The sequence below is a fragment of the Actinopolymorpha sp. B9G3 genome (genome assembly GCF_040120725.1).
In the GTDB taxonomy this organism is placed as follows: Bacteria; Actinomycetota; Actinomycetes; order Propionibacteriales; family Actinopolymorphaceae; genus Thermasporomyces.
This window is the reverse complement of the sequence record NZ_JBEEAB010000014.1, coordinates 1-115,343: the sequence shown is the minus strand read 5'-3', so window position 1 is coordinate 115,343 and position 115,343 is coordinate 1. Positions and strand designations below refer to the sequence as shown.

General features: G+C 69.4%; 99 protein-coding genes and 1 rRNA gene (1 of these 100 running past the window's edge). 67 read left to right on the top strand and 33 right to left on the bottom strand.

The features are described 5' to 3' along the window. Both ABNF93_RS23010 and ABNF93_RS23005 read right to left on the bottom strand, forming a co-directional pair. Positions 1-357, bottom strand: partial view of a CoA-transferase subunit beta gene (locus ABNF93_RS23010; RefSeq protein WP_502877610.1) — the beginning only. Its footprint begins 510 nt before the window's first position; the window shows 357 of its 867 coding nt (coding positions 1-357); the start codon lies at positions 355-357; the stop codon falls past the left edge of the window. A gap of 28 nt (positions 358-385) precedes the next feature. Then, positions 386-1,216: a CoA transferase subunit A gene (locus ABNF93_RS23005; protein ID WP_349330218.1), complete on the bottom strand. Its 831-nt coding sequence runs from the start codon at positions 1,214-1,216 to the stop codon at positions 386-388. Between the two features lie 333 nt (positions 1,217-1,549). Here ABNF93_RS23005 and ABNF93_RS23000 point away from each other — a divergent pair, with 333 nt between their 5' ends. From ABNF93_RS23000 to ABNF93_RS22955, 10 genes are all read left to right on the top strand, one after another. Next, entirely contained in the window at positions 1,550-2,593 is a 1,044-nt protein-coding gene (locus ABNF93_RS23000) for an ABC transporter substrate-binding protein (RefSeq protein WP_349330217.1), read from the top strand. Continuing rightward, positions 2,590-3,417, top strand: coding sequence for an ABC transporter permease (locus tag ABNF93_RS22995; protein ID WP_349330216.1), 828 nt, complete (start codon positions 2,590-2,592; stop codon positions 3,415-3,417). Before ABNF93_RS23000 ends, ABNF93_RS22995 begins: the two co-directional genes overlap by 4 nt. After that, on the top strand, positions 3,414-4,238 hold the full coding sequence (locus tag ABNF93_RS22990; RefSeq protein ID WP_349330215.1) for an ABC transporter permease: 825 nt from the start codon (positions 3,414-3,416) through the stop codon (positions 4,236-4,238). Before ABNF93_RS22995 ends, ABNF93_RS22990 begins: the two co-directional genes overlap by 4 nt. Positions 4,239-4,258: 20 nt before the next feature. Next, on the top strand, positions 4,259-5,158 hold the full coding sequence (locus tag ABNF93_RS22985) for an ABC transporter ATP-binding protein (protein ID WP_349330214.1): 900 nt from the start codon (positions 4,259-4,261) through the stop codon (positions 5,156-5,158). Next, positions 5,155-6,789 carry a thiamine pyrophosphate-dependent enzyme gene (locus ABNF93_RS22980; protein WP_349330213.1) on the top strand — a complete coding sequence of 545 codons (1,635 nt, stop codon included), beginning with the start codon at positions 5,155-5,157 and terminating at the stop codon, positions 6,787-6,789. The genes ABNF93_RS22985 and ABNF93_RS22980 overlap by 4 nt, the downstream gene beginning before the upstream one ends. A gap of 153 nt (positions 6,790-6,942) precedes the next feature. Beyond that, positions 6,943-8,403, top strand: coding sequence for a benzaldehyde dehydrogenase (locus ABNF93_RS22975; RefSeq protein ID WP_349330212.1), 1,461 nt, complete (start codon positions 6,943-6,945; stop codon positions 8,401-8,403). Positions 8,404-8,530: 127 nt separating this feature from the next. Then, entirely contained in the window at positions 8,531-9,697 is a 1,167-nt protein-coding gene (locus tag ABNF93_RS22970; protein WP_349330211.1) for a 4-hydroxybenzoate 3-monooxygenase, read from the top strand. Positions 9,698-9,791: 94 nt separating this feature from the next. After that, entirely contained in the window at positions 9,792-11,024 is a 1,233-nt protein-coding gene (locus ABNF93_RS22965) for a DUF5005 domain-containing protein (protein ID WP_349330210.1), read from the top strand. 84 nt (positions 11,025-11,108) lie between these two features. Continuing rightward, positions 11,109-12,377, top strand: coding sequence for an MFS transporter (locus ABNF93_RS22960; protein WP_349330209.1), 1,269 nt, complete (start codon positions 11,109-11,111; stop codon positions 12,375-12,377). A 204-nt stretch (positions 12,378-12,581) separates the two neighbouring features. Then, positions 12,582-13,076, top strand: a complete 495-nt coding sequence (locus ABNF93_RS22955; protein WP_349330208.1) for a cupredoxin domain-containing protein — start codon at positions 12,582-12,584, stop codon at positions 13,074-13,076. 42 nt (positions 13,077-13,118) lie between these two features. Here ABNF93_RS22955 and ABNF93_RS22950 read toward each other — a convergent pair whose 3' ends face one another. Next, positions 13,119-14,069 carry a cyclase family protein gene (locus ABNF93_RS22950; RefSeq protein ID WP_349330207.1) on the bottom strand — a complete coding sequence of 317 codons (951 nt, stop codon included), beginning with the start codon at positions 14,067-14,069 and terminating at the stop codon, positions 13,119-13,121. 56 nt (positions 14,070-14,125) lie between these two features. Further along, the gene (locus tag ABNF93_RS22945; protein WP_349330206.1) at positions 14,126-14,659 is read right to left on the bottom strand and encodes a DUF1269 domain-containing protein; all 534 of its coding nucleotides are present in this window, start codon (positions 14,657-14,659) and stop codon (positions 14,126-14,128) included. 135 nt (positions 14,660-14,794) lie between these two features. Here ABNF93_RS22945 and ABNF93_RS22940 point away from each other — a divergent pair, with 135 nt between their 5' ends. Continuing rightward, positions 14,795-17,128 carry an FUSC family protein gene (locus ABNF93_RS22940; RefSeq protein ID WP_349330205.1) on the top strand — a complete coding sequence of 778 codons (2,334 nt, stop codon included), beginning with the start codon at positions 14,795-14,797 and terminating at the stop codon, positions 17,126-17,128. Here ABNF93_RS22940 and ABNF93_RS22935 read toward each other — a convergent pair. Genes ABNF93_RS22935 through ABNF93_RS22925 form a run of 3 tightly spaced genes read right to left on the bottom strand, consistent with a single transcriptional unit; the run spans position 17,092 to position 21,058 of the window. Then, a complete protein-coding gene (locus ABNF93_RS22935) occupies positions 17,092-18,132 on the bottom strand; it encodes a cytochrome d ubiquinol oxidase subunit II (protein WP_349330204.1) in 1,041 nt (346 codons plus the stop codon). The two genes, ABNF93_RS22940 and ABNF93_RS22935, sit on opposite strands and share 37 nt — an antisense overlap. Then, positions 18,132-19,652, bottom strand: coding sequence for a cytochrome ubiquinol oxidase subunit I (locus ABNF93_RS22930; RefSeq protein WP_349330203.1), 1,521 nt, complete (start codon positions 19,650-19,652; stop codon positions 18,132-18,134). The genes ABNF93_RS22935 and ABNF93_RS22930 overlap by 1 nt, the downstream gene beginning before the upstream one ends. Then, entirely contained in the window at positions 19,649-21,058 is a 1,410-nt protein-coding gene (locus ABNF93_RS22925) for an NAD(P)/FAD-dependent oxidoreductase (RefSeq protein ID WP_349330202.1), read from the bottom strand. Before ABNF93_RS22925 ends, ABNF93_RS22930 begins: the two co-directional genes overlap by 4 nt. Positions 21,059-21,395: 337 nt before the next feature. Between ABNF93_RS22925 and ABNF93_RS22920 the strand changes: the two genes are divergently transcribed. Beyond that, positions 21,396-21,995 carry a hypothetical protein gene (locus ABNF93_RS22920; protein ID WP_349330201.1) on the top strand — a complete coding sequence of 200 codons (600 nt, stop codon included), beginning with the start codon at positions 21,396-21,398 and terminating at the stop codon, positions 21,993-21,995. A gap of 116 nt (positions 21,996-22,111) precedes the next feature. Here ABNF93_RS22920 and ABNF93_RS22915 read toward each other — a convergent pair whose 3' ends face one another. Then, positions 22,112-23,485, bottom strand: a complete 1,374-nt coding sequence (locus tag ABNF93_RS22915; RefSeq protein WP_349330200.1) for an FAD-binding oxidoreductase — start codon at positions 23,483-23,485, stop codon at positions 22,112-22,114. 124 nt (positions 23,486-23,609) lie between these two features. Between ABNF93_RS22915 and ABNF93_RS22910 the strand changes: the two genes are divergently transcribed. The 6 genes from ABNF93_RS22910 (at position 23,610) to mug (ending at position 27,390) form a co-directional block, all read left to right on the top strand. Next, positions 23,610-24,227, top strand: coding sequence for a DUF1707 SHOCT-like domain-containing protein (locus tag ABNF93_RS22910; RefSeq protein WP_349330199.1), 618 nt, complete (start codon positions 23,610-23,612; stop codon positions 24,225-24,227). Positions 24,228-24,325: 98 nt separating this feature from the next. Continuing rightward, positions 24,326-25,123, top strand: a complete 798-nt coding sequence (locus ABNF93_RS22905) for a protein phosphatase 2C domain-containing protein (RefSeq protein ID WP_349330198.1) — start codon at positions 24,326-24,328, stop codon at positions 25,121-25,123. Positions 25,124-25,210: 87 nt separating this feature from the next. Next, the gene (locus ABNF93_RS22900) at positions 25,211-25,642 is read left to right on the top strand and encodes an SRPBCC domain-containing protein (RefSeq protein ID WP_349330197.1); all 432 of its coding nucleotides are present in this window, start codon (positions 25,211-25,213) and stop codon (positions 25,640-25,642) included. Next, entirely contained in the window at positions 25,632-25,961 is a 330-nt protein-coding gene (locus ABNF93_RS22895; RefSeq protein ID WP_349330196.1) for an ArsR/SmtB family transcription factor, read from the top strand. The genes ABNF93_RS22900 and ABNF93_RS22895 overlap by 11 nt, the downstream gene beginning before the upstream one ends. A gap of 104 nt (positions 25,962-26,065) precedes the next feature. After that, positions 26,066-26,749: a DUF899 domain-containing protein gene (locus tag ABNF93_RS22890; RefSeq protein ID WP_349330195.1), complete on the top strand. Its 684-nt coding sequence runs from the start codon at positions 26,066-26,068 to the stop codon at positions 26,747-26,749. Between the two features lie 92 nt (positions 26,750-26,841). Beyond that, on the top strand, positions 26,842-27,390 hold the full coding sequence (gene mug / locus ABNF93_RS22885) for a G/U mismatch-specific DNA glycosylase (protein WP_349330194.1): 549 nt from the start codon (positions 26,842-26,844) through the stop codon (positions 27,388-27,390). Between the two features lie 76 nt (positions 27,391-27,466). Here the strand turns inward: mug and dnaN are convergent, their stop codons facing one another. Further along, on the bottom strand, positions 27,467-28,594 hold the full coding sequence (gene dnaN, locus ABNF93_RS22880; protein WP_349330193.1) for a DNA polymerase III subunit beta: 1,128 nt from the start codon (positions 28,592-28,594) through the stop codon (positions 27,467-27,469). A gap of 186 nt (positions 28,595-28,780) precedes the next feature. Between dnaN and ABNF93_RS22875 the strand changes: the two genes are divergently transcribed. The 4 genes from ABNF93_RS22875 to ABNF93_RS22860 all read left to right on the top strand — a co-directional run bounded on the left by ABNF93_RS22875 (position 28,781) and on the right by ABNF93_RS22860 (position 31,194). Next, complete coding sequence (locus ABNF93_RS22875) at positions 28,781-29,098, top strand: WXG100 family type VII secretion target (protein WP_349330192.1); 318 nt, start codon at positions 28,781-28,783, stop codon at positions 29,096-29,098. Positions 29,099-29,163: 65 nt separating this feature from the next. Beyond that, positions 29,164-30,060, top strand: coding sequence for a WXG100-like domain-containing protein (locus tag ABNF93_RS22870; protein WP_349330191.1), 897 nt, complete (start codon positions 29,164-29,166; stop codon positions 30,058-30,060). Between the two features lie 120 nt (positions 30,061-30,180). Next, positions 30,181-30,699, top strand: coding sequence for a hypothetical protein (locus tag ABNF93_RS22865; RefSeq protein WP_349330190.1), 519 nt, complete (start codon positions 30,181-30,183; stop codon positions 30,697-30,699). A 72-nt stretch (positions 30,700-30,771) separates the two neighbouring features. Next, positions 30,772-31,194, top strand: coding sequence for a YbaB/EbfC family nucleoid-associated protein (locus tag ABNF93_RS22860; protein ID WP_349330189.1), 423 nt, complete (start codon positions 30,772-30,774; stop codon positions 31,192-31,194). A 108-nt stretch (positions 31,195-31,302) separates the two neighbouring features. On the opposite strand, the gene ABNF93_RS22855 is transcribed toward ABNF93_RS22860, so the two are convergent. Beyond that, positions 31,303-32,214 carry an aldose 1-epimerase family protein gene (locus tag ABNF93_RS22855; RefSeq protein ID WP_349330188.1) on the bottom strand — a complete coding sequence of 304 codons (912 nt, stop codon included), beginning with the start codon at positions 32,212-32,214 and terminating at the stop codon, positions 31,303-31,305. A gap of 65 nt (positions 32,215-32,279) precedes the next feature. Between ABNF93_RS22855 and ABNF93_RS22850 the strand changes: the two genes are divergently transcribed. Next, positions 32,280-33,167, top strand: a complete 888-nt coding sequence (locus ABNF93_RS22850; RefSeq protein ID WP_349330187.1) for an SDR family oxidoreductase — start codon at positions 32,280-32,282, stop codon at positions 33,165-33,167. Between the two features lie 34 nt (positions 33,168-33,201). Here the strand turns inward: ABNF93_RS22850 and secD are convergent, their stop codons facing one another. Continuing rightward, positions 33,202-35,499 (bottom strand): protein translocase subunit SecD, encoded by a 2,298-nt coding sequence (gene secD / locus ABNF93_RS22845; protein WP_349330186.1) that lies wholly within the window; start codon positions 35,497-35,499, stop codon positions 33,202-33,204. A gap of 109 nt (positions 35,500-35,608) precedes the next feature. Further along, the gene (locus ABNF93_RS22840) at positions 35,609-36,127 is read right to left on the bottom strand and encodes a hypothetical protein (protein WP_349330185.1); all 519 of its coding nucleotides are present in this window, start codon (positions 36,125-36,127) and stop codon (positions 35,609-35,611) included. A gap of 171 nt (positions 36,128-36,298) precedes the next feature. On the opposite strand from ABNF93_RS22840, the gene ABNF93_RS22835 reads away from it, so the two are divergent. Next, on the top strand, positions 36,299-37,216 hold the full coding sequence (locus ABNF93_RS22835; RefSeq protein ID WP_349330184.1) for a 1,4-dihydroxy-2-naphthoyl-CoA synthase: 918 nt from the start codon (positions 36,299-36,301) through the stop codon (positions 37,214-37,216). 267 nt (positions 37,217-37,483) lie between these two features. Then, positions 37,484-38,317 (top strand): alpha/beta fold hydrolase, encoded by an 834-nt coding sequence (locus tag ABNF93_RS22830; RefSeq protein WP_349330183.1) that lies wholly within the window; start codon positions 37,484-37,486, stop codon positions 38,315-38,317. 40 nt (positions 38,318-38,357) lie between these two features. Here the strand turns inward: ABNF93_RS22830 and ABNF93_RS22825 are convergent, their stop codons facing one another. Beyond that, positions 38,358-39,593, bottom strand: a complete 1,236-nt coding sequence (locus ABNF93_RS22825; protein ID WP_349330182.1) for a GNAT family N-acetyltransferase — start codon at positions 39,591-39,593, stop codon at positions 38,358-38,360. A 260-nt stretch (positions 39,594-39,853) separates the two neighbouring features. Here ABNF93_RS22825 and ABNF93_RS22820 point away from each other — a divergent pair, with 260 nt between their 5' ends. Beyond that, positions 39,854-40,735, top strand: a complete 882-nt coding sequence (locus tag ABNF93_RS22820; RefSeq protein ID WP_349330181.1) for an AraC family transcriptional regulator — start codon at positions 39,854-39,856, stop codon at positions 40,733-40,735. A 104-nt stretch (positions 40,736-40,839) separates the two neighbouring features. Continuing rightward, positions 40,840-41,832: a phosphotransferase family protein gene (locus ABNF93_RS22815; RefSeq protein ID WP_349330180.1), complete on the top strand. Its 993-nt coding sequence runs from the start codon at positions 40,840-40,842 to the stop codon at positions 41,830-41,832. 218 nt (positions 41,833-42,050) lie between these two features. On the opposite strand, the gene fdhA is transcribed toward ABNF93_RS22815, so the two are convergent. Together fdhA and ABNF93_RS22805 are read right to left on the bottom strand one after the other, a co-directional pair. Continuing rightward, positions 42,051-43,283: a formaldehyde dehydrogenase, glutathione-independent gene (gene fdhA, locus ABNF93_RS22810; protein ID WP_349330179.1), complete on the bottom strand. Its 1,233-nt coding sequence runs from the start codon at positions 43,281-43,283 to the stop codon at positions 42,051-42,053. 242 nt (positions 43,284-43,525) lie between these two features. Continuing rightward, on the bottom strand, positions 43,526-44,854 hold the full coding sequence (locus ABNF93_RS22805; protein ID WP_349330178.1) for a C1 family peptidase: 1,329 nt from the start codon (positions 44,852-44,854) through the stop codon (positions 43,526-43,528). A gap of 215 nt (positions 44,855-45,069) precedes the next feature. Between ABNF93_RS22805 and ABNF93_RS22800 the strand changes: the two genes are divergently transcribed. The 5 genes from ABNF93_RS22800 to ABNF93_RS22780 all read left to right on the top strand — a co-directional run bounded on the left by ABNF93_RS22800 (position 45,070) and on the right by ABNF93_RS22780 (position 49,137). Then, positions 45,070-45,630, top strand: coding sequence for a YidH family protein (locus tag ABNF93_RS22800; protein WP_349330177.1), 561 nt, complete (start codon positions 45,070-45,072; stop codon positions 45,628-45,630). A gap of 45 nt (positions 45,631-45,675) precedes the next feature. Further along, on the top strand, positions 45,676-46,026 hold the full coding sequence (locus ABNF93_RS22795; RefSeq protein ID WP_349330176.1) for a DUF202 domain-containing protein: 351 nt from the start codon (positions 45,676-45,678) through the stop codon (positions 46,024-46,026). Between the two features lie 66 nt (positions 46,027-46,092). Next, on the top strand, positions 46,093-46,710 hold the full coding sequence (locus tag ABNF93_RS22790) for a DUF47 domain-containing protein (protein ID WP_349330175.1): 618 nt from the start codon (positions 46,093-46,095) through the stop codon (positions 46,708-46,710). 9 nt (positions 46,711-46,719) lie between these two features. Next, on the top strand, positions 46,720-47,715 hold the full coding sequence (locus tag ABNF93_RS22785; RefSeq protein WP_349330174.1) for an inorganic phosphate transporter: 996 nt from the start codon (positions 46,720-46,722) through the stop codon (positions 47,713-47,715). A gap of 438 nt (positions 47,716-48,153) precedes the next feature. After that, positions 48,154-49,137, top strand: coding sequence for a type IV toxin-antitoxin system AbiEi family antitoxin domain-containing protein (locus tag ABNF93_RS22780; protein WP_349330173.1), 984 nt, complete (start codon positions 48,154-48,156; stop codon positions 49,135-49,137). A gap of 260 nt (positions 49,138-49,397) precedes the next feature. Here the strand turns inward: ABNF93_RS22780 and pstB are convergent, their stop codons facing one another. From pstB to mshD, 8 genes are all read right to left on the bottom strand, one after another. Beyond that, a complete protein-coding gene (pstB, locus tag ABNF93_RS22775) occupies positions 49,398-50,168 on the bottom strand; it encodes a phosphate ABC transporter ATP-binding protein PstB (RefSeq protein WP_349330297.1) in 771 nt (256 codons plus the stop codon). Between the two features lie 260 nt (positions 50,169-50,428). Further along, positions 50,429-51,328, bottom strand: a complete 900-nt coding sequence (gene pstA, locus ABNF93_RS22770; protein ID WP_349330172.1) for a phosphate ABC transporter permease PstA — start codon at positions 51,326-51,328, stop codon at positions 50,429-50,431. After that, positions 51,328-52,293 carry a phosphate ABC transporter permease subunit PstC gene (gene pstC, locus ABNF93_RS22765; RefSeq protein WP_349330171.1) on the bottom strand — a complete coding sequence of 322 codons (966 nt, stop codon included), beginning with the start codon at positions 52,291-52,293 and terminating at the stop codon, positions 51,328-51,330. The genes pstA and pstC overlap by 1 nt, the downstream gene beginning before the upstream one ends. Before the next feature lie 61 nt (positions 52,294-52,354). Further along, a complete protein-coding gene (locus ABNF93_RS22760; RefSeq protein WP_349330170.1) occupies positions 52,355-53,335 on the bottom strand; it encodes a PstS family phosphate ABC transporter substrate-binding protein in 981 nt (326 codons plus the stop codon). 254 nt (positions 53,336-53,589) lie between these two features. Beyond that, positions 53,590-54,660 (bottom strand): NUDIX hydrolase, encoded by a 1,071-nt coding sequence (locus ABNF93_RS22755; RefSeq protein ID WP_502877609.1) that lies wholly within the window; start codon positions 54,658-54,660, stop codon positions 53,590-53,592. A gap of 3 nt (positions 54,661-54,663) precedes the next feature. After that, the gene (locus ABNF93_RS22750) at positions 54,664-56,337 is read right to left on the bottom strand and encodes a CYTH and CHAD domain-containing protein (protein WP_349330169.1); all 1,674 of its coding nucleotides are present in this window, start codon (positions 56,335-56,337) and stop codon (positions 54,664-54,666) included. Between the two features lie 2 nt (positions 56,338-56,339). Continuing rightward, positions 56,340-58,427: an RNA degradosome polyphosphate kinase gene (locus ABNF93_RS22745; protein WP_349330296.1), complete on the bottom strand. Its 2,088-nt coding sequence runs from the start codon at positions 58,425-58,427 to the stop codon at positions 56,340-56,342. Between the two features lie 170 nt (positions 58,428-58,597). Continuing rightward, positions 58,598-59,704, bottom strand: a complete 1,107-nt coding sequence (gene mshD / locus ABNF93_RS22740) for a mycothiol synthase (RefSeq protein ID WP_349330168.1) — start codon at positions 59,702-59,704, stop codon at positions 58,598-58,600. Between the two features lie 162 nt (positions 59,705-59,866). Here mshD and ABNF93_RS22735 point away from each other — a divergent pair, with 162 nt between their 5' ends. Continuing rightward, positions 59,867-61,789 carry a bifunctional metallophosphatase/5'-nucleotidase gene (locus ABNF93_RS22735; RefSeq protein WP_349330167.1) on the top strand — a complete coding sequence of 641 codons (1,923 nt, stop codon included), beginning with the start codon at positions 59,867-59,869 and terminating at the stop codon, positions 61,787-61,789. 102 nt (positions 61,790-61,891) lie between these two features. On the opposite strand, the gene ABNF93_RS22730 is transcribed toward ABNF93_RS22735, so the two are convergent. Then, on the bottom strand, positions 61,892-62,689 hold the full coding sequence (locus ABNF93_RS22730) for a winged helix-turn-helix transcriptional regulator (protein ID WP_349330166.1): 798 nt from the start codon (positions 62,687-62,689) through the stop codon (positions 61,892-61,894). A gap of 86 nt (positions 62,690-62,775) precedes the next feature. Between ABNF93_RS22730 and ABNF93_RS22725 the strand changes: the two genes are divergently transcribed. The 8 genes from ABNF93_RS22725 to ABNF93_RS22690 all read left to right on the top strand — a co-directional run bounded on the left by ABNF93_RS22725 (position 62,776) and on the right by ABNF93_RS22690 (position 68,929). Continuing rightward, positions 62,776-63,045 carry a MoaD/ThiS family protein gene (locus ABNF93_RS22725; protein WP_349330165.1) on the top strand — a complete coding sequence of 90 codons (270 nt, stop codon included), beginning with the start codon at positions 62,776-62,778 and terminating at the stop codon, positions 63,043-63,045. Between the two features lie 180 nt (positions 63,046-63,225). After that, complete coding sequence (locus ABNF93_RS22720; RefSeq protein ID WP_349330164.1) at positions 63,226-63,762, top strand: sigma-70 family RNA polymerase sigma factor; 537 nt, start codon at positions 63,226-63,228, stop codon at positions 63,760-63,762. Next, positions 63,759-64,517, top strand: a complete 759-nt coding sequence (locus ABNF93_RS22715; RefSeq protein WP_349330163.1) for an anti-sigma factor family protein — start codon at positions 63,759-63,761, stop codon at positions 64,515-64,517. Before ABNF93_RS22720 ends, ABNF93_RS22715 begins: the two co-directional genes overlap by 4 nt. Positions 64,518-64,601: 84 nt before the next feature. Continuing rightward, positions 64,602-65,075, top strand: a complete 474-nt coding sequence (locus ABNF93_RS22710) for a TlpA family protein disulfide reductase (protein ID WP_349330162.1) — start codon at positions 64,602-64,604, stop codon at positions 65,073-65,075. A 351-nt stretch (positions 65,076-65,426) separates the two neighbouring features. After that, entirely contained in the window at positions 65,427-66,833 is a 1,407-nt protein-coding gene (locus ABNF93_RS22705; protein WP_349330161.1) for a glycosyltransferase, read from the top strand. 430 nt (positions 66,834-67,263) lie between these two features. Then, on the top strand, positions 67,264-67,761 hold the full coding sequence (locus ABNF93_RS22700; RefSeq protein ID WP_349330160.1) for a DUF4395 domain-containing protein: 498 nt from the start codon (positions 67,264-67,266) through the stop codon (positions 67,759-67,761). Further along, complete coding sequence (locus ABNF93_RS22695) at positions 67,758-68,609, top strand: sulfurtransferase (RefSeq protein ID WP_349330159.1); 852 nt, start codon at positions 67,758-67,760, stop codon at positions 68,607-68,609. Before ABNF93_RS22700 ends, ABNF93_RS22695 begins: the two co-directional genes overlap by 4 nt. After that, entirely contained in the window at positions 68,606-68,929 is a 324-nt protein-coding gene (locus ABNF93_RS22690) for a DUF1416 domain-containing protein (RefSeq protein ID WP_349330158.1), read from the top strand. Before ABNF93_RS22695 ends, ABNF93_RS22690 begins: the two co-directional genes overlap by 4 nt. Positions 68,930-69,026: 97 nt before the next feature. Here ABNF93_RS22690 and ABNF93_RS22685 read toward each other — a convergent pair whose 3' ends face one another. Genes ABNF93_RS22685 through ABNF93_RS22675 form a run of 3 tightly spaced genes read right to left on the bottom strand, consistent with a single transcriptional unit; the run spans position 69,027 to position 70,746 of the window. Further along, the gene (locus tag ABNF93_RS22685; protein WP_349330157.1) at positions 69,027-69,419 is read right to left on the bottom strand and encodes a type II toxin-antitoxin system VapC family toxin; all 393 of its coding nucleotides are present in this window, start codon (positions 69,417-69,419) and stop codon (positions 69,027-69,029) included. Further along, positions 69,416-69,742 (bottom strand): type II toxin-antitoxin system Phd/YefM family antitoxin, encoded by a 327-nt coding sequence (locus ABNF93_RS22680; protein ID WP_349330156.1) that lies wholly within the window; start codon positions 69,740-69,742, stop codon positions 69,416-69,418. Before ABNF93_RS22680 ends, ABNF93_RS22685 begins: the two co-directional genes overlap by 4 nt. A 59-nt stretch (positions 69,743-69,801) precedes the next feature. Next, complete coding sequence (locus ABNF93_RS22675) at positions 69,802-70,746, bottom strand: UDP-glucuronic acid decarboxylase family protein (protein ID WP_349330155.1); 945 nt, start codon at positions 70,744-70,746, stop codon at positions 69,802-69,804. Positions 70,747-71,087: 341 nt separating this feature from the next. On the opposite strand from ABNF93_RS22675, the gene ABNF93_RS22670 reads away from it, so the two are divergent. Then, positions 71,088-72,614, top strand: coding sequence for a sugar transferase (locus tag ABNF93_RS22670; protein ID WP_349330154.1), 1,527 nt, complete (start codon positions 71,088-71,090; stop codon positions 72,612-72,614). A 46-nt stretch (positions 72,615-72,660) separates the two neighbouring features. Here the strand turns inward: ABNF93_RS22670 and ABNF93_RS22665 are convergent, their stop codons facing one another. Further along, positions 72,661-73,785 carry an LCP family protein gene (locus ABNF93_RS22665; protein WP_349330153.1) on the bottom strand — a complete coding sequence of 375 codons (1,125 nt, stop codon included), beginning with the start codon at positions 73,783-73,785 and terminating at the stop codon, positions 72,661-72,663. 394 nt (positions 73,786-74,179) lie between these two features. Here ABNF93_RS22665 and ABNF93_RS22660 point away from each other — a divergent pair, with 394 nt between their 5' ends. From ABNF93_RS22660 to ygfZ, 4 genes are all read left to right on the top strand, one after another. After that, positions 74,180-74,440 carry a hypothetical protein gene (locus ABNF93_RS22660; RefSeq protein ID WP_349330152.1) on the top strand — a complete coding sequence of 87 codons (261 nt, stop codon included), beginning with the start codon at positions 74,180-74,182 and terminating at the stop codon, positions 74,438-74,440. A gap of 5 nt (positions 74,441-74,445) precedes the next feature. Next, complete coding sequence (locus tag ABNF93_RS22655; RefSeq protein ID WP_349330151.1) at positions 74,446-74,964, top strand: heme-binding beta-barrel domain-containing protein; 519 nt, start codon at positions 74,446-74,448, stop codon at positions 74,962-74,964. A 77-nt stretch (positions 74,965-75,041) separates the two neighbouring features. Continuing rightward, positions 75,042-75,485, top strand: coding sequence for a Fur family transcriptional regulator (locus ABNF93_RS22650; RefSeq protein ID WP_349330150.1), 444 nt, complete (start codon positions 75,042-75,044; stop codon positions 75,483-75,485). Positions 75,486-75,574: 89 nt separating this feature from the next. Then, the gene (gene ygfZ, locus ABNF93_RS22645) at positions 75,575-76,615 is read left to right on the top strand and encodes a CAF17-like 4Fe-4S cluster assembly/insertion protein YgfZ (RefSeq protein ID WP_349330149.1); all 1,041 of its coding nucleotides are present in this window, start codon (positions 75,575-75,577) and stop codon (positions 76,613-76,615) included. A gap of 257 nt (positions 76,616-76,872) precedes the next feature. Here ygfZ and ABNF93_RS22640 read toward each other — a convergent pair whose 3' ends face one another. Then, entirely contained in the window at positions 76,873-78,108 is a 1,236-nt protein-coding gene (locus ABNF93_RS22640) for a choice-of-anchor P family protein (protein ID WP_349330148.1), read from the bottom strand. 214 nt (positions 78,109-78,322) lie between these two features. After that, positions 78,323-79,465, bottom strand: a complete 1,143-nt coding sequence (gene wecB, locus ABNF93_RS22635; protein ID WP_349330147.1) for a non-hydrolyzing UDP-N-acetylglucosamine 2-epimerase — start codon at positions 79,463-79,465, stop codon at positions 78,323-78,325. Between the two features lie 286 nt (positions 79,466-79,751). Between wecB and ABNF93_RS22630 the strand changes: the two genes are divergently transcribed. After that, positions 79,752-80,732: a WD40/YVTN/BNR-like repeat-containing protein gene (locus tag ABNF93_RS22630; protein ID WP_349330146.1), complete on the top strand. Its 981-nt coding sequence runs from the start codon at positions 79,752-79,754 to the stop codon at positions 80,730-80,732. A gap of 10 nt (positions 80,733-80,742) precedes the next feature. On the opposite strand, the gene ABNF93_RS22625 is transcribed toward ABNF93_RS22630, so the two are convergent. Beyond that, positions 80,743-82,152, bottom strand: a complete 1,410-nt coding sequence (locus ABNF93_RS22625) for a tyrosine-protein kinase domain-containing protein (RefSeq protein WP_349330145.1) — start codon at positions 82,150-82,152, stop codon at positions 80,743-80,745. Between the two features lie 230 nt (positions 82,153-82,382). On the opposite strand from ABNF93_RS22625, the gene ABNF93_RS22620 reads away from it, so the two are divergent. From ABNF93_RS22620 to ABNF93_RS22575, 10 genes are all read left to right on the top strand, one after another. Then, positions 82,383-84,239 (top strand): polysaccharide biosynthesis protein, encoded by a 1,857-nt coding sequence (locus ABNF93_RS22620; RefSeq protein WP_349330144.1) that lies wholly within the window; start codon positions 82,383-82,385, stop codon positions 84,237-84,239. 262 nt (positions 84,240-84,501) lie between these two features. After that, on the top strand, positions 84,502-85,800 hold the full coding sequence (locus ABNF93_RS22615) for a glycosyltransferase family protein (protein ID WP_349330143.1): 1,299 nt from the start codon (positions 84,502-84,504) through the stop codon (positions 85,798-85,800). Further along, the gene (locus ABNF93_RS22610) at positions 85,801-87,177 is read left to right on the top strand and encodes a lipopolysaccharide biosynthesis protein (RefSeq protein WP_349330142.1); all 1,377 of its coding nucleotides are present in this window, start codon (positions 85,801-85,803) and stop codon (positions 87,175-87,177) included. It abuts the gene before it with no gap. Further along, complete coding sequence (locus tag ABNF93_RS22605) at positions 87,170-88,684, top strand: hypothetical protein (protein WP_349330141.1); 1,515 nt, start codon at positions 87,170-87,172, stop codon at positions 88,682-88,684. The genes ABNF93_RS22610 and ABNF93_RS22605 overlap by 8 nt, the downstream gene beginning before the upstream one ends. Beyond that, the gene (locus tag ABNF93_RS22600; protein ID WP_349330140.1) at positions 88,681-89,916 is read left to right on the top strand and encodes a glycosyltransferase family 4 protein; all 1,236 of its coding nucleotides are present in this window, start codon (positions 88,681-88,683) and stop codon (positions 89,914-89,916) included. The genes ABNF93_RS22605 and ABNF93_RS22600 overlap by 4 nt, the downstream gene beginning before the upstream one ends. A gap of 145 nt (positions 89,917-90,061) precedes the next feature. Next, on the top strand, positions 90,062-92,167 hold the full coding sequence (locus tag ABNF93_RS22595) for a hypothetical protein (RefSeq protein ID WP_349330139.1): 2,106 nt from the start codon (positions 90,062-90,064) through the stop codon (positions 92,165-92,167). Positions 92,168-92,170: 3 nt separating this feature from the next. Further along, on the top strand, positions 92,171-93,484 hold the full coding sequence (locus tag ABNF93_RS22590; RefSeq protein WP_349330138.1) for a DegT/DnrJ/EryC1/StrS family aminotransferase: 1,314 nt from the start codon (positions 92,171-92,173) through the stop codon (positions 93,482-93,484). 89 nt (positions 93,485-93,573) lie between these two features. Next, positions 93,574-94,221 (top strand): acyltransferase, encoded by a 648-nt coding sequence (locus ABNF93_RS22585; RefSeq protein WP_349330137.1) that lies wholly within the window; start codon positions 93,574-93,576, stop codon positions 94,219-94,221. Between the two features lie 5 nt (positions 94,222-94,226). Continuing rightward, the gene (locus tag ABNF93_RS22580; protein WP_502877608.1) at positions 94,227-95,351 is read left to right on the top strand and encodes a DegT/DnrJ/EryC1/StrS family aminotransferase; all 1,125 of its coding nucleotides are present in this window, start codon (positions 94,227-94,229) and stop codon (positions 95,349-95,351) included. A 100-nt stretch (positions 95,352-95,451) separates the two neighbouring features. Beyond that, positions 95,452-96,447: a Gfo/Idh/MocA family protein gene (locus ABNF93_RS22575; protein WP_349330136.1), complete on the top strand. Its 996-nt coding sequence runs from the start codon at positions 95,452-95,454 to the stop codon at positions 96,445-96,447. An 81-nt stretch (positions 96,448-96,528) separates the two neighbouring features. Here ABNF93_RS22575 and ABNF93_RS22570 read toward each other — a convergent pair whose 3' ends face one another. Beyond that, on the bottom strand, positions 96,529-97,665 hold the full coding sequence (locus ABNF93_RS22570) for a mandelate racemase/muconate lactonizing enzyme family protein (protein ID WP_349330135.1): 1,137 nt from the start codon (positions 97,663-97,665) through the stop codon (positions 96,529-96,531). Between the two features lie 80 nt (positions 97,666-97,745). Between ABNF93_RS22570 and ABNF93_RS22565 the strand changes: the two genes are divergently transcribed. The 9 genes from ABNF93_RS22565 to dnaK (ABNF93_RS22525) all read left to right on the top strand — a co-directional run bounded on the left by ABNF93_RS22565 (position 97,746) and on the right by dnaK (ABNF93_RS22525) (position 113,501). Further along, the gene (locus ABNF93_RS22565; protein WP_349330134.1) at positions 97,746-99,239 is read left to right on the top strand and encodes a formimidoylglutamate deiminase; all 1,494 of its coding nucleotides are present in this window, start codon (positions 97,746-97,748) and stop codon (positions 99,237-99,239) included. 348 nt (positions 99,240-99,587) lie between these two features. Beyond that, positions 99,588-101,666: a M4 family metallopeptidase gene (locus tag ABNF93_RS22560; RefSeq protein ID WP_349330133.1), complete on the top strand. Its 2,079-nt coding sequence runs from the start codon at positions 99,588-99,590 to the stop codon at positions 101,664-101,666. Between the two features lie 249 nt (positions 101,667-101,915). Beyond that, entirely contained in the window at positions 101,916-104,123 is a 2,208-nt protein-coding gene (locus ABNF93_RS22555; protein WP_349330132.1) for a M4 family metallopeptidase, read from the top strand. A gap of 405 nt (positions 104,124-104,528) precedes the next feature. Further along, complete coding sequence (gene dnaK / locus ABNF93_RS22550; RefSeq protein WP_349330131.1) at positions 104,529-106,406, top strand: molecular chaperone DnaK; 1,878 nt, start codon at positions 104,529-104,531, stop codon at positions 106,404-106,406. Next, positions 106,403-107,149, top strand: a complete 747-nt coding sequence (grpE, locus tag ABNF93_RS22545) for a nucleotide exchange factor GrpE (protein ID WP_349330130.1) — start codon at positions 106,403-106,405, stop codon at positions 107,147-107,149. Before dnaK (ABNF93_RS22550) ends, grpE begins: the two co-directional genes overlap by 4 nt. A gap of 23 nt (positions 107,150-107,172) precedes the next feature. Then, entirely contained in the window at positions 107,173-108,360 is a 1,188-nt protein-coding gene (gene dnaJ, locus ABNF93_RS22540; protein WP_349330129.1) for a molecular chaperone DnaJ, read from the top strand. After that, a complete protein-coding gene (locus ABNF93_RS22535) occupies positions 108,357-108,821 on the top strand; it encodes a heat shock protein transcriptional repressor HspR (RefSeq protein WP_349330128.1) in 465 nt (154 codons plus the stop codon). Before dnaJ ends, ABNF93_RS22535 begins: the two co-directional genes overlap by 4 nt. 104 nt (positions 108,822-108,925) lie before the next feature. Further along, on the top strand, positions 108,926-111,550 hold the full coding sequence (gene clpB / locus ABNF93_RS22530; protein WP_349330127.1) for an ATP-dependent chaperone ClpB: 2,625 nt from the start codon (positions 108,926-108,928) through the stop codon (positions 111,548-111,550). Positions 111,551-111,581: 31 nt separating this feature from the next. Further along, the gene (gene dnaK / locus ABNF93_RS22525; protein ID WP_349330126.1) at positions 111,582-113,501 is read left to right on the top strand and encodes a molecular chaperone DnaK; all 1,920 of its coding nucleotides are present in this window, start codon (positions 111,582-111,584) and stop codon (positions 113,499-113,501) included. 249 nt (positions 113,502-113,750) lie between these two features. On the opposite strand, the gene ABNF93_RS22520 is transcribed toward dnaK (ABNF93_RS22525), so the two are convergent. Then, positions 113,751-114,605: a 5'-3' exonuclease gene (locus ABNF93_RS22520; RefSeq protein WP_349330125.1), complete on the bottom strand. Its 855-nt coding sequence runs from the start codon at positions 114,603-114,605 to the stop codon at positions 113,751-113,753. 670 nt (positions 114,606-115,275) lie between these two features. Here ABNF93_RS22520 and ABNF93_RS22515 point away from each other — a divergent pair. Beyond that, a 16S ribosomal RNA gene (locus tag ABNF93_RS22515) occupies positions 115,276-115,343 on the top strand; the annotation flags it as partial.

Here is a 115,343-nt window from a genome sequence, read left to right as displayed (position 1 = left end):
CGTGTTGATGTTGGCGTACCGGTCGATCTGTGCGGCTCCGAGAAAGCCCACGTGGACGCGGCCGGGCTGGAGCCAGTAGTTGAACACCTCGGGGACGCTCACCACGGCGTCGGCCGTCTCCGCGAGTACCCCGTCTCCGATGGACAGCGGCAACCGGCCGGGCTTCGCCCCGAGGCACCCGGACTCGTAGATCAGCACCAGGCCGGGCGCGTGCGTCGCACGGGCGAGGTTGGCGGCGGTGCTCGGCAGGCCGATACCGACGAAGCAGGCCGTGTTGTCGCGCAGCCGCCGCGCCGCCGCGACCGTCATCATCTCGTCTGAGGTGTACGCCTCACTCACCGCTGCCCCCTCCCGCACCGCCGCTCCACGGTTCGCTCCCGGGTCGTCATCGTGATTGGCCGTCCGGTTCGCCTACTCCGAGCACGTGGTCGGCCATCCAACGCTGGAAGGTTTCCCGGTCCCGGCTGATCGGATCCCACGCGACGTAGAAGTCGTTGTCGCGGACGGAATACCCCATGGCGTACGACGGATGCGCCCCGCCCGGGACTTCCGCGACCGCGGTGACCGCCCACGTGGGAAGCACCACCTGGTCGGGCACGGGCGTGAGTTCGTCGACGATCTCCTCGACGGTCACGAGCGACCGTTCCGCGGCAAGGACTGCCTCCTTCTGCACGCCGGTGATGCCCCACATCGAGACGTTGCCCGCCCGGTCGGCACGCTGGGCGTGGACGATCGCGACGTCGGGACGCAACGCCGGGACCGCGGTCAGGACCTCGCCCGTGAACGGACAGGTGATCGGCCTGATCGTGTCGGTGTACTCGAGCAGGTCGGTGCCCGTGTAGCCGCGCATCACCGCGAACGGCAGCCCCGACGCACCCGCGACATAGCGGTTGGCCATGCCGGCATGGCTGTGCTCCTCGATCTCGAGGGGACCCGGCCAGCCGTTCTGGACGGCATCGCGGAACCGGTGCAGCGATCCGACGCCGGGATTGCCGCCCCAGCTGAAGACGAGCCGGCTGGCGCAGCCCATGCCGATGAGCTGGTCGTAGATCAGGTCGGGCGTCATGCGGACCAGGGTCAGGTCGCGGCGTCGCTGGCGGATGATCTCGTGCGCGGCGGCGAAGGGGATGAGATGGGTGAAGCCCTCGAGGGCCACCATGTCGCCGTCGTGGACGAGGTCCGCGACGGCCGCGCTGAGCGGGAGGATCTCAGCCACCGCCCCACCCCCAGGAAGTCCTTCTCCGCCGCGACAGCGAGCCGTCGTCGTCGGGTCGATGTTCGCATCGCGGACGCATGTTCTTATCACGAACATACGGGCTCCTGGCTGTACGCGTCAACGTCTCGTGGCGCTCGGAGCACCTCCGGCGGCCAGTGTCGTCCTCACCCACTGCTGGGGCACCCGCGCCACGGCGGGCTTCGCGCGTCGGCAATGTGGCGGCTGCCATTGACGGCGGAGGCGGGATGTCTCTACGTTCTCATAGTGAACAGTCGTTCGTGCAGCGAACACTCGTCCAGAAGCGTCTGGACCTCCGCTTCGTAGGAGAGATCGATGCGGCGTCTCGTCAGCAGCACCACTGTCCACGCAGGGGCGGTCGCCCGGGTCGCTGCCGCGGCCGTCGTCACCGCCCTGCTGTTCGCCTCCGCCGCCTGCGGCAGCCTGTCGGAGAACGCACCCGGACCGCCGGGGGGCGGCGAGCGGGAGAGTACGAAGGACGAGAGGTCCGCCGGCGGTCTCGACAAGGTACGGGTCGGCGCGATCCCGATCGTCGACGTCGCGCCCCTGCACCTCGGCAAGGCCAAGGGATTCTTCGAAGAGCAGAACATCGACCTCGAGGTCGTCAACACCACCGGCGGTGCCGCTGCCGTGCCCGGTGTGGTGAGCGGTGACTTCGACTTCGCGTTCGGCAACGTGACGTCGCTGATCATCGCGCGGTCGCAGAACATCCCGCTCAAGGCCATCGCCAACGGCAACGCGTCGACCGGCGAGGTGGGCAAGGACTTCGGCGGCATCGTCGTACCCGAGGACTCACCCATCAACTCTGCCAAGGATCTCGCCGGCAAGACGGTCGCGATCAACAATCTCCAGAACATCAGCGACACGACGACGAGAGCGTCGATCCGCAAGGATGGCGGGGATCCGACCGGCGTTCGGTTCAGCGAGCTGCCCTTCCCGGAGATGCCGGCGGCCGTCGCCAACCACCGGGTCGACGCCGCGATGGTCGTGGAACCGTTCCTCACGATCGCGATGGACCAGGGTGCGAAACTCGTCGCGTCGAACTTCGCCGATCCCGCGCCCGACCTGACGATCGCGTGCTATTTCACGACCGAGAAGGTCATCGCGGAGGAGTCCGATCTCACCAAGCGGTTCACGGCGGCGATCGAGAAGTCGTTGGCGTACGCCGATGAACATCCGGACGAGGCCCGCGAGATCCTGTCGACCTATACCGAGATCGACCCCGCCGTGGCGGACAAGATCGTCCTTCCCGCATGGCCGCCGGACGTCAACGCCGATGCGGTGCAGACCCTCGCCGACCTGATGTACGAAGACGGCCTGATCAAGGAGAAGTTCGACGTCGGGGACGTCCTGCCATGACGTCGACGGTGGTGACGCGGCCCGGCGGCGGCCGCGCCACCGCACGCCGGCTGGCGGGTTCGAACGCCGTCCTCGGCATCCTGGGGTTCGGCGCCTTCCTGCTGCTGCTCGAACTGGTGCCCCGCGTCGGCCTGGTCGCGCCGGAGTACCTCCCACCCTTCAGTGGGATCGCGGCGGCGCTCGCCGAACAACTGGGCACGCCCGGGTTCTGGATCGCCGTCGCCGAGACGGTCCGCGGGTGGTTCGTCGGGCTGCTGGTGGCGCTCGTTCTCGGCATCGGGTCGGGCGTCGTCATCGGCACGGTCCCGGCGCTGCGCAGTATCACGGCGTCGACGATCGAGTTCCTTCGTCCGATCCCGTCCGTTGCCCTGATTCCCCTTGCGGTGTTGGTCTTCGGCACAGGGCTCGGCTCGACGCTCCTGCTCGTCGTCTACGCGTCGATGTGGCAGATCCTCGTGCAGGTGTTGTACGGCGTCCAGGACGTCGATCCGGTGGCGCGTGACACGGCGCGCACGTTCGGGCTGGGGCGGTTGGCGCGGATCCGTCATGTCGTGTGGCCGAGCGCGCTGCCCTATGTGATGACCGGCCTGCGCCTCGCCGCCGCGGTCGCGTTGATCCTCACCATCACCGCAGAGCTCATCATCGGTACGCCTGGTCTCGGCAACCGGATCGGCACGGCGCAGGCAGGTGGGGCGGTCGACACGATGTACGCCCTGGTGCTCGTCACCGGCCTTCTCGGCGTCGCGGTCAACCTCGCGGCGAGACTGCTGGAGCGCCGCGTACTCCGTTGGCACACGTCGGTCCGAGGGGAGCTGCCCGCATGAACGGCAGCAACGCAGGGGTCGGCGTCGTTCGGGCCGCCCGGTGGATCGGCCTGACCTTCGGGCTTCCCGTCGTCCTCCTCGCCGTGTGGTGGGTGGCGTCGGCGGACAGCGAGAGCTACTACCTGCCGCCACTGTCCGGCATCCTGGCGAGCTTCGACGACGTCTGGTTCGGGGAGCGTTTCGTCCAGGACGTGGTGCCGAGCGTGCTCCGGCTGGCCGCCGGCTTCGGCGTCGCGCTCGTCGCCGGCGGTGTGGGGATCGTCATCGGTTCGTACCGCCGGGTGCGGGCTTTCTGCGAACCGGTGTTGGAGTTCCTGCGCGCGATCCCGCCCCCTGTGCTGGTGCCGGTGCTGATCCTCTTCGCCGGCCTCGGGCACACGATGAAGGTGCTGGTGGTCGTCTCCGGCTGTCTCTGGCCGATCCTGCTCAACACCGTCGAAGGCGTCCGCGCGGTCGACGAGGTGCTGGCGGAGACGTGCCGTTCGTACGGAATCCGTGGCTGGGCAAGGCTGCGCCATCTCGTGGTCCGCGGGGCCAGCCCGCAGATCGTCACCGGCATGCGGCAGGCGCTGTCGGTGGGGATCATCCTGATGGTCATCAGTGAGATGTTCGCCGCGAACAACGGGCTGGGCTTCACGGTGATCTCGTTCCAGCGTTCGTTCGCGGTGACGGACATGTGGACGGGGATCTTTCTCCTCGGTCTGCTGGGTTTCGGCCTGGCGTTGGCGATGCGGGCCTTCGAGCGTCGCGTCCTCGCCTGGCATGCCAGTGCGCTGGGTCCCGTGGGTCGTCCCACGGACAGACACAGCGGCCGGGGCTGAACGTGGCAGGAGGTGAGGTGATGACGTCGGCCACCACCGGGTCGGTGCCGCGAACCGCGGGTGCGTTGCTGGAGGTCCGTGCGCTCGCGAAGGTGTACGAAGGGCCGGGCCGTTCGGTCGAGGCCGTGCGGGACCTGAGCTTCGGCGTCGCCAAGGGCTCGCTCGTGTGCGTCGTCGGGCCGTCCGGTGCCGGGAAGACGACGCTGCTCAAATGCGTGGCGGGGCTGCTGGCGCCCACGTCCGGGTCCGTCGTGCTGGATGGCCGGGACGTCGACGGGCCGCCGCCGGGAATGGCCGTGGTGTTCCAGGAGTACGCCAGAAGCCTGTTCCCGTGGATGTCGGTGACCGCCAATGTCGAGCTCCCGTTGAAGCAGAAGAAGCTACCGTCGGCACGCCGACGCGCACTCGTGGTCGAGGCGCTCGAGGCGGTGGGGCTGGGCGACGTCGGCTCGGCGTACCCCTGGCAGCTCTCCGGTGGCATGCAGCAGCGGGTGGCCCTCGCGCGGGCGGTGGCGTACGAACCCCATGTCTTGTTGATGGACGAGCCCTTTGCCGCGGTCGACGCGCAGACCCGCGCCGACCTGGAGGATCTGGTGCGGGCACTGTGGCAGCGGCTCGGTGTGACGATCCTGTTCGTCACCCACGACATCGACGAGGCGGTCTATCTCGGGCAGCGGGTGCTCGTGTTGTCCGCCGCGCCGACCGTGGTGATGGACGACGTACCCGTCGACCTGCCCGACGCCCGCGACCAGCTGACCACCCGGTCGTCGACCCGGTTCGGCGAGCTGCGGGCACACGTCTTCACCCAGATCCAGCGGGCGAAGCAGGGCCACCGGACGGCGGTTTCCGAGGCCGCAGCGGACTCCGACGTGGTTGGGCGGACTGACGGGGCGGAACGGGTGGGGGGAGCCGAGTCGTGACGACGGTCCGCGAGGCGACGTACGACGTCCTGCGTGACTGCGGCCTGCGGACGGCTTTCGCCAACCCTGGTTCGACGGAGGTGCCGTTCCTGGCCGGGATGCCGGACGACTTCCACTTCGTTCTCGCGCTGCACGAGGGTTCCGTGGTCGGGATGGCGACCGGGCACGCGATCGCGACGGGCCATCCGGCGTTGGCGATCCTGCACACGACCGCTGGTCTGGGCAACGCGGTAGGCGCGCTCGCGACCGCGCGGGTCAACCGCGCGCCGCTCGTCGTTCTCGTCGGGCAGCAGGACCGTCGGCATCTGGCGCTGGAGCCCTTCCTGGCCGGCCGGCGGCTGGACGCGTTGGCCGGCGCGTATCCGGTGTGGGCCGACCAACCGGTGCTCCCGCAGGACGTACCTGCCGCGATCCGGCGGGCCTGGCACGAGGCGGCGACGGGGCGCGGACCGGCTCTCGTCGTCGTTCCGATGGACGACTGGTCGGCTGAGATCGACCCCGCGGCCGGGCTGGGATTGGCTGCACCCCAGGTCGTACGCCGCGCGAGCGCCGCCGATGCCGCGACCACGGCGGAGATCGCGAAGCGGCTCGACGCGGCGCGGACGCCTGCAATCGTCGCCGGCGCGGGGGCCGATGATCCAACCACGTGGCAGGCGCTGACCGCCCTGGTCGAACGCCTCGGCTGCCCGGTGTGGCAGGAGTCCTTCGGTGCGCGGGCGGGGTTTCCGCAGGACCACCCGCTCTTCGCGGGTCACCTGCCGGCCGGGCGGGGAAAGCTGCGCAGGGTTCTCGAGACCTACGACGTGGTCGTGGTCGTCGGCGCGCCCGCGTTCCGGCAGTATCCGTACGAACCGGGGCCGCTCGTTCCGGCCGGCGTCAGCATCATCGTGGTGAGCGACGACCCCGCGGAGGTCCACCACAGTGCGGCAGCCCTGGGCGTCGTCGCCGACCCGGCCCTCACCTGCGCCCACCTCGCGACTCTCGTCACCCAGCGCTCCGGGCCCGCCGCCGAAGCGTCCCCGCCGGTCCGCACCGGCGAAGCACCCCAGGACCGCGGCGAACACGTGGGCGGCCGACCCCTCCTCCGCGCCGCCCACGTGTTCGCCGCGCTCGCCCAACGGCTCCCCGCCGACGTCGTACTCGTCGAGGAAACCCCGTCGACCCGCCCCGACCTGCATCGGCTCCTACCCGCTCGTGCGCCGCGCGGGTTCGTCAGCGCGGCGATGGGTGGCCTCGGTTTCGCGCTGCCCGCGGCGGCCGGCCTCCGCATGGGCGACCCGAGCCGGCCGGTGGTCGCGGTGGTCGGCGACGGCTCGGCGATGTACGGGATCCAGGCCCTGTGGAGCGCCGTGCGGTACGGATGTGGCGTGCTGTTCGTCGTCCTCTCCAACGGCGGCTACGCGATCATGGACCGGTTGGCCGAACGCCACGGGGGTAGGCCACCGTGGCCGGGTTTCGACGGCGTGGACATCCATGCACTCGCCGGCGGTCTGGGCTGTCCGGCCCGGCGGATCGACGACCACGCCACGTTGACCGCGGTGCTCGACGAAGTGGTACCGACGCTCGCCGGCCGCCAGGATCCCCTGCTTCTCGACATCCGCGTCGTCGCGGAGGAACACTTCGACCCCTGACGACCATCGACCCGCCTCCGACCCCTGGCCGCCTCCGACCCCTGGCCGCCTCCGACCCCTGGCCGCCTCCGACCCCTGGCCGCCTCCGACCCCTGGCCGCCTCCGACCCCACGCCTTCGACCCCACGCCTTCGACCACGAGAGGGAGCCGAGCATGACACTCCTCGACGACACCACCTGGTCCGGACGGATCTTCAGCTCCGGCTGGGTGACCGCGGAAGGCGGTGCGGCTCCCGTCGTGGAGCCTGCCACGGGGGAGGAGTTGGGCCAGGTCGGCCGTGCGGACGCGGGTGACGTCGCCACGGCGTGCGCCCGTGCGGCCGAGGCGCAGCGGGCCTGGGCGGCGACCGGATTCCAGGAGCGGGCCGCGGTACTCCGCCGGGCCGGAGCCCTCTGGGACCAGCACAACGAGGAGATCCAGGGTTGGATCATCCGGGAGACCGGCTCGATCCCGCCCAAGGCGGAGTTGGAGACGCACATCGCGACGCAGGAGTCCTACGAAGCGTCCACGCTGCCGTCGCGGGCCCTGGGCGAGATCATCCCGTCGGAGCAGCCACGCCTCAGCATGGTGCGTCGACTGCCAGCGGGCGTCGTCGGCGTGATCGCGCCGTTCAACGCTCCGCTGATCCTGGGCATCCGGTCGGTCGCGCCGGCGCTGGCGCTGGGCAACGCCGTCGTTCTCAAGCCGGATCCGCGTACCGCCGTGTCGGGTGGGGTGACGATCGCGCGGATCTTCCAGGAGGCGGGCCTGCCCGATGGCGTCCTCCACGTACTCCCTGGCGGCGGCGACGCCGGCCAGGCGCTGATCACGGATCCACGGGTGCGGGTTGTCAGCTTCACCGGCTCGACGGCGGTCGGACGCAAGGTCGCCGAGGTGGCCGGCAGGCACCTCAAGCGCGTCCACCTGGAGCTCGGCGGCAACTCCGCACTCATCGTGCTCGATGATGCCGACCTCGACCTCGCGGCGTCGGCGGGTGCGTTCGGTTCGTTCCTGCACCAGGGGCAGATCTGCATGACGACCGGCCGGCATCTCGTGCATGAACGCATCGCGACCGACTACACCGAACGCCTTGTCCAGAAGGCGAATCATCTCCCGGTGGGCAACCCTGCCGTCGACCAGGTGGCGCTCGGACCGATCATCGACACCAGCCAGCGGAACAAGATCCACTCCCTGGTCACGTCCAGCATCGGTGCGGGGGCGACGCTCGCGGCCGGTGGGACGTACGAAGGACTGTTCTACCGCCCCACCGTCCTATCCCACGTGACTCGCGAGACGCCCGCCTGGGCGCAGGAGGTGTTCGGTCCGGTCGCCCCCGTGACGGCGTTCGGCGACCTCGACGAGGCGGTCGCCCTCGCCGGCGACACGGAGTACGGTCTCTCGCTCGGCATCCTCAGCCGCGACGTCATGAAGGCGATCGCCCTCGCCGAACGCATCCCCAGCGGCATCGTCCACATCAACGACCAGACGGTGAGTGACGAGGCGGTCGCGCCGTTCGGTGGGGTGGCGGCGTCCGGGACCGGCGCGCGGTTCGGCGGTGCGGCGGCGAACATCGAGGCGTTCACCGAGACCCAGTGGCTCACGGTGCAGGGCGACATCTCGCCGTACCCGTTCTGAGCCGCGTGTACCGAACGTCGCCTGGTTGGATGAGGGCCCCTTCCTACGAACCTATTGGGTGAGGGGCACCCTCCTACGGAAGCGGACTGGATGAGGGGCACCCTCATGCGAGGGAAGGGAGCAACCGTTGCGGACGCAGGTCGGCATCATCGGCGCGGGCCCGGCGGGGCTGATGCTCGCGCACCTACTGCACCTGCGCGGCATCTCCTCGGTGGTCCTGGAGATCCGCAGCCGCGACTACATCGAGCACCGACTCCGCGCGGGCGTCCTCGAACAGGGTGCCGTCGACCTGCTCGTCGAGTCCGGAGTGGGTGAGCGGCTGCAGCGGGAAGGGATGGTGCACGAGGGCGTCAACCTGCAGTTCGCGGGGGAGCGGCACCGGGTGCCAATGACCGAGCTGACGGGGAGGGCGATCACCGTCTACGGCCAGCAGGAGGTGGTGAAGGACCTCGTGGCGGCCCGCCTGTCCGCTGGGGAGCCGATCCTCTTCGAGGTTTCCGACGTACGCCTGCACGGTCTCGATGTCGACGAGCCCGTCGTCGCCTTCCGACACGAGGGCCGCGACGTGGAACTGCGCTGTGATGTCGTCGCCGGCTGCGACGGCTTCCACGGCGTGAGCCGGTCCGCCGTGCCAGAGGGCGTCCTGACGACGTACGAACGCACCTATCCCTTTGCCTGGTTGGGCATTCTCGCCGCCGCGCCGCCCGCGACGAATGAGCTGGTCTACTGCCACTCCGAGCGCGGCTTCGCCCTCGTCAGCATGCGTACCCCGGAACTGTCGAGGCTCTATCTGCAGGTTCCTCCGGACGAGAACGTTGCCGCCTGGCCCGACGACCGGATCTGGGCAGAGTTGCAGGCCCGGCTCGCGATGGCTGACGGGTGGCGGCTCACCGAGGGCGAGGTGCTGGAGAAGGGTGTCACCGCGATGCGCAGCCTGGTCGTCGAACCGATGCAGTGGCGGCGGCTCTTCCTCGCCGGTGATGCCGTGCACATCGTGCCGCCGACCGGCGCGAAGGGCATGAACCTCGCCCTCGCCGATGTCAAGGTGCTGGGCGAGGCGCTCGCCGCGTGGTACGCCGACGGCCGCGACGACCTGCTCGCGAGCTACTCCGACACCTGCCTGCGCCGGGTCTGGCGGGCGCAGCACTTCTCCTGGTGGATGACCTCGATGCTGCACCGGTTCCCCGGTCACGATCCGTACGAGGTGAAGCTCCAGCTCTCGCAGCTGCGCTATGTCACGACGTCACCGGCGTACGCCCGCAGTCTCGCGGAGAACTACGTCGGCATCCCCTAGGGGGTGCCGGCGCGCGCCATACTGCCCCGACGAGGGGCGGTGCGCTACCATGCAACCCCTTCCACGGGGTTGTACGACGTGCAGGAGGTGCGCGATGCGGCGCAACGGCTCGAAGCGACGGCTCCGTTCACGCAACACTCTGGCCCGGCCGGCGGTCGCGGGGGTCCTGGGCGCCTCGGTCGCGCTCCTGCTCGCGGTGCCGCCCGCCGTTGCCGCCGCGCGAAGCGTCGGTGGTGCCCCTGGTACCGGCGAGACCGCCCGGACCGCAGGCGGCGCGGCGGGGCGCTCCTGCGCGTTGCCCGGGCAACAGTGGACGGCGACGGCCGAGATCGACGAGGGACGCACCCAGCGGTTCGCCGACTACGGCAACAGCGGCGTCGGCTGGACCGGCGGGGACAGCACCTACTCGGTCCCGCTCACCAGTGGTCGCACCCTGTGGCTGTTCTCGGACACGTTCTGGGGTCCGGTCAACGACGACCTCAGCCGGCCGACCACCGTTCCGTTCCTCAACAACTCCTTCGTCGTGGAGGATGGCGACGAGCTCACGACCGTCAGCGGCGGCACGCCTGACGCGCCCGAGTCCCTGGTTCCGCCGGACGAGCCGGACACCTGGAACTGGCTGGGCGCCGGCACAGTCACGCCGAACTCGCTCGACGTGATGTTCCTGGAGTACGGCAGAACCGGCCCGGAACCCTGGGACTTCGCCTGGCGGGAGAACAAGCTCGGCCGCTTCGACCCCGACCGGTTGACGCTACGGGAGCTCGTTCCCATGCCATCGGCCGCCGGTGTGCAGTGGGCGTCGTGGCTGCAGCGGGTCGGCGGTTACACCTACATCTATGGAGTCGAGGATCTCGGCGCCACGAAGTACATGCACCTCGCCCGGGTCAAGGGTGGCGACGTCGCCGCCGGGCCGTGGTCCTACTGGACCGGGTCCGGCTGGTCGGCCACCGAGACCGACACGGCCCGGATCATGCCCGGTGTTGCCAACGAGTACAGCGTCGCACCCTTCCGGGACGGCTACGTGGTCATCACGCAGGACACGACCGAGCTGTTCAGCAGGAACATCGTGGCCTACGTCGGGTGCTCACCCACCGGGCCCTTCACTCGTGCGACGACCGTCTACGTCACGCCCGAAACCGGCGCGGACGGGTCCTACGGCAACCCGAACATCATCACCTACAACGCGCACGAACATCCCGATCTCCGCAGCGGTGACCGGCTGCTCGTCACCTACAACGTCAACAGTCTCGACCCCAACGCCGACCTGTACGACGACGTGACGATCTACCGCCCCCGATTCGTCGAGGTGACGCTTTCGTCAGGGTGACGCTTCTCGGGGTGACGCGTTCGTCGGGGTGACGCTTTGGGCGGCCGAACCGGCCGGGTTAGCCTTGTCTGTCGTGGTCGCTCGATGAGAACCTTCCGGCTGGCGCGATCGCTGTCCCCGGCGGTGCAGGTGTTGCTGGTCAACACGTTCGGCATCGCCTTCGGGTTCTTCGTCCTGATCCCCTTCCTCGCCACCTATCTTCGCGACGAGCGCCACCTCGCGGCGGCCGCGGTCGGTGCCATCCTCGGCCTACGGGTCTTCTGCCAACAGGGCCTGACGCTCGTCGGTGGTACGGCGGCCGACCGGTTCGGCGCCCGCCCGGTGATCATCGTCGGCTGCGCCCTGCGGTGCGTGGCCTTCGGAATGTTCGCGATCGTCGACCAGGTGGTCGGACTCGTCGCGGCGTCGATGCTGGTCGGACTCGCGGGTGCGTTCTTCAGCCCGGCGGCTCGTGCGTACATCGCGGTCGAGGCCGGGGACCGGCGGCTCGACGCCTTCGCCCTGCAGAACATCGCGAGCACCGTCGGGGCGCTGACCGGTCCCCTGCTGGGCAGCGTGATGGTCGCGGTCGACTTCCGGTGGACGGCGGGCGTGGCGGCGGCGATCTTCGGCGTTCTCACGATCTGGCAGTGCTTCGCGCTGCCCTCACGGCCGGTCGAGCCACTCACGCAGGGACTCGGCGCATCCGTGCGCGACGGTCTGCGCAACCGTGCGTTCACCGGATTCGCGGTGGCCACGTCCGTGCTCTTCCTGCTCTACAACCAGTTCTATCTGCTGCTTCCGCTCGAGGCGACCCGCGTCACCGGGTGGGCGGGCGCGGCCGGGTGCGTGTTCCTGGTGTCCACCGTGCTGACGTTGGCCGCCCAGCTCCGGATGATCAGGTGGCTACGCCGCCGCCTGGCGCCGGGTACGGCGATCACATGCGGCCTGGTCGCCACGGCGGCCTCGTTCGTGCCGTTGGCATGGAGTACGACGATGACGCCACTGGACGGGTCGGGCGACGATGGCACAGCGGTGGTCGCGGTCGTGGTGGCCGCGCTGCCGGTGTTGGCGGCGACACTGCTGCTGACGTTGGGACTCGACGTCGCGCAGCCCTACGCACTCGACCTGGTGAGCGGCTTCGCCCCCGTAGGGCTGACCGGAACCTACATCGGCCTCGCGACGACCGCCGCCGGCATCACCACAGCCCTCGGCAACACCGCCATCGGCTACGCCGAGGACCTCGGCCAGCGATGGTCGACGCCGTGGCTCAGCCCGGCCATGCTGGGAATCCTCGCGGTCGGCGCGGCGGTGACCGTTTATGTGTTGCAGCGACGCGGGCGACTGAGCCTCGGCCCGCCGGAGCCGACCTGATACTCCACTTTGGAAAGAAGTGAAACAGAAAGGCCTTTGCGGCGACGAATTCACCAGCTGCCGGAATTCGCTCCAACCGATCGCCTTCTGATCTAGATTCGAGACGTTCATTTGCTTTTTCTTCGGCGCCGTCAATGTCGGGCAGAAGTCATGTGCTGCTCGACAGAAGTCATCCGGTCACGGGGGTGTGTTCCCATGCGTGGGATGGGCCTGATCGTGGTACTCATCTCCGTCCTGTCGCTCACGGGATGTGGCGGCGATCCGGAGCCTGCTCGATCCGGTGCGGCCACTCCCAAGCCGGCGAAGGCGACTCCAACCCTGCAGATCGGCAGCAAGGCTGAGCTCGCCGGCGTGCGGGCCAACTATCACGGCACGAAGGACATCACTGGTGCGCGCAAGGTCAGCATCGAGATCGAGGACAACTACTTCTCTCCGACGGTGATCAAGGGAACGCCGGGGCAGCGCATCGTGGTGTCTTTGGAAAATGAGAGCCAGTCGCCGCATACCTTCACGATCGCTGGTACGTACGTCGACATGCAGATCCAGCCCGGCGGCGTCTCCGAGGTGCCGGTGAGGTTGCCGAAGTCGGGAAACCTGTCGTTCTTCTGTACCTTCCAGAAGAAGAACGGCATGGCGGGTGTGTTCAATGCGTCCGGGCCGATCGACAAGCCCGGACCGAAGGCGACGGCGAGGCGTTAGCAACCTCTCGCCGCCCGTAGGTCATCGCGTCGGCTCACCGGGTCAGAAGATCGCGAGCGGATTGACCGGGGAGCCCGTCCCGCCAGGAACCCGCAGGGGCGCCGCCACGAACAAGAACTCCCAGCGGTCCTCTCGCACACACCGTTCGGCGAGCTCCTCGAAGTGCAGATAGTCCAACAGGTGGATCCCCATCGCGTTGATGGCGAGAACGTGCACGGGAAAGGCGACCCCGTCGGTCGTACTCGGTGCGGTGTCGCTGTTGGCGTCACACCCGAGCGCAGCGACCTCCCGCTCGGCCAGAAAGGTCACCGTTGCCGGATGCAAGCCGGCCTTGACACGCGTCGTGTCCCACGGTCCGAGCTCGTCGAGCCGGCGAGCATGCCCGGTACGGACGAGCAGGATGTCCCCGGTGCCGACCCGCACCCGCTGCTCGTGTTCGGCGGCTTCGAGGTCCTTTCGGTAGACGTGCTGGCCGGGTTCGACCCACCGGCTGCCGCGCACCCGCGGGATGTCGAGCAGAACCCCGCGGCCCACCAGGCCTCCGGCGAGCATCGCGATCGAGGCGTGCTCGGCACCGTAGGACGTCACCGTCTCGGCAGGTACGCCACCGTAGAGCAGGCCGTCGAAATCGACGTGGCACAAGGCATCGACGTGGCTGTGCGTGTCATGGTGGTAGTCGAGACCCACATAGTCGGTGGCGAAGTGGACGGTGCCAGTGGCGTCGGCGTCGCTCTCGCCACCAGGTTCCGGTGTCGAGGTCATGACGTGCACGGCCGGCGACGGATTCGCCGGGCCCCTGTGCGTGTCGAGGACCCGGCCGAGCGGCACCGTCACTCCCGTACGCACCAGTCGGGCGGCCGCGGCGACGCGGTCCGGGGTGAGATGACGCAGCGCCCCACGCTCGGCCGGTTCGCCTGTCCTGTCCCAGGCGGAGACGGCGGCGAAGAGCGTACGAAACTCACCGGCCGACAGGCGACCGGTCGTCTGTGCCATGGTGATCGCCTGCCCGCCGGCGGCACTGCTGTCGGACCGCTTCCTCGCCGGGCACACTAGCTCTGCTCGGCGTTGGCGGCCGCGAGCTGCTTGTCGAGCTCCCGCCCTTCGAGGTCGACCTCTTTCTCGACCAGCCGCTCGGCCCGGGTGAGAGCCTTGTCGAGCTTCTCCGCGAGTCGGTCCCGTCCGATGACGATCAACGCGGCCTCGCCGGTGTCGAGGGTCTCGCCGAGCTCCCGGACATCCTTGCGTGACATGCCGTGGGCGAAGTGCCCGACGAGGCCACCCGCGACGCCGCCGACGAACGCGGTGCCGACGATCGACGGCGGGAACAGGATCCCGAGTACCGCGCCGACGCCGACGCCCGTCCAGGTGCCTCGACGGGTCGGCGTCTCGACCTTGTGGACATGGACGTCCCCGTCGTGCCGGTCGACCACGGCAGCGTCGTACGTCCCGATCGCGCCCTCCCGGTGCAGGGTCTTCACCGCCTGCAGGTCGGCCTCGGCGTCGGCTTCGTTCGCGTACGTACCGAGATAGACGAATACGTCGTGGCTCTTCGCCATCACATTCCCCCACATCTGGTCGGACATTTTCCGACGCACTCTCACCATCCCGCCGCCGCACCCGCGGTCCCCTCACCCGGGCCGGGTGAAGTCGGGCATGACGTGTGCGCGCCGCAAGCCCCGTCGATGGGTACGGGTCGGGTGGCAACGGGAGGAGAGCTGATGACCGCGCTCGGGCGTGTGCTCGTGGGCGCGCAGCGGCACGCGGTCGGCCGTGCCCTGCGTGGCGCGATCGTCATTCCCACGCTCTTCGCGTTCGCCCATGTGGTGATCGGCAACCGCCAGGTGGCGCTCTTCGCGGCATTCGGTGCGTTCGCGCTGTTGGTCATGGTCGAGTTCTCCGGCAGACGGAGTACGCAGGTGGTGGCGTACGCCGCCCTTGCGCTGACCGGTGCCGTCATGATCGCGATCGGGACGCTGTGCTCCGGGAATCCCTGGGTCGCGGCGTCGGTGACCACGGTCGTCGGCTTCCTCGTGCTCTATTCCGGTGTGGTCAACGGCTACTTCGCGGCGGCCGGCAACGGAGCGGTGCTCACGCTCGTCCTTCCGGTCTCGCTGCCCGGCGGTGTCAGCGACCTGCCGGACCGACTCGCGGGCTGGGGCCTGGCATGCGCGGTCGGAATTCCGGCCGCGATGTTCCTCCTGGCCGACCAGCCGACCGACCGGCTGCGGCTGGCGGCCGCCGATGCGTGCGTCGCCGTGGCGCGCCTGATCGAGGCGGCAGGGCTGGCGGGCCCGAAGCGCCCGGACGCGCTCGGTGAGGCGCCGCCGGTGAAGCGTACGGCGGCCGGCACGATCGCGGAGATGCGGGACATCGCCGTCGGTACGCCGTTCCACCGGACCGGCGCCGCTGGCACCGACCGGGGGCTCGCCTGCCTGGTCAACGAGATCGACTGGCTGTTCACCCTCGTGCAGGCCGCCGCCGCGACCAGGGACGACACACCCGCACCGATGGCGCAGGGGGAGAACCGCCGGGTCGGCGCCCAGGTCGTCGGCGTGCTCCAGGCGAGCGCGGACCGGTTACGTCGGGGGAACGGTGTACCGGATCTCGAGGCGCTGGAGCGCGCCCGCTCGCAGATGGCGCTCACGGTCCTTCGCCGGATCGACGAGACGTCGGTCGCGCGACCGGAGCCGGAGGACAGGGCCCTGCTCGCGGCGATCGAGCCGGCGTTGCGCATGCGGGCGCTGGCGTTCGCCACGGCGTCGGTGGCGGTCAGTGCCCTCCGCGCCACCGGTGGCGCGGTCAGCGAGAGCGGTGTCGGGGGGAGTACGCCGGCGGACAGCGCCACACGCGAAGCAGTGGCGGGCGGTATCGAGGCGCGGCCTGTGCCGTCCGCCGCGTTCGTCGGACAACGGGCCCGTGAGGGTCTGGCCGCGGCGGTGCGGAACTTCCGCCCGGACTCGCTGTGGTTCCGCAACTGCGCCCGGGGCGCCGTGGGGCTCGGCGTCGCCGTCCTGGTCGCCCACCTGGCCCATCTGCAGCACGGCTTCTGGGTCGTGCTCGCCACGTTGGCGGTGTTGCGGTCGAACGCCCTGCGGACCAGCTCGACGGTCGTCCGGGCGGTCGCCGGGACGGTCGTCGGCGTCGTGGCGGGCGGCGCCCTGATGGTGGCCATCGGATCGCACCAGGTGGTCCTGTGGGCGATCTTTCCGGTGGCGGTGTTCTTCGCGAGCTATGCGGCCGGACGGCTGTCGTTCGGTGCCGGGCAGGCGGCGTTCTCGCTCATGGTGCTCATCCTGTTCAACCTGATCGTGCCGACCGGCTGGCAGGTGGGCCTGGTCCGGCTCGAGGACATCGCCGTCGGCTCGGCGATCAGCCTGCTGGTCGGGATTCTCCTGTGGCCCCAAGGGGTCACGACCGTGCTTACCCACGACCTGTCCGCGGCGTACCGTTCGGCGATCGCCTACGTCACCGCATCCGTACGCCGGATCGCGGGCGTGCCGGGAGCCGAGCCGCTGGCCGCGTTCGCCCACCCGGCCATCGACGCGGGCCACCGCCTGGACGAGGCGTTCGGCCACTATCTGACCGACTGGGGTGCGCGGCCGATCCCGGTGGCGGACGTGGGCGCGCTGGTGGCGGGTGCGAACCAACTCCGGTTGGCGGGCCACTCCTTGCATCACCTGGCCGGAGCCGTTGACCACCGGGCAGATGCGTTCGGTGCGCGGGATCCGGCGATGGTGTCCTACGCCGAGGGGATCGAGGCGTGGTACGAGGACCTCTGCGGCGCGCTGACCAGCGACGACTCCATACCGCCACCGGCACCTGTCGATCCCGCCGACGAGACCCATCGGCTGGCCTGCCTGCGTCAGGCGGCGGCCGACGGCGGGCAGTCACCTGCCGGCCATCGGCTGCAGCTGCTCTGGATCCATCAGGTGCTGGACGAGCTTCGGCAGCTGGAGGCGAAGCTCGCCGAGCCGGCGGCGCGGGTGCGTCAGGCAGCCCGTCGCGGCGGCCGGTCTCAGGTGCTGCCGCGCGGTTTCAGGTCCTCGTCGTGATCGGCCTCCAGCGCACCCATGGCGTCCAGCCGGTAGAGCAGGACGAGCGGTGGGATGACGAGGATCGCCGCGACCACGACGACGAGCACCAGCCAGTTCAGTGAACTGCTGGGCGCCGCGCCCTGCTCGATGGTCAGCGAGGTCGGAAGGATGTACGGATGCTGGGCGACGCCCCACGCGAACACGGTCGCGCCGACCGCGCCGACCGCCGTCACGCGGGGGATCCGGGGGATGCCGCGGCTGACGAGAACGGCCGTGAGGACCGTGAGGACCGGTATCCCGAGGGTGAAGAGCAGTGCCCCACCACTCCACAGCCCGGCGAAGAGGCGGGGTGTGTCGAACCGCACCACGGCGAGAGCCGCCGCACCGACCACCATGAAGGCGCCCGCCGCCACGACGGAGCGGCGGCGGAAGTACGTCACCAGGTCCGGTGCACCGAACCGGCCCGCGTCGCCGGTCAGGAACACCGCCGCGATGAATGCGGTGGCGGCGAGCGACACGAGACCGAACGCGACGGACGTGGGATTCAGCCAGCTCGACACGATCGTGGCGTCACGACTGCCCAGCGGGACCCGCCCGGACGCGATCGCGCCGAGTGCGGCCGCGAAGAAGAAGGGCGTCAGGATCGAGGAGACGCCGAACAACGCGGTGAAGCGGAGCCGGCTCCTCGGGTGCCGGGTCGGCTTGCGGAACGCGAAACCGACACCCCGCAGGATGAGTCCGAGAATGGCGAGCGTGAGCGGGATCCATGCCGCGGAGAACACCGCCGCGAAGACCTTGGGAAAGCCGGTCCACGTGATGACGAGGACGAAGACCAGCCAGACGTTGTTGACCTCCCAGACCGGAGCCATCGCGTAGTCGATGAGCCGCCGGGGGCGGTCGCCGCGCTCGACGCCACCGGCCGCGAGATCCCACATGCCCGCGCCGTAGTCGGTGCCGCCGCCGCAGGAGTACGCCGCCACACCCAGGAGCAGGACGAGGGCGACAATGGTGGCGGCCGTCATCACGGGGCCCCGTCCCGATCCTCGTCGTCGCGCTGCGGGGGACCTTCGGCTGAACCCGGCGGCGGATTGTTTGCAGTCGTGGTTCCCGCCTCCGACGGCGGGCGCTTCCCGGCTTCGTGCGCTTCCCGCACGGCGGCCTCCGCGTCGGCCAGCTGCCAGCGCAGCCGAAGCCGCAACAGCAGCCGGATGAACGCCGTCGCGATGAGGACGTAGATGACGACGATGACGGCGAAGGTCGTCCAGATCGTCGCGGGTCCCACGCTGCGGGTCACCGCCTCGGACACCCGCATGAATCCGTACACGATCCATGGTTGGCGGCCCACCTCGGTCGTGATCCAGCCGAACTCGATGGCGAGGATGGCCGCCAGCCCGGACAGGGCGGTGCACCGGAAGAACCACCGCGACCGTGGCAGGTCGCGATGCCGCCACCAGGCAAGGGCGTACCACGCCGAGAGTCCGAACAGCAGGGTGCCGAGGATCACCATGAGGTCGAACGACGTGTGGACGAGCGTCGCGAGCTCAGGTGACGGGCGGTTGTTCACCGGTACCGACGCCAACCCCTGGACACGGGTGTCGGGGCTGAACCCGGCGAGCATCGAGTCGAGCCACGGAATCGGGATGCCGCCGGAGACGGTGCCGTCGGCGTTGAGCCGGCCGAAGATGTACTCCGGCACCCGCGTGTCGGTTCTCCAGACCAGCTCCATGGCGGCGAACTTCACCGGCTGCTCACGAAAGACGGCGCGGGCGATGATGTCGCCGACGATGAGCTGGATCGGCGTGGCGATCGCCGCCACCGTGAAGGGCACGGTGATGCCGAGCTTGTGATAGCGGTCCCGGCGCCCGCGAAGCCAGCCGACCGCATAGATGCTGGCGACACCGAAACCGGCGGCCATGTACGCGGCGAGGATGAAGTGCCAGTACTGCGGCCCGAGCAGGGGCGTGAAGAGAACCCGCCGGATGTCGATCGCGCTCGGGTTCCCATGGGCGTCGAGGGTGAATCCGCGCGGTGAGTTCATCCAGGCGTTCGCCGCGAGGATCCCGAACGCACCGAGCAGGGCGACGGCCGGCAGCGGCAGACCGACGAGGAAGTGTGTCCACGGTTTGAGGCGTCGCCAACCGTAGAGGTAGATGCTGATGAGGATCGCTTCCAGGAAGAACGCCCAGGCCTCGATGCCGAAGCCGCTGCCGAAGACTCCGCCCCAACGGCCCATGAGACCTGGCCAGAGCAGGCCGAACTCGAACGAGAGGATCGTGCCGGACACGACGCCCACCGCGAACTGGATCGCCATCACCACCGACCATCGGCGGGCGAGCTTCAACGCCACCTCGTCCTTCTTCCGCAGGCCACGCCAGTTCATGACCAGGGTGATGAACGGCAGTGCGACGCCGAGAGGCACCAGGATGATGTGCGTCATCAGGGTGAACGCCATCTGGAGGCGGGCCGGCAGCGTCTGCGGCGGCGGCTGGGCGAGGAACAGGTCCGCCGCGGCGGTCATCGACTGTGCCCCGATGTCGATCACTGGTGTTCTCCCGGTGGCCTTGGTCGCGCGGCAGGCGCCGGGGGCGCCGGGGGCGCTGGTGAGCCCGGTCGCTCGGGCGGCCCTGGAGCCGTCGGGGCGTAGATCTCGCGGGCCGCTTCGAGCTGGCGGGTCGTGAACGCACGCTCGCGGCGTGCCTCCGAGGTGAACGCGACGAGCCAGCTGAGGACGGCACCCACCCGGTTGCGATAGCCGGTGAGGAACGCGATGTGCAGCAACAACCAGCCGAGCCAGCCGAGGAACCCGCTGATGCGGACGGATCCCACGGACATGACGGCGCGTCCGCGCGCGATGTAGGCGGCTGAACCCAGATCCCGGTACCTGAACGGCTTCTGCGGTTTCTGTCGGCACTCGACCTGATGCCTGATCCGGGTCGCGGCGTACATCCCTGCCTGCATGGCGACCTCGGCGACGCCGGGCAACCGGTCCAGGCTCATGATGTCGCCGACGACGGAGATCTCGGGATGCCCCGGGATCGTGAGGTCCGGCGCGACCTTGATCCGGCCCGACCGGTCCTGCTCGGCTCCTGCGGCCTTGGCGAGGGTGTCCGCCACCGCAGGTGCGGTGACACCGGCCGTCCACAGGATCGTTCCCGCGTCGTAGCGGACGGTCCTGCCGTCCGCCTGCCTGACGTCGAGGCCTTCGTCGTCGACACTGGTGACCCGCGTGTGCAGGTGAAGTTCGACGCAGAGTTGGGTGAGTGAGCGCGCGGTCTTGTCGGCGAGCTTCGTACCGAACGACGCGAGCGGCTCGTCGCCGCCGTCGAAGAGGAGAACCCGCGCGTCCTCCGGCGTGATCGTCCGGTATTCGTTGCGAAGCGTGTGCGTGGCGAGTTCGCGGATCTGCCCGGCCAGTTCGACACCGGTCGGTCCGGCGCCGACCAGGGCGAACGTCAACCAGTGCTTGCGTTCGTCCGCGTTCGCCGCCGACTCCGCCAACTCGAACGCGCCGAACACCTTCTGCCGGATGGTCAGCGCGTCCAGGACCGACTTCATTCCTGGTGCGTAACGGGCGAACTCGTCGTGCCCGAAATAGGACTGCTCGACCCCGGCGGCGACGATCAGATCGTCATAGTCGACGCGTACCTCGAAACCGTGCGGTCGGCGGGCGATCACCTGTCGGCGGTCCAGGTCGAAGTCGGTCACTTCGGCGAGCAGGGACTCGACATTGTGATGCCGCCTGAGGACGCTTCGAAACGGCGCGGCGATCTCGCCCTCGGAAAGGATTCCGGTTGCGCACTGGTAAAGCAGCGGTTGGAAAAGGTGGTGAGCCGCACGGTCGATCAGCGTCACCCTGACCGGTGCGTGGCGAAACGAGCGGGCTGCGAAGAGTCCCGCGAATCCCCCGCCGACGATCACGATGCGCCGCGGCCTGATGTGATCGTCCATGATTCCCAGGGTGTCGGCCAGCCGTGAGCACCGGGACCACCCTCAGCGGGTGAAGCCGGGCGTTTGGTCCTGTTGTCTCCCGCGGTTCTCTTTCCCCGCTTGGCAAATCCCACAACCCGACGACGCGCCATTGTCTCCCTCAGAAGCAACGCGAAGCGTGCGGAATTGGCCCACAAGTGCTGGTCATGTCCGGTCATTGCTGCCAGACATTGAAGCCGCGGTTTCCGCACGGCCGTGAAAGGTCACACCTAGGATGACGAATCAGTAGTACGCAAGTCACAGAGCGTCTCGATGCGTGCAGGGCAACGAGCGGGATGCCATGCGGGGGAGGGGAATGATGAGCAGCACCGCTGGTCGCGAAGGCGGAAGCTACAGCTGGAAAGACCCACGGACATTCTTCGGACTGCTGTTAATCGTCGCGTTCGGCGCGTTCGTGTCGTACCTCTCGATGCGCGCGAATGCCTGGAACCAGTATCTCAGTCTCTATGCCGGCGTCACGGCCGTGATGACCGGCGTTCTCGGCGCCATTCTCGGAGCAGTGATCACCGCTAGCCGGGTGACGGACGCCAAGACCGAGATGAACCACGCCATCATCGAACGCCAGGAAGCCCAGACCAAGCTCGAGGCCATTTATCACACGCTCGCCGACGCCCGCGAAACCCTGGCGAAGGTCGAACTCGTGCTACGCGAAGCCGGTGCCCTGCGGCATGCGCGGAAGAACGACGGTACGAAGTTCGTCGAGCGGATCGGCTTCGATTCATCGGTGCTGAACGACGCCGTCAACCCGGTCAAGGCCAAGCTGCCGCCGGAGGCGGAGTTCGTCGACGCGACCCGCGTCCACGAGGTCGACCCCAAGCTCGACGCGCTCGCGCTGAGCGCGGAGGAGCTTCTCGACGAGGTACGCAGCCGGCACCGGTACCTCAAGCGCCCGGAGTAGAAAGCCCGGAGTAGAAAGCCGGGCGCCCGGGCCGCCGCCAGCTCGGCACGTGGGATGAGGGGCCCCCTCGCGCGAACCTCGTGCGTGAGGGGGCCTTCTTTCTCGGTCGCCAGGCCCTATTCCGGCCTGATGTTCTGGTTCAGGTGGAAGAGGTTGGCCGGGTCGTACTTCTTCTTGATCGCGACGAGCCGTTCGTAGTTGGCGCTGTAGTTGTCTTCAGTACGAGCCTGGTCGTCGCCGGACATGAAATTGATGTAGCCGGCTTCCTCAGAATGCGGCGCGATGGCGGAGTAGTAGTCGCGTACCCACGAGATGTTCTGTGCATTGTCTGCTGGGTCGGGCCAGATTCCGGCGATCACCGTGGCGAAGGTCGTGTCCCGATAGGCAAAGGCAGTGGCGTCGCCCGCCACCTCGTTGCACGCACCGTTGACGGGATAGACGTGCACGGTCGAGTTCAACGCCGGGAGCCGCGGTCCGAACTCCAGGTGAGCGTCGACCGCGGGATCAGTGAGCTCCCGGGCGAAGTTGGCCTTCCAGTACTGCTGCATACCCGGCGGGACGAGCGCATCGAACGCCGTGTTCAGGGCGGGGTAGGGCATCGGGCCGAGAGACTCCGCGACCACGGGAGCGACATCGCGAATCGGTGCCACCATCGAGGGACCCTCCGAGAGTGGTCCCGCCCAGCACGACACAAGGCCCACCAGCGGATCGCCGTGGCGACCTGGCGGAATGAACGGCAGCGGCGGCGCGATCTGGAACGCCGGAAAGACGGCGAGTCGATGGTCGGCCGAGGTGATGAAGTCGCGATAGAACTCCAACACGTCACGTGCCCTTTCGAGCTCGAAGAAGACCGGCCCGCCGTAGATGTCGACGACCGGGCTGAGCCGAAACTCGAACGACGTGACGACACCGAAGTTCCCGCCACCGCCACGGATGGCCCAGTAGAGGTCGGCATTGTCCTGCGCACTCGCCAGGAGAAACTGCCCGTCGGCGGTGACGACATCGGCTGCGACCAGATTGTCGCAGGACAGGCCGAGGCTGCGGGTCAGATAGCCGATCCCACCGCCGAGGGTGAGTCCGGCGATTCCTGTGGTGGAGATGATCCCGCCCGTCGTGGCAAGGCCGAACGGATACGTCGCGGCGTTGAAGTCGCCCCACGTCGCGCCGCCGTCCGCACGGGCCAGCCGGCGGACGGGATCGACCCGGACGCCGCGCATCCGGCTGAGGTCGATGACCAACCCGTCGTCGCAGGTGCCGAACCCGGGCACGCTGTGCCCACCGCCGCGGACCGCGAGGTCGAGAGTGTTGTCGCGGGCGAAATCGACCGCGGCCATCACGTCGCCGGAATTGGCGGGCCGGACGATGAGGCGCGGATGCCGGTCGATCATCGCGTTGTTGACGCGGCGCGCCTGGTCGTATTCGTCGTCCGCCGCGGTGATGACGCGGCCACGAAGGCGTTCGCGGAGTTGCTGGAGCGCGGAATCGACCATGATCGGTCCCCCTGATGTCGTAACATCCCGATGCGCTGGCGCTGGCCTGAAGTCCAACCTACGCCCGGACAACCAGGAGAATGGCCACGCGCCCACAACCCCTATGTCCCACTATCGTGTCGCCATGACGAATCTGCCTGAGCCGGTACACCCACGGGCGCACCTCCGCGCGTCCGACGCGGATCGCGAACGCGTGGTCCAGCTGCTGGGTGAGGCGCTTGCGGACGGGCGGCTGGAAACGCATGAGCATTCCGAGCGCCTCGACGCGGTCTACACCGCGAAGACTTTGGGGGAACTGGTACCGCTGACCCATGACCTGTCCGATGTGGTGGAAACGCCGGGAGCGGACTCGCAGGCGCGGGCCCGGAGCCCCGTGATCGACCAGGCCGGGGCGTCCACCGAGACCGACCACCTGATCGGGATCTTCGGCGGTGGCGAACGGAAAGGTCGCTGGCGCGTGCGGCGTCGGACGAATGCGGTCGCGGTGTTCGGCGGCTTCGATCTGGACATGACCGAGGCGACTTTCGACGCGCGTCGAGTCGAGATCAGGTTGTTCGCCCTCTTTGGTGGGATCAGCATCACCATTCCCGATGGCGTCGAAGTGCAGAACCAGTGCGGCGGCGTCCTCGGTGGCGTCAGCATCAACACCGGCGACACGCCACCCCCGCCTGGTGCGCCGGTCATCGTGCTCAAGGGTGTGGCGATCGTCGGCGGTGGCGATATCCACGTACGCCGGAAGTAGCACCTGGGTCGGAGTCGGTGGGACGGCTCCGGGTGGGCATAAGGTCCAAGGGTGCCACCGTGGGGTGAAGGAACTGGCTTGCTGAGGAGCCGCGACGCATGCAGGTGACGTTCGCGACCGTTGCCGGTGATCCCGCGATCCCGAACGAGGACTTCGTGGTGGCCTCCCCGGATGTGGTGGTCGTCGTCGACGGGGTGACACCGCTCGATCGGTCCGACACCGGCTGCCGGCATGGCGTCGCGTGGTACGCCCGGACGCTCGGGACCCGCCTCTTCTCCCTGGCGGGGAAGGGTTCCGAGCCACTCACCGACTGCCTCGCCGCGGCGATCGCCGAGACTCGGGACGCGCATGGCGGCGGCTGCGATCCCGCGCATCCGGACAGCCCGGCCGCGACGGTGGCGGTCGTACGTCTCCGCGAGGGGACGCTCGAACATCTGGTCCTGTCCGACGCGGCCATCGTCGTGGACACCGGCGGGGAACCGCGGCTCATCACCGACAACCGGGCGGGCCAGGTAGGTCGCCGGCTGCGCGCGGATGGGATACGCCCGACGGGCCCGGTGGTTCGAGCGCGGCGGAACCAGCCCGGCGGCTACTGGGTGGCGGCCGAACGTCCGGAGTCGGCGTACGAAGCGCTCACCGGTGAGTCCGCACTGTCGGGCGTACGCACGGTGGTGGCGGCCACCGACGGGGCGACCCGCCTCGTCGACACGTTCGGGTGGGGTGACTGGCGGGACGCCCTCGAGGCCCTGCGCGCGGGCGGCCCGCACGCCTGGATCGCCCAGACCCGGGCCGCCGAACGCGCGGACGCGGGACAACCGGCAGGCCAGCGCCGCACCACGGCGAAGGTGCACGACGACGCGACGCTGGCCCTCCTCCGCATACACGGAGACGCGTAGGCCGTGACTGGAGATACCCGCCCATTGACGCAACCGATCGGTTGCCATAAAGTAGCAACCAAACGGTTGCTACTTGTGGAGGCTGGCATGGCATTCCCCGATCGGATCGAGCGTGTCGTCGAGATCGCCCACCCGCCGGCCAAGGTGTGGGCGGCGCTCACCACGGCCGAGGGTCTGGGCACCTGGTTCGGCAACCAGGCCACCATCGACCTTCGCCCGGGCGGATCAGCCCGGATGACCTGGACCAGCGGCGACACCGCCGACATGCGCGTCGAACGGGTCGAGGAGCCGACGGTGTTCGGCTTCACCTGGCACATCTACGGCCTGCCCGAGGGCGATCCGCGCCGCACCTATGTCGAGTTCACGCTCGAACCGGTCGGTACGGGGACGCGGCTGACCGTCGTCGAATCCGGCTTTGCCCAGTTGCCGGCAGACGCCCACCACAAGGCGTACGACGGCAACACCCAGGGCTGGGCAAGCGAGCTGGGCGAACTGGTCGACTACCTCGATGCCGCCTGACACCGAGGCGATCGCCGAACAGGTTTTCGTCGCCCTGGCCGACCCGACCCGGCGGGCCATCCTGGCCGCGCTGGCGTCGGGCGGACCGGCCACGGCCACCGACCTGGCCGGTCGCCTGCCGATCACGCGGCAGGCGATCGCCAAACACCTGGCCCTGATGGCAGAGGCCGGCCTGGTGACGGCCGAACCAGGAGAGCGGCGCCGGGTGCGGTACCGGCTCCACTCCGCCCCGATGCAGGTGGCACAACAGTTCCTGGCCGCGCTGGCCCGCGACTGGGACGGCCAGCTCGATGCGTTGAAGGACCACCTCAGCCGGTAAGCCCCGCGGCGACACCACAGGTGGTCGCCCGGGCCCCCTGGGCAAGCCGAACGGGACCAGCCAGGCGCGTGGGTATGAACCTGAGCGGGAAGGAGAACATCACCATGAAAACACCACCGATCGTTTCGCCACAGGAGTGGGAGGCTGCGCGCGAGCAGCTGCTCGTGAAGGAGAAGGAGCTGACCCGGGCCCGTGATGCGCTGGCCGCGGCGCGTCGGCGGATGCCGTGGCTGGCGGTGGAGAAGGCGTACGAGTTCGACGGGCCTGCGGGTAGGGCGAGTCTGCTTGACCTGTTCGAGGGTTGTCGACAGCTGATCGTCTACCGCGCCTTCTTCGAGCCCGGTGTGTCCGGCTGGCCCGACCACGCCTGTGTCGGCTGTTCCATGGTGGCCGATCACGTCGGCCACCTCGCCCATCTGAACGCCCGTGACACCACACTCGTCTTCGCCTCGCGTGCGCCGCAGCCGGACATCGAGCGGGTGAAGGCGCGGATGGGCTGGACGATGCCGTGGTACACCATGACCGACGAGTTCGACGCCGACTTCGGTGTGGACGAGTGGCACGGCACGAACGCGTTCATCCGCGAGGGTGACAGCGTGTTCCGCACGTACTTCATCAATGCCCGCGGCGACGAGGCATTGGGAAACACCTGGAATTACCTCGACATGACCGCACTCGGGCGTCAGGAGCAGTGGGAGGACTCGCCCGAGGGCTACCCCCGAACCCCGCCGTACGAATGGTGGAACTGGCACGACGAATACGGCGACGCCGAACGGGCGCAGGGGTAGGTGGACCGGACCGGCCGAAGACCACGACGCCGGCGATCCTGAAAGCACCGCCGGAGGGCTGAGTGGCCGAGCGAGCCGGACGACAGGGAGCGGTGCCGAGGGCCGACCTCCTGGCCGCCGCCGGGAAGACGATTCCGGACGTCACGGCGCCCGGCCTCACGGTGCTCTTCTGCGGGATCAATCCAAGCCTCACCTCTGGCGCGACCGGTTGGCACTTCGCCCATCCGGGCAACCGGTTCTGGCGCGCCCTCCACGACGCCGAGCTGACACCACGCCAGCTGCGGCCGGCCGAGCAGCGGGAGTTGCTCGACTACGGGCTCGGCATCACCAACCTCGTCCCACGCGCGACAGCTAAGGCGAGTGACGTCGAACCGGCAGAGTTACGCGCTGGTGCCCGCCGCCTCCGCCGCCTGGTCGCGCGCCAGCACCCGACCTGGGTAGCGGTCGTCGGCGTGACCGCCTACCGCACCGCCTTCGACTCCCCCGCCGCGAAGGTCGGACCGCAGGACGCCACGCTCGGCGCGGCCCAGGTCTGGGTACTGCCGAATCCCAGCGGTCTCAACGCGCACTACACCCCGGCAGGTCTGGCCGCCGAGTTCACCCGGCTTCGCGAGGCCGCCATGTCCGGACGGCCGCCCTGAGGGCCGACGGCAACGACGTGGGACCGCGAGCCGGCCCTCTCGCCACGAGGTTCTGCACCTCACGGGGTTCCGACCGTCACGAGGCGAGACGGCGTGGCATGGCGACATAGCGGACGTCAGGCCGATCGTCGGCCTCGGGGCTGTCGCGTCCGGTGAGCAGGGCGGGACGGACTCCTTCGTTGAAGGAGAGTCGCGCGTAGGGCGCGTCGAGTACGTCGAGGCCGTCGAGCAGGTAGCCGGCGTTGAACCCCACCGTCGTACCGGATCCGTCGAGGTCGGCGGGCAGTCGTTCACGCCCGCGGGTGTCGACGTCGCCGGCGGCGCCCACCACGACCTCGTCGGAGCCGATCGACAGCTCGACCGCCGCGTAACGGTCGGCGACGATGCACACCCGCCGCAGCGCGGCGCCCAGCAGTTCGGCGTCGAGGGTGACCGCGCCCACGAACGAGGTCGGCACCTTCGACCGCAGCGCGGGATAGGTGTCGTCGAGCAGGCGGAGGGTGGTGAGTCGGTCGTCCGTGCCCAGACTCAACAACGGATCGCCGGCGCCGCCGACGCCCGCCGTGAGGACGTCGTCGGAACCGAGGCCCTTGGCGGCCTCGGCGAGGAGCCGGGCCGGGGCGACCGCCCTGGCGGGCAGCTCGGCATCGGTCGGCTTCCAGGGCAACTCCCGGATCGCGACCCGGAAGCGGTCCGACGCGGTCATGGTGAGCGAGTCGTCCGCGAACTCACACAGCGTGCCCGACAGCACCGGGATGACGTGCTCGCGCAGCGCGATCCGGGCCATCTGTGCGGCCACCTTGGCAAACGACCCACCGTCGACCACCCCGGTCGGTGCGGGCGGTGCCGGCAGCTCGGGGTAGTCGGCCATCGGCAGGGTCGGCAGCGTGAACTCGATCGTGCCGGCCGCGATCTCGACCGTGCCGCCGGCCGCGCTGACCTCGACCGATCCGGCCGGCAACGCACGCACGATCTCAGCGAACACCCGGCCAGGCAGGAGCAGCTCACCAGCCTCACCGACCTCGGCGGGAAAGCTGACGACGGAGCTGGCCTCGTAGTCGTAACCCGTCAGGCGTACGACATCCTCGCGCGCCGACATCCGCAGTCCGGACAGCGACGGGATGGATGCGCCGTTGCCGGCGGTGTGCCGCGCGGCGAAGGCGGCGGACCTGCCCAACTGCGCGGTGTCGCAGGTGAACCTCATCGGAGGGTCCTTTCGTACGAATGTGTGAAGGCGAGGCTAGGTGGCAGCACCGACAACGCCGGGGGTGCGCCTGTGGGCGGCACCCGTACCGCAGGGGAGTACGGGAGTTGTCCACAGGCACCTCGGCGCGCCCGGCGGAACCAGTGGAGAATTGACCTCTGACCACTGCAGCGGACGGGGGACGACGTGGCACCCAAGACCAACGCCCGCGACGACCTGCGCGCGGGCGCGAAGGGCTTTCGCACCTGCGGTGAGGACGTCGATACGGCGGTCAGCACGCTGAAGCGGGAGACGACGGGGACGAACTCGCCCTGGGGCGGCGACGACCTCGGCACCGTGTTCGGCGGCATCTACCAACCGATCGCCGACAGAGCATTCGCCTACTACCAGGAACTCGGTGAGGGGATCGTCGAGATCGGCGAGGCACTCGAGACCATCGCGAAGAAGTGGGAACGCACCGAGGACGGCGCGGAGCGCGACGTCGAGGACGCCGGCGGTGGCTGAGTAGACAACGACCCAGTAACCCGTGACGCAGACCTCATCGAACGTATCGAGCACTGGGGGCGGCAGTGTGGATTCCCTTACCCGAGGAGCTGGGCGAGTTCCTCACCATGGTCGGTTTCATCTGGCCGCAGGCAGACGAGGAACTGCTCTGGGAGTGCGGCGACGCGTGGCAGAAGTTCGCCTCCACGCTGCGTGAGCTGAAGCCCGACGGCGACGCTGCAGGACGTAAGGTCACCGCCACCAACGCCGACGAGGCGATCGCGGCGTTCTCCGAGCACTGGAGGAAGTACGCAGCCGAGGAGGGGTACCTGAACGGCGGCGCGGATGCCGCCGACCTGGTGGGTACGGCGTTCTACACGGCCTCGATCATCGTGATCACCTTGAAGATCGCGGTGATCGCCCAGCTGATCTATCTCGCCTACACCTGGGCGGTCGCCATCGCCGGCGCCGTCGAGACCCTCGGTGCGTCGCTGGCGGCTGCCGCCGCACAGACCGTGGCAACCCGTGCGGCCGTCAAGGGTCTCTATCTGGCGGCCATCAAAGCGCTGAAGGAACTGGGGCCCAGGATCGTCGCCAAGGCGCGCGCCAAGCTCGACGACGCCATCAAGCGCGTACGCAAGGAACGCGAGCCGGAACCGAGGAAGCCCCGTGGCGGCCGGCCCACCCCGAAGAACCGCCAGGATGCCGAGGACATCCTTGACGACGGCGCCACCATCGAGAAGGAGTCGAAGGGTAAGGGGCATTCGAAGATCGCCGTCCGGAACGGCGGACGCACCCAGGCCGAAAGCGATTTCGCCGAGATTACGGAGGGCCTTCAGGTGAAGTCCTATCCCAACGGCACCAAGGTCGCGGAGCTGCCTGACGGTTCTGACATATCGCTGCGGAGTTCGAGCGACGGCAGGACGACGATCTCACTGCAACAGAAGGGCCAGCCGGATACCAAGTATCGATACGATCCGTGAGATCGGCCGCGATGACCGTGCCCATGAGGACGGCCCATGAGGACGGCCCATGAAAACGGCGCATGAGGGCTGCCCATGGGGACTCACGTAGGGAATCAGGAAGGACCAGGTAGGACAGCGATGTCGAGCAAGCAGATGCCGATCGACGAGGTGGCGCGTTGTCGAAGAACGCTGCTCGCCTCCGACCAGGAATTCCGCGCGGACTGGTTGGCCGACGGCGATAGGACGGTCGTTCCGATCGAGGAGTTCAACTCCTTTTCCGACGATCCGGCGGGGGAGCGCATTGTCTCCGCGCACCGCGCTGCGGGAGATGCCCGCCTCCTGTGCCTGACGACTGCCGACCTCGGGCCGGACGAACCATCCCAGGCTGCTGTCGTCACGCTGGATCCGGTCGAACTCGATGCCTGGTGGGAGGAGGTGCGGCCGTTCGACGTGGTTCTCGCCTCGCCTGACCTGGTCCGCGCAACCCTTGTTTCGGTGGACGAGTTCGCACTCGTCGCAGGTCCCGTGGCGTTCGTCGAGCACGCCGTGGGGATGTCGGTCGTGGAAGCGCGCAAGGCATTCGCGGTCTACGCCGACGACATGAAGAGTGCGTCACGGCATCTGCCGGCCCTTGCGGAGAAGTACGGCTGCCGGTGAGCACGAACAGGTTGAGCGCGACAGGTGAGCACAACCAGGTTGAGCACGACAGGTTGAGGAGTGGAGGATGCGATGACCGGCTTTCCGTCGTTCGATCTCGGTGAACTCGGCACCGACGGGCTCGAGGATCGGCTCAACGAAGTACGCGGTGACCCGACTTCCGCCGCGCGGGAGTTGCAGCAGGCCATGGCCGAAATCCGCGGCACGGGAGCGTCCGAGGACGGCACCGTGGCGGCGGTGACGTCGACGGACGGGACCTTGATGGAACTCACGGTCGACCCGCGCCTGCTCAGGAAGGGATCAGAGGTGCTCGCCGCGACCGTGATGGAGGCCGTGAACGCCGCCGCCGCGGACGCGCGTGGCCAGGTCGGCGAGCAGTTGCAGGGCGGAACGAACCCGGCAGCGAAGGCGGCAACAGACCTGCAGCGTGGCCTCGACAACGTGATCGACCAGGTCCTCGCCGACGTCGCCCGGATCCAGGACCGCCTCCGCTGAGACGGTGGGGATCCGACGTTCGTACGAAGGTCGGCCCCGTCAGGCGGTTCGGCCCTCGCCCCGTGCAGCTCGCCCCATGCGGCCCCGCCCTCGCCTCAGGCGATCGGCCTAGACGGCGGTGATGGTCCAGGAGGCTTCGTGGAGTTCGCCGGGCGCGAGCACCAGCAGGTCCGTGCGGGAGTTGAACGCGTCCGGCGGGCAGGTCATCGGTTCGACGGCGAGGCCGGACCGGTTGAGCTCCGGTTCCGGGCGGTCGGCCGTGTGCACCTGCACCCACGGGAGGCTCTCCGCGCTCCACGACATCTCCACTCCGCTCCCCTCGCCGGTCACGACCCGCACCCGGGTCCGCCCGCCCGGGTCGCGACCGAGGCCGGTGTAGGCGTGGTCGAGGAACGTGTCCCCGATGTCGTGCGCGCGGCGGAAGTCGTACGACGTCCCCTCGACCGGCGTCACCCGCACGGGCAGCAACCGGTCGGGCGTCACCTCGAGGTAGTCCGCCGCCGGCAGGTCCAACGTCCAGTCGTCGACCCGGCCCGGCCCGGCGACGAGGTAGGGGTGCGGCGCGCACCCGTAAGGCGCCTCGTACACGCCGGCGTTCAGCGCCGTGAGCCGGGTCGTCAGCCCGTCGACGGAAAGTACGTAGGACACGGTCAGATCGAGCCGGAACGGATACCCGTCCTGCGGGAACAGCTGGTACCCGAGGACCACCCGGTCCGCTGAGCGTTCGAGCAGTGTCCAGGGCACCCAGGCGACCAGGCCGTGCAGGGCGTTGTGCCGGGCCGGTTCGCTCAGCGGCAGCTGGTGCGTCGTACCCCCGAAGTCGTACGCACCATCGGCCACCCGGTTGGGCCAGGGGGCGAGCACGGCGCCACGGTAGGCCGGCCGGATCTCCTCGGCGGCGAAGCCGGCGACGAGCGCGCGTCCTTCGTGGGCGAGCTTGCGCAACGTGGCACCGACCTCGGTCACGGTCGCGGTGTAGCCGACCGCCGTCATGGAGTACTGCTCTCCGCTTGGCTGCACGAGTTCTGTCCTCCGCTCCAGGGCCATGCTTTCCGCCAGCCTAGAGGACTGGTTCCGTGGGGGGTGTGGCTGAAGCGGGTCAGGCGATCCCGCTCGGACTGACTCCATCCAGCGCGACCATGCAACTCGCCTCGCGTGGTGAGGACGGCACTGACGAGATCGCTTGCTACGTTGGCGGCACGGGGTCGTACCCCGTGCAAGGGGTGGCGATGTCAGGCGTGCTGGAGGGGCGGACGGCGCTCGTGACGGGCGGCTCGCGCGGTATCGGACGCGCGGTCGTCGAGCGCCTCGCGCGCGACGGTGCTTCGGTGGTGTTCAGTTTCGTACGACACAAGCAGGCGGCCGACGAGGTGGTCGAGACCGTGCGCGCGGCAGGTGAGGTCGCCCACGCCGTGCCGGCGGATCTCGGCAGCGTCGCCGACCTACGACGGCTCTTCGACACGGCCGACGAACTGCTGGGCGGTCTCGACATCCTCGTGTGCAACGCCGCGACGAGCCGGCTGGCGAGCCTTGCCGAGGCGAGCGAGGACGACTACGACGCGGTGATGAACGCCAATGCCAGGTCGACGTTCATCGCCTTGCAGGAGGCCGCGCGGCGGATGCGCGACGGCGGGCGGATCGTGGCGTTCTCGACGCTCAACACCGCGTTGCCGGTGGCGGGCAACGGGCTCTACCAGGCGAGCAAGGGTGCGGTCGAGATGTTGACGCGTACGGCCGCGAAGGAACTCGGCGCGCGCGGCATCACCGCCAACATCGTCTCGCCCGGTGCGACCGACACCGACCTGCTGCGGTCTACCAATCCGCCCGAAGTGCTGGAGCAGATCCCCGCGATGACCACGCTCGGCCGGCTGGGCCAGCCCGCGGACATCGCCGACGTCGTGGCGTTCCTGGTGGGGCCGGACGGCAGGTGGCTGACCGGCCAGAACCTCTGCGCCGCCGGCGGCCTGCCCTGACCTCGGCGGCCTCCACGCGCCCCGGCGTACGGTGTCAGACGACGGCACCTGAACCGGACTGGCGGGCCCGGCGCCGGGCAGCGGCCTCCGGTGCGCGCGACCGGGTCCTGGGCGGCCCGCTGGCACTCTTCGCCTGCAACGTGATCGCGAGTGGCGTCGCGGTGAAGACCGAGGAGTACGTACCGACGAGCAGCCCCAGCAGCAGCGCCACCGCGAAGTCGGTGAGCGACGACCCGCCGAGCACCGCCAGTGCGGCCAGGATGAACATCGCGCCCAGCCCGGTGTTGATGGTCCTCGGGACGGTCTGCAACGCCGCGGTGTTCGCGGTCGTGGCGAACGGCGTCCGCGGACTGCCCGCCCACAACTCCCGCACCCGGTCGAAGACCACCACCGTGTCGTTGACCGACAGGCCGATGATGGTGAGCGCCGCTGCGAGGTAGACGCCGTCGATCGGCCGGCCCAGCCAGGCGAACACACCGGTCACGAACAGGATGTCGTGGAACATCGCCAGCACCGCCGACACCCCGAAGGTCCATCGGAACCGGATCGCGAGATACGCCATCTGCGCGAGCAGAGCCACCCCGAGCGCGATGAGCGCCTTGATCCGTAGTTCGGTGCCGAGGCTCGGCCCGATGAGTTCGTCGCGTTCCTTGGTGACCTCGCCACCGACGTCGCCGAGCGCCTCCTGGACCTCGACGGCCTGCTGGGTGGTGAGTTGGCCGGTACGCACGGACACGTTGTCCTCGCCGGAGCGCTGGACGACCGCGCGCGGGAACCCGGCGTCGGCCACGGCCTCGCGTGCCGCGTCGATGTTGACCGGCCGGCTCGTGGAGTACTCGATCACCCGGCCGCCGGTGAACTCGACCCCCCAGTTGAGCCCGCGGACGAAGATGCCCGCGATCGCGACGATGACGACGGTGGCCGAGATCGCGAGCCAGAGGTTCTTCCGCGACATCAGGTCGGGGTTGCGTTCGGTGAGCCAGGTCCGCACCCGCCCCAGGGCGGCGAGCCCGGTGATGCCTGGGCGGTTGCGGACGAAGCTCCGCTTGACGGCCCACTCGGTGAGCACCCGGGCGATGATGAGCGCGGAGACGAGCGAGGCGATGACACCGACCGACAGCGTGACGCCGAACCCGCGGACCGGTCCGGACGCCAGGAAGAACAGCAACCCGGCGGCGAGCAGCGTGGTGACGTTGGAGTCGATGATGGCGCTCCACGCCCCGGAGAACCCCCGGCTCAGGGCCGCGGTGAGCCCGCGTTTGGGCGCGGCGGCGTACTCCTCCCGTGCGCGTTCGAAGACGAGCACGTTGGCGTCGATCGCCATGCCGATGGCGAGGACGAAGCCGGCCAGGCCGGGCAGGGTGAGGGTGGCGCCGAGCGCGACCAGGGTGGCGTAGGACAGCAGCGCGTAGCTGGCGAGCGCGATCGTCGCGAGCGCACCCATCAGCCGGTAGACGACGATGATGAACAGGCCGGTCAGGGCGAGGCCGATCACGCCGGCCTTCCAGCTCGCCTCGATCGCCTCGGCACCCAACGTCGGCCCGACGGTGCGCTGCTCGATCGTCTCGACGGGCACCGGGAGCGCGCCGCCCTTGATGAGGACGGCGAGTTCCTGTGCCGACTCCTGGGTGAAGTCGCCGGTGATCGTCGTCTCGCCGCCGGCGATCCCGACGTTGCAGGGGACGGTCTCTTCGACCTGCGGTGAGGAGATCACCCGGTTGTCCAGGACGATGGCGACCCGCCGCTTCGGATCACCGGGCTGTGCACACGCCGCCTCGCCCGTCACCTTGGCCCACGCGTCGCCGCCGGCTCCGGTGAACTTGACGTTGACGAACCAGCCGAGCCCCTGCTGCGGGTCGGTCATTCCGGAGGCGTCCGTGACACCCTCGCCGGTGAGGGCAGTCGGGCCAATCTTGATCCGCTGGCCCTGCTCGTCGGCGATGATCTTCTCGCCCTTCTTGGGCTTCTCCTTCGGCTGGGCGACGCCGACCACGGGATGGAAGGTGAGCTGGGCGGTACGACCGATGACCCGCTCGGCCTCCCGCGGGTCCTGCACACCGGGCAGCTCGACGATGATCCGGCGGTCACCGGACTGGGTGAGGCTCGGCTCTGACACACCCAGTGCGTCGACCCGGCGGCGGAGGACCTCCAGCGCACGACTCGTCGATTCGGCGTCGGCCTTGGCGGCGGGACCGTCATGGGTCTCGAGGACGATCTGGGTGCCGCCGCGCAGGTCGAGGCCCAGCTTGACCGGCGTACTGATCGCGAAGTACAACGCCGCGGCGAGGATGCCGAACGTCAGGATGGCGCGGAACAGAGGTGCGCGGGACACGGTGCCTCCGGGGAGGATCGGTGGGGTCGCGGGCCGAGGAAGGAGCCTTTCGCCTGCGGTACGCCCGAGTCAGCGAAGGGGTTCGTGAGCGTCGGCGTGATCCAGGCGTTCAGGCGGCGGAACCGACCTCCGGGGGAGCACGCTCGACGGGCGCTCCACGCCATCCGGTGGAGTGGACGACGTCCGCGCCGGAGAGGACTCCCGCGGCGTGGGTGGTGTCGCCGGCGGCCCGTGCGCGTTCGTGCGTCGCGCCGGCCGGATCGCTGGACGCGCTTGGTGAGCCCGAGCCGCTCATGCCGTGGACCGCAGAGGATTTCGGGGCGATATGACCGAGACCGCTCGGTCTGCCCCGCGACGTACCCTCCGACGCGCTCTGCGACGTGTCCTGCGACATGCCAGCGAATGCTCTCTCCGACGTGCTCTGCGATGCGGACGTCGCGCGATGGGTCCGTGCGTCGGTGAGCGGCTGGGCGGCGGTGCGGTTGTTGCCGCCGACCGGCTCCCGATAGGCGGCCCGGAGTCCGGCCATGCCCGGCTGAGCCACGCCGAGGAGGACGCCGAGCAGGATGCCCATGGCCGCCGCCGCGGGCCCGCGGATCCGGCTGTGCAGCGCGCATCTGCGTACCACGACCGGTCCTCCGCTGGTTCCGACGGCTTGGGGACTCGACAGTCTACGGCGAGGAGGGTCCGCGGACGTGGACCAGCCGGGGTGCCGGGTCGTCGCCCCGCGGTGGCACGATCAGTGGGCGAGCATGACACGGGCCTGCACACGTGAACGACAAGGGAGAGGGTGGGCCGGATGGGTGGGGCGTCCGAGCAGGTTTCACCGCTGTTCGATCCTGCCTCCTGGAAGGCGGTCGAGGGGTTCGACTTCACCGACCTCACCTACCACCGGGCGGTCGACCAGGGGACCGTGCGAATCGCGTTCAACCGTCCCGAAGTTCGCAACGCGTTCCGGCCGCACACCGTCGACGAGCTCCACCGCGCCCTCGACCACGCCCGGATGACCCCGGACGTCGGCTGTGTCCTGCTCACGGGCAACGGGCCGTCGCCCAGAGACGGCGGCTGGGCGTTCTGCTCCGGCGGTGACCAGCGGATCCGGGGTCGTACCGGCTATCAGTACGCCGACGGGGAGACCGCCGACGGCGTGGACACCGCGCGTCCCGGGCGGCTGCACATTCTCGAATGCCAGCGGCTGATCCGCTTCATGCCGAAGGTCGTGGTGTGTGTCGTACCCGGCTGGGCCGCCGGCGGTGGCCACAGCCTCCACGTCGTCTGCGACCTCACCCTCGCCAGCCGCGAACACGCGCGCTTCAAGCAGACCGACGCCGATGTCGCCAGCTTCGACGGCGGATTCGGCTCGGCCTATCTCGCCCGTCAGGTCGGGCAGAAGTTCGCCCGGGAGATCTTCTTCCTGGGCAGGGCGTACGACGCGGACGAGGCGTACCAGATGGGCATGGTCAACGCCGTCATCCCGCATGCCGATCTCGAACGTACGGCGCTGGAATGGGCCCGGGAGATCAACCGGAAGAGCCCGACGGCCCTGCGCATGTTGAAGTACGCCTTCAACCTGATCGACGACGGTTTGGTCGGACAGCAACTCTTCGCCGGTGAAGCGACCCGGCTGGCGTACATGACCGACGAGGCGGCCGAGGGGCGCGACGCCTTCCTGGAGAAGCGCGATCCCGACTGGTCGCCCTTCCCTTTCCACTACTGAGCCCTTGCCACTGCTGAGCCCTTTCCCACTGCTGAGCACATTTCCGCTGTTGCAACCCTCCACTACTGAACCCTTTCCTCGTTGAGCTTCTGTCGTTCGTTCAGCGTTGGTGTACGACGCGAAACCCTGCGACCACCGCATGGTCTCTGGTGGCGGCGGGTTGGTGAATGGGTCCACATCAGTGCCACCGCTGTGGTTACGCTGATCGGGCAGGAGTGCCGGAATGCCTGTCGACGTCGCGCCAGACGCGTCGCGAGAGGGGCACTCGTGGAGGAGATCTCCGGCATCCTCCAGCGGTCGGGGTCGGCGATCCACTACTGGATGGCCGGTCCCAAACGCGCACCGATGGTGGCTTTCACCCACGGTGCCTCGATGGATCACCGAATGTTCGCCGCCCAGCTGCCGGCCGTGTGGAAGGCGGGCTACCGCACGCTCCGCTGGGACATCCGCGGCCACGGCAGGTCGAAGCCACTGGGCAAGGTTCCCTTGAGGATGACCGATGTCGCCGAGGATCTCCAAGCATTGTTGGACAATCACCTGCTCGGCCGGCAGGTGTGCCTGGTCGGTCAGGCGCTCGGCGCGCAGGTGTCCCAGCAGATCGTGTTCTCCCGGCCCGAACGCGTCGCCGCACTGGTCGTCATCGGCGCCGGCTGCGTGACATTTCCGGCGGGGCCGTGGCACGCGTGGGCGTCGGCGTGGTCGCGGGCGGGGTGTCGGCTGCGTTCGGGACGTACGCTGCGGCAGCGCCTGGCGCGCGCGAGCGGCATCCTCCCGGCGGTGCAGACCTATGCTTACGACGCGACCCAACGGCTCACGAGGGGCGAGCTCCTCGCGGCCCTACGGGCCGGTGCCGGGAAGATCAGATCGGATCCGACCTATCGGATCGAGCAGCCGCTGCTGCTCGTCCATGGCGAGTACGACGGTACGACGGGAGTCCGCCGGCTGGCACCGCGATGGGCGGCGAGGGACCCGCGGTGTCGGTACGAGGTGATCCGCCGGGCCGGGCACCACGCCCACCAGGACAACCCCGCGGCCTTCAACCGACTGCTGCTGGAGTTCCTCGCCGAGCACTTCCCCCTGCCCCGCGGCCTCCACCCTTAGCCCACCCACCCTCCAGGTGACGGCCGGATCCCCAGCGCGATCAGGCTTGTGACCGGGCCCAGGCCTGACGGGCACGGCGGCCGCTGAGCACCGAACCCCGCTGGTCGTGGGTCGGGCTGATCGGTTCCGGCACTGTGGCCATCCGCCCAGCCGCACGCCGGTCAGATCCAGCCGCACGCCGGTCAGATCCAGCCGCACGACGACCAGACCTGAGCCGGGCCCGCACCTCCCGGATGCCGTCGACGTACCGGACGACCGGAGCGAGCCCCGCTCGGACGAACAACCGTTCTGCCCCGGGCCGGCCGGCGATCCCCACCGACACGACGTCCTCGATGCCCTCGCTCCTGGCCCTTCGCACGAGGCTCCGCAACAGCAGCGTCCCCACCCCACGTCGCTGCCAGGTGTCTACGACGACGAGGCCGATCTCGTGGCGGCCCGGCCGATCGCTGCCGGCGGGCCCCGGAGCCACATCCCCGCGTACGTCCTGATCGGTGTCCGGCAGGCACTGGGCCATGCCGATCAGCGCTCCGGTTTCTGAGTACGCCAGGACCGCGAAGCCCCCGGCCGGCGATGCCAGCCGCGCGAGCCACTCGTCCGACAGGTGCACCGTCGGGGACATGAACCGCCCCTGCCGCGTCGACTCGCTGCAGCGTTCGAGCAGGTCAGCCACGTCATCGGTGTCGGCGGGCGTACCGTCCCGGAGCCGCACTTCGGCGCCGTCGGCGAGGGTGGCGCTGTGCCCCGCCCTGGACCGTGCCCGGGCGATGCTTGCCGCACAGGCGAGGAACCGGTCGACCCGGGCGCGTTCGACGACGGTGAACGGCGCCCAGTCCCGCCGGATCACCATGACCTCGCCGGTGGGCGGCACGATCACGACGAGTTCGTGGTCGGACTCGGCCGGGATCCGGTACCTCGGCTCGACACTGTCGCCGCCGACCAGCTGGCACACCAGCTTGGGCATGCTCGCCGGATCCTCGACCAGTCGCTCGGCGAGGGCAAGTGCGTGGCTGGGGCCGTCGACGAGTTCCTGCGCGCGTGCCCGACGGGCGTAGACCGGCTCGGTCCCCTCCACCGCCGCGGCCAGCGCCCCGCCGAGCTCAGCCTGCGTCACCGAGTCAGGTACGTCGACGAACAGGTCGTCGTGCACGTGCGTGGTGTCGCACCCCTGGACGTCGATGCCGACCACATTTCCTGGTACGGAGCCGAGCGCGGTCGCGAGGCGCGCCAGCGTGCCGGGAAGATCGCGAACCCGGGTGCGTACCTGCCACAACGTCATGAGGTCCCCCTCAGATCGAGCGTCCCGCGAAGCCCCCTCGCCCGCCTTGTGCGACCCAGCTTCGCTCGTCCGCATTTCGCCGGTCGACCAGGCATGTTGCTTCCAGGAAAATCCCCGTGCTGATCACCGGAGTACGCGACGGAGGTTCGCCGCGTACGGACCGCAAGCGGGGACAAGCGACCCCGCCGTTCGCTCGTCTACGTTGACTTCGACATGGGCAACGGATGGGCTTCCAGGCGGTGTGCGATGGCGGTGGACTGATGGCGGTGGACTACGAGGCGATGGTGCGGGACACCATGGCCGAAATCGCCCGCAGGCTGGACGATCCGCCCGGGTTTCGTGAGCTCGCCGGTCGGGTGTTCCTGTCGCCCTATCACTTCCACCGGATCTTCCGGGCGATGACGGGCGAATCGCCCGCCGAGCTCATCCGTCGGCTCCGGCTCGAACGTGCGGCCTGGCAGGTACGCAACACCTCCCGGCCGATCACGGAGCTGGCTTTCACCGCGGGATATGCCACCCACGAGGCATTCACCAAGGCCTTTCAACAGGCGTACGGAATGCCACCGTCAAGATTCCGCAACGGCCTGCGGACATGTCCGGGTATCCGGGCTCCCAACGGTCTGCATTTCCATCCGGGCGGACTGACCCTTTTCCATCTTGTCGATCGGGGAGGAGACCCGATGAAACTGGACATCGTCGAGGTACCGGCGAAACGCCTTGCGGCCGTACGCCACAAAGGCCCCTACTACCTGATCGGCGCGGCTTTCGGCGCACTCGCGCAGCAGGCAGGTCCGCTCGGTCTGATGGACGATCCCGAGGCGATGCGGCTCGCCATCTACTACGACGACCCGGAAACCAAACCCGCCGAGGAACTGCAGGCCGTCGCCGCGGTCAGCGTGCGTGACGACGCGAAGATCGGTGACCTCGAGGAGGAACGGTTGCCGTCGGGGAAGTTCCTCCGCGCGGAGTTCGTCGGCCACTATTCCGGACTCGGCGAGGCCTGGGCCCGGCTCTACGGCGAGCACATTCCGGCCGGTGGTCACACGTTGCGAGAAGGCGTCTGCCTCGAGGTCTATGTCAGCGACCATGACAGCACGCCGCCGGACGAACTGCGCACCGATCTGTACGTCCCGATCGACTGAGCGCGGCAGTTCGGAGGTCGACCCGGCGAGGGGAGACGCCGGCGACCGGGGTTCGCCATCGCGGAGCCTGTCGCCGGCATCGCCGGTCGGGCAGACTCGCTCGGGTGACGGTGCGACTGACCGAGGAGGCCGTGGGTGAACACCTGCGCGCCCGCGGGATCGCCCCGGCGGGCGCCGGCCTCCGGGTCACCACCCTCGCTGGTGGCGTGAGCAGCGCGACGTTCCTCGCGGTCGGTGGTGGGCAACGGTACGTCGTCAAGCAGCCGCTGCCGTTCCTGTCGGTCGCCGACGTGTGGCCGGCGCGCCAGGAACGTGCCGGTGTCGAGGCGCGGGCGATCGGCCTGCTCCAAACGCTGACACCCGGGCGCCTGCCGCGGCTGCTCGACTACGACCCGGAGCGGTTCATCATCGTCTTGTCGGCGGCACCGGAGGGCTGGTCGGAGTGGCGTACCTCCCTGCTGGGCGGCACGATCGCGGTTCCGGCCGCCATCACGCTGGGGCACGTGCTCGGCACCTGGCACGCGGCGACCCGGGGGGACGCGGACACGCTGGCAGCCTTCGCCGACCTGACGATGTTCCTCGAACTCCGCGGCGACCCGTACCACCGCACCGTCGCCGCCAGGTGTCCTGACCTTGCCGCCGCCGTGACCGCGTGTCTGGACGAGTTGCTCACCGAGCAGACCTGCCTCGTCCATGGCGACTTCTCGCCGAAGAACGTCCTGACCGGTGGCGACGACCTCTGGGTGCTCGACTTCGAGGTCGCGCATGCGGGCAATCCGGTGTTCGACGTCGCGTTCCTGCTGCACCACCTGGTGATGAAGGCGGTGCACCTCGCGACCCGGGCGGAGGGGGCGCGGGAGCGGCTGACGGCGTGCGCGCAAGGCTTCCTTGACAGCTATGCGGCGGCGGGTGGGCGGGCCGGTGCGGAGGAGTCGGTCGTACGCCACACCGGCGCGCTGTTGCTCGCTCGCGTTCACGGGAAGTCACCGGCGGCGTACCTGAACGCTGCCGAGGCGGCAGAGGTGTCGAGGCTCGGCACCCGTGCGGTCCGGGGCGAGGTCTCCCGCGTACGTGACCTCATGAACCGCAACAACTAGGGGCGCGCCCAGCGGGAAGACACAACCATTCGATGTGAGGCCGCCGACCTGGTGGCGGCGTTCGTCACCGAGCGGCGCACGCTCCACCTGTCCGACAGGCCGAGGTGATCGACGGTGGGTGATCCGGACACCCGGCGCGTGGGTGTCCGGATCTGGTGACCGTTGATCACCTGTTGGACCGTTCCGCGGTCCTCACGCGTGTGACCGGGCCGCAGGTCTCACGCGGCGGACTTGCCGGCCAACATTCCGTGCGGATCGAGGACGTACTTGCACGCCTCTCCCTTGTCGAAGTCCTCGTAGCCGTTCGGTGCGTCCTCCAGCGGGATCACCTTGGCGTTGACGGCTTTCGCGATCTTGGTCCGGTCGTGGAGGATCGCCTGCATCAGTCCGCGGTGGTAGCGCATCACCGGGCACTGGCCGGTCGTCATCGACAGCGACCTCGCCCAGCCGAGTCCGATCCGGATGGACAGACTGCCGGTCTTTGCAGCCTCGTCGGCGCCGCCGGGGTCACCGGTGACGTACAGCCCCGGAATTCCGAGCTTCCCCGCCGGCCGGGTGATCTCCATGATCGAGTTGAGAACGGTCGCGGGCATCTCGGTGTCGGCGTCCTGCCCGTGGCCGCGCGCCTCGAAGCCGACCGCGTCCACGGCGGCGTCGACCTCGGGAACTCCGAGGATCTGCTCGATCTGTTCGGGCAGGGTCGCGTCCTCGGTGAGGTCCACGGTCTCGCAGCCGAAGCTGCGTGCCTGTTCGAGCCGGCGCCGGTTCATGTCGCCCACGATCACCACCGAGGCGCCCAGGAACTGGGCCGCGTGTGCCGCCGCCAGCCCCACCGGACCCGCTCCGGCGATGTACGCCGTCGCCCCGGTCGTCACCCCTGCGGTAAAGGCGCCGTGGTAGCCGGTCGGGAAGATGTCGGACAGCATCGTCAGGTCGAGGATCTTCTCCATCGCCTGCGCCTTGTCCGGGAACCTCAGGAGGTTCCAGTCGGCGTACGGAACCATCACATATTCCGCCTGTCCGCCGACCCATCCACCCATGTCGACATAGCCGTACGCAGCGCCCGGCCGGTCCGGGTTCACGTTGAGGCAGACACCGGTGTTTCCTTCCTTACACATTCGGCACCGCCCGCAAGCGATGTTGAACGGCACCGAGCAGAGGTCGCCGACGTCGATGAACTCGACGTCACGCCCCTTCTCCACGACCTCGCCGGTGATCTCGTGGCCCAGCACCAGCCCGGACGGTGCCGTCGTACGGCCACGCACCATGTGCTGGTCGGAGCCACAGATATTGCTCGCCACGACCTTGAGGACGACGCCGTGCTGACACTGACGACCGACATTCGCCCGTGGTACGCCGGGGCCGTCGTGCACCTCGAGGGTGGGATAGTCGATCGTGCGTACTTCGACCTTGCCTGGGCCGATGTACTCCACTGCTTTGTTTCCTGGCATTTTGTGCTGCCTCCCCCTGCGGCGCCGCGTGGACACGATCCATTCGCATCCCGGCGTTCCGCGTTCTGCGTGGCCGGCCGCCCGGAAGGAGAGTGACGTACGACATCGCTTTGGACGTCGCCGGATCCCGGACACGGGTGGCCTGCGTGGGACACCCTCAGAACACTGCCGCGACGATCCCGTGTACTCCCCAAAAAGACCGGCCGCGGGGGGGACCTTCGCCCCAGGTGGGCTGCCTGGAGTCAGTGCGTACGAGCCAGTGCGCCCATCGGATCCCACGCGGGAAGCACGATCGGCTCCTCGCCGAGCGCCGCCTGGAGCTCCGCGGGCAGCCGGTCACGGCGTACGGCGATCTCGAAGACGTACTCGTCGAACCACGAGTCGTTCATCGTGTAGAAACCCTGGTCGGCGTCCTTGTCACCCCAGCTGTTCTCCACCCGCCAGCGCCGTGCGGACTCACCCTCGATGTCGACGCCGGTGAAGAGCATCGCGTGGGTCATCGCCGTCTCGTGGAAGAGCAGCCGGTCGGCCTTGTCGAGGTCGAACTCGGTGTCATAGACGGCGCCGACGTCGTAGAGCGCGGCGTCCCAGATCCCGATGTCGCGGCGCATCATCTTGCCGACGTCGCAACCGAACCACACCGGTTCGCCGTCGACGATCGTCTGCCTGGCAAGGGACTTCATGAGGGCGACGTCGACGTTGAGGTAGATGACCCGCGGGCCGTCGACGACGTTGCCGAGTCGGTCGACGGTGAACGTCCTGCCCTGAGGGCTGCTCTCGCGCGGGTCATGGACAAGGCAGACGTAGTCGTCCAGCGGAAGGTCGACGTACTTCTCGGCGAACTCCTGCGGCGTGAGCTCTCCGTCGCGGTGGAAGGCCCGGTCCTTGTCGGTCCACTGCCAGTGGAAGCGCTCCGGAGGAGTGCCGAGGTGCATGCAGAGAACGCGGTGCACCACCTCGAGAATCGCCTGCTTGCGTTGCCGGGCAGCGTCGACATCAGTCGCGGTACGCAGGTCACGGGCGCCCTGGCGCAGCACCCGGCGCAGAATGTCGTTCATCCGGGCCGTTGCGGACGAGCTCTGCGTCTCGGGCATCACCGACTTGGGCACGAGACCGTGCTTGCGGACGAGGGCGACGAACATGTTCCACTGCCCGCCGTCGCCCGCGACATCGCGCAGCAGGTGGGCGACCGTGCGGTCGTCGACGTCCCGGTCGGCGGTGTCGATGATCTGTTCGAGAAAGTAGTTGGCCCGTTCCAGCTTGTCCCAGAACATCACGTGGTTCTGCGAGAACTCGAACTTCTTGAGGTTCATCTTCGTCATGGCGCCGACCCGCAGGAGGTTGAGGCCGGCGAAGAGCCAGCAGCGGCCGCTGCTCTTCTGGTTGGTCGCGCTCCAGTCGTCGAGCAGGTGGGACACCGTCCGGTCCGTGCGTACGACGATCTCCCGGTCGAGCGCGAGGTCGTCGAGCGAGGTCTGGGTGAGCGCGTTCTGGGCGAGGCGGTAGGCCGGGTTGTCGGCGAAGCCCTTGCGCATCAGTTCGAGCTCGGCGGGCGTGAGGCCGGCGTCCATGTGGTGAACCCCCTGGGTGGCGATGATCTTGATGGCGCTGCTGGTGGTCCTGGTGGCGGTGGTCCTGGTGGCGGTGGTGCCGCTGCCGTGTCGAAGCCTTTCCTGTTGACCATAGTGTCCCGAGGCGACATGCGGCGATCGCGCGGGCGAGGTCGCGGCGACGCGCCCTGTCCCGCTTGGGATCATCGAACGTTCTCGGGTGCGAGGATGGGACCGTGGCCGAGGACGCGAGGACGGCTGGCGGAGCCGGTGATCCGTCCGGCGAAGATTCGTCCGCACACAGCGCCCGCGTCCGAAAGACCGGCGCCGAGAACGCCGACGGGGGCAACACCGACCGCGCCAACACCGACCCCGCCAACGCCGACATTGCCAGCACCGCGGCCCACGGCAGCGACACGTCCGGCACCGCGGACGCCAGCAGTGAGCCTGCCGGTGTGGACGATCCCGGCGTCCGCGAGCCCGACTACCGGTTCACCCTCGCCAACGAGCGGACCTTCCTCGCCTACGTCCGTACCGCGCTCGCCCTGGATGCCGCGAGCGTCGCGGCGATGCAGTTCCTCACCGCCGTCGAGGATCTGCGGATCCGGCGCCTGATCAGCAGCGTCCTCGCAGTCGCGGGGATCGCGGCGTCGATCGGCGCGTACGTCAGGTGGCGGGCCAACGTCGCCGCCATGCGCCGGGATGCGCCCCTCCCACCCACTCTGATGCCACTCGGCCTCGCCGCATCAGCGCTGGTGGTGTCGCTGGCCGTGATCGCCCTCGTCGTCTTCGGGTAGGCAAGTGGATCTTCGGATGGGTCAGTGGTCGGGGTGGGGGCACGAATGACGGCGGCCGGACCGGCGGGCGACAGGGCCGCGACCCGGGTCTATGACCAGGCCGCCCAGTTGGAGCGCACGGCCATGGCCTGGAACCGCACCCTGCTCGCGCTCGCGGTCAACGGGGCCCTGCTGATCCGCAGCTCCTCGGCTACGGGACTGTGGGCGGCTATCGCCGGATTCGTCGTCCTTGCACTCACTGTTCCCGCCTGGGTGGTTACTCATCGTGCATATCGCGGTCTGATGGGAGGCCCTGCTGCGGTCCTGCTCGCCCGGGGTGGGTTCACTGTCTGTGCCGCTGCACTGGTCGTGGTCGTCGGCGCCCTCGACCTCGTGGCCGTCGTGACCCACCGTTGACAACCCCCCTAGCATTGGCCCGGGCCATCGCTGGACCGGACACGAAGACTTCGACAGGAGTTCGCCGTGCGCTTCCGACTCACACCGGTAGACACGACGTTCTACGATCTGTTCGCCAAGTCCGCGGCGAACCTCGTCGACGGCGCCCGTTTGCTGGCCGAACTGCTGGTCGACGACAACGATCGCACGGTCACCGCTCGGCTGATGAAGGACGCCGAGCACCGCTGCGACGAGGCCACCCACGAGATCATCCGGCGGGTCAACTCGACCTTCGTGACGCCGTTCGACCGGGAGGACATCTACCGCCTCGCCGCCGGCCTCGATGACGTCATGGACTACATGGAGGCCGCGGTCGACGCCATCGCGGTCTACGAGCTCGACATCCTTCCCGAAGGCATGGAGGAGCAGGTCGAGGTGCTCCAACGGGCGGCCGATCTCACGGCCGAGGCGATGCCGCGGCTGCGGACGATGCGCCACCTCGAGGAGTACTGGATCGAGATCAACCGCCTCGAGAACCTCGGCGACCAGATCCACCGGCAGATGGTCGCGAAGCTGTTCAGCGGTGCGTACGACGCCCTGACCGTCCTCAAACTGAAGGACGTGGTCGAGCAGCTCGAGCTGGCTGTCGACGCGTTCGAGAAGGTCGCCAACACGGTCGAGCAGATCGCCGTCAAGGAGTCGTGAGCAGGCGGTATGGAGCTTGCCCTCGTCGTGGCGGTCGTCGCGATTGCCCTGGTCTTCGACTACACCAACGGCTTCCATGACGCGGCCAACGCGATCGCGACCTCGATCTCGACCCGCGCACTGACCCCTCGCGTCGCCCTCGCCCTCGCCGCCGTGATGAACCTCGCCGGCGCGCTCGTCTCCGAAGGTGTCGCCAGCACGATCGGCAGCGGGATCATCACGCCGAGCGTCGACTCGCACGGCATGACCGTCGTCCTGTCCGGCCTGATCGGTGCGATCACCTGGAACCTCCTCACCTGGCGGCTCGGGCTGCCATCGTCGTCATCGCACGCCCTCATCGGCGGGCTCATCGGAGCCGGAATGGCCGCCTCGGTGACGGTGCACTGGGACGTGATCCTCGACAAGGTCGTCGTCCCGATGGTGATGTCGCCGTTGCTCGGCTTCACCCTGGCCTACCTCGTCATGGTCGGACTGCTCTGGATCTTCCGTAGGACCAGCCCGAACAAGGTCAACCGACACTTCCGCGCTGGCCAGTCGGTGTCGGCGGCGGCCATGGCGTTCGGTCACGGGCTCCAGGACGCCCAGAAGACGATGGGCGTCATCGTCCTGGCTCTCGTCACGGCCGACCTTCACTCTGGTACGGATGTGCCGCTGTGGGTGAAGCTGTCCGCGGCGGGTGCGATCGCGCTCGGCACCTACTCCGGCGGTTGGCGGATCATGCGTACCCTCGGACGGCGGGTGATCAAGCTCGACCCGGCGCGGGGCGTCGCGGCGGAGACGACCGCGTCGAGCGTGCTCTACGTGATGGCCATCGGTCTCGATGCCCCGGTGTCGACGACCCACACGATCAGCTCGGCGATCATGGGTGTCGGCGCGACCAACCGTCTCTCCGCGGTTCGGTGGGGCATGGCGGGCAACATCCTACGGGCCTGGGTGCTCACCATCCCGATGTCGGCGGCGGTAGCGGCGTTGGTGTACGCCTTCGCCCGCCTCTTCCTCCCGTAGGCCCGGCCCATCTGCCTGGCTCCATAGCTGCGGCACTTTGGCTGGCACACATGAGCAAAGCTCCATCCGTCGGGCGAGCTCCACTGGCTGCCGGTGCTGGTCCGCAGCCGGCGCAAATGACCACGCTGAGCTGGTCAGTGGTCTCCTCACAGGCGTCGGCACCTTGCCCGGCTGACATTCGCCTGGCTGACATGGCCGCTTGCCTGGCTGACATGGCAACAGATGGCTCACCTGGGCGGCGTGGCGGCGGGGTGGCTCACCTGGGCGGTGTGGTCGCTGGTGGCGGATCTGAGCGTTCGCGCCGAAACGGTGCGTCACTACCGCTGACCCTGGCCGCATCAGCGCTCGTTTCTTCCACAGGTGACGCACCGGCAAGGTTCTCCACAGGTCTTCTGCACGACCGCATGTGCCGGACAGCGAAGAGCCATCGTCTGCCGCATGACCGAATTCATCCATGGCCGGCTGCCGGTGACATCCATCGCTGCCGGCGGAGGACTCTTCACCCGGCCCCAGGCGCTGGCTGCCGGCGTAAGCGACAGGGAGATCCAGCGGCTGGTCAGCTCCGGTGAGTGGCGCCGTATTCGCCGCGGCGTCTACATCGACGCGCACACGTACGAGACCATGTCCCCCAACCGCCGACACCTTGTCGAGGTCCGCTCGGCATTGCTGCGGGTGGACGGGCCAGCGGTCGCAAGTCACTGGTCGGCCGGCGTCGTACACGATCTCGACATGGCAGAGGCCGACCTGTCCCTGGTCCACCTGACTCGACCTGAGCTGCGTTCCGCCAGGATCGAGGCGGGAGTCTGCCACCACCGCGGTGCCCTCGAGGCACGGACCGTCTGTGCGGCTGGCGGCATCGCGGTGACGAGTGTGGCTCGGACTGTGCTGGACCTCGCGCGCCTTTCCTCGTTCGACGCCGGCGTCGTCGTAGCCGACTGCGGCCTCCGTCGAGGTGCGAAGCGGAGCGAGCTCGTGACCGAACTCCTCGCCTGCCGCGACTGGGCCGGCTCGCGGACCGCCAGTCGGGTCGTTGCGTTCGCGGACGGTCGCAGCGAGAGCCCGGGCGAGTCGCTTGCTCGCGTCGCCTTCGACGAGCTTCGCCTCCCCACGCCCGAGCTGCAAGCTGTCTTCCGGACGCGCGATGGATCCGTCGTCGCCAGAACGGATTTCCTCTTCCGGGAGTACGGGACAGTCGTAGAGTTCGACGGCCGGCGAAAGTACTACCGCGACCTAGGCAATGATGCGGACCCTGGCGAGGTCGTCTGGCGGGAGAAGCTGCGCGAGGATGCCCTGCGAGAGCACTTCGGGTTGGAGGTCGTCCGGCTGACCTGGACCGACCTCGGTCCGGAGCGTCGTACGCAGCTCGCCAAGCGGATCCGGTCAGCGTTCAGCCGAGCCTCTGCGAGCACGAGGGCGGCGTAGCGGGCGGGGGCGGATCCGGTCAGCGTTCAGCCGAGCCTCTGCGAGCACGAGGGCGGCGTAGCGGGCGGGGAGAGGCCTTGCCGACCAGGCGAGTGCACCCTTGCGAGGTGTCGACGCCTGTGCCGGCTGACACAGGCATGGGCAGCGTGGTCATTGTCGCCGGGAAGCGTGGTCATTGTCGCCGGGCGCTGGCAGGGCGGCAGGCCCCCGGGCACGCCGCGACTGTCGAAGTGCCCGACTCGGGCGAACGCTCCGGTGGGTCAGCCGAAGCGGCCGGTGATGTAGGCCTCGGTCGCCTTTTCCGACGGGTTCGAGAAGATCTTCGACGTGGTGTCGAACTCCACCAGCATGCCGGTCCGGTTGCCGGTCGTCTCGTCGGGCCGGGCGGTGAAGAACGCCGTACGGTCAGACACCCGTGCCGCCTGCTGCATGTTGTGCGTCACGACGACCAGCGTGTACTGCTCGCGCAGCGACTGCATGAGGTCCTCGATCCGCGCGGTGGCGATCGGGTCGAGAGCGGAGCACGGCTCGTCCATCAGGATGACGTCGGGCTGAACGGCGATGGTCCGGGCGATGCAGAGCCGCTGCTGCTGGCCGCCGGACAGGCTGTAGGCGTTCTGGTTGAGCTTGTCCTTCACCTCGTCCCACAGGGCGGCGCCGCGCAGCGCCTCTTCGACGACGGTGTCCATGTCGTCGACCTTCATGCCGGTCACCCGGGGGCCGTACGCCACGTTGTCATAGATCGACTTCGGGAACGGGTTCGGCTTCTGGAACACCATGCCGATCCGGCGGCGTACCTCGATCGGGTCGACGCCGGCGCCGTAGACGTTCTCTCCCCGGAACGTCACCTCACCCTGGACGCGGGCGCCCTGGATCAGGTCGTTCATCCGGTTGAGGCACCGCAGGACGGTGCTCTTCCCACACCCGGACGGTCCGATGAGCGCGGTGATCTCGTTGTGGCCGAACGGAAGGTCCACGTCGTGGACGGCATGGAACGCACCGTAGAAGACGTTGAGCTTGCGGCACTCCATCACCGCGGCCGGAGTGGTCGGCAACTGATGCTCCGTGAGGGGCGGTGGCTCGACGTACCGCTGGCCGGTGCCGGAGCCGGTGCCGGTGCCGGTGCCGTTGGCCCCGGCGCGGTCCACCGGACTGGCAGTGCTGCCCTGACCGGCCGCGGTTTCGCCGCCCTGCTCGGCGGCGCTGTCGCTGCTCGACGCCGTCGAGGTCGGGTGCGTGGGTGTCATGGGTTCCCTGTGTGCCATGTGAGAAGCCCTCATCGTTGTCGGGATCACCAGCGGCGCTGGAAGCGGTTGCGGATGTAGATGGCGAGGCCGTTCATCGCCAGCAGGATCGCCAGGAGAACGATGATCGCCGCGGAGGCGACCGTCTTGAAGTCGGCCTGCGGGAGCTGGACCCAGTTGAAGATCTGGATCGGCAGGGTCGTGAAGCCACTGAGCAGGCCGTTGGGGTCGTACGTGACGAACACGAGCCCACCGAGCAGCAGCAGGGGAGCGGCTTCGCCGATGGCACGCGACAAGGCGATGATGGTGCCGGTGGCGATGCCGGGCAGCGCGGCCGGAAGGGTCTGGCGCCACACGGTCTGCCACTCCGTCGCGCCCAGGGCGAGCGACCCTTCCTTGATCTCGGCGGGTACGGCGCGGAGCGCTTCGCGGGCCGTGATGATGATGACCGGCAAGATCAGCAGCGCGAGGGCGAGTGAGCCGCCGATGACGATGTTCTTGTTGGCGACGCCGAGGACGGCGAGGAAGCCGAGCGCCAGCATGCCGTAGATGATCGACGGTACGGCTGCGAGGTTCGCGATGTTGAGCTCGAACAGCCGGTTGTACCACCGGTGCCGGTCGGCGAACTCCTCGAGGTGGATCGCGGCGGCGACGCCGAGCGGCACGGCCAGCAGTGCGCAGAAGCCCACGACCATGAGCGAACCCAGGACCGCGGCCCGTGCCCCCGCCCGTTCGGCGAACGACGATGTGTAGTTGGTGAACAGCGTCGCGTCGAGGCGCGGGAGCCCGTCGATGAGCGTCGTCATGATCAGCGTCAGCAGGAACGCGAAGGCGAAGAAGAGGCTCAGCCACAAGGCGACCAGGAACACCAGCGACTTCGCGCTCCGTTCACCGCCGCTGGCCCGGCCGAGCGCGGCACCACCGGCGGTGGTTGTGACAGCGGCCATCAGTACGCCTCCCGGAACCGTCGGACCAGGCTGATGCTGACGAGGTTCACGACCAGCGTCATCACGAAGAGCAGCAGGCCGACGGCGAAGAGGGTGTTGTACTCCACCGAGCCGACCCGGCTGTCACCGAGCGCCGCCTGGGCGATGAAACCCGTCATCGTCTGGCCGCCCTCGACCGGGTTGAGCAGCATCACCGGCTGCTGACCCGAGGCGATGGCGACGATCATCGTCTCGCCCACCGCACGGGAGATGCCGAGCACGACCGCGGCGACGATCCCCGACAGTGCGGCGGGGAAGACCACCCGGAGCGTCGTCTGCATCCGGTTGGCGCCGAGGGCGTACGAACCCTGCCGCATGCTGAGCGGCACGGCCGACATGGCGTCCTCGGACAGCGAGGCGACCGTGGGGATGATCATGACGCCCATCACGAGCCCCGCAGAGAGCACGCTGAACGTCCCGAACGGCAGGCCGAGGATCTCGCGGAAGAAGATCCGGTTGACGAACTCGAGCGCGAAGAATCCGTACACCACGGTCGGAACCCCGGCGAGGACCTCGAGAATCGGCTTGAGGATCCGGCGCGCGCCCGCCGAGGCGTACTCACTGAGGTACATCGCGGCGCCGAGGCCGAACGGAATCGCCACGGCCAGCGCGATCACGGTCGCCCAGACCGTCGCGGTGATGAGAGGCAGGACGCCGAAGCTCGGGTTGGAGAACCGCGGTGCCCACCTGGTGTCGGTGAGGAACTCGACGACCGAGACCTGGCCGAAGAACTCCACGGCGGGCACGAGCAACGACACCACGATCCCGACCGTGATCACGATCGACAGCGCCGCGGCGCCGGCCAGGACGGCCTTGATGATCCGTTCGCCGTACCTCGGGCTCGAGGAGCGCAACGGGGAAGAGTTGCCGCGGCGGGAGTGCGACTCGCGAGTCGCACCCCCACCGGCGGCTGCTGTTGTCGTCACGGTCGGACGATCCTCCGTGGCAGGGTGGATACCGGTACCAGCGCCCGGCACGTGCAGGATGTCAGGCGCCACTGATCCCGGCGACCGCATCCTGCGCCGTGGTGCGCTGCTCGTCGTTGAGCGGGACGAACTTCGCCAGCTCGGTGATCTCCTCGTCGCTCTTGACGTAGAAGTCGACGAACGCCTTGACGTGTGGCTTGTCGGCGTACGCCTTCTTGGCGACGTAGATGAACAGCGGACGGCCCAGCGGGGCGTAGTCACCGGCCTGTGCGGTCTCGATCGAGGGCTCGACACATCCGCTGCCGCCGTCGATCTTCACGGCCTTCAGCTTGTCGGAGTTCTCCTCGAAGTACGAGAGACCGAAGTAACCCAGTGCGCTCTTGCTGCCCGCGACGCCCTGCACGAGCACGTTGTCGTCCTCGGAGGCGTTGTAGTCCGCCCGCGAGGCACCCTCCTCGCCGTTGATCTCGTCGGTGAAGTAGTCGAAGGTGCCGGAGTCGGTGCCCGGGCCGTAGAGGTCGAGCTTCTCGGCCGGGAACGTCGGGTCGACCTGCTTCCAGGTGGTGACCTTCTTCTCGGCCTCAGGCGCCCACATTGCGTTGAGCTGCTCGACGGTCAGGCATTCGGCCCAGGTGTTCTCCGGGTTCACGACCACCGTGAGTGCGTCGTTGGCCACCTGCACCTCGGCGTACTCGATGCCGTTCTTCTCGCACTCCGCCTTCTCTTCGTCCTTGATCGGGCGGGACGCGTCGGAGATGTCGGTCTCGCCGGCGCAGAACTTCTTGAATCCGCCGCCGGTGCCGCTGGTGCCGACGGAGACGTTCACCCCCGACTCCTGCTCCTTGAAAAGCTCGCCCGCGGCCGCCGTCAGCGGCTGAACGGTCGACGACCCGTCCACGCGGACCTCGCCGGAGAGAGCGGAGCCTTGGCCGCCTTCGCCGGTCGTGGACTCGGATCCGGTGTTCTGCCCGCCGCAGCTGGCCAGCACCAGGGCGCCACCCAGAGCGGCAGCCGCGAATGCGGCGAACCGGTTGTGGTTCACGTTCTTGCCCTTGCCCTTCGGGTCAATGGAAATACGCGGTCACCACGGAACGTAGGCAGTACAGGTGAAACCGCTCCCCGGCTCGCGTGAACGAAGGGTGAACGTCGGCCGGCGGAACCGTGACGCCTGCGCGACGCTGTGGCGGACGTCACGTGAACTGCCGGTCCGGTACGCTTGCCGGCGCGCCGGCTGTCGAGGCCGCCGCCTCCTGCGCGGGCGGAGGCGGAGAACGGAAATGATCACGCAGAGCGTGATCATTTCCCGTCTGGGTGCTCCACCGCGAATGGGGCGTTGTCGTGGAGGTGTACGACGACGAACTCGGCCGGGTCGAGAGGGATCGGGGTGACACCGAGCGCCTCGAAAATGGCCGGAAGCGTCGGCCGGTGCGTACACAGCAGCGTCGGCTCGCGCACCCGCCGCAGCCCGACCGCCGCCGCCCGCACCACGGTGTCCGGGGCCTCTTCGGCGAACGCCGGGTCGACGTCGACGCTGAGGCCGTGGCGGATGGCATCGGGGAGAACGGTGTCCACGCACCGCCGCGCCGGCGATGACACCACGTGGCGGATGCCGTACGCATCGAGCGTGGGCCGTAGCTGCTCCGCCTCAACGATCCCCTCCGGGCTCAATGGACGGTCGGGGTCGGGGCCCGACCAGCGGGCGCGCTCGATGGCGTGGGCGTGCCGGAGAACGACGAGGGTCTGGGTGGCCACGGGGCGCAGGTGGCCGAGGAGGGCGCGGTCGCGAGGGTGGGTGAGCTGGTGCGCCGCTTCGCGCCGCCCGAACCACGCGCAGGCGTCGACCTCACGGTTGGGTTGGAACGACGGGTTGGCCATGGCTCCGGGGGTGCCAGCGGTGCCAGGGGCGGCGGCACCTGGGCGCGCGGCGGGTCCTGAGCGCGCGGCGGCACCTGAGGGGGCGGCAGGACCTGGGTGGGCGCTGTCGGAACGGGCCGTGTCTGGGCCTCTGCTCGAAGGGCCGGCGCGTGAGCGGGTGGCACCTGGGCCGGCCGGGCGTCCGGGGTCGTGGGGAGTGGCGGCCCAGTACCGCACCACCTTGTCCGACCCGTTCGCGAGCGGATAATGGACGCTCGGCAGGACCGGGCCGAGCCGCACGTGGACGCCGGTCTCCTCCCGTACCTCGCGGACTGCCGCACCCTGCGCGCGTTCACCGGGTTCGAGCTTGCCCTTGGGAAACGACCAGTCGTCGTACTTCGGCCGGTGGATGAGCAGCACCTCGACCTGCTCATGGTCTCCTTGGCGCCAGACGACGGCGCCTGCCGCCTCGACCACGCGTCGGCCGCCGGACCCTGTCGTACGCCCGTCCATGGGTCAGTGCTCCTCGTCCAACCAATGGTGGTACCTCGGCCGGCCGGCTTCCCGCCACACGTCGCCGAACGACTCTCGGGCGACCCTGGCGGCAGCGCGTTCCTCCGCGTGGAGCACGCCGAGCCAGTACGCCACCCGCGCCGGGACCCGGCCGGAGGTCGCGAGCCGGGTGAGGGTGGCAGCGGCGACCACGGCGTCCTGGTGCTCCCCGAGCACGTCGGTGACCCGGGAAAGCTGGCCGGCCAGCCGCCTCGCGGGCTTGCCGAGCGCGGGTGCGCATGCCTCGGCGGCGTACCGCGCGCGCTTCGCGGTGATGCGTACCTCGTGCCACCGGGTGTCCGGCGCGTCCGCGTCGAGACCGCGGGTGGCCTTCTCCAGTCGTCCGTACGCCCGGCGCGCGAGCGGCGGCAGCACCTCCGCGCAGGGTTTCTTCGCGGCCTTCACTGTCGCGGGTGCGTCCGCGGCCTGGAGCAGCTGGTGGTGAAGAGCAAGGTAACGGTCGGTGTCGAGCACCGCCAGGCTTGCCCCGCGAGAGGTCGCGAGCTCGCGGCCGAGGCGCCGACGGAGGAACGTCTGGACCTCTTCCGTGGCCTCCGCGTCCGGTAGCCGCCCCGCCCGGTCGACCAGGCGGGCAAGCTGGACTTCGGCGTCGCGGGTCGGCGCGAAGCTGGTCGCCAGCCAACGCAGGTCGGTACGCAGCGCGTCCTCCCAGCCGGTCACGAACAGGGGCCGGAACGCCCGAAGCCCGCTGCGCAGCCGGCGGGTCGCCACCCGCAGCTGGTGGACCGAGTCCTCGGCATCGAGGCGTACGCGGAGATCCTCGCGCCGCAGCGCCCGGGTGTACGTCGCGAGGTGCGCGCGCACGGCCGCGGCCGCCGGTGCGTCGGGGGACAGCGATGGTACGGGCGGCACGGCCGGTGGGAGCTTGGCCGGGTCGCCGAGCACCCGGACGGCCTTGGACTCTGCGGCCGGCGGTTGAGCACCGGCGTCCGCCAGGTGGGTCGCCACGGCGTCGAGGAGCCGCCGACCTTCAGGCGTGGCCGCACCGTCGCGTTCCTCCAGCTCCAGCTCTCGGAACGCCCCGAGTGGAACGCCCGTCGCATGCGGGGTCCCCGGTGGTGACGCCGTTTCTGGATGCGGGATCCGTTCATCCAGATCGGCGGGGCCGACCGTCACGCGATCGTCGGCGAGTTCGGCGAGCTCGGCGCCGCCGGGTGTGAGGAGCGTCCGGCGGGTGCGTTCGGTACGGATCCGCCCCCGCGGGCTGACCTGGGCGCTGGCGAGGGCGACCCGGACCAGGCCGAGGAGCTCAGCGGGTGGCGCGTCCAGGTGGTCGCCGCGCCGTGCGGGCAGGCGTACCTCCGACCGCACCCGGGTGTCCGGCCCCGCACCTCCGCCCGCCGCGCCCGCCGCGCCCTCGCCGTCGGCGATCGCGGCCGGGAACTTCAGGTGCCAGCCTGCGTCCGGCCCACCGCTGCGGTGGCGCAGCACGATGCCGTCCCGCCACAACCGCAGGTCAGCGCTGTCGAGGTACGTCGTGACGAGGACGTCCGTTCCCTCCTCACGCACGGTCACGACATCGCTCAGGTCGGGGACCGCGTACGCCTCGTCGACACCGAACTTCCGCTCGACCTCGGTCCCGGTCTCGACCCCTGAGCCTGCCCGCCCACGCGCCACGACTAGCGCCGCCGGAGCTTGGTGGCGATCAGATGGTCCTGCAGGTCCAGGAGCGGCGCACCGTCCGCGTCAACCCGATGTTGCGTCCAGCCACCGCCACCACCGTCGAGCACCCACGCCGCCGTACCCTCGTCGAACGCCAGATCCAACAGGTCGGTCAGCTCGTCTACATGGTCCGGCGCCACGACCTGGACGAGCGCCTCGACGCGACGGTCGAGGTTGCGGTGCATGAGGTCGGCCGAACCGGTCCAGACCTCCGGTGACCCACCGCCGGCGAACCAGAAGATCCGCGAGTGTTCGAGAAACCGGCCGAGGATACTTCGCACCCGTACCGTCTCCGACAGCCCAGGTACTCCGGGTTTCAGCGCACAGATCCCGCGGATCAGCAGGTCGATGGGCACACCGGCGCGGGAGGCGTGGTAGAGCGCGTCGATCACCGCCTCGTCCACCAGCGAGTTGGCCTTGATCCGGATCCGTGCCGGACGTCCGGCCCGTTGGTGGTCGACCTCGGCCGTGATCCGGTCGATCAGCCCGTCCCGGATCGTCCGCGGCGCCACGAGCAGCCGGCGGTACTCGGTTGTCAGGGCGTAACCCGACAGGTGGTTGAACAGCGCGTTCAGGTCGGTGGTGAGCACCGGGTCGGAGCTGAGCAGCCCGAGGTCTTCGTAGAGCCGCGCCGTCTTCGGGTTGTAGTTGCCGGTGCCGATGTGCGCGTAGCGGCGGATGCCGTCGGGTTCGTCGCGTACGACCAACGACAGCTTGCAGTGCGTCTTCAGCCCGATGAAGCCGTAGACCACGTGGCAGCCGGACTGCTCCAGCTTGCGCGCCCAGCGGATGTTCGCCTCCTCGTCGAACCGCGCCTTGATCTCGACCACGACAAGGACCTGCCGGCCCGCCTCGGCGGCATCGATCAGCGCGTCGACGATCGGCGACTCCTCGTTGGTGCGGTAGAGGGTCTGCTTGATCGCGAGCACCTGTGGGTCGGTCGCGGCCTGCTCGATGAACCGCAGGACGCTGGTGGAGAACGAGTCGTACGGATGGTGCAGCAGCACCTCGTGCTGGCGGACGGCGGCGAAGATGTCCGGCGGGTGGGAGCTCTCGACCTCCGCGAGGTCGCGGTGGGTGGCGGGGACGAACGCGGCGTACTTCAGCTCGGCCCGGTCGAGGTCGGCGATCGCGGAGAGGCCCGTGAGATCGAGCGGCCCGGTGAGGTGGCAGACCTCCGCACGACTGACCCCGAGCTCGGAGACCAGCAGATCCAGGACGTGCGGGTCGATCGAGGCCTCGACCTCCAGCCGGACCGGAGGGCCGAACCGCCGCCGCATCAGCTCCCGCTCCAGCGCCTGCAGGAGGTTCTCGGCGTCGTCCTCCTCCACCTCGAGGTCCTCGTTGCGGGTCACCCGGAACGTGTGGTGCTGCAGGATCTCCATGCCGGGGAACAGCTGGTCGAGATGGGCCGCGATGACATCCTCGAGCGGGACGAAGCGACCGTCGTCGACGGGCACGAAACGGGGCAGGATCTGCGGGACCTTCACCCTCGCGAAGTGCTCCGTGCCGGTCTGTGGATTGCGTACGACGACCGCGAGGTTCAGTGAAAGGCCCGAAATATAGGGGAACGGATGGGCCGGGTCGACAGCGAGCGGCGTCAGGACCGGAAAGACGCGCGCGCCGAAGAGGTCGTGCATGCGCTTCTGCGCGGACTCGTCGAGATCGGCCCAGCGCAGGATCTGGATGCGCTGGCCGGCCAGCTGCGGGTGTACCTGATCGTGGAAGCAGGACGCGTGGCGGATCATCAGCTCCTGCGTATGGGTCCAGATCGCCTCCAGCACGTCGCGGGGGAGAAGCCCGGACGCGGCGCGGACCGCGACACCGGCCGCCATCCGGCGCTTCAGTCCGGCCACCCGCACCATGAAGAACTCGTCGAGGTTGGCCGCGAAGATCGCGAGGAAGCGGACCCGTTCGAGCAGCGGGATCCGGGAGTCCTCGGCGAGTTCGAGCACCCGGGTGTTGAAGTGCAGCCAGGACAGTTCCCGGTCCAGGAACCGGTCGGCGGAAAGGTCGCCCCCGGACACGTCGTACGGCGGCTCGATGTCGTACTCGGCGACCTCGGGGCGGATCAGCTGCGAACTCACACTGCCATCGTGACACCGCTGTGTGAACGCGGGGTAGCTCGCGACCGGGATCTCCCGGTCAGTCCGGTTCCGGCGGCCCGGTTCCGGCGGCCCGGTTCCGGCGGCCCGGTTCCGGCGGTCGGCGCTGATCAGGGGTGCCGGTACATCACGTCGGTGGCCGCGTGGGCGAACCCGAGTCTGGTGTAGAGGCCGACAGCCGGGCCGTTGTCGGCCTCGACGTACAGCATGACGGTCCGCAGACCGCGGTCGCGCAGATACCTGAGCCCGGCGACCGCGAGGGCCTTGGCGAGTCCGGCGCCCTGCGCCTCCGGCGCGACGCCGAGGACATAGATCTCGCCTACCGGGCCAGGCCCGTCGCCGCGTACCTCCCCTTCGTGCACCTTCGTCCAGTGGAACCCGACCAGGTGACCCGGCTGGTCGTCGCGTTCGGCCACGAAGAAACCCGCCGGGTCGAACCATGCCGCGCCCAGCCGCGCGTCGAGATCCTTCCGTGTCCACCGGCCCTGTTCCGGATGCTGCGCGAACGCCGCCGCGTTGAGGGCGAGCCAGGTGTCGTCGTCGTGGCCCGGACGGAATGTCCGGATCGTGACGCCCGCGGGGGAGGGTGCGTCGGGAAGAGCCCGCGCATCGGGACCAGCCAGCGGCCGCCGAAGCCAGGCGAGTTCGCGGACGGGTACGAACCCGGTCGCCGCGGCGAGTCGTTCGGCCCCGGGGTGTGGGCCGTGGGCCCACATCTGGACTGCCCGTCCGGCGGCGTGCTCGAGCAACCGGTCGAGGAGCAGGCGGCCGAGGCCACGACGGCGGTGGTCGGGGTGGACCACGAGGTCGGCGACCGCGTCGGGCGTCGGGGCGGTGCCGGATGCTGGGGCGGTGCCGGATGCTGGGGCGGTGCCGGATGCTGGGGCGGTGCCGGATGCTGGGGCGGTGCCGGATGCTGGGGCGGTGCCGGATGCTGGGGCGGTGCCGGTCCCCGGACTGTCGTCGGGTCCCGGCCCGGTGGAGAGCGTGGCGTCAGGATCGGCAGCACGTTCGAGTCGGGCGTACCCCGTGATCAGTCGCCGGTCGCCCGTCAGCAGATGGGTGGATCCTGGTGCGCCCAGGTGCAGCGAGGCCTGTTCGTCGAGGGCGCGGACACCGTCGACGCGGGCGGCGGCCGCCACCAGGCTCTCGACGCCCGCGAGTTCGCCGGGAGCGAGTTGACCGGTGACGCGTACGACATCCGGCGATTCAACCATTCCCCCACCGTACGGCTGGTCGTGCCGAAGATCGCCGTCCTGCCTGGCCCTGGTTTGTGGACGAACGCCGCCAACGGGACGTCAGCGTCGGTACCGTACGGCGTGCGGTGATCGAATGCGACGCCGCCTTCAGCGTTCTGGCGAGGAGAGGCGGAGGGCCGCATGGCGCGGAGGGGATCGGCTGGTGGACGTGGGATCCGTGCGGTGGCAGGTGTCGCAGCTGTCGGGATCGCAGCTGTCGGGATCGGTGTACTCGGGACCGCCCCGGCAGCCGGCGCAGGCCCTGAAGTTGGTGCGGGCCTCGAGTCCGGCACAGGCTCGGCGGCCGGCGCGGATGCCGATGGCGGTCGGGCCGACTTCACGCTGACGGTCCTACACACCAACGACGACGAGTCGCAGCTGCTCGGCGTCGACGGCGACACCGACGGCAACGGCACGATCGAACCCGACGAGGAACGCGCCTACGGCGGCGCGGCGCGCTACGCGACCCAGTGGGACCGCCTGCGCGAACACGCGCGGCTCGGGCCGGCCGACCTGCGGGGTGGTCGACGTGGACTGCTCACCCTCTCCGGTGGCGACAACTTCCTCGCCGGACCGGAGTTCTCGGCGAGTCTCGAGCAGGGCCCGCCCTTCTACGACGCCCTCGCCATCCGGCGGCTGGGCCTCGACGTGTCGGCGATCGGCAACCACGAGTTCGACTTCGGCCCGGACGTCCTCGCGGACTTCATGGCGGGGTTCGACGACCGGTTGCCGTTCGTGTCGGCCAACCTCGACGTGAGTGCCGAACCCAGGTTGCAGGAGTACGCCGACAAGCGCGTCATCCGTACGTCGACAATCGTGCGTACGGCCGGCGAGCGGGTCGGCGTCATCGGCCTCACGACGCCGGAGCTGCCGACGATCTCCAGCCCGCGCGGGGTGAAGGTGCTGACCGACCTCGCCGGCATCGCGAACGCCGAGGCGCGCGAGCTGACTCAGCAGGGCGTCGACACGATCCTGCTCGTGAGCCACCTGCAGGACATCGACAACGAGTTGGCGCTGGTGCCGCAACTGCGCGGCGTCGATGTCGTGGTGGGCGCGGGAGGTGGCGAGATCCTCGCCGACGAGGGCGACGCGCTGATCCCGGGCGACGAGGCCGAACGTAACTACCCACTGTGGGCGGACGACGCCGACGGCCGGCAGGTGCCAGTGGTGACGACGACGGGCAACTACAAGTACGTCGGGCAGTTGGTGCTCCGCTTCGATCGCTCCGGTCGGCTGCTGGGAGTCGACGAGGAACGGAGCCTGCCGGTGCGCGTGTCCGGTGCCGGCGACGATGCCGTACGCAAGGACAGCTGGACCTTCGCCCGGGTCGAGGAGCCGGTGGCCGCGCACGTCGCCGCGCTGGAGGAGGCGGTCGTGGCGCAGAGCGAGGTCGGTCTGGACGGCGTCCGCGACCACGTGCGCAGCGGCGAGACCAACCTCGGCAACCTCCTCGCCGACGCGCTGGTGTGGGCTGGTGCGCAGCAGGCGGCGGAGTACGGCGTGCCCGAGCCGGTCGTCGGCATCCAGAACGGCGGCGGCATCCGCAACGACGCACTCATCCCGGCCGGTGACGTGACCGCGCTCGACACCTACGACGTGGCACCGTTCGCCAACTTCGTCGCCGTGGTGCCGGAGGTGCCGCGGGAGACGCTGCGTCAGCTGCTGGAGCGTGGGGTCGCGGGTCTGCCGTCGGCGGCCGGTGCGTTCACGCAGGTCTCGGGACTGTCATTCACCTACGACGTGGCCCGGCAGGCCCAGGTCGTCGACGAGAGCACCGGCGAGATCGTCACGCCGGGGGAGCGGGTGCGCCAGCTCGTGCTCGACGCCGGGACGGTCCTGGTCGAGGACGGTCAGGTGGTCGACGGACCGGCGGTCCCGCTGGCGACGAACGACTTCTCGGCGCGAGGCGGTGATGCGTACCCGCTGAAGGGTCTCGACTTCACGCCCGTGGGTACGACGTACCAGCAGGCGCTGCAGGCGTACCTCGAGGCCGGGTTGTCCGGCAAGGTCCTCGCGGCCGACTACCGCGAAGGCGGCGAAGGCCGGATCACCCCAGGCAGCTGATCCCCGACGCCGCCGATCCCCACGCCAGCTGCGGGGCAGCCCGCGGGGCGGCTGGTCGGCCGCGGGACGTCGGCGAGGACGCCAACGGCTGAGGCCGCCGCGTCAGTCCGCGGAGTCGTGGGTGAGGGTGCGGGCGTCGTCGGGAACCCGTGAGTCAGCCACCCGGGGCGCGGAAGCGGCGGCATCGCTGGCGTCCGACTCGTCCTCGGGTACGTCCTGGGCGATCTGCTGCGCGACGAAGCGGTAGCCGACGTTGCGGACAGTGCCGATCAGCGCTTCGTACTCCGGCCCGAGCTTCGCCCGCAGTCGCCGCACGTGGACGTCGACGGTCCGCGTACCACCGAAGTAGTCGTAGCCCCAGACCTCCTGCAGCAGTTGCTGCCGGGTGAAGACCCGCCCTGGGTGCTGGGCGAGGAACTTCAGGAGCTCGAACTCCTTGAACGTCAGGTCGAGCGTGCGCCCACCGAGTCGGGAGGTGTAGGTGTCCTCGTCGATCACCAGTTCACCGCGCCGGATCACGTGGGGCCGGTCCTGCTCGGCAGACTTCAGCGCGAGCCGCCCGATGCCGACCCGCAGCCGGGCGTCGACCTCGGCGGGGCCGGCGTTGTGGAGGAGTACGTCGTCCATGCCCCAGTCGGCGTTCACCGCTGCGAGACCGCCCTCGGTGACGATGATGAGGAGGGGAACGTCGATTCCGGTCGTACGAATGACCCGGGTCAGGCTGCGCGCCTGGACGAGTTCGGAGCGGGCGTCGACGAGTACCGCGTCAGCCGGGCCGACGTCGAGCAGCGCACTCGCCTCCGCCGGGGCGACCCGGACGTGATGGGCGAGAAGTCCGAGTGCGGGCACGATTTCGGCGGACGGCTGCAGCGCGTTCGTCAGCAAGAGAAGTGTGCTCACCGGGGCGTCTCCCTGCTGATGAGGGACCTGGAACCCGATGACGGCGATGTCGCCCAGGTCCGCCGGTTGGAGGCAGGATATCCCACGTGTCCCACGAGGTGACGGTCACTGTTCGTTATTGGGCGGCGGCGAAAGAAGCGTCCGGGCTGGCTGAGGAGCAGGTCAGCGCGGTGACGCTCGCCGACGTTCTCGCCGACGTACGCTCCCGGCACGCCGATCGGCCCCGGTTCGCGCAGGTTCTCCGGCTCTGTTCCGTACTGGTCGACGGTGACCCGGTGGGTGCCCGCGACCCGGCTGCGGTGACCCTGACGGCCGGTGCGCGGATCGAGGTCCTCCCGCCGTACGCCGGCGGGTAGGTGGTGCGGTTCGTGAGGTCGGTGACGGACTCCGGTTGATCAGGAAGCGGGCCGGCCGGGCCGATCTCCGCCGCCCGGTGATCATTCCGGTGCACCGTCACGGGGTTTCGTGCGACCATCACCCCCGTGCCGAATGAACCTCCGCAGCGTCCCACACGTGAAAAGGGTGTGGGGTCGGCGGTGTCACGCGGTGAGACCACCGACGACGAGTTGATCCGCGCGCTCTACGCCGAGCACGCGGGTGCGCTCTTCGGCTACGTCCTGCGGCTGGTACGAGGAGACCGTCAGCGGGCCGAAGACGTCGTACAGGAAACACTGTTCCGCGCCTGGCGGCACCCGGAGTCACTCGATCCGGCCCGCGGTCCGCAGCGGGTGTGGCTGGCGACCGTCGCCCGCAACATCGTCGTCGACGGTGAACGGGCACGCCGCGCCCGCCCGCCGGAGGTCGGCGAGGAGGCTCTGCGGGTCGTTCCCACCGCTGAGAACGACATCGATCGGGCGATGCTGTCCTGGGAGGTCATCGAGGTGCTGGCGGAACTCGCGCCGCACCATCGGCACGTGCTGGTGGAGGTCTACTACCGCGGTCACTCGGTCGCCGAGGCCGCGGCGAACCTCGGCGTACCCCCGGGCACGGTCAAGAGTCGCACCTACTACGCACTGAGGCAGCTCAAGCTCCTGCTCGAGGAGCGCGGTATCACCCCGGAGGTAGCGCTATGAACTGCGCGGAAGCCCGCGCGGCGCTTGGCGTCGACGTCCTCGGGGCACTCGATCCGGCCGAGTCGACGGAGCTGCGCGAACACCTCGCCGGCTGCCCTGACTGCCAGGCCGCACAGGCGGAGCTCGCCGACGTACCCACCCTGCTGGGCCTTGTCAGTGCCGACGAGGTGATCGACGGCTTCCCGCACCCGGACGAACGCGGCCTCGAACGGCTCCAGGAGCGGGTGCGCGCCGAACGCGGGCGCGAACGCCGCGGCCGTTGGCGTACCGCCCTCGTTGCCGCCGCCCTGGTCGCCATCGCCGTCGGTGGCGGAGGTTGGGCGGTCGGGCGCTGGGTCACCCCGCACCAACCTGTCGCGCTCTCCACGCCGTCGGCTCAGCCGACGACGCCGTCCGCGTCCGCGCAGCCGAGCACGCCGTCGCCTGGACCCTCCTCTCCGACGCCGCACCTGACCGCGCCGCCGGTGGAGTGGTCGGCCGTCGATCCCGACTCGAACGTCAACGCCGTCGTCACGATGAACCCCGTCGCGTGGGGTACGAAGGTCGACATCGTGCTGACCGGCGTCAAGAAGGGTGACGTCTGCTCGCTCGTCGTCTACGACGCGTCCGGCCACCGGTGGGACGGCGGCAGCTGGAAGGTGGCGTACGACAAGGGCGTCCGCTGGAGCGGAGGGGTCGCGGTGCCGGCGGACCAGGTGTCCCGGATCGAGATCTTCGCGCCCGGCTACGAGTCGATCGTCAAGCTCGAAGGCTGAACGGCCCACCCCAGCGCGACCTGGGCCGGTTCGCCAGGTTACTTCCCGCTCTGGCGTATTCGTCCGGCCTCGTACTCTGGACCCATGACCACTGGACTCGCCGTCCTCGTCGTCGCGCTCACCGTTGCCACGGTGCTGGGTGTGGCGAAGCGGCGGTACGACGGCCGCTTCCGCGACGCCGGACCGTCCCCGCGCGCAGACGTCGGTGCTCCCGCGCCCCCGGCCGCTGGCGTGGTCGAGGTGCTGACCGCGGCCGACCTGGCCGGCGAGCTCGGCGAACGGGCGACCCTCGTGCAGTTCTCGTCGGCGTTCTGCGCGCCCTGCCGCGCCACCCGGGCGCTCCTGCGCGACGTGGCCGGCAAGGAGGAGGGCGTGGCCTACGTCGAGGTCGACGCCGAGTCCCAGCTGGACCTGGTCCGGCGCCTGCGCATCATGCGTACTCCCACGGTCTTCGTCCTCGACGCCGACGGCAAGGTCATCGTCCGGGCGTCGGGACAGCCCAGGCGACCGGACGTTCTGGCGGCCCTGCTGCGCGCCACCGGCCAGCGGGTGACCTGAGCCATCGTGTCAAGACTGTCCGGCGCGATGCCGGCGGGCGTACCCTCCTCTCGGGCGAAGCTTCGCTGACATCACCCGCGATTCGGCTGGTGAGAGGCCGGTGGCACTGTTGCCGAGTCCGCTTCGAGGGGTATAAGACCCCCATCGGAAGGTGTGTAGGTCCGGAAAAGGTCGGGTTACCCCCGATTTCGGCAGATGTCACCCCCGCGACACCATCGCGGAGGGGGGCCATGCCAGGCTTACCGCCGGAGTCGAGCTTGCTCCAGTCCGTGCATGACCGAAGTGCGCCATCTTGACGCTCACGAATGGTGTGCTGAGGATGAACCGCTGGCCGACACGAGGAGCCGGTCCATGGACCTCCGCCAACTGCTTGGGCGGTGCCGCATCCGTCGCGGCGCCGGTATGGGTGACGTCGCACCCGTGATCCCGCTCGACCCGGCACTCGTCGCGCGTACGGACCGGCCGACCCTGCGGGTCGCCCACTTCTCCGATACCTGGCTGCCGCGTCGCGACGGGATCGTGACCGCTCTGCAGACGCTGACCGCGGCGATGTCCGACCAGGGGCACGCGAGCCTGCTCGTGGTGCCGAGGCACCCTGACCAGCTGGCCACCGGTGACGTCGAGCTCTTCCGGCTGCCGTCGGTGCCCTGTGGCGTCGCGCAGTACCGCGTCGCGGCCTGGCCGCGCAGCAAGCACGTCGAGCGGGTGGCCCACTGGCTGCCGCACGTGGTCCACGTCCACACGCCCGGACCGGTCGGGCTGCTGGGCATCCTCGCCGCCCGGCAGCTGGGGCTGCCGCTGGTGGAGACCTACCACACCGATCTTCGGGCGTACGCCGATGCCTACCGGTTGCCGTCGCGGGTCCTGTCAGGGATCGCGCGTTGCGCGGCCCGCCGGCTGGGCAGCCCGAAGCCGGACATTCCCCGCGGGGGCACGCGCACCGAACGTCGCAACGCGGTCGTCGACGCCTGCACCGATCTGCTGCTCGCCGACGCCGACGCCGTACTCGTCCCGACGCCGGCGATCCTGACCCGCTGCCGGCTGCCCGTCGAGGACGCCCGCATCTATCTCGCCCCGGCGGGGGTGTCGTTGCCGCGCGTTCCGCCAGGTTCGGGCGAGGAGTTCCGCCGCCGACACGGCATCCACGCCGACGAGCAGGTCGTGTTGTTCGTCGGCCGGGTCAACCACGAGAAGGGCATCGACCTGCTCGCCGAGGCGTTCGGCCGGCTCGCCGGCGTCGTACCCTCCGCCCGCCTGGTCCTCGTCGGCGCGGTCTACGAGCCCCGCTGGGTGCACAAGTTGCTCGACCAGGCCGGCATCGTCGGCCGCACGATCCTCACCGGCCAGCTTCCGCCCGACCAGGTGGCCCAGGCCTACGCCGCGGCGGACGTGTTCGCGTTCCCGTCCCTCACCGACACGCAGGGGCTGGTCGTGCAGGAGGCCGCCCTCGCCGGGCTGCCCACGGTTCTGGCCGACGAGGCGCTGTACGGCAGTGGGCCGCTCGCTGGCACCGGGGTCTTCGGGACCACCGACGCGATGCGGTACGCCGAGGCGATGGAGGACCTGCTCACCGACCCTGACCACCGCAAGCAGGTGGGCGACGAGGCGCGCCGGCGGGCCGAGCAGAACACCCCGGCGGAGTACGCCCAACGGATGGCCGCGATCTACGGGCAGGCCGTACGCCGGGCCGCGTCGGCGACCCGCCTCTCGCGACAGCGCCGACGTGGGCCGTTCCGTTCCCGCCGGCTGATCGCCTGACCCGCCGGTTTGCCGTACTGCTGGAAGGCTGCGCCAGTTTGCTGAAGGGGTTGCTTCGGTGGCTTGGTTGCCGTGCTGCCGGGCACCTTGGCCGTCTCATTGCCTGATGCGGCTGCCCATTATGCGAGACGGCCGTGACAGTAGTGGCAACGGTCCGTAGCCTGAACAGCGTGTTGCGTACGACTTTGTTGACCAAACGACGTGCCGTGGATCATTGCCGCACGTCGACCTGTCTGTGTCGTACGTCCTGATCGGACGGCGTTAGTCCGTCTCTGCCCCGCATCCGTCGGATGCGTCGAGCGTTCGCAGAGTGGCGCCGTCCTGAGCGGGATCCCCGCGTGGATTCTCCGCTCCCTCATCCCGGCCTCCGCCTCGCCACAGGAGCGTTGTAGCCATGTCGGAATCGGACCAGAGACCTCAGCCGTCGCCGATGTCAACCTCGACAACATCCACCCCGCACGGGTCAACCGGCCAGCCGGCCGCGGTCCTCGACCCGCGCGGGCTCCGGTTCGCCGCCGCCGTGACCGCGGTGGTCCTGGCGATCGTCCTCGTCACGGACAGTTCCTGGCTCCTGGCCCTCCAGGCGGTCGTCTTCGCGGTGGGCGTGGCGTTCGGGCTGCGGCGGTCTCCGTACGGACTGATCTTCGCGCGGCTCGTCCGGCCCCGGCTGGGCCCGCCGGCCGAACTGGAGGCGGAGGCGCCACCGCGGTTCGCCCAGGGAGTCGGGCTGGCGTTCGCCGTCCTGGGCATCGTGGGCTACCTGTCCGGAGCGACGACACTGGGCGCCGTCGCCACCGGTCTCGCACTCATCGCCGCGTTCCTCAACGCGGCATTCGGGCTCTGCCTCGGCTGCGAGGCATACCTGCTCGGTCGTCGCGCCCTGTCGGCACTCACTCACCAATCACCAAGCAAGGAGGCTTCCGCATGAGCCGTGACACGTCCCTGGTTTCCGCTGACTGGGTGGAAGAGCGCCTGGACGATCCGAAGGTCGTCGTCGTCGAGGTCGACGAGGACACCAGCGCCTACGACAAGGGCCACATCTCCGGCGCGATCAAGCTGGACTGGAAGGAAGATCTGCAGGACCACGTCCGTCGCGACTTCGTGGGCAAGGAGCAGTTCGAGAAGCTGCTGTCCGAGCGCGGCATCGCCAACGACCAGACCGTCGTGCTGTACGGCGGGAACAACAACTGGTTCGCCGCCTATGCGTACTGGTACTTCAAGCTCTACGGCCACGCCGACGTCAAGCTGCTCGACGGCGGCCGGAAGAAGTGGGAGCTCGACAGCCGGGCCCTCGTCGAGGAGGCGCCGTCGCGGGCGGCCACGCAGTACGTCGCGAAGGACCCCGACCTGGCGATCCGGGCGTTCCGCGACGAGGTGGTCGACGCCATCGGGCAGCGCAACCTGGTCGACGTGCGGTCGCCGGACGAGTACACCGGCAAGCTGCTCGCCCCGGCGCACCTGCCGCAGGAGCAGGCTCAGCGGGCCGGGCACATCCCGACCGCGGTGAACGTGCCGTGGAGCAAGGCGGCCAACGAGGACGGCACGTTCAGGTCCGAGGACGAGCTGAAGGAGATCTACGGCGAGGCCGGTGTCGACTTCGGCAAGGACACCATCGCCTACTGCCGGATCGGCGAGCGCAGCTCGCACACCTGGTTCGTGCTGCACGAGCTGCTCGGCCAGGCCAACGTGAAGAACTACGACGGAAGCTGGACGGAGTACGGCTCGCTGGTCGGCGTGCCCGTCTCGCTCGGCGACCAGCCTGGGGAGGCTTCATGAGTGCCAACGACAGTTGCGGCGCGCCGGTGGGCGGTGCCGCTCTCGCCGGGGTCAACCTGGCGAAGGAAGCGGTGATCCAGGGCGTCGTGCGGCGTGACGCGCAGCCCGTCAAGGGGGCGTACGTACGCCTGCTCGACGGGTCGGGCGAGTTCACCGCCGAGGTGCCCACCGGCGATGACGGCGTGTTCCGGTTCTTCGCCGCGCCGGGCACGTGGACGGTGCGGGCGCTCGCGCCGAAGAGCGTTACCGCCGAGGGTTCGGTGGAAGCGAAGCTCGGCACGGTCGCCGAGGTGGAGCTGGCCCTCACCGCGTCCGCTTGACGGTCCAGATCGGCAAGGTTGTCGGAGGTTTGTCGGGGCTCTACCCCGAGGAACCTCCGACAACGTGCGCCTGCATGGTTGCTCGTCCGTTCCCGACCTACGCTGGCGCTGCCACCGCAAGCCCGGTGGAGCCGGCGGCGTCGCCCAGGCGTTTGTCGTAGGTCAGGAAGGCGTCGAGTCCCCGCGCGATTGTGGCAGCGGTGGCCAGGTGCAGCGCGTCGAGGGTCCGAAGTTGTGGCGTTCCGACACTCGCGGCGTCGATCACGATGTCGCTCGACATCGGCACGGTCATGATGCGCTGGAACAACGCGACCGCGCGTGGCAGCAGGGCTGGCTGGTGGCGAGTGACGGCGCGGACGAGCTCGGGATACAGCAGCACCGATGACACGAGGGGCGTGGTCAGTCGTTCGGCGAGATAGAGGGTGAGGGCAGCGGACTCCGCCTCGGTGTGGACGAGCTTTGCCGCGGCGGAGGTGTCCAGGTAGATCACTCGTCGCCCGCTGCCCGGTCGCGTTCGGCGACGATCTCGGCAGAAAGACTGGACCCGTCCTCGCTCGGCTCTGGCATCGGCAACAGGTCGAGGATCGTTCCTGGAACTGCCTGGGGCGTGAGGCGGCCCTCGGCGATCCATCGGTCGATGGTCGGGTTACCGGTGACGGTCGGTGGCGGCGGGGTCAGAAATGCCACGATCTTTCCGCGCTCGGTGATGGGCAGGGTATGACCTGCTTTGACCCGACGAAGAACCGCTGTGGTCCGCTGGTTCAGCTCCGTGACCGTGACCGTAGCGTCCGAGTCGGATGGCTGCGCGCTCATGGCAGCAGTCTACTAGGTACCTACTAGATCGGCCGGGCTGCCAGGCGAGCAGCGTTCCGTCAGACCAGTTCGGGGTGGTCGCGGTACCACGCGATCGTGCGCCGGAGGCCGTCCTCCACGGTGATCTTGGGCTCCCATCCCAGCAGCCGTTGGGCCTGGGAGATGTCGGGTTGCCTGATCCGCGGGTCGTCCTCCGGGCGAGATACGAACTCGATGTCCGACGCCGACCCGGCGAGTTCGAGGATCCACCGCGCCAGCGCGAGGACGGGGAGCTCATGGGGGTTGCCGAGGTTCAGCGGTCCGGCGTGGGTCGAGTGCAGCATCGAGACGATGCCCGTCACCATGTCGTCGACGTAGCAGATGGACCGGGTCTGGCTCCCGTCACCGGCGACGGTCAGCGGCTCGCCGCGCAACGCCTGCCGGATGAAGGTCGGGATCGCGCGGCCGTCGTTCGGGCGTAGTCGCGGGCCGAACGTGTTGAAGATCCGGACGATTGCCGTGTCGAGGCCGTGGGTCGCCCGGTAGGCCACGGTGAGGGCCTCGGCGAACCGCTTGGCCTCGTCGTAGACGCCACGCGGACCGACCGGATTGACGTTGCCCCAGTACTCCTCGCGCTGCGGATGCTCGAGCGGGTCGCCGTAGACCTCGGAGGTGGACGCGAGAACGAACCGCGCCCCCTTGTCGCGGGCGAGACCCAACGCGTGCAGGGTTCCGACCGAACCCACCTTCAGCGTGTGGATGGGCAGTTGGAGGTAGTCGACGGGAGAGGCCGGTGACGCGAAGTGCAGGACGGCGTCCACCGGACCGGGCACGTGGATGAAGTCGCTCACATCGCAGCGGACGAGCCGGAAACCGCCCCGCTCGATCAGCTGAGCCACATTGTCGGGGCGTCCGGTGAGGAAGTTGTCGAGGCAGATGACCTCGAACCCTTCGTCCAACAGCCGCTCACACAGGTGGCTGCCGAGGAAACCGGCGCCACCGGTGACGACAGCCCGATGCGCCATCGTGTGTGCCACCCCTCTCCGGCGGATGCCTTCGCCGACGATACGCCGTCCGGACCCCGCTTCCGGGGACGAGCCCTGGGCCGTCGGCCCCGCAGTGCCCGATCGGTCGACCAGACGCAACAGTCGTGCGTACCCAGGCATTTCGTCGTACGCAATGCGCACCGTCACACACCGGAGCGCGTCCACCTGCCTGGCGTCTCCGGAGGGTTTACGGTGTTTCCTACCACCTTGACCGATCGGTGCCGCGGCCTCGACGATGATCCGGCCGTGCACGGGCTGGGCAACCCGACCACCGCATCGCAGGTCGGACGAGTACGAACGCTGGGGGACATCGCAGCGGAATGGCGATACTGAAGGAGCCGGGCGCACGTCTCGGCGACGGGGACATGGCGGGTGACGCCGCCCACCGGCGACCGCCGCGTGGCATGGCGGCACGCGGCATGCGCTGGTTCGCTCTCGCCGTCGCGGTCCTCGACCTCGGACTCATCGGCGCCGCGACGCTCGCGGCTACCCTCGTACGCTTCAGGGTCGTCGAGACCGAGATCGCAGGTGCGTGGCGCGGAGCCAACCTCGGCGGTGTTCCCTACACGTTCGTCGCCCTCGCGCTGACCGGCGCCTGGGTAGGTGTCCTGGCCGTCCGCGGCGGTTATTCGCCCCGCACGTTCGGATCGGGCACCGACGAGTACAAGCTCGTCCTCTCGAGCAGCGTGCTGGCGGCCGGCCTGGTGGCGATCGTGTGCTACCTCGGCAAGATCGAGTTGTCCCGCGGGTTTCTCGCGACGGCGTTCCCCCTCGGCACCATGGTCGTGCTGCTCGGCAGATTCGGCGCGCGCAAGGTGCTCCATGCGCTCCATCGCCGGGACCGCCTCGTCCATCGCGTACTCCTCGTCGGCATGCCGGCCGGTGTGGCCGAACTCCTCGAGGTCATCAAGCGGGAGCCGCACATGGGTTTCGCCGTGGTCGGCGCCTGCCTTCCGCGGTTGTCGAAGGATCCCGGGGACGAGGTGGCCGACCAGGGTCTGCCGATCCTGGGCTACCTCGACGAGGTACGGGAGGCCGTCGAACGCGGCGGCATCGACACGGTGGTCGTGAGTGCCCTCCCCGGGCGGTCGTCCCGGCTGCTACGCCGGCTGTCGTGGTCGCTGGAGGGCTCCGGTGTCGATCTCGTCGTCGTACCCAGCCTGACCGACGTCGCCGGTCCACGCATCCACGTCCGGCCGGTTGCCGGTCTGCCACTGCTGCACGTGGAGGAGCCCGAGTTCAAGGGCGCCCGCCGGATCGTCAAGAACATCTTCGACTGGGTGGCGGCCGTCCTGCTCGCCATCCTGGCCGCTCCACTCCTGGTGCTGATCGCCATCGCCATCAAACTCGACGACCGCGGTCCGGTGTTCCTCCGGCAGACACGGGTGGGGGTGCACGGCAAGGAGTTCCCGTGCTTCAAGTTCCGTTCGATGGTGGTCGACGCCGAGCAACGTCTCGCCGAACTCCACGCCGACAACCAGCACGACGGTGTGCTCTTCAAGATTCGCAACGATCCGCGGATCACCCGGGTGGGCAGGGTGATCCGCAAGCTGTCCCTCGATGAGTTGCCGCAGGTGTTCAATGTCCTGCGCGGCGAGATGAGTCTGGTCGGTCCGCGGCCGCCGCTGCCGAGAGAGGTGGAGCAGTACGGCGAGGACGTCCGCCGCCGGCTGCTCGTACGCCCCGGGATCACCGGCCTCTGGCAGGTGTCGGGTCGGTCGAACCTGTCCTGGGACGACTCCGTACGCCTCGACCTCTACTACGTCGAGAACTGGTCACTGTCAGCCGATCTGGTGATCCTCGCCAAGACCGTGGGCGCCGTCCTCAGCCGCGACGGCGCGTACTGAGGTTAGGCGCGCACAAGTTGACCGAAAGATCTGACGCGCCGATCAGTTAGCGGACTTCGTCGCCCAGGACATCTTCCTGTGAGCCGTTCTTCTGCAGCCAGGGGCCGATCCTGTCCGCCCGGACGGCCTTCCACAGCGCGGCGCCCTTCGCGTCGTCGAGGTAGACAACCGACTGGCTGCCTTCCATGCCGGTGCCCTTGGTGGGGGCGGTCATGAAGGTCACGCTGCTTGCCCGCAGGCTTCGCATGTCGAGAGCCAGGTCGCGCATCGCCTTGGTCGTGAACTCCTCGTCGACGGAGAGGTTCTGCGTGATCGCGTCGAGTGCGCGGCCCAGTTTCAACGGGTTGCTGATCGTGCCGTTGGAGAGGGTCTGACGCATCAGCGAGCGGAGGAAGTTCTGCTGTCGCGCCATCCGGTCGAAGTCGCCACGCTGCAGCGTCTTGCGCTCACGTACGTAGTCGAGGGCCTCCTCGCCGCTGAGGGTGTGCGTGCCGGCGTTGTAGTACTTCCCGCTGGCGAAGCGCGTGTCGTCGTCGAACGTCATCTGGACGCCGCCGAGGGCGTCGGTGAGTGCCTTGAATCCGGCCCAGTCGATCACGGCGAGATGGTCGACGCGTAGCCCGGTGAGCTTCTCGACGGTCTGGATGTAGAGCGGAGGGCCACCGAAGGAGTACGCGGCGTTGATCTTGTTGTTTCCTCGTCCCGGAATCTCCACCCAGGAGTCACGGGGGAGCGAGATCAGGTAGGCACTCTTCCGGTCGCCGGTGATGTGCAGAATCATGATCGTGTCGCTGCGCTGGCCGCCGCTCTTCCAGGCGTCACCCTTGCCCTGGCCGGTCGTACCGGAGTCGTCGTCAGTGCGCGCGTCGCTGCCGGCGAGCAGAATGTTGACGGCATCGGCCCCCGCGCCCGTGGGCTTCTTCGGGCGGAGTTTCTCCGGGAGCTGGGAGAACGCGGAGAACCGGTCGATCTGCCCGCCGAACTTTTCCGACAGCATGTAGCCGGTGAGGACAATCCCTCCGCTGAGCATGAGCAGCAGGGAGAGCAGGACCAGGAGAACCGTCTTCGTGCGGGTCTTCTTCTTGCGGCGATCTCCGCGTGGCCCTCGCGAGTCATCGTCCTCGCGCAGGTTGATCGAGCGCAACTCATCATCGGCGCGGTAATAGCTCATGGCTTCCTTGCGTCCTCGTACCGTGTGCCGCGGGCGGCAGCCCTGCGCTGTCCAGACAGTCGGTCACTTCACAGTGGTCAGTTGGCCGTCGGTCAGTTCACCGTGATTCAGTTGGTACTGACGTGCCGTGAACCAACGAGGTTGCCGCATGGCGGGCTACGGGTTGCCACGCACATCCCCGCTGATCCTGCGACGAATGCTGCTCCCCCACGGTCGAGGGCTCAGGCGAGCTTGTCGTACCACATCGTACGCAGGGCACCGGCGACCCAGCGTCATGATCGCGATAGGCGAACATTACGCAGGATGTACGGTCACGCGCGCCCGCGGGTTCACTGTCTGACACATGGCGGGGCGTCGCCGGTCGGCCGCCGGGGCGCAACTAAACTCCTGGATCGTGATCGAATCGGTGTTCGCCGGACTGCTCATCCTGGCCGTGCTGGCCATCGGAGTCGCCGGAATCTTCGTTTTGTTCCGGCTGGTCCGCCGGCCTGAGCGCGGACCGGCGGCGACCCGCGCCGTCGCGTCCGGAACCGCCCGAAGTGGGGGCAGCGGCAGAGGAGCCAGCGGCGGACGAACCGGTCGGACACGGAACGTCAGCGGAAGTACCGCCAGCGCACGGATCGAGAGCACCACCGACACCGGAGCCAGAGCCTGATCATCATGGCAACGCCGACGCCATTCGAGATCCCGCCCGACCTGCACCCGGACTGCGTACCGCTCGCCTTCCTGCTCGGCCGTTGGGAGGGGCGTGGGCACGGCGACTATTCCACCATCGAGCCGTTCGAGTTCGGCCACGAAGTGGTCTTCAGCCACAACGGAAAGCCATTCCTCTACTACACGAGTCGCTCCTGGTTGCTCGACTCCGAAGGCACCGCGGTCCGTCCGCTGGCGATGGAGACCGGGTTCTGGCGTCCCCAGCCTGACGGCGGGCTCGAGGTCGTCCTCGCACACCCCACCGGTGTGGCCGAGGTGTGGTACGGCCAGATCGACGGAGCCAAGATCGAGCTTGCGACCGATCTGGTGGCGCGGACGGCGACGGCCAAGGAGTACGACGCGGGGCGCCGCCTGTACGGCCTGGTCGACGGTGCGCTGCTGTGGGCCTTCGACATGGCGGCGGTCGGCGAAGGTATGCAGTCCCACCTGTGGGGTCGGCTCGAGCGGGCTGCGCCCGTTTCCTGACATTCGTACGTGCTGCTCGTAGGGGCGCGACCGGCGTGATCACATCGGCCGGTGGACACGGCCTAGAATTTCTGCCGATGGGTGACCGACCGCATGGCGACCTTCCTGGCGGCTCCGACCTGCACGAGGAGCTGCGAGCCAGGGGATTTCGGCTGACCCCGCAGCGGCAACTCGTGCTCGAGGCGGTCGAGGAGCTGGGCCACGCGACGCCGGAGAAGATCCTCACCGTCGTCCGGCAGAAGGCCAGCGGCGTCAACATGTCGACGATCTACCGCACGCTCGAACTGCTGGAGGAGCTTCAGCTCGTAAGCCACGCACACCTGGGCGACCGGGCGCCGACTTACCACGCGATCAGTACGCCTGACCACGCCCACCTGGTCTGCCGTTCGTGCGGTCGGGTGATCGAGGTGGCGTCGGCGGAGATCGAGCCGCTGTCGGACGGGCTCCGCGAACGCCACGGCTTCACCATGGACGTACGCCATCTCGCGATCTTCGGCTCCTGTACGAACTGTTCGAAATGACCGGGCTGGACTGCCCTCAGCGGGTTGTCGCCTGGGACGCAGGCGGCGGTGGCACCCCGGCTCGGCTCGGAGCCCGTAATCTCGAAGGCGTGACTGCCACCGACACCGACGCTTATGCCAGCCCACTCCTCGGTCTCGCGGGAGCCGTTGCCGCCGACCCGCCGGACAGCGGCGTCGCGGCCCACTACGGCGACCCGATGCGCGAACAACGCCGCCTCGCCGTCGACCGCTTGGGTTTCGTCGACCTTTCCCACCGGGGTGTGGTCCGGGTCGCCGGCCCTGACCGGCTGTCCTGGTTGCATGCCCTCACCACGCAGGATGTCGAGCATCTCGCTCCGGGCGAATCGGCGAGTGCGCTTCTCCTCTCGCCGCACGGCCATGTCGAGCACGCGTTGGCCATGGTCGACGACGGCGAGGCGGTGTGGATGCACGTCGAGCCTGGCACGGCACCGCAGGTGGTCGCGTTCCTGGAGTCGATGCGCTTCCTGATGCGGGTCGAGGTGAGCGACCTGTCTGCGGAGTACGCGATCCGGTGGGAGCCGACGGCTGACGGAGCGACGGACCAGCTCACCCGGCAGGGCGCGGATTCGCTCGGCGGCCGGGAGATCTTCGTCCCACGCTCGAAGCTGGCAGAGACCGCTGGGAGTGTCATGGGGGCGGACACCGCGGCGAGCCCGGATCGGCCGGCTGGCCTCTGGGCGTACGAAGCGCTGCGGATCGCAGCCCACCTGCCAAGGGCGGGATTCGAGACCGACCATCGCACGATCCCCAACGAGGTGGGCTGGCTGGGCACCGCCGTCCACCTCGACAAGGGTTGCTACCGCGGGCAGGAGACGGTGGCGCGTGTGCACACCCTCGGCCGCCCGCCCCGCCGGCTGGTGTTCCTGCATCTCGACGGCTCGGTCGATCGGCTCCCAGGCCACGGGGCACCGGTCACCCACGAGGATCGGGCGGTCGGGTTCGTGACGAGTAGTGCGCGACACTTCGAGATGGGGCCGGTGGCACTCGCTCTGATCCGCCGCAACGTCCCCGTCGACGCCGACCTCTTGGCCGATGGGGTCGCCGCGGCCCAGGAGGTCGTCGTACCTCCCGATGCCGGCTTGCATGTCCGTCCCCAGCTCCGCGGCTGAGCTGCCGGACGCTGCTGTCGTCCCCACCACCGCACCTGAGCTGCCGGACGCTGCTGTCGTCCCCACCACCGCACCTGAGCTGCCGGACGCTGCTGTCGTCCCCACCACCGCACCTGAGGTGCCGGACGCTGCGTCGCGCGCATGCCTGGTCGTTCGCGTTCTGTGGAAACGCGAACGAGGGGCGGTGCCGGAGCACCACCCCTCGTTCGGGATTTTGTCAGGTGAGGCGTCGATGGTAGTGGCGCCTCGAGCGCGGATCAGCTAGCCGGTGTGATCCCCGCGTAGGCCCGGCCGATCTCGACCTTGGAGCCGATCGGCAGGCCGAGGGTGCCGTCCTTGACCACGATCTCGATCATGGTGACCTCGATCGTGCGGGCGTCGCGCCTGACCTTGCGGAGTGTAACCTCGGCAGCCCCGTCGAGCAGCGAGATCTTGGTGTTGGGTGCCACGCCCAGGGTGGCCAACGGGTGCCCGGCGACCGTCAGGCCGACGAACCGCGTGCCCGAGTCGGTCAGGGTGATCGGACCACCGTTACTACGCGTGGCCGTGGCCGCTGCCACGAGGGCATCGGCCCTGATCAGGCCGCCGAGGGCCTCGATCGAGGTGATCCGCTGTCCCACCTTGCTGCTGGCATCGGTGGCGGTCGTCTCGCCGATCGCGTCCGTCTTGGCCGCGCCGGCCTTGGCGATGTCGGGCAGGTCGACCGTGGCTGCGGAGTTCACGTCCCTACCGCCGGTGCAGGCGACCTTGGCCAACGCAGTCGCGCCGGAGTTCACCGCTCCGTTGGCCAGGGTGATCCTGGAGGCGAAGCCCTGCCCCTTGAGGAAGCCGACCGACGGCGCGGTCAGCGCGGCCTTGGAGTTGCCCAGCCACACGTGCAGACCCTTGCCTGGCAGCCACGGGTTGTCCGACAGCAGGACGAGGTGGAATGCCGTGGTGATCGCTTCGAAACCACCGTCGACCGGGCGCTGGATCTGCCGGTTGAGTTCGACGTATCCGACGTCACCCAGCAGCGGCAGGGAGAGGTCGATCCGGGTGTTGGGCGCCGGATCGGCCGCGACCCGCAGGCCGAGGATCCTGAGGTCGGCGAGCGACGAGGTTCCCTCGGCACTGAAGCCGGAGCCGTCCCAGGTCGTCCGGGTCTCGGACTTGATCACGCCGGAGCTGATCAGTCCACCGAGGAGATTGAGGCTCGCGGTGCGCGAGTTGGCGAGCGAGGTCCGCGACGTGTCGGTCTCGATCGACTCGACGTAGGTCGACTGGGCGCCAGCGTTGCCGAGAAGCTCGGGGAGTATGACCTGTGCGGTCTTGTTGGTGACGACCTCGCCGGGCGCGGTGCCGCACGCGATGTCGCTGTAGGCCGTGGGCCCGCTGCCGAGGCGTCGGTCGTCGGTGAACGCATAAGAGCCGTAGGCCTGGGCCACGAAGCCCGGCTGGGCATCGTCCGCGTGCGCAGGCGTCGCAGCGATGAGCGTGCCGGTGGCGACGGCCACCGACGCGAGTATCCCCGTACCTCGACGAGCGAGTGTTGCTAACTGCATCGTCCCCCCTTGAAGGGTGATCAGTGGTCAGACGTGGGAATCTACACGTATCGTGACCAGTCAGGCGCAGAGCGTATCCGAGTGGCGGAGGATTGGTGCCCGCCAGGTGTCCGCTTGTGACCGGTTCGTGAAGAAATTAGCACTTTTGCGACGTAGGCGCGTGATCTTATCCACCGAAGTCTGGTAGGCGTATCCCCGCCCCGAGCAGGTCTTCGATCGCCGCGGCACTCCGAGCGGCCGCCTTGCCGTCGCCGTAGGGGTTCCTCGCACTCGCCATGGCTTCGTACGCCCGGTCGTCGTCGAGCAGCTGAGTCAGCGCGGTGTGCACCGTCCCGCGATCCGTACCGACGAGGCGTACGGTCCCCGCCTCGACCGCCTCGACCCGTTCGGTGGTGTCGCGGAGGACGAGTACCGGACGGCCGAGGCTCGGCGCCTCCTCCTGGATGCCACCGGAGTCGGTGAGGACGAGGTGGCAGTCGCGCAGCAACCGCGCGAAGTCGGCGTACGGCAGCGGCTCGACGAGGTGGACGTTGGGTCGGCCGGCCAGTTCGTCCTCGACCACCCGGCGGACCGCGGGGTTCGGGTGGAGCGGGACCACGATCTCGATGTCCCGGTGCGTTCGCGCGGTGTCGGCGACGGCCCCGGCCGCGGAACGCAGTGGAGCGCCCCACGACTCGCGCCGGTGGGCGGTGACCACGATGACGCGGCGGCCTGAGGCGACGACCTCTGCCACCTTCCGGTCGGCGTACGGCAACTGGCGGCCGGCGATCTCGATCAGCGCGTCGATGACGGTGTTGCCCGTGACCACCACGGAGTCCTCACCCACTCCGGCGGAAAGCAGGTGTGCGCGGTTGGTGGCCGTCGGGGCGAGATGCAGGTGGGTGAGCTGCGTCGTGAGCCGGCGGTTCATCTCCTCGGGAAACGGCGCGTATCGGTCGTGCGTACGCAGGCCCGCCTCGACGTGGACGACGGGGACCTGGGCGTAGAACGCAGCGAGAGCACCCGCGAAGCACGTGGTCGTGTCGCCCTGGACCACGACGGCGTCCGGCTCGACATGTCGGATGACAGGAGTGAGCCCGGTGAGGGCGCGCTGGGTGATGTCGGTGAGTGTCTGCCCTTCGGTCAGGATCGTGAGGTCGTGGTCTGGCGTGATCCCGAACAGGGCGTGGACCTGGTGGAGCAACTCCCGATGTTGTCCCGTGACGGCGACGACTGGTTCGACCACGGCCGACGACCGCAGCGCGGAGATGAGGGGCGCCAGTTTGATCGCCTCGGGACGGGTCCCGTAGACCACCATGACGCGTTTCATCCGCGGGTCAACCCTTCCCCGGCCGTGGTGGCTCCATGGCCCTGATCGATGGCCCTGGTCGACGTCCCTGGTCGACGTCCCTGGTCGACGTCCCTGGTCGACGTCGCCACCGCACGGCCGCGATGGCGCGGCGCGCCGGCAGCACAGGCTACCCAAGCCGCACGTGCCGGTAGGCACGACAATGGCCCTTGGACCAGCATGAACGCTGGTGGCGGAACGCCTACGGCCGTTGCGCCGTCGATGGTGATGGGCTACGGCCGGGTGATCTCGCGAGGAGGGCCGTTCGGTGTCGAGGCTGCGCATGCTCGGTGCGGTGGGGTTGGCGGCGATGGTGGCGCTCGACGTGGTGCTCGTCGTTCTCGCGGTACGCCACACCCACGCGGGCTCGCCGGCAATGACCGGCATCGTGGCTACGCCCGCGCCGACAGCGAGCCACTCGTCCACGCCGGGTGCGGACCCCGCTGGCAGTCCGAGGGCGACCGGTGACCCGGGGGCGACCGTCCGACCCGTGCTCGATCCGGGTGCGCCGCGGGTCCTCGTCGACATCGGGGCAGCGGGTGCCGTGGCGCGGGCGGCGACCGGGGCGTGTGGCACAGGCGGCGCGACGATCGAACTGTCCCGCGACGGCGGCGAGTCGTTCCAGCGGGCGAGCGTGCCGGCCGCGGCGGTCGTTCTGCGGGTGGCCTCGGTCGACGCGGAACAAGCCTGGGTCGTCGCCGCCGGCGCCGACTGCGCGACGCTGACGACCTTCACGACGACCGATGGTGGCGGGACGTGGACCCCCTCCAACGGCTCGGACGGGAGCTGGCACCGCCTCCCCGTGGCCGGCGCCCGCATCCACGCGCCGACCGGTGACGTCGACGTCCCCTGCCCGCGACGGCTGAAGGTGCTGGGCTACAGCACGTTGTCCCGCGACCAGGCGTACGTCTTGTGTGGGAGGGAGGGCGCGGCGCCAGTGCTGCTGCGGACCGTCGATGGCGCTGCGTCGTGGAGCGACCGGGGTGAGATGCCCGGCGCGGTCGACCTGGACTTCGTCTCCGCGACGACCGGCCTCGCCGCGGTGGCGGGGGACCGGTCGTGTGCGGGGATCTCCGTCCATGCGTCGACCGATTCCGGAGCGTCCTGGAAGCCGCGTGCGTGTGTCGAGACGACGGCCGGCGGTCTCCCCGACATCACCGCCGACGGCGACCGTGCGTACCTCGGCGTCGGTGAGGCGTTGTGGTTCAGCGGCGACGGCGGTCGTACGTGGGCGAGCCGGCCGGCGTGATCCGGACAGGTCAGGTGACGCCGACGGTCTCGCCGGGCGCTCGCGACCGCCGCCGCCCGCCCTCGACGCCGTAGCCGTAGCCGTAGCCGTACGTCATCGCGTCCGGCCCTCGCGACGGCGCCATGTTGAGCACCGAACCGAGCAGCCGGGCGTCGACCTTGGCGAGGTTGCCGATCGCCGTCTCGAGCTGGTCCGTTCCCGTCTTGCCATGGCGTACGACGAGGACCGCACCGTCTGACATCCGGGCCAGGAGCGCGGCGTCTGTGACCGGCAGTAGCGGCGGCGCGTCGATGAGGACGACGTCCGCGCGGTCGTCGAGTTCGCGCAGCAGGTGTTGCATCGCCCGCGACTGCAGCAGCTCGCTCGGGTTCGGCGGCAGCGGCCCGCTGGCGAGCACCTGTAACGGGATGTCGCCCCACGGCTGGATCGCGTTGTCCGGGGAGACCCGGCCGATGAGGATGTTGGTGAGGCCTACGCCGCCCTCGAGGCCGAGGTACTCCGCCAGCCGCGGCCGGCGGATGTCACCCTCGACCAGCATGACCCGCTGGCCGGCCTGCGCGAGCGTCAGGCCGAGGTTGCACGTGGTCGTGGTCTTGCCCTCCGACGGCACCGAACTCGTCACGACGATCCGCTTCGGGTGTCGATCGACGTCGACGAACTGCAGGTTGGTCCGCAGCTGCCGGAACGCCTCCGCCCGAGGTGATCGCGGTTCGATGTGGACGACCAGCGGGTTGGTCTGCGCGTCGGCGTCGTGGGCGATGACGCCGAGGTTCGGTGCACCCGTCCGGGCGGTCAGCGCCTCGGCGGACTTGACGCTCGTGTCGAGCACCTCGCGGAGGACGGCGATCCCCATGCCAAGGACGAGCCCGGCGAGTAGGCCGAGACTGATCGTCCGGCTCGGGTTCGGCGTCACCGGCGCACCCGGCAGTGTGGGTGTGTCGATCGTTGTCGCCCGGATCGGCGAGGGCTGGTCGGGGCTTGGACGTTCGAGCTCCTGAACGAACGTCTTGAACTCCTCGGCCACCGCGCTGGTGAGTCGCTGCGACCGGGCGGGGTCGGTGTCGGTGACGGTGATCTCGAGGAGCACCGTCTCGGGAAGGACCCGCGCCCCGATCTTGCCGCCGAGCGTGGCCGGTGACATCGAGAGCCCGAGGTCCTGGACCACGGCGCGGGTGACGGCCTCCCCGCGCACGAGGTCGGCGTAGGAGGCGGCCCGCTGCTGGGAGAAGAGCCCACCTTGGTACGCCCCCGCGGGGGTGTTGTCGCTCTGGGTCACGCTGAGGAACAGCGTGGTCTGTGAGGCGTAGGTCGGCGTCGTCCGGAGGACCACGAGCGCTGCGATGCCGACGGTGACGGTTGTGCAGCAGATGATGAGCATCCACTGCTTGCGGACGAGCCTGAGATAGTCGCGCAGCTCCACGGGGAGCAACCTTCCTGGGGTCTTTCGGGGACAGAGCGCGAACACGCGAGTTACGCCCGACACCCCGTGGCCCGACCGCCGGCTGCTGCGCATTCGTCGGCACCGAGTGTGGCACGGGCAAGACCTGACATGTTTCGCAAGACGTCAGGTAACGTCCGTCATCGCACGTTGAGGTCCTTATCCTGCTATCTCGACTCGTACTGTCTCGACGCACGGGGGAGCGTGGTTTCGTGGGTGGCGCAGGTCCGGCGCCGGTCGTGCCGTGGTCGCGCCTGGGCATCGTCGCTGGCGACCTTCTCGCGTGGGCGGGCTCCCTCGTCCTGGCGACGGTGTTCCGCTACGACGGCGCCCTCGACCGGATCAACCTCGGCGGGATGATCGCCGTCTGCGCCGTGGCCTGTGGACTTCAGCTGGGCGTCGGCCTGCTGGTCAAGCTCTACCAGGGCGGCTACCGCACGGCGAGTTTCGACGAGGCCGTCGTGATCGTGGCGTGCGGGCTGATCATCGGGGCGTCCGTCCTGGTCGTCGACCTGGCCGTGCAGCCGAGCCGGCTGGTTCCGTTGAGTGTGCCGCTCGGCGGCACGATGGCGGCGGTCCTCGCGATGGTCACCACCCGTGGCGTCATCCGCGGGCTGCGGGAGGGGACCGCCCGGCCACGTAGCGGTGCCAGGACGCTCGTCTTCGGTGCTGGTGACGGCGGCCAGCAGTTGATCCGGTCGATGCTCACCGACCCGGCGAGCCCCTACCTTCCGGTCGGGTTGATCGACGACGATCCGGGCAAGCGACACCTGCGGATCTCCGGCGTACGCGTCCTCGGCACGCGGCACCACCTCGCCGAGGTCGCGCGGCACCACGACGCCAGCGTCCTCGTGGTGGCGGTTCCCAGCGGACAGGCCGAGCTCTACCGCGACGTCGCTCGGGAGGCCCGCCAGTGCGGCCTCGAGGTCAAGGTGCTCCCCGAGCTCGCCGAGTTGCTCGCGCCGAGCCACATCTCGATCCGCGACGTCCGCGACATCGACGTGACCGACCTGCTCGGACGCCACCAGGTCGACACCGACATCCAGGCGATCGCCGGCTACCTCGAGGGCAAGCGGGTCCTGGTCACCGGAGCCGGTGGGTCGATCGGTGCCGAGCTCTGCCGGCAGCTCACCAGGTTCGAACCGGCCGAGCTGATGATGCTCGACCGCGACGAGTCGGCGCTGCACGCCGTCCAACTCTCGATCAGCGGACGCGCGCTGCTCGACACCGGCGATGTCATCCTCGCCGACATCCGCGACCGCGACCGCATCGTGTCGCTCTTCGCCGAACGCCGGCCCGACGTGGTCTTCCACGCCGCCGCGCTCAAGCACCTGCCGATGCTGGAGCAGTATCCGGAGGAGGGCTACAAGACCAACGTCCTCGGCACGATCCACGTGCTGGAGGCCGCGGCCAAGGCCGGCGTCGAACGCTTCGTCAACATCTCCACCGACAAGGCCGCGGACGCCACCAGCGTGCTGGGGCGGAGCAAGCGGTTGGCCGAGCGGCTGACCGCGCATTTCGCCGGGTCCGCCTCGGGCAGCTTCCTGAGCGTACGGTTCGGCAACGTCCTCGGCAGCCGCGGCTCGGTGCTCACGGCGTTCGCCCGGCAGGTCGCCGGCGGAGGGCCGGTCACGGTGACCCATCCCGAGGTGAACCGCTACTTCATGACGATCCCCGAGGCCGTGCAACTCGTCATCCAGTCGGCGGCGATCGGGCGCGGCGGCGAGGTGCTCGTGCTCGACATGGGTGAGCCCGTACGCATCGTCGACGTCGCCCGCCAGCTCATCGACATGGCTGGGGCCGACGTCGAGATCGTGTTCACCGGCATGCGGCCCGGCGAGAAGCTGCACGAACAGCTCCTCGGCACGGATGAGCGGGACGAGCGGCCGTTCCATCCGCTGATCTCCCACGTCGAGGTCCCGCCGCTGGCCGTGGCCGAGGTCGAGTTCAGCGACGTCCTCGGGGTGGGATCTCGGGCGGAGGACAGCACGGTCGGACCCGCCGAGGACCTGTTAGTCTGCGCCGACAGCGAGCCGCTGATCACGTCAGACCTGCCGGCACCGAGCTGACCCGATCGCGGCCGCGACCGCGACGAGGCCGTCGAGGTGGTCGACCAGAGCGCACAGAGATCGCGGACCTGTCCGCGACCTCTCGTGTCCCGACCACCGACCAACCGCAAGCTCTATGGAATAGGCAATGACCGGTAGCTCCGCACCGCGCAACACCGCATCGAGTGGGGCCGGATCCAGTGGGGCCGGATCCAGTGGGGCCGGCCCGGCAGGCGACGGTTGGCCGGTCGATGCGGGGCCTCGGCGGCCGAAGGCCGTGCACGTGTCCATCGTGCACCGTGCCACCGACATCCGGATCTTCCACAAGCAGTGCCGGACCCTTGCTGCCGCGGGCTACGACGTCATCCTGTACGCACGCGCTGAGGAGGCGTACGCCGCGGCCGGCGTACGGGTACTCCCCGTACCTGCCCCCCGGTCACGGGTGGTCCGCATGACGACGGGCGTGTGGGGTCTGCTACGACCGTTGCTCGCCGAACGGGCGGACGTCTATCACCTCCACGACCCTGAGTTGATCCCCCTGGGGTTCGCCCTCCGGGCGAGGGGGCGGACGGTGGTCTTCGACGCCCACGAACCGCTTCCCGACCAGATCCTGGCCAAGCACTGGATACCGCGCCGGCTGCGGCCAGTGGTGGCGTGGGGGACAAGGTTCCTGGTCGGTGCCGCCGGTCGGGGAATGAGCGCGGTCGTGGCCGCCTCGCCACTGGTGGCGGGTGTGTACGCCGGCGCGCGGAACCTCGTCACGGTCAACAACTTCCCCATCCTCACCGGCGGAGCTGACGGTGCCGGCGGAGCTGACGGTGCCGGTGGAGCTGACGGTGCCGGTGGAGCTGACGGTGCCGGCGGGGACAGGGACGGCCGGGACGGGGTCGGCGGCGAGAGTGGTGGCGGCGAGAGTGGTGGCGGCGAGGTCATGGCGTACACCGAACGTCCGCGCGGCATGGTCTACGTCGGCGGCATCTCCGACCTGCGTGGCCTGTCGAGCATGCTCGACGTCGCCCGGATCGCCGGCCGCCGGCACGTCGAGACACTCACCCTGATCGGCCCGTTCACGCCACCTGACCTGCAGGACCGGTTGAGCGAGCCTGACCTCGCCGGCGTCGTCGACTATGCCGGCGTCCTTCCCCCCGACGCAGCCCGGAAGCTGATCGGCGAGGCGAAGGTGGGGCTGATCCTGCAGCTCGGGCCGGAGGCGTACAAGAAGAACCTGCCGACGAAGATGTTCGAGTACATGGCCGAGGGGCTCCCGGTGGTGGCATCGGACTTCCCGGTGTGGAGGGAGATCCTTGCCGAGGCCGACGCCGGTGTGGTCGTCGACCCGGAGGACGGCGAAGCCGCTGCCGAAGCGGTCTCCCGCCTGCTCGCCGATCCCGCCGCGGCCGCCGCGATGGGCGAGCGTGGCCGCCGCGCGGTCCACGCGAAGTACTCCTGGGAGACCGAGGCAGGGACCCTGCTCGCGCTGTACGCCGGCTTCCTCCCCGCCGGTGCTCGCGCCGGCGACAGCATGGGACCGTACGCCGGGTCCGACACCGCACCGAGCGGCGCGCGCCGGACGGGCGGGTAGATGGGCGCACTCGGGGGAGCGCCGCGAGAGAGCCTGGACGGTACGCCGACCTCCGGCAAGGCCCGTCCCGGCGCCCGGCGTGGTGTGGTCGAGATCGTCCTCGGCACCGTCGTCGGCCAGGGCGTGATCGTCGCGGGGGCGCCGGTCCTGTCGCGGCTCTACGCGCCTGCAGACTTCGCCCTGCTCCAGCTCTTCACCGGTGTCGTGGCGATCGGCGCCGTCCTCGCGAGCATGCGGCTCGAGCTCGCGATCCCGCTCGCGCAGGACCTGCGGGAGACGCGCGCGGTCGTGCGGGTCGGCCTGCTCAGCTCGGTCGTGATCGCGGGCGTCCTCGGGATCGCCGGCTACGCGACCTCGCCGTGGTGGGCGCGCGGCGAGACGCTGCGCGGGTTGCGTGCCATGTGGTGGCTGGTGCCGCTCACGATCGCCGTGCTCGCGATGTTCCAGCTGGTCAGCGCGGTTCTGATCCGGGCGGAACGGTACCGGGACCTGGCGGGTCGCAATGCCGCCCAGGGGCTCGGCACCGCGGCCGCGCAGCTGTCGTTCGGCTTCGCCGGCGTCCGACCGCTCGGGCTGCTCCTCGGGCTGGGCATCGGCCGGATCCTTGGTCTGGTGTCGGTGGTCGGTCGCCAGCCGCTGTTCGGCGGCCCGAAGCGCGACAGCGAACGACCCGGCACCGAACGACCCGGCACCGAACGACCCGGCACCGAACGACCCGACGATGAACGCCTGACCACCGCAGACCTGCGCGCCGCACTTCACCGCTTCCGCCGGTTCCCCGCCGTCACCACCTGGTCCGCGTTGCTCAACAGCTCCGCCCAGTGGGCGCCCGCGTTCGTCTTTCCGGCCACGTTCGGGGCGACACCGGCCGGTTGGTTGGCGTTCACGATGCGGCTGCTCACCCTTCCCGCCACGGTCGTCGGTCAGTCGGTGGCCCAGGTCTTCCTCGGGCGGGGCGCGGCGGCGCAGCGCGCCGACTCGGGTCAGCTGCCCCGGCTCACCTGGCTCGCTGTCCGCCGGCTTTTCGTCGTCGGCGTCGGTCCGGCCCTGCTGCTCGCTGTGGCCGGGCCGTGGGCGTTCGGCTGGGTGTTCGGCAGCACCTGGGAACAGTCCGGGGTGTACGCACGGATCCTGGCCGCGGCGTTCCTGCTGCAGTTCGTGGCGAGCCCGATCGGCAACGTCTTCAACCTCGCCGGGCGCCAGGGCGTCGCCCTTGTCTGGGACGCCTGCCGGCTGGTTCTCGTCATCGCCGTACCCACGCTGGTGTGGGCGCTCGGCGGCTCCGACGTGCTCGGTGTCACTGCCTACTCTGGGGTGCTTGTGTTCTCCTATGCCGGTGTGCTCGGCCTCGCGTGGTGGGTGTTGCGACGTGCGTGAAACCACGGCCACGACTCTGACCGGAGCCAGGGCTCTGACCGGGGCCAGGACGCTTGCCGGTCGGCCGTTCCGGCGTCCCCGGCCGGCCGACGCTCCACGGCTCGGCCGCCGCGGTCTGCTGTGGCTGGCGGTCTACGCGGTCGGGCTCGGCGCGTCGCACTTCTTCGTCATCGCGCCGTCCTTTGCCTACCTGGGCTTTGAGAAGGTGGGGCCGAACCCCTTCGTCGCGCTCGTCCTGTTGCCGAGCTACCTGCTGTGTGCCCGGCGGCTCCCGGCGTCGTGGAAGCGTCCGTCGACGATCGTCTACTGGATGCTTTTCATGATCGTCGTGGCCCCCATCCACGTCGTCCCGGTGTTCACGACCAGGCTGTCGACGGCGGTGTGGCTGATGGTGGGCTCGGTGGCGGCGGCGTTCTGGCTGCTTGGCCTGATCTACTCCGTCCGTCTCCCGACGCTTCCGCGCCTGCACCTGCCCGCGCGGTTGTACTGGCCGCTCTTCGCCCTCGTGTGGATCGGCCTGGTCAGCGTCGTCGTCGCCTACTACGGGCTGCAGTTCCGGTGGGTGGCGCTGTCGGAGATCTACGAGATCCGCGACACGTACCGCGACTCGTTCGAGCAGGTGCCGCGGCTGGCGCGCTACGCCATCACCTGGCTGGGCAACGTGATCGCGCCGATCGCGATCGCGCGCGGCCTGACGACGAAACGCTTCGCCTGGACGGTGTTCGGCGTGGCGACCGAACTCTTCCTCGTCTCGATCACCGGCTTCAAGCAGATGCTGTTCTCGTCGGTCCTGGTGGCGGCCGTGGTGATCCTGGTGCGCTCGACGGCGGTCTCGCGGGTCGGCTACCGGGTCGCCGCGATCGTCGGCAGCGGGGTCTTCGCGGTGACGGCGTACGACTTCTTCACCGGCGGGTGGAGCATCTCCTCGGTGCTGATCCGCCGGATGGTGCTGACGAGCGCGGTCAACACGAAGTACCACTACGAGTTCTTCCTGCACAACCCGAAGGGCTTCCTCGGCTACGGGCTGCTGAGCCGCTGGGTGGAGTATCCGTACGAACTGCCACCGGCGTTCCTGATCGGTCAGGTCTACTACGGCAATCCCGAGACCAGCGCGAACGCCAACATCTGGGCGGACGCGTTCGCCAACTTCGGCCTGGTCGGCGTGTTCGGCTTCACGGCGGTCCTGGGCATGGTGCTGTTCTTCTTCGACGCCATCGCGAAGGGGTTGCCGGAAGGACTCGCGATCGCGGCCATGGCGCAGTCGGCGTTCAGCCTGTCCAACACCGCGATGCTGACCGTCTTCCTGACCCACGGCATGCTGCTCGCGGTCCTGATGGTCTACCTGATGCCGGTGGGCGGCGCCACGGCCACCAGGCGACGGCAGCCGCTGCGGCCGCGCGTCACCCCGCGCCCCGAGCCGGACGCCACGTCACAGAGCGCCGGACACGACGCCGTGGAACAGGACGCCGCGGGTGCGGCCGAGACGGGGAGCGAACGGCAGTCATGACACCGCGCCGGAGCCGTACGCAAGGGGTCGGCGGACGTCGCCGAGTCCTCGTCCTCAACCACTTCGCCCTGCCCCGTTCACAAGGGGGAGGGACGCGCCACGTCGAGCTGTTCGGCCGGCTCACCGGATGGGCGCACCTGATCGTCGCCGGAGACCGCAACAACAACACCCGCGAGCGGTTCGCGAGCGACTCGCCGGACTTCGTGACGATCCGGGTGCCCGGCCACGAGTCCAACGGACTCGCCCGGGTCGCCGGCTGGCTGCGCTACGCCGCCGGCGCCCTGAGGGTGGGGCTGCGGCGGCGCGACGTCGGCGTGGTCTACGCGTCGTCCCCGCATCTGGTGACCCCTCTCGCCGGGTGGCTCCTGGCGAAGGTCCACCGGGTCCCTCTCGTGCTGGAGGTCCGTGACCTGTGGCCGCGGTCGATGGTGGAACTCGGCTACCTCACCGCCGGATCGCCGCTGCACCGCGTCCTCGTCGGCCTGGAACGCTTCCTCTACCGGGCGGCGGACCGGATCGTCGCGGTCGCCGACGGCTGGAACGCCCACTTCGCGTCGTTCGGCGTACCGCCGGCGAAGGTCGCCCTCGTCACCAACGGTGCCGAGCCGGCCGACTTCGTCCCGACGGTGACCCGGGAGAAGGCCCAGGCCCAGCTCGGCGTCGACGGGTTCGTGGCCGTCTACGCGGGGGCGCACGGTCCCGCCAACGGCCTCGACCTGGTGCTCGACGTGGCGAAGGACCTCACCGACGTCACGTTCGTCCTCCTCGGCGACGGGCTGGACAAGCAGCGGCTGGTGGCGCGGGCCCGCGACGAACGCCTGGTCAACGTCCGCTTCTGCGACCCCGTGCCGAAACGCGACCTCGGTAACGTGTTCGTCGGCTGTGACGTCGGCCTGCACACCCTCGCGCAGTCGGAGCTGTTCCGCGAGGCGATGAGCCCGAACAAGATGTACGACTACATGGCGGCGGGCCTCCCGGTGATCACCAACGTCGGCGGTGGGCTCGAGGCGCAGCTCGTCGACCACGGCTGCGCGGTGCCCGGATCGCCACGCGACGGTGCCTCCGGGCGTGCCGCACTGGCCACCGCGATCGAGGTGCTGCGTGACCGATCCGTGGACGACCGGGAGACGATGAGCCAGCGGGCTCGCGATTATGTGGACCGGCACGCGTCCCGTACCGTGATGGCGGCCCGCCTCGAGAAGGTGCTGAACGACCTCGTCGCCGCACCTTGACGCGACCGTCCGTCCGGGAGGAGCTGCACATCACGTGGGGGCAGGTGAAGCGAGGACGATGCGCCACGGGCGCGTGCGCTTGACGTGGCGCACCCCGTCCGCCCTGCGGCGGCGCCGCCGTGGGTCGGCGTACCTTCGCACGACCATGGCGGCGGTCGGTGTCCTCGTGCTCACCGCCACCGCGTGTGCCGACGCCTCGCGTATCCAGCAGGCGTCCGACGAGCCCTCGCCCGTGAGCACCCAGGCCCGTTCGGTGCAACACAACCGGTTGGTCGACCGGCTCGCCGACCGCGCGGTGCAACCCGAAGCGCCGATCCTGCCCGTCAACGCGAGCTTCGAGGACCGGCCGTTCACCCGCTGTCCCCGCAGCTGGACCTGCGGGCGCACCGGCAGGCCCGCGACCGCGACCACGACCGACGTGGCGAAGGGGGGCGAGCGGTCGCTACGGGTGGCGGTGCCCGCTGCGGGCGACCGCTTCACGCTGCGCAGCGCCGCGATGCCCGCCCTACCGCAGCGTACGTACGAAGCAACGGTGTGGCGGCGCTCCTCGGTCGACGGTTCGTCCGGCGGTGAGTCGGTCAGGATCGTGTTCTACGACGACAACCGACGCGTCATCGGCTCTGGCATCGACCGGGGCGCAGACGCGGTGAAACACCGGTGGGAGGGTGTCTCGGCCAAGGCACGGTCGCCGGTGGGTACGTCGTTCGTCGAGGTGGAGGTCGCGGTCTCCGGGCCGGGGCGGACCGTCTGGCTCGACGGTGTCAAGCTGGCGCAGAGCCCGATCCTCGAGGTGTGGGGCGGCACCGGCGTCCGCCGGGGCGAGCGCGACGACACGCTCTCCCTGCAGGTCACGACGCCCACACCGGGCGGTGTCCATGTGGGCACCATCGACGCGTTCGGTGAGCACCTGCAGGTCGTCGACCGGCGCGCGTTGGCGAGCGAGGGCGGCGCCAGGATGACGTACGAACTGAGCGGCGCCGCCCGCTACGACTCCTCGACCCGGACCATCCTGGTCCGGCCGGGAGAGTCCGCGACCATCCATGTCACCGGCCGCTTCAGCCCGACACCGGGCACCGGCTTCCCGGTCGCGACGCTGGGCGACCCCATGGCGCAGGCGGAGTTCCCGATCTTCGTCGCCGCGCAGAACTCCGACGCCGATGGCGTCCAGCTGCCCAACCGACTGGCCGTACGCGGGGCTGTCGACAAGCTCGCCGGCTACCTCGAGGAGCGCGAGACGCGCTACGGCGGTTGGGCGATCGCCCATCCGTACTGGCCGGGCGACATCCGGCAGGACCCGCAGGCCATCGCGGTCCTCACCCAGGGCTACCTGAAGCGGGCGCAGTCCTCGCAGGAGGCGGAGTACGAGGCACAGGCCCGGCGCGGCCTCGAGTGGCTGGTGAGGCACCAGCGGGCCGATGGTTCGTTCGGTCTGCCCTGGGCGTTCGGCACCGGGCAGGGACATTTCAGCGCGTCGGCGCACTATCACGGGGGCACGACCACCCACGCGGCCGGCGAACCGCTCGCCGTGGTCACCATCGCGGCGGCGAGTGCTCTGCTGGAGGGCTTCAAGGTCTACGGCAACTCGCGCTACCTCGCCGCGTCCGTCCGTGCGATGGACTACCTGCTGCGCGGATCGAACGGCTTCCAGTGGCTCGACTCCAAGCGCACCCGCGGCAGCATCCCCTACTGCACCCTGGAGCCGATCCTGCCGCCGGGTGACCCGCGCGTGCGTTCCCACCGCGTGGTGTCCGCCGTCAGGAACTCCTCGGTGGAGGTCTACAACATCGACGGCGCCGGCCTGTCGTTCCTCAAGGCGTTGTACGTCGAGACCGGCGACAAGCGGCTGCTCACCTACGGCGACGCCATCGCGCGAAACCTCGCCAGCAAGGTGCGCGCGGACGGCTCGATTCCGTACTCGTGGTACGAGAGTTCGCCGCACTCGGGCGGCTACGCCAACATCGCCTACACCGGGCTGCTGGAGTACGGCGAGATGCGCGGCCGCGAGGACTGGGTGGGCCACGCCGCCCGCGGCTTCAGCTGGATGGCCAACCATGCCCGCGACGGCCTGGTGCCGACCGAGGGCTACGCGTCGGTCTACGGCCTCAACCTGAGCTCGGACATCACGAGCTACGTCGGTGACGCGATCCGCAAGCAGCGTTCGGACGGTTCGTTCAGCGGTGGGGAGGCGACGCGGCACGATGCGGTGATGTTCGCGATCCTGTCCGACCTGCTCCTCAACATGGGAGGTTGACCGATGGCCCTGCCCCTGCCCGAGGGGTCGGACCTTCCCCGTGGAACGGTCCTGTCCGAGGGGGCCCGTTCTGGTGGGCCGATCGTGCCGGTGACCGAGCGGGCCCGCGACCTGGCGGCCTCCGGCGGCGTACCCGTCCGGCAGGCCCCGTTTCCGCCGTGGCCGTACTTCGCCGACGACGAGGTACGCGCCGTGGTCGGCGTTCTGCGTTCTGGCCTGGTCAACTACTGGACCGGCGAGGAGGGACGGGAGTTCGAGCGGGAGTTCGCGGCGACCGTCGGGGCGAGGCACGCCGTGGCACTCAGCAACGGCACGGTGGCGCTCGAACTCGCGCTGCGTGCGGCCGGTGTGGGCCCCGGCGACGACGTCGTCGTACCCGCCCGGACGTTCATCGGTACGGCGAGCGCGGCGGTCGCGGTCGGCGCGTCGCCGGTGGTCGCCGACATCGACGCCGTGAGCCAGACCCTCACCGCGGCAACCGTCCGACAGGTGGTGACCCGGCGGACGAAGGCCATCGTCCCGGTGCACCTGGCCGGCTGGCCAGCGCCGATGGGGGAGTTGGTGGCGCTCGCCGACGAGATCGGTGCCGTCGTCGTCGAGGACTGCGCCCAGGCACACGGGGCGACGCTCGACGGGCAGTCGGTCGGCACGTTCGGGCACGTGGCGGCCTGGTCGTTCTGCCAGGACAAGATACTCACCACCGCCGGTGAGGGTGGCATGGTCACGACCGACGACGAGGCGATCTGGCGGGCGGTCTGGGAGTACAAAGACCACGGCAAGAGCTACGAAGCGGTGTACGAACGCGACCACCCGCCGGGGTTCCGGTGGCTGCACGAGTCGTTCGGGACCAACGCCCGGATGACCGAGGTGCAGGCCGCGGCCGGCCGGCGGGCGCTGGCGAAGCTGCCGGAATGGTCGCGCCGGCGCCGCCGGAACGCCGCGGCGCTGGACGCCGGGCTGGGCGCCCTGCCAGGGCTGCGGGTGACGATTCCTCCGGCCGGTGTCGGGCACGCCTACTACAAGTACTCCGTGTTCGTCCGGCCGGAGGCACTCGCGCCCGGCTGGAACCGGGACCGGATCATGACCGCCGTCGCGGCCGAGGGCGTGCCGTGTCTGCAAGGCGCGTGCGCGGAGATCTACCGGGAGAAGGCGTTCGACGACGTGCCCGGCGGTCGGCCGGCGGCGTCGTTACCGGTCGCTCGTGAGCTCGGTGAGACGTCGCTCATGCTGGTGGTGCATCCCACCCTCTCCGACCGGGACATCGACGACACGGTGGCGGCGTTCCGCAAGGTGATGGCGGTCGCCACGGCGTCGTGAGAGGTGTGTGCACCGACCGGACGTCGCGCCGGCCGGGCTTCTGGGTTTCCCGCCTGCGGGATGTCCGTGCTTCGTTAGGCTCATCCGCTATGACCGCTATATCCACGGGTCTCGTCGCGGCGACTGCCGACGTCGACGAGCGCGCGACGCTCGGGCCGGGATGCGCCATCTGGCATCTCGCCCAGATCCGGGAGGACGCCGTGCTCGGCGCGGGCTGTGTGGTCGGACGAGGTGCCTACGTCGGCGCCGGCGTCCGCATCGGCGACCACGTCAAGATCCAGAACCACGCGCTCGTCTACGAACCGGCGATCCTCGGCGACGGTGTCTTCGTCGGGCCGGCGGTCGTCCTGACCAATGACCAGTACCCGCGTGCGGTCGATCCGGCGGGCGCGCCGAAGCGGGCCGGGGACTGGGCGCCCGTGGGTGTCACCGTGCGCGAGGGCGCATCGCTCGGAGCCCGCGCCGTGTGCGTCGCGCCGGTCACGATCGGGCGGTGGGCGATGGTGGCGGCGGGTGCGGTGGTGGCGGCCGACGTTCCCGCCTTCGCGCTGGTCGCGGGAGTGCCGGCGCGGCGGATCGGGTGGGTGGGACGGGCTGGCGTACGCCTCGAGCCGGTCGGCGCGGGTCGGTGGCGGTGCCCGGCGACCGGTGCGGCGTACGTCGAGGACGGCGAGAACGGGACCGCGCTGCGGGAAGCGCCCGGCGGTGACAGGAACGACGACGGGGACGGGGAGTAGTGACGATGATGGAACTCGCGGGGGCGAACGGTCCGTCGACGGGGCAGATCTCGGCGGCGAGGCCGCTCATCGGCGAGGAGGAACGCCAGGCGGTCGACCGGGTCCTCGCCAGCGGGATGATGGTGCAGGGGCCGGAGGTCGCGGCGTTCGAGACCGAGTTCGCCGCCTTGGTCGACGGGCGTACGTGCGTGGCCGTCAACTCCGGCACCAGCGCCCTGCACCTCGGCCTGCTCGCGGCCGGGGTGGGGCCGGGCGACGAGGTGATCGTCCCGTCGTTCACGTTCGCCGGCACGGCCAACGCGGTCGCGCTCGCCGGGGCAACGCCGGTGTTCGCCGACATCGAACCGCGCTTCTTCTGCCTCGACCCCGCCTCCGTCGAGGCCGCGGTCACACCCCGCACGGTCGGGATCATGCCGGTCCACCTCTACGGCCATCCGGCCGACCTCGACGCCCTGCAGGCGATCGCGGACCGCTACGGCCTCGCCCTCTTCGAGGATGCCTGCCAGGCGCACCTCGCACGCTGGCGCGGCCGGCCGGTCGGTGCGTTCGGCAAAGTGGCGGCGTTCAGCTTCTATCCCACCAAGAACATGACGACCGGCGAGGGTGGCATGGTCGTCTGTGCCGACGAGGCGGTCGCGCGCAAGGTCCGCCTGCTTCGCAACCAGGGGATGGAACGCCGGTACGAGAACGAGGTCGTCGGGTTCAACACCAGGATGACGGACATGGCCGCGGCCATCGGCCGGGTGCAGCTCGGGCGTGTCACCGGGTGGACCGCACGCCGACGGGCCAACGCCGCCGTGCTGTCCTCGGAGCTGGCCGTCGAGGCCCCGGGTGTGGCCCTTCCACAGGTGGCGGAGGGTGCCGAGCACGCCTATCACCAGTACACGATCCGTACCGACGACCGCGACGCGATCCAGTCGCGACTGCAGGAGGCCGGAATCGGGACGGGGGTCTACTACCCGATCCCGACCCACCAGCTGCCGTCGTTCGCCAGCGGTGCCGGGGGCTTCGAGCTGCCGGTGACCGAGCAGGTCTGCCGCGAGGTGCTGTCCCTGCCGGTGCATCCGGCGCTCTCCCACCCCGACCTCGAACGCATCGTGGCCGCGGTGGCGAAGGCGGTCGCCGGATGAGTCGCCGGATGAGTGCGTGGCCTGCCCCGCGGCGGGGGATACCCACCCGTGGACGACGGGCACTGGCACGACTCGCGCCCGCACGACGGGGGAGATGACGATGGGAGTGCTACGCGCCGGCCTGGTCGGGCTCGGCATGATGGGCCGGCACCATGCGAGAGTGCTCCGGTCGCTCGAGGGCGTCGAGCTTGTCGCCGTTGCGGACCCGGGTGGCGACCCGCACAAGGTCGCGGGCGGGCTCGATGTGCTGCCCGACGTCGAGAAGCTCATCGCCGCGGGCATCGACGTCTGCGTACTCGCGATTCCCACCGCGAGCCATGAGGAGGCCGGTCTCGCGCTCGCCGCGGCCGGGGTGCACACGCTCGTCGAGAAGCCGCTGGCCAGTTCGGCGGCCGGCGCTGCCCGGCTCGCCGAGGCGTTCGAGGCGGCCGGCGTCGTCGGCTGCGTCGGTCACGTCGAGCGGTACAACCCTGCGCTGCAGAACCTCCGCGCGCGCCTCGAACACGGCGAGCTCGGCGAGATCTACCAGGTCATCACCCGCCGGCAGGGACCGTTCCCGAACCGCGTCGCCGACGTCGGGGTGGTCAAGGACCTCGCCACCCACGACGTCGACTCGACGGCGTGGGTGACGCAGCTGCCCTACCGTTCGGTGTCGGCGCGCACTGCGCACAAGAGCGGCCGGCAGCACGAGGACCTCGTCGCCGTCGTGGCCCAACTCGCCGACGGCACGGTCGTCAACCACCTCGTCAACTGGCTGTCGCCGATGAAGGAGCGCGTCACCGTCGTGACCGGCGAACGCGGCGCCTTCATCGCCGACACCATCGCAGCGGACCTGACGTTCCACGCCAACGGTGTGCGGCCGCTGGAGTGGGAGACGATGGCCTCGTTTCGTGGGGTGACCGAGGGCGACATGATCAGGTACGCGATCGCGAAGCCGGAACCCCTGCGGACCGAGCTCGCAGCCTTCCGCGACGCCGTGCTCGGACGAGGGGACGCCAACGTCGTCGTCGGCATGCGCGAAGGGCAGGCGATCGTCGAGGTGGCCGAGGCGATCATTCGTTCCGCCGCCGAAGGCCGCACCGTCGACCTCCCCTGAAGCAGCCTCGCCCTCTCGGTCCTCGCTGCTTGCTTGAGGGGCGCCCTCGTCCAGGGTGCGAACGAGCGAATCGGCGATCCCTCAGACGTAGCCCGTCGATCCGTCCGGTCGCACCGGCAGCTTGCGTTCCCAGTGCACGTAGTCGTCGGTCGCCAGCGCGTCCTCGTCGATCTCGACGCCCCAGCCGGGTCGGTCGGGACGGAGTTCGAGATGACCGTCGCGCGGAAGATAGGGGTCCGGACACCAGCGTGTCTCAGGCACCTTGTACTCGAGGATCTTGAAGTTCGGTTGCGCAGCAGCGAAGTGCAGGTTGACCGCGGTGGCCAAGGGTCCCATCGGATTGTGCGGCGCGACGCTGACGTAGTGCGCCTCGGCGATGGTGGCGATCTTCCGCAACTGCAGCAGACCGCCCACGACACACACGTCGGGCTGGATGATGTCGGCCCCTCGCACCTTCAACAGCTCCAGGAACTCGAACGGCGAATAGAGGCACTCGCCCGTGGCGATGGGCGCCTTCAGCTGACCACGCAACTGGCCCCACGCGGGAAGGTGTTCGGGGCGGATCGGCTCCTCGAAGAACAACGGATCATACGGCGCCAAGGCGTTTCCCAGCTGGATCGCCTGGTACGGCTCGAAGATCTGTGCGTGCGCGTCGAAGGCGAACTCCCATTCGGTCGGGCTGAGCTCGCGCAACGAAGCGAAGTAGTCCGCCGCCAACCGGCACGTCTCGCCCCAACGTCCCTGGTTCAGGTCGCGCCGATAGGGGCTGAGCTTGAACGCCGTGAACCCGTACTCGGCATTCAGCCGCTGCGTCAGATCACGGCACTCCGCCGGATCAGGCGCAGAGTAGACACCGCAGTAGACGCGCACGCGGTCGCGGGCATGACCGCCGAGGAGCATGTAGACCGGCAGGTCGGCCGCCTTGGCGGAGATGTCCCACAGCGCGTGGTCGAGGGCGGACAACGCCGCCAACCCGAGCGCGCCGGGCGGGAACCGCGACGACTGCAGCAGCCTTCGTACGATGAACTCGATGCGCCGCGGATCGACGCCCCTGATCTGGGCGAACAGGTAGTCGAGCAACGGGACGAGCGCCCAGTCGGGCCCGTGGTTGAAGGCCTCGCCCCAACCGACGATTCCTTCGTCGGTCTCGACCTTCACCAGCAGTCGGGGCCGCTCGCCGACCCGTTGCATGTACGTCTTCACCGCCGTCGTCCGCATCCGCTCACCTTCTCAGCGCGCGACCGCACGGCGGTAGAGGTCGTCCACGAGGGTAAGGACGTCAGGGAGAAGGGAGGCACATGAGCGGACCGTCGAGGCCGCCGACCTCGATCTCGCCGACGCCAGTGACAGCGACGCCGTCGACTCCTACCGCGCCGACGCCGGCGACTCCGACCGCGCCGACGCCGGCGACTCCGACCGCACCGACCACGCGGCCGGAGCCGTCCGCGTACTGGTGCGAGCTCGCCTGGATCCCGCCCGGCATCACGCCGACACCGAACGTTCTCGTCCGCGTCGACCGCGACCGGATCGTGGGGGTCGAGCCGGACACCCCGTCGCCGCCCCCTGGAGCGAAGACGCTGCGCGGACTCACGCTGCCCGGTCTCGCGAACGTCCACTCCCATGCGTTCCACCGCGCCCTCCGCGGTCGTACGCACAGAGCGAGCTCCGAAGCGTCCAGCTTCTGGACCTGGCGGACCCAGATGTACGACGTGGCGGACCGGCTCGACCCGGACAGCTACCTCGACCTGGCGACGGCGACATACGCCGAGATGGCGCTCGCCGGCGTCACGTGTGTCGGGGAGTTCCACTACCTGCACCACGACCGACAGGGCAGGTCGTACGCCGAACCCAACGTCATGGCGGACGCCCTCGTCGCCGCGGCGCGCGCCGCCGGGCTGCGGATCGCGCTGCTCGACGCCTGCTACCTGTCCGGAGGGATCGGTCTGCCGCTGGCCGGCGCCCAACGCCGCTTCGGCGATGGCGACGTGGACCGCTGGGCCGACCGGGTGGAGCGGCTCGACCACGCCTACGCGGCCGCGGCGGACGTCGTGATCGGCGCGGCCATCCACTCCGTACGTGCGGTGCCGAAGGACCAGCTCGCCGGCGTCGTTGGCTGGGCAGCCCAGCGCGAACGTCCGCTGCACGTGCACCTGTCGGAGCAGCGCCGCGAGAACGACGACTGCGTGGCGGCCTACGGCGTTTCCCCCACGAGGTTGCTCTTCGACGCCGGCGCCCTCTCTCCGCGTACGACCGCAGTCCACGCCACCCACCTCGACGGTGACGGCATCGGCCTGCTCGCCGGGACGGGCACGACCATCTGTCTGTGCCCCACCACCGAACGCGACCTGGCCGACGGCATCGCCCCCGCCGCGACGCTCGACCGCGCCGGCAGCCGGTTGGTACTCGGCACCGACAGCCACGCGGTGATCGACATGTTCGAGGAGGCCCGCGCCCTCGAACACCACGAGCGGCTCGCGTCCGGTCAACGCGGGCACTGGTCGGCAGCCGAGCTTCTCCGCGCCGTCACCGAGTCCGGTCACCACGCGCTCGGTACCGACGACGCCGGTGTCATCAGCGCGGGCGCCCGCGCCGACCTGGTCTGCGTACGACTGGACTCGGTGCGCACGGCGGGCGCGACGCCGGACCAGGCCGCCGACGCCGCGGTGTTCGCGGCGACCTCGAGTGACGTCGACGTCGTCGTCGCGAACGGAGTCCTGGTGGTCGAGGACGGCCGTCACCGCCTGCTGGGCGACGTCGCCGCGCGGCTGGAGCGCACGATCCGCGCGCTGTGAACGGCCCCTCGCGGGGCTCATCTCTGGCGTGGGTACTGGGACACCCGCACGGATCCCCGCATCCGCCCGATTTGACCGATTATGGACGCTGCGCACCGCGGACGTACATGAGGATTTATCCACAGTCCCGGCGTTGTGCACCAATTGGGACTTGTTTTCCACAACCCACCTTCCGGGCGATCCGGGAATTGCTCTAGGCTCCGTCTGTTTCGTCCAGACGACACCCTCGGGGGGTCACACGTGAGATCGCGCCTGGTCGGCGGCCTGGCGGCTCTAGCCACTGTGCTGAGCGGTTCGGCAGTGGTTGCCACAGCAGCTCCGGCCAACGCGGGCTCGTTGACGAGTCCCGTGTTCGGAAAGCAGCCCGACGCCATCGTTTCCCAGCGGGGGAACGACGGCACCGTGCGTGTCCTTGAGTCCAAGGGCGGCACCATCGAGCGTCCACAGGGCATCACTGCCAAAGCCAAGCCAGAGGCGGCGGCCGAAGCTCACCTGACGCGTTACGCGAGTGCATTCGGCGTCCAGAGCGAAGAGCTCAGCCTCGCCAAGGCCACTGACCTCGGCGACGGCAGTGCCGTCCGGTTCGACCGTTCCGTGGACGGCATCGACGTCTTCGGTGGCCAGGTGGTCGTCTCGCTCGACAGCCTCAACAATCTCGAGTTCATCGTGGGTGAGACCGGCGGCAAGCCGCAGCGGTCGTTCCCCACGCTTGACCTCTTCGGCGAGAGCAAGCTCGCGAACGCCGCCAAGCAGGTCGTCGCCCGGCGCGAGAAGCTGGGGTCGACCAGCGGCCTCGAGGTCGAGTCCGAGGGCAGGGCGTGGTACGACGGCAAGGTGCTCGGCGTGCCTGACGCCAAGGGCATCGAGCCGGTCTACAGCTACAAGGTGCACAGCGAGAACCTCGACATCTCCTACCAGGTGCTCGTGAACGCCGCCACCCGCAAGACCGAGATCGCATACTCGCTGGTGCAGCACGCCATCAACCGCGTGGTGTGTGACGCGGAGTCGCAGGTCGTCGAGGAGTACGCCTGTGACGGCGAGACGGTGGCCTACGCCCGCACCGAGGGTGACGCGCCGTCGGCGGTGGATGACGTCAACAAGGTCTACGACTACTTCCACGACACCTCGGTCCGGTTCTCGAGCTACATCAACACCGACGTGACCCAGCTCATCGGGACCGACTACGGCGACGGGCAGGGTAAGGCCCTCCGCGCCACCGTGCGGGTGTGCACAACCGAGGCGTGCCCTTACGAGAATGCCTTCTGGGATGGCGAGCAGATGGTGTTCGGCGAAGGCGTCACGACCGACGACATCACCGCGCACGAACTCGCGCACGGTGTCACCCAGCAGACGTCGAACCTCGCGTACATCTTCCAGTCGGGGGCCATCAACGAGGGCCTCTCCGACTTCTGGGGCGAGATGGTCGACATCAACAACGGCAGTGACGACGACAACGCCGACACCCGTTGGCAGATCGGCGAGGGCTCCTCGCTCGGCGTGATCCGCGACATGCAGGACCCCGGATCGCTCGGTCAGCCCGACCGGATGACGTCGCCGGACTTCTTCGACGGCACGTCGTTCGAGGACAACGGTGGCGTCCACTACAACAGCGGTGTCTTCAACAAGGCCATCTACCTGATGACCGACGGCGAGGACTTCAACGGCTACCAGATCCGTGGGCTCGGGCCGGCGAAGACCGCGAAGATCGGCTGGACGCTGCAGAACCTCCTGCCGCCGGGTGCGGACTACAAGGACGTCTTCTACACCCTGCCGCTGTCCTGCCGGAAGAACATCGGTCGGGCCGGTAGCTACATCACCGAGGACGACTGCCAGCAGGTCGACAAGGTGGTCCGGGCGACGGAGATGTACAAGGACCCGGTGCAGGGTTCGGCGCAGAATGTCGACTACTGCGAGGACGGCCTGAAGCACACGCCGTCCTACGTCCAGGGCTTCGAGTCCAAGAACGACGGCTGGACGTTTCAAGGCAACTGGTTCCTCAGCAACGAGGTGGGCTTCTACCGCTACGCCGCGGTCGGTGAGGAAGCGGCGGTGGCCTGGTCACTCGCCGGCGACGACATCTCGCTGACGCAGAGCGTGGCAGTGGAGATACCGGCCGATGCGTTCATCCGGTACGACCACGCCTATCTGCTCGACGACGGTGACGGCGCGGCACTCGAGTACTCCGAGGACAACGGCTTCACCTGGAAGCCCGCGGCTGACCTGCCGAATGTCAACGGTGAGGACGTGCCGGTCGACACACTCGGCGGTGCCGACAGCTTCGCCGGTAACTCGCTGGGCTTCGGCGGCACCCGGTACGACGCCTCCAGCCTGGCTGGGAAGTCGGTGAAGTTCCGGTTCCACTCGGCGGTGGCGACTGACAACTCCGCCTGGTGGGTCGACAACTTCAAGATCTACAACTGCGGCTGAGTCATAGCCGTACGACCAGGGGCCTCGGTCCGCCTCCTCACAGGAGGTGGTCCGGGGCCCTTGGCGTTCGCGGGCTTTTCGTACGGTTCATGACAGACGTGTGTCGGTTGTCTTGCGGTGTTTTGGCCTGTCTCGGGGCATGTTTCCGGTACGCACCGTTGGGTAGGCAATGCGCCCGGTCTGCTACTAGGCTCTCGCCGGCACCGTTCTCCGTGACCCCGACCGACGGTTCCGACGATGGGAGTCCCTGTGAAGTACCGACGCGCAGTCGGCGGCCTGGCCGCCCTGGCGACGGTCATCAGCGGAAGTGCACTGGTCGCGCTTGCCGCTCCGTCCTATGCCGGATCGTCGACCGGCCCGGCGTTCCCCGTCGAGCGGTCCGACGACGGAGTCACCCTGCTCGAGGGAGCCGACGGGCTGGTCCGTGGCCTGTTGGCCGATGACGCCCCGGTCGCGTTACCCCAGGGAATGACCGGGTCGCCGGAGGACGCGGCCCGCACCCACCTCGAACGCTTCGCCGCGAAGATGGGGATCGATGCCGACACGCTCCGACCGGCGGGCGCGTCGAAGGTGGCCGGCGGAGAGGTGGTTCGGCTGCAGCAGTACATCAACGGACTCCCGGTGGTGGCCGGCGACGTCACGGCGACCCTCGACCACTCGGGCGGACTCGAGGCGCTGCTCGGGGAGACGGTCTCGGGCGTGGTCGAGGCTCCCACCAGTCTGTTCAGCGACGCGCGCGCACGGGTGGTCGCGCGGGAGTACGTCGCGGACAAGGCCGATGTCCCCGCCCTCGGCCTGCGCGTGGAGGACCAGGGCGACTGGATCTACAACCCCAGACTGCTCGGCGCGCCGGGGCCCGCGGTCAACCGCGAGACGCAGAAGTTGCATGTGTCGAGCCGCGACGGCCTGATCGACTACACCATCTTCGTCGACCCGGGTTTCGAGTCGGTTGCCCTCGCCTACAGCAACAATCACGAGGCGGTCAACCGCAAGGTCTGCGACCTGGACAACCGCGACGTGGGCGTGCCCGAGAGTGCGGCCTGTGACGACGTGACCGTCGCGTATTCCCGCCAGGAAGGTCAGGGGCTCTCCGGCATCGCCGACGTCGACACGGTCTATGACAACCTCGGCGAGACGGCCGAGCAGTACTCCAGGCTGGCCGGCCTCGACGTCTCGGCCCTGGTCGGAGGCGAGGACAGGAGCCTCCGGGCGACCACCCGCGTCTGCGCCACCGGCTACCAGGAGGGGTGTCCGCTGGCCAACGCGTTCTGGAGCGACACCCTGCAACAGCTGGTCTACGGCGACGGCGTGACCGGCCTCGACGTCACCGCACACGAACTCGCCCACGGGGTGACCGCGCACACGTCGCAGCTCTACTACGTCTACCAGTCGGGGGCGATCAACGAGTCGATGTCCGACGTCTTCGGCAACCTGATCGACCTCGCGGCCAACCCGGAGAAGCAGGGCAGCGCTGAGGCCTGGTTCATCGGTGAGGACAGCCGGCCGGCTGCTGCGTCGATGCCGGTTCCGCTGCGGAGCATGGCGGACCCGACGGCGACCCAGAGCCCCGACCGGTTGACGTCCTCGCTGTGGGACGCCGACCCGGACCATCAGGACTTCGGCGGGGTGCACAGCAACAGCGGTCCGGGCAACAAGGCCGCCTATCTGATTGCCCAGGGCGACAGGTTCAACGGCTATGACGTCCGCGGACTGGGCCTGGACAAGACGTTCACGATCTACTGGACGGCGCAGCGGATCCTCACCTCCGGCGCGGACTACAAGGAGTTGTTCCACGTCCTGCCGTTGTCGTGCCGGAAGAACATCGGCAAACCCGGCACCGGGATCACCGAGGACGACTGCGCACAGGTCGACAAGGCCGTACGCGCCACCGAGATGCACAAGGACGCGGCCGAGTCCGCTCCGGTCGCGGCGGCGTACTGCCCGGCGGGCGAGCAGGTCGAGGCGTCCTACACCCAGGCGTTCGACGCCCCGCCCGTCGACTGGGACGTCGACAGCGAGGGCTCGGGCCTGAGCGTGGCCGACTTCGGGTTCGCCAACGTCAACCGCGGCGGCGACGCCCTGCTTCTGTCCACCACGGAGGGCGAGATCGAGGAGACGTCGGTCACATCGGAGCCGATCCCGGTTCCGGCGGGCGGTCGCCTCCGGCTCGACTACTCGACCCTCTTCGGTCTGTACGCACCTGTCGACGGACCCACGGCCCGGCTGGAGTACTCCACCGACGGCCTGCTCTGGCTTCCGGCACAGTCGCTCGCGGCACGCAACGGCGGCCCGTGGAGCGGCCACTCCTACGGTTGGTCGTCGGCGAGATACGACCTGTCGTCGCTGGCGGGACACCACGTGCGGTTCCGGATCAGCGTGGAGGGGACGACGGGGGACGACAACAACCCGTCGTCCGTCCTCAACGTCGACAACGTCAAGGTCTACACCTGCAGCTAGCCGCCCACGGTTCCCGATCAATACCCAGCCCGCCCCGCGCCCGCCGGGTCCGCCCGTGATCATGCGGGCCGTGGCGGGACCGTACGGGTCCTCGGTCCGTACCAGTGATCGGCCCGCACCGTTGATCGGTCCGCCACCAGAGCTACGGTCATCCGCACCTTGATGGCGGTCAGGTTTGCCCCTCTTCGTACCGCTAAAGGATCCTGCCGCCGAACTGCGCACCGAACCTGAGTCATCCAGACTCAGGTCTATTGACAGAACTCGGTGCCCCCTGCAGGATTGAGCGCAGATGACTCAAGGCTGGCCCGGGTACTGAAGCGGCGCCGTCACCCGGTCGGCCTGCCACGCGTAGGTGTCGCCGCCGGCCCGTGCAGGTGCCGGTGATCGAGGAAAGGTTGCAACACGATGGCTCGTGCGGTGGGTATTGATCTTGGTACGACGAACTCTGTGGTTGCCGTCCTGGAGGGCGGAGAGCCGACGGTTGTGACCAACGCCGAGGGCTCGCGCACGACGCCGTCGGTGGTGGCGTTCGCGAAGTCCGGTGAGGTCCTGGTCGGTGAGGTGGCCAAGCGGCAGGCGGTGACGAACGTCGACCGGACGATCCGGTCGGTGAAGCGGCACATGGGCACGACGTGGAAGACGGAGATCGATGGCAAGTCGTTCTCGCCTCAGCAGATCTCCGCGTTCGTCCTGCAGAAGCTGAAGCGCGACGCGGAGGCCTACCTGGGGGAGGCTGTCACCGACGCGGTGATCACGGTGCCGGCGTACTTCTCCGATGCGCAGCGGCAGGCGACGAAGGAGGCCGGGGAGATCGCGGGACTGAACGTCCAGCGGATCATCAACGAGCCGACCGCGGCCGCGCTGGCCTATGGCCTGGACAAGGAGTCCGACCAGACGATTCTCGTCTTCGACCTCGGTGGCGGCACGTTCGACGTGTCGTTGCTGGAGATCGGTGAGGGTGTCTTCGAGGTGAAGGCGACCAGTGGCGACAACCACCTGGGTGGTGACGACTGGGACGCGAAGATCGTCGACTGGCTGGTGACGCAGTTCAAGAACAAGCAGGGCATCGACCTGGGTGCCGACAAGATCGCCAAGCAACGGCTCACCGAAGCCGCCGAGAAGGCGAAGATCGAGCTGTCGAGCGCGTCTGAGACCCAGATCAACCTGCCCTACATCACCTTGGGTGAATCGGGCCCCCTGCACCTGGACGAGAAACTGACGCGGGCCGAGTTCCAGCGCCTGACCGCTGACCTGCTCGAGCGGTGCCGTCGCCCGTTCCAGCAGGTGTTGAAGGACGCTTCGATCGACATCGCCAAGATCGACCACGTGATCCTGGTCGGTGGATCGACCCGCATGCCGGCCGTCGCCGACCTGGTGAAGGACCTGCTCGGCGGCAAGGAGCCACACAAGGGTGTCAACCCCGACGAGGTCGTCGCCGTCGGCGCGTCGCTGCAGTCGGGCGTACTCAAGGGTGAGGTCAAAGATGTCCTGCTGCTCGACGTCACCCCGCTCTCGCTCGGCATCGCCACGAAGGGCGGTGTCTTCACGAAGATCATCGAACGCAATACCACGATCCCGACCAAGCGGTCAGAGGTGTTCACGACGGCGGAGGACAACCAGCCGTCGGTGATGATCGAGGTCTTCCAGGGCGAGCGCGAGATGGCCCGTGACAACAAGTCGCTCGGCAACTTCGAGCTGACCGGGCTGCCGCCTGCGCCGCGTAATGTCCCGCAGATCGAGGTCGGTTTCGACATCGACGCCAACGGCATCGTGCACGTGTCGGCGAAGGACCTCGGCACCGGACGCGAGCAGAAGATGACCGTCACCGGTGGTTCTGCGTTGCCGAAGGACGACATCGACCGGATGGTCCGCGACGCCGAGCAGTACGCCGAGGAGGACCGCAAGCGTCGCGAGGCAGCCGAGTTGCGCAACCAGGCGGACTCAGCGGTCTACCAGACCGAGAAGTTCATCGCCGACAACCCCGACACGGTCCCGGCCGACGCCAAGGAAGAGGTCGAGCGGGACGCAGCCGAACTGAAGAAGGCACTGGAGGGCGACGACAACGACGCCATCAAGGCGGCGTTCGACAAGCTGTCGGAGTCGCGCAACAAGATGGGCGCCGCGATGTACGCCTCGGCGCAGCAGTCCCAGACCGCTGACGCCGGTGCGACGACGGACGAGTCGGGCGAGGGCGGCGCTCAGACCGAGGATGACGACGTCGTTGACGCCGAGATCGTGGACGACGAGAAGTCTGGTGGCGAAGGGCAGGGCGGTCAGAAGTGAGTCCAGCCGAGGAGAACGAGGAAGGCCCCGTGATCCGCGACCGGCGACGCATCGACCCGGAGACCGGTGAGGTCCGGGAGGCGGCCCGGCCGAAGTCGTCGACCCGGGCGCCGGGCGCGCATCGCCGGGAGGACGTCGACGAGACCGAAGTGGCTGAGGGGGCTGCCACGCCGGCGGAAGCGGCGGGCGAGGCCGCAGAGCCGATCGCCCAGCTGAAGGCCGCGCTGGCCGATCGCACCAACGACATCAAGCGGGTGCAGGCGGAGTACCTCAACTACAAGCGCCGGGTCGAGCGTGACCGCGAGGCAGTGCGCGAGCTCGCCGTGGGAGGCGTGCTGTCCGAGCTGCTCCCGGTCGTGGACGACATCGGTCGCGCCAGAGAGCACGGCGAGCTCGAAGGTGGGTTCAAGGCGGTGGCGGAGGCGCTCGAGTCCGTCCTCACCAAGCTGGGCCTGGTGGCCTTCGGCGAGCCGGGCGATCCGTTCGACCCGAGGATCCACGAGGCGCTCATGCACTCGTACGCCGACGATGTGGACGGCCCGACCTGCTCGTCGATCCTCCAGCCCGGCTACCGCATGGGCGAACGCATCCTGCGGCCGGCCCGGGTCGCGGTCGCCGAACCCACGGCCGGGCTGCCCGCACAGCAGGTCGACGGTGACCGTGCCGCCGGCCCCGACGACCTCGACGGTCCGGGCGGCCCCGGCGGTGCCGACGGCGCGTCCCCAGCATCGGACGACGTGTAGCCAGAAGGGGGTGAGGAGCACCGATGGGCACCAAAGAGTGGCTGGAGAAGGACTTCTACAAGGTGCTCGGCGTCCCCAAGGATGCGTCGGCCGACGACATCAAGAAGTCCTACCGCAAGCTTGCCCGGCAGAACCACCCGGATGCCAACAAGGGCGACCCGAAGGCTGAGGAACGCTTCAAGGAGGTGTCCGAGGCCTATTCGGTGCTGTCCGACCCGACCCGCCGCAAGGAGTACGACGAGGCGCGGTCGTTGTTCGGCGGCGCCGGTGGCTACCGGTTCCCCGGTGGGCCGGGCGGCGGCCAGACCGGGAGCGGGTTCCCGTTCGACCTGGGCGACATCTTCACCCAGCAGGGCGGCCGCCAGACCGGCGGCCTCGGTGACCTGCTCGGCGGCATCTTCACCGGTGGGCGCACCCGCACCCCGCCGCCCGGCACGCGGGCCCGCCGGGGTGCAGACGTCGAGACCGAGGCGACGATCGGCTTCCGGGACGCGGTCGACGGCGTGACCGTGCCGCTGCGGATGACCAGTGACAGCCCGTGCCCGGCATGCTCGGGAACCGGCGCCAAGGCTGGAACGGTGCCACGCGTCTGCCCCGACTGTGAGGGTGTCGGCATGCGGGCCACCACCCAAGGTGGCCGGTTGGCGATGAGTGAGCCCTGCCGGAGTTGTCGGGGCCGCGGGCTGGTCGTCGACGAGCCGTGCCCGACCTGCCACGGCTCCGGCCGCGGCACGTCGTCGCGCACCATGCAGGTGCGCATCCCGGCAGGAGTTCGCGACGGTCAGCGGATCCGGTTGCGCGGCAAAGGTGCGGCCGGTGAGCGCGGTGGCCCCGCCGGCGACCTCTACGTCACGGTGCACGTCCAGGCGCACGAGCGGTTCGGGCGGCGTGGCGAGCATCTCACGATCACGGTGCCGATCACGTTCCCCGAGGCGGCCCTGGGTGGCGAGATCACGGTTCCCACCCTCGCTGGCCCGCCGGTGACCTTGAAGGTTCCGCCCGGCACTCCCAACGGCCGCACCTTCCGCGTCCGGGGCAGGGGCACGGCGCGCCGTGACGGCACCAAGGGCGATCTCCTCGTGACCGTCGAGGTGCTCGTCCCCGACCATCTCGACGACGACGCGAAGGCAGCGCTCGACGCCTACCGCAGGGCGACCGGCGTCGACGGCGCACGGCAGGACCTCTTCGACGGTAAGGGAGGCGCCTCATGACCGACCGGAACACGCGGTCCCGGATGCCGTTCGACATCACGATGGACGCCGACACGCCGGCGTACGTCATCAGCGTCGCTGCCCAGCTGACGGGCCTGCATCCACAGACCCTCCGGACGTACGACCGGATCGGACTGGTGACGCCGGGGCGGGCCGTCGGCGGGGGTAGGCGCTACTCGATGCGCGACATCGAGACGCTTCGCCACGTCGCGCAGCTCACCGCGTCTGGCATCGGGCTGGAGGGCGTCAAGCGGATCCTCGAGCTGGAGACCCAGGTCGAGCTGTTGAGCACGCGGGTCGTGGAACTCGAAGACGCTCTCGAGGATGCCCGCACGATGTTCGAGCGCGCCGCCGAGCAGGCCGCGTTCCTGCCGGAGCTGATGCCGCAGACGAGCCAGGCGGTCGTGGTCTGGACCGGCCATTCGGCCCGCCGCCGTCGGGGCGGATCGGGGACCCGATGACCAGCCACCAGCGACCTCACCACCGACGTCCGACCCGACGTCGCCACCGACCTTCCGGCCGGCACGCGTTCCGGCCATCCAGGTAGGGAAAGAACGAACGAAACATGGACGCACAGAAGCTGACCACCAAGAGCCAGGACGCCCTTTCGGCGGCCGTCCGGCAGGCGGCCAACGCCGGTAACCCGGCGGTCGAACCGGTGCACCTGCTCATCGCGCTGCTGGCCGACCCGGAAGGCACGGCAGGCGCGCTCCTCGACGCGGTGGGCACCGACCGCGTGGCGGTGCAGAAGGCGGCGGCCGAGGCAGCCGAGCGGCTGCCGGCCGCGAGTGGATCGACCGTGCAGGCGCCCGGCCTGGCCCGCCCGCTCTACCAGGTCCTCCAGGTCGCGCAGGACCAGGCGACCGAGCTCGGCGACGAGTACGTCTCGACCGAGCACCTGCTGGTCGGCCTCGCGACGGTCGCGAGCGGCGCGAAGGACGTGCTCGTGAAGGCCGGTGCCACCACTGACGGTCTGCTCGCGGCGTTCTCGCAGGTACGCGGGTCCGCCCGGGTCACCTCGCCCGATCCCGAGGGGACGTACAAGGCGCTCGCGAAGTATTCCGTCGACCTCACCGACCGTGCCCGGGAGGGCAAGCTGGACCCGGTGATCGGCCGCGACGCCGAGATCCGCCGGGTCGTTCAGGTCCTGTCCCGGCGGACGAAGAACAACCCGGTGTTGATCGGCGAGCCCGGTGTCGGCAAGACGGCTGTCGTCGAAGGGCTGGCGCAGCGGATCGTCGCCGGTGACGTGCCGGAGTCGTTGAAGGGCCGCCGCCTGGTCAACCTCGACCTCAGTTCGATGGTGGCGGGAGCGAAGTACCGCGGCGAGTTCGAGGAACGCCTCAAGGCCGTGCTCGCGGAGATCAAGGAGTCCGACGGGCAGATCATCACGTTCATCGACGAGCTGCACACGGTCGTGGGCGCCGGTGCGACCGGAGACAGCTCGATGGACGCCGGCAACATGCTCAAGCCGATGCTGGCCCGCGGCGAGCTGCGGATGATCGGCGCCACGACGCTGGACGAGTACCGCGAGCGGATCGAGAAGGATCCCGCGCTCGAACGGCGCTTCCAGCAGGTGTTCGTGGGCGAGCCGTCCGTCGAGGACAGCATCGCCATCCTGCGCGGTCTGAAGGAACGCTACGAGGCGCACCACAAGGTGCAGATCGCCGACAGTGCCCTGGTCGCCGCAGCCGCGCTGTCCAACCGCTACATCACGGGGCGCAAGCTGCCCGACAAGGCGATCGACCTGGTGGACGAGTCGGCCAGCCGTCTCCGGATGGAGATCGACTCGAGTCCGGTGGAGATCGACGAGCTCCGCCGCCAGGTCGACCGGATGAAGATGGAGGAGCTCGCGCTCGCCAAGGAGGACGACGTAGCGAGCCAGGAGCGGCTGGCGAAGCTCCGGGCGGAGCTGGCCGACCGCGAGGAGTCCCTGCGTGGCCTCGAGGCGCGGTGGGAGAAGGAGAAGTCCGGACTCAACCGGGTCGGTGAGGTCAAGCAGCGCCTCGACGACCTGCGCGGCCAGGCTGAGCGCGCTCAGCGCGAGGGCAATCTCGAGGCCGCCTCCCGGATCCTCTACGCCGAGATCCCGGAGCTGGAGAAGGAGCTCGCGGCCGCCGCAGAGGTTCAGGTGGCGGAGCCCGCCGGGCCCCCGGAGGCGGCGCCGATGGTGCGCGAGGAGGTCGGCCCCGACGAGGTGGCGGAGGTCGTCTCGAGCTGGACCGGCATCCCCACCGGACGCCTGCTGGAGGGCGAGACCGGCAAGTTGCTCCGGATGGAGGAGGAGCTCGGCCGCCGGCTGGTCGGTCAGCGCAAGGCGGTCGCCGCGGTGTCCGACGCCGTACGCCGGGCCCGGGCGGGGATCTCCGACCCGGACCGGCCCACGGGGTCGTTCCTGTTCCTCGGGCCGACCGGTGTGGGCAAGACGGAGCTGGCGAAGGCGCTCGCGGAGTTCCTCTTCGACGACGAGCGGGCGATGGTGCGGATCGACATGAGCGAGTACTCCGAGAAGCACTCGGTGGCCCGCCTCGTCGGGGCACCGCCGGGTTACGTCGGCTACGAGGAGGGCGGGCAGCTCACCGAGGCGGTCCGTCGTCGTCCGTACTCCGTGATCCTCCTGGACGAGGTGGAGAAGGCACACCCGGAGATCTTCGACGTCCTTCTCCAGGTGCTCGACGACGGCCGGATGACCGACGGGCAGGGCCGTACGGTCGACTTCCGCAACGTGCTCCTGATCCTGACCAGCAACTCCGGCTCCCAGTACCTCGCCGATCCGTCGCTGGACGAGGACAAGAAGCGGGACCTGGTGATGAACGTCGTCCGGGCGTCGTTCAAGCCGGAGTTCCTCAACCGGCTCGACGAGATCGTGCTCTTCGACCCGCTGGGCACCGAGGAGCTCACGCGGATCGTCGATCTCCAGGTCGCGGCGCTGGCGAGGCGCCTGGGCGAACGCCGGATCACCCTCGACGTCACCGAGGGCGCGAAGGAGTGGCTGGCCATCACCGGCTATGACCCGGTTTACGGCGCCCGACCACTGCGGCGGCTCGTCCAGTCGGCGATCGGTGACGGCCTGGCCCGTCAGATCCTGTCCGGTGAGGTCCGCGACGGCGACCACGTGCTGGTCGACGTCAACGACGCCAACGACTCACTCGAGCTCCGCGCGGCTGGTGCGGCTGCGGCGCAGACATGAAGTTCAAGACGCGAAGAAAGGTTTGAGCACCATGGCCCGTGCGGTCGGAATTGACCTTGGTACGACGAACTCGGTGGTGGCGGTCCTCGAAGGCGGTGAACCGACCGTCCTCACCAATGCGGAGGGCTCGCGCACGACGCCGTCGGTGGTGGCGTTCGCCAAGAGTGGCGAGGTGCTCACCGGCGAGGTCGCCAAGCGGCAGGCGGTGACGAACGTCGACCGGACGATCCGGTCGGTGAAGCGGCACATGGGCACCGACTGGTCGACGAAGATCGACGACAAGTCGTTCACGTCCCAGCAGATCTCGGCGTTCGTCCTGCAGAAGCTGAAGCGCGACGCGGAGGCCTACCTCGGCGAGACGATCACCGACGCGGTGATCACGGTGCCGGCGTACTTCTCCGACGCGCAGCGGCAGGCGACGAAGGAGGCCGGGGAGATCGCCGGTCTCAACGTCCAGCGGATCATCAACGAGCCGACGGCCGCGGCCCTTGCCTACGGTCTGGACAAGGAGTCCGACCAGACCATTCTCGTCTTCGACCTCGGTGGGGGGACCTTCGACGTCTCGCTCCTCGACATCGGCGAGGGTGTCTTCGAGGTGAAGGCCACCTCGGGTGACAACCACCTGGGTGGTGACGACTGGGACGCGAAGATCGTCGAGTGGCTGGTGACGCAGTTCAAGAACAAGCAGGGCGTGGACCTGAGCAAGGACAAGATCGCGACCCAGCGGCTCACCGAGGCGGCCGAGAAGGCGAAGATCGAGCTGTCGTCGGCGTCGGAGACGAACATCAACCTTCCGTACGTCACCTTGGGTGAGTCCGGTCCGCTGCACCTGGACGAGAAGCTGACCCGGGCCGAGTTCCAGCGGTTGACGGCGGACCTGCTCGAGCGCTGCCGTCGTCCGTTCCAGCAGGTGTTGAAGGACGCGTCGATCGACGTCGCCAAGATCGAGCACGTGATCCTGGTGGGCGGCTCGACCCGGATGCCTGCCGTCGCCGAGCTGGTCCGCGAACTCACCGGCGGCAAGGAGGCGCACAAGGGCGTCAACCCCGACGAGGTGGTGGCAGTCGGCGCCAGCCTGCAGGCCGGGGTTCTCGGCGGCGAGGTCAAGGACGTCCTGCTCCTGGACGTCACTCCGCTCTCGCTCGGTATTGCGACCGGGCAGACCGCCGCGCGCGGTGGAGTGTTCACGAAGCTGATCGAACGCAACACGACCATCCCGACGAAGCGGTCGGAGATCTTCACCACCGCGTCGGACAACCAGCCGTCCGTCCTCATCGAGGTCTATCAGGGCGAGCGGGCGATGGCGGCGGACAACAAGTCGCTCGGCAACTTCGAGTTGACGGGTCTGCCGCCTGCGCCTCGGGCGGTGCCGAAGATCGAGGTGACGTTCGACATCGACGCCAACGGCATCGTGCACGTGTCGGCGAAGGACCTCGGCACGGGTCGTGAGCAGAAGATGACGGTCACGGGTGGATCTGCGTTGCCCAAGGACGACATCGACCGGATGGTCCGCGACGCCGAGCAGTACGCCGAGGAGGACCGCAAGCGCCGTGAAGCCGCGGAGCTGCGCAACCAGGCGGACACGCTCGTCTACCAGACCGAGACGTTCCTGGGCGAGAACACCGACAGCGTCCCCGCGGACGTCAAGTCGGAGGTGGAGCGGGACATCGCCGAGGTGAAGAAGGCGCTGGAGGGCGACGACCACGACACTCTGAAGGCCGCGTTCGACAAGCTCTCGGCGTCCCGCACCAAGATCGGTGAGGCGATGTACGCCGCGGCACAGCAGTCGCAGGCCCAGGAACAGGCGGCCGACGGCGGGGCCTCCGGCTCGGGTCCCGACGGCTCGGCGAGTGCCGACTCGGATGCGGGCGACGACGATGTGGTCGAGGCGGAGGTCGTCGACGACGACCAGCCCGATGGCCAGCAGTCTGGCGACCAGAAGCCGTCCTGAGCTTCACGACGAGCTGCGTGGGAGGTTCGTCGGTCGAGAAGCCGCCGGACCTCCCACCTGTTCCGTGCAAACGCTTCCGTCGCGACAGCCGGGCGGGTCACTGGAGTCCCGCCCTGGCCCCACTGGCGACCTGCCCTGGCCCCACTGGCGACCTGCCCTGGCCCCACTGGCGACCCGCCCTGGCCCCACTGGCGACCCGCCCTGGCCCCACTGGCGACCCGCCCTGGCCCCACTGGCGACCCGCCCGGGTCACCACAGGTCGAGCATCTCCACGACCACTGGCGCGCTCGGCATCTGCGGTGACGCGGCGCCGCTGAGCAGGTCAGCCGGCAGCGGCACGTCCGTTCGGGTGCGTACCATCCGCTTCCACCGTGCGACGTCCTTGAGCGACTCGCGGACGCGGCCGCCGACCCGGCCCACGGGCCGGTCCGACGACCGCAACTGCTCCACGCCCAAGCCTCCGGCGAGCAGCCGAGCTGCGGTGACGGTACCCACGCCGCGTACGCCACGGATCCCGTCGGCCGGATCGCCGACCAGGCTTACCCGGTCGCACCACTGCGCGGGCGTGACCCCGAACCGGGCTTCGATCTCCTTGCGGTCGACGACCCGCTGCCCCGGTCGTCGGACGGTGTTGAGGATCCGCGTCCGCTCGTCGACCAACTGGTAGAAGTCCCGGTCCATGGACATGATCCAGACCTCGCGCCGCGGCGTCCGCCTCCTGCATCGCTCGACGGCGCTGGCGATCACGTCGTCCGCCTCAGCCGTGTCGATGCAGACGTGTCGTAGGTCGGTCGCGTCCAGGCCGCGTACGACGTCGCCGAGGGCCCTGATCGGTGCCATGGCCTCGACACCAGTCGCCCGGTGCGCCTTGTACGCGGGGTCGATCGCGGAGCGATCAGCCCAGGCGTTCTCCCCGTCGAAGACCACCACGACCTCCGGCAGCGCGGAAAGCTCGCGGATCGCCACGCGCAACAACGCGAAGAATCCGAACACTCCGGTCAGGTCACGTGACTTGTCCCTACTCCTGATCCGTGCCGGGAAGCCGAACCAGGCCCGCCACAGCAGGTTGTGACCATCGACGAGAAGCAGTGGTACGTCGGACATGTGGGCAGCCACCAGCCTCACGCTCGTTGGCCGCTGAGCGTGCGGGCGGGTGGGCCGGCTCAGGAAAGAGCGCGACCGGCCCCAAGGACCCCGCGATGCTAGGAGCTGGCATGCGCACGGGCGCGACCGACACGCCGTGGCGAGGTGATCGGCGGCGGCGGCGGACATCCCCGAGCGCGTGACAGGCGTCGGGCGCGCCCGACAGCGAACCTCCGGGCACCGAACGCCGCCCCGCAGCCGGCGCTCTCACCGGGGTACGCGCCGGTCCGTGGAGGCCTGACCGCGCCGCCGGTGGGGCCGATTTGACTCTGCTTGGCGGTGTACGTATGGTTCTACTCGCCTCGCAACGGAGTGCGGGACGCCGAAGGGCGGCCGATCCAGCGGGGAACTCCAGCTGAGACCACGCTTGGGTAGCTACGTGCGTGCACGTTGCCATCCGGTGCGGCGAGCTGGGGCCCATCCGAGTTACGTAGGGCTTGTTTAGCGTGACCTCAGGTGGGTAGTGTTGTGTAGTTCAGTCACGGAGTGGGTAGTCGTGGCGGCCTGATCTTTGAGAACTCAACAGCGTGCCGATAGTCGATGGTTTTGTGTTGTTTTGGCTCATGGCGCATTTTTTGTGTGTTGTGGGTTTGTGTTTTTTTGGGGCCTGTTTTGGGCTTTCTGTTGGTTTTCGACGGAGAGTTTGATCCTGGCTCAGGACGAACGCTGGCGGCGTGCTTAACACATGCAAGTCGAGCG

Excerpts from the sequence above, each read along its gene's own strand:
- dnaJ (WP_349330129.1), top strand. The coding sequence starts at position 107,173 with ATGGGCACCAAAGAGTGGCTGGAGAAGGACTTCTACAAGGTGCTCGGC.
- ABNF93_RS22910 (WP_349330199.1), top strand. The coding sequence starts at position 23,610 with ATGACGAATCTGCCTGAGCCGGTACACCCACGGGCGCACCTCCGCGCG.
- dnaK (WP_349330126.1), top strand. The coding sequence starts at position 111,582 with ATGGCCCGTGCGGTCGGAATTGACCTTGGTACGACGAACTCGGTGGTG.
- ABNF93_RS22865 (WP_349330190.1), top strand. The coding sequence starts at position 30,181 with ATGTCGAGCAAGCAGATGCCGATCGACGAGGTGGCGCGTTGTCGAAGA.
- ABNF93_RS22965 (WP_349330210.1), top strand. The coding sequence starts at position 9,792 with ATGCGGCGCAACGGCTCGAAGCGACGGCTCCGTTCACGCAACACTCTG.
- ABNF93_RS22995 (WP_349330216.1), top strand. The coding sequence starts at position 2,590 with ATGACGTCGACGGTGGTGACGCGGCCCGGCGGCGGCCGCGCCACCGCA.
- ABNF93_RS22705 (WP_349330161.1), top strand. The coding sequence starts at position 65,427 with ATGGACCTCCGCCAACTGCTTGGGCGGTGCCGCATCCGTCGCGGCGCC.
- ABNF93_RS22580 (WP_502877608.1), top strand. The coding sequence starts at position 94,227 with ATGATGGAACTCGCGGGGGCGAACGGTCCGTCGACGGGGCAGATCTCG.
- pstB (WP_349330297.1), bottom strand. The coding sequence starts at position 50,168 with ATGGAGTGCCGCAAGCTCAACGTCTTCTACGGTGCGTTCCATGCCGTC.
- ABNF93_RS22860 (WP_349330189.1), top strand. The coding sequence starts at position 30,772 with ATGACCGGCTTTCCGTCGTTCGATCTCGGTGAACTCGGCACCGACGGG.
- ABNF93_RS22915 (WP_349330200.1), bottom strand. The coding sequence starts at position 23,485 with ATGGTCGATTCCGCGCTCCAGCAACTCCGCGAACGCCTTCGTGGCCGC.
- wecB (WP_349330147.1), bottom strand. The coding sequence starts at position 79,465 with ATGAAACGCGTCATGGTGGTCTACGGGACCCGTCCCGAGGCGATCAAA.
- ABNF93_RS22735 (WP_349330167.1), top strand. The coding sequence starts at position 59,867 with ATGGCGCGGAGGGGATCGGCTGGTGGACGTGGGATCCGTGCGGTGGCA.
- ABNF93_RS22955 (WP_349330208.1), top strand. The coding sequence starts at position 12,582 with ATGGGCCTGATCGTGGTACTCATCTCCGTCCTGTCGCTCACGGGATGT.
- dnaN (WP_349330193.1), bottom strand. The coding sequence starts at position 28,594 with ATGAGGTTCACCTGCGACACCGCGCAGTTGGGCAGGTCCGCCGCCTTC.
- ABNF93_RS22990 (WP_349330215.1), top strand. The coding sequence starts at position 3,414 with ATGAACGGCAGCAACGCAGGGGTCGGCGTCGTTCGGGCCGCCCGGTGG.
- ABNF93_RS22755 (WP_502877609.1), bottom strand. The coding sequence starts at position 54,660 with ATGGACGGGCGTACGACAGGGTCCGGCGGCCGACGCGTGGTCGAGGCG.
- ABNF93_RS22690 (WP_349330158.1), top strand. The coding sequence starts at position 68,606 with ATGAGTGCCAACGACAGTTGCGGCGCGCCGGTGGGCGGTGCCGCTCTC.
- ABNF93_RS22895 (WP_349330196.1), top strand. The coding sequence starts at position 25,632 with ATGCCGCCTGACACCGAGGCGATCGCCGAACAGGTTTTCGTCGCCCTG.
- ABNF93_RS22920 (WP_349330201.1), top strand. The coding sequence starts at position 21,396 with ATGAGCAGCACCGCTGGTCGCGAAGGCGGAAGCTACAGCTGGAAAGAC.
- pstA (WP_349330172.1), bottom strand. The coding sequence starts at position 51,328 with ATGGCCGCTGTCACAACCACCGCCGGTGGTGCCGCGCTCGGCCGGGCC.
- ABNF93_RS22960 (WP_349330209.1), top strand. The coding sequence starts at position 11,109 with ATGAGAACCTTCCGGCTGGCGCGATCGCTGTCCCCGGCGGTGCAGGTG.
- ABNF93_RS22590 (WP_349330138.1), top strand. The coding sequence starts at position 92,171 with ATGGCCCTGCCCCTGCCCGAGGGGTCGGACCTTCCCCGTGGAACGGTC.
- ABNF93_RS22710 (WP_349330162.1), top strand. The coding sequence starts at position 64,602 with ATGACCACTGGACTCGCCGTCCTCGTCGTCGCGCTCACCGTTGCCACG.
- ABNF93_RS22975 (WP_349330212.1), top strand. The coding sequence starts at position 6,943 with ATGACACTCCTCGACGACACCACCTGGTCCGGACGGATCTTCAGCTCC.
- ABNF93_RS22820 (WP_349330181.1), top strand. The coding sequence starts at position 39,854 with ATGGCGGTGGACTACGAGGCGATGGTGCGGGACACCATGGCCGAAATC.
- ABNF93_RS22795 (WP_349330176.1), top strand. The coding sequence starts at position 45,676 with ATGACGGCGGCCGGACCGGCGGGCGACAGGGCCGCGACCCGGGTCTAT.
- ABNF93_RS22535 (WP_349330128.1), top strand. The coding sequence starts at position 108,357 with ATGACCGACCGGAACACGCGGTCCCGGATGCCGTTCGACATCACGATG.
- ABNF93_RS22655 (WP_349330151.1), top strand. The coding sequence starts at position 74,446 with ATGGCAACGCCGACGCCATTCGAGATCCCGCCCGACCTGCACCCGGAC.
- ABNF93_RS22700 (WP_349330160.1), top strand. The coding sequence starts at position 67,264 with ATGTCAACCTCGACAACATCCACCCCGCACGGGTCAACCGGCCAGCCG.
- dnaK (WP_349330131.1), top strand. The coding sequence starts at position 104,529 with ATGGCTCGTGCGGTGGGTATTGATCTTGGTACGACGAACTCTGTGGTT.
- ABNF93_RS22585 (WP_349330137.1), top strand. The coding sequence starts at position 93,574 with ATGACCGCTATATCCACGGGTCTCGTCGCGGCGACTGCCGACGTCGAC.
- ABNF93_RS22600 (WP_349330140.1), top strand. The coding sequence starts at position 88,681 with ATGACACCGCGCCGGAGCCGTACGCAAGGGGTCGGCGGACGTCGCCGA.
- ABNF93_RS22670 (WP_349330154.1), top strand. The coding sequence starts at position 71,088 with ATGGCGATACTGAAGGAGCCGGGCGCACGTCTCGGCGACGGGGACATG.
- ABNF93_RS22680 (WP_349330156.1), bottom strand. The coding sequence starts at position 69,742 with ATGAGCGCGCAGCCATCCGACTCGGACGCTACGGTCACGGTCACGGAG.
- ABNF93_RS22780 (WP_349330173.1), top strand. The coding sequence starts at position 48,154 with ATGACCGAATTCATCCATGGCCGGCTGCCGGTGACATCCATCGCTGCC.
- ABNF93_RS22950 (WP_349330207.1), bottom strand. The coding sequence starts at position 14,069 with ATGGCACAGACGACCGGTCGCCTGTCGGCCGGTGAGTTTCGTACGCTC.
- ABNF93_RS22570 (WP_349330135.1), bottom strand. The coding sequence starts at position 97,665 with ATGCGGACGACGGCGGTGAAGACGTACATGCAACGGGTCGGCGAGCGG.
- ABNF93_RS22650 (WP_349330150.1), top strand. The coding sequence starts at position 75,042 with ATGGGTGACCGACCGCATGGCGACCTTCCTGGCGGCTCCGACCTGCAC.
- ABNF93_RS22935 (WP_349330204.1), bottom strand. The coding sequence starts at position 18,132 with ATGACGGCCGCCACCATTGTCGCCCTCGTCCTGCTCCTGGGTGTGGCG.
- ABNF93_RS22825 (WP_349330182.1), bottom strand. The coding sequence starts at position 39,593 with ATGACGTTGTGGCAGGTACGCACCCGGGTTCGCGATCTTCCCGGCACG.
- ABNF93_RS22900 (WP_349330197.1), top strand. The coding sequence starts at position 25,211 with ATGGCATTCCCCGATCGGATCGAGCGTGTCGTCGAGATCGCCCACCCG.
- ABNF93_RS22675 (WP_349330155.1), bottom strand. The coding sequence starts at position 70,746 with ATGGCGCATCGGGCTGTCGTCACCGGTGGCGCCGGTTTCCTCGGCAGC.
- ABNF93_RS23000 (WP_349330217.1), top strand. The coding sequence starts at position 1,550 with ATGCGGCGTCTCGTCAGCAGCACCACTGTCCACGCAGGGGCGGTCGCC.
- ABNF93_RS22595 (WP_349330139.1), top strand. The coding sequence starts at position 90,062 with ATGGCGGCGGTCGGTGTCCTCGTGCTCACCGCCACCGCGTGTGCCGAC.
- ABNF93_RS22610 (WP_349330142.1), top strand. The coding sequence starts at position 85,801 with ATGGGCGCACTCGGGGGAGCGCCGCGAGAGAGCCTGGACGGTACGCCG.
- ABNF93_RS22520 (WP_349330125.1), bottom strand. The coding sequence starts at position 114,605 with ATGTCCGACGTACCACTGCTTCTCGTCGATGGTCACAACCTGCTGTGG.
- ABNF93_RS22805 (WP_349330178.1), bottom strand. The coding sequence starts at position 44,854 with ATGGACGCCGGCCTCACGCCCGCCGAGCTCGAACTGATGCGCAAGGGC.
- ABNF93_RS22940 (WP_349330205.1), top strand. The coding sequence starts at position 14,795 with ATGACCGCGCTCGGGCGTGTGCTCGTGGGCGCGCAGCGGCACGCGGTC.
- ABNF93_RS22565 (WP_349330134.1), top strand. The coding sequence starts at position 97,746 with ATGAGCGGACCGTCGAGGCCGCCGACCTCGATCTCGCCGACGCCAGTG.
- ABNF93_RS22695 (WP_349330159.1), top strand. The coding sequence starts at position 67,758 with ATGAGCCGTGACACGTCCCTGGTTTCCGCTGACTGGGTGGAAGAGCGC.
- mshD (WP_349330168.1), bottom strand. The coding sequence starts at position 59,704 with ATGGTTGAATCGCCGGATGTCGTACGCGTCACCGGTCAACTCGCTCCC.
- ABNF93_RS22575 (WP_349330136.1), top strand. The coding sequence starts at position 95,452 with ATGGGAGTGCTACGCGCCGGCCTGGTCGGGCTCGGCATGATGGGCCGG.
- ABNF93_RS22985 (WP_349330214.1), top strand. The coding sequence starts at position 4,259 with ATGACGTCGGCCACCACCGGGTCGGTGCCGCGAACCGCGGGTGCGTTG.
- ABNF93_RS22925 (WP_349330202.1), bottom strand. The coding sequence starts at position 21,058 with ATGGACGATCACATCAGGCCGCGGCGCATCGTGATCGTCGGCGGGGGA.
- fdhA (WP_349330179.1), bottom strand. The coding sequence starts at position 43,283 with ATGCCAGGAAACAAAGCAGTGGAGTACATCGGCCCAGGCAAGGTCGAA.
- ABNF93_RS22890 (WP_349330195.1), top strand. The coding sequence starts at position 26,066 with ATGAAAACACCACCGATCGTTTCGCCACAGGAGTGGGAGGCTGCGCGC.
- ABNF93_RS22715 (WP_349330163.1), top strand. The coding sequence starts at position 63,759 with ATGAACTGCGCGGAAGCCCGCGCGGCGCTTGGCGTCGACGTCCTCGGG.
- ABNF93_RS22835 (WP_349330184.1), top strand. The coding sequence starts at position 36,299 with ATGGGTGGGGCGTCCGAGCAGGTTTCACCGCTGTTCGATCCTGCCTCC.
- ABNF93_RS22665 (WP_349330153.1), bottom strand. The coding sequence starts at position 73,785 with ATGAGCTATTACCGCGCCGATGATGAGTTGCGCTCGATCAACCTGCGC.
- ABNF93_RS22905 (WP_349330198.1), top strand. The coding sequence starts at position 24,326 with ATGCAGGTGACGTTCGCGACCGTTGCCGGTGATCCCGCGATCCCGAAC.
- ABNF93_RS22945 (WP_349330206.1), bottom strand. The coding sequence starts at position 14,659 with ATGTCCGACCAGATGTGGGGGAATGTGATGGCGAAGAGCCACGACGTA.
- clpB (WP_349330127.1), top strand. The coding sequence starts at position 108,926 with ATGGACGCACAGAAGCTGACCACCAAGAGCCAGGACGCCCTTTCGGCG.
- ABNF93_RS22785 (WP_349330174.1), top strand. The coding sequence starts at position 46,720 with ATGGAGCTTGCCCTCGTCGTGGCGGTCGTCGCGATTGCCCTGGTCTTC.